The 115,343-nt window shown below is 52.9% G+C and carries 87 protein-coding genes and 1 pseudogene (2 of these 88 cut by a window edge); 31 read left to right on the forward strand and 57 right to left on the reverse strand.

Annotation, left to right across the window (positions count from 1 at the left end; translation table 11 throughout):
* On the forward strand, positions 1-485 hold the end of the coding sequence (qatC, locus tag IE117_RS23985) for a Qat anti-phage system QueC-like protein QatC (protein WP_189568235.1). The gene continues 883 nt to the left of window position 1, outside the view; 485 of the gene's 1,368 nt are visible here — the last part of the coding sequence; its start codon lies off the left edge, out of view; the stop codon is at positions 483-485.
* A 2-nt stretch (positions 486-487) separates the two neighbouring features.
* A complete protein-coding gene (gene qatD / locus IE117_RS23990) occupies positions 488-1,237 on the forward strand; it encodes a Qat anti-phage system TatD family nuclease QatD (protein WP_189568237.1) in 750 nt (249 codons plus the stop codon).
* Positions 1,238-1,735: 498 nt separating this feature from the next.
* Here qatD and IE117_RS26615 read toward each other — a convergent pair whose 3' ends face one another.
* A complete protein-coding gene (locus IE117_RS26615; RefSeq protein ID WP_374757977.1) occupies positions 1,736-2,008 on the reverse strand; it encodes a transposase in 273 nt (90 codons plus the stop codon).
* A gap of 550 nt (positions 2,009-2,558) precedes the next feature.
* Here IE117_RS26615 and IE117_RS24000 point away from each other — a divergent pair.
* From IE117_RS24000 to IE117_RS24030, 7 genes and pseudogenes are all read left to right on the forward strand, one after another.
* Positions 2,559-3,476: an alpha/beta fold hydrolase gene (locus IE117_RS24000; protein WP_189568241.1), complete on the forward strand. Its 918-nt coding sequence runs from the start codon at positions 2,559-2,561 to the stop codon at positions 3,474-3,476.
* 300 nt (positions 3,477-3,776) lie between these two features.
* Positions 3,777-4,388 (forward strand): recombinase family protein, encoded by a 612-nt coding sequence (locus IE117_RS24005; protein ID WP_189568243.1) that lies wholly within the window; start codon positions 3,777-3,779, stop codon positions 4,386-4,388.
* Between the two features lie 628 nt (positions 4,389-5,016).
* Positions 5,017-5,715 carry a helix-turn-helix transcriptional regulator gene (locus IE117_RS24010; RefSeq protein WP_189568245.1) on the forward strand — a complete coding sequence of 233 codons (699 nt, stop codon included), beginning with the start codon at positions 5,017-5,019 and terminating at the stop codon, positions 5,713-5,715.
* A gap of 88 nt (positions 5,716-5,803) precedes the next feature.
* Positions 5,804-6,682: an NmrA family NAD(P)-binding protein gene (locus tag IE117_RS24015; protein ID WP_189568247.1), complete on the forward strand. Its 879-nt coding sequence runs from the start codon at positions 5,804-5,806 to the stop codon at positions 6,680-6,682.
* Between the two features lie 102 nt (positions 6,683-6,784).
* Positions 6,785-7,057, forward strand: coding sequence for a DUF1905 domain-containing protein (locus tag IE117_RS24020; RefSeq protein ID WP_189568249.1), 273 nt, complete (start codon positions 6,785-6,787; stop codon positions 7,055-7,057).
* A gap of 33 nt (positions 7,058-7,090) precedes the next feature.
* Positions 7,091-7,498: a DUF1761 domain-containing protein gene (locus IE117_RS24025; protein WP_189568251.1), complete on the forward strand. Its 408-nt coding sequence runs from the start codon at positions 7,091-7,093 to the stop codon at positions 7,496-7,498.
* 297 nt (positions 7,499-7,795) lie between these two features.
* Positions 7,796-7,963, forward strand: a pseudogene (locus tag IE117_RS24030) (DUF4287 domain-containing protein); the annotation flags it as partial.
* 172 nt (positions 7,964-8,135) lie between these two features.
* Here the strand turns inward: IE117_RS24030 and IE117_RS24035 are convergent.
* From IE117_RS24035 to IE117_RS26620, 5 genes are all read right to left on the reverse strand, one after another.
* The gene (locus tag IE117_RS24035) at positions 8,136-9,071 is read right to left on the reverse strand and encodes an NAD-dependent epimerase/dehydratase family protein (protein WP_189568253.1); all 936 of its coding nucleotides are present in this window, start codon (positions 9,069-9,071) and stop codon (positions 8,136-8,138) included.
* Positions 9,072-9,293: 222 nt separating this feature from the next.
* Positions 9,294-10,202 carry an AraC family transcriptional regulator gene (locus IE117_RS24040; RefSeq protein ID WP_189568255.1) on the reverse strand — a complete coding sequence of 303 codons (909 nt, stop codon included), beginning with the start codon at positions 10,200-10,202 and terminating at the stop codon, positions 9,294-9,296.
* Between the two features lie 285 nt (positions 10,203-10,487).
* Positions 10,488-11,021 carry a recombinase family protein gene (locus tag IE117_RS24045; protein WP_189568256.1) on the reverse strand — a complete coding sequence of 178 codons (534 nt, stop codon included), beginning with the start codon at positions 11,019-11,021 and terminating at the stop codon, positions 10,488-10,490.
* Between the two features lie 9 nt (positions 11,022-11,030).
* Positions 11,031-11,456, reverse strand: coding sequence for a recombinase family protein (locus tag IE117_RS24050; protein ID WP_374757978.1), 426 nt, complete (start codon positions 11,454-11,456; stop codon positions 11,031-11,033).
* The gene (locus IE117_RS26620; protein WP_374757979.1) at positions 11,416-11,583 is read right to left on the reverse strand and encodes a recombinase family protein; all 168 of its coding nucleotides are present in this window, start codon (positions 11,581-11,583) and stop codon (positions 11,416-11,418) included. The genes IE117_RS24050 and IE117_RS26620 overlap by 41 nt, the downstream gene beginning before the upstream one ends.
* A gap of 1,020 nt (positions 11,584-12,603) precedes the next feature.
* Between IE117_RS26620 and IE117_RS24055 the strand changes: the two genes are divergently transcribed.
* Genes IE117_RS24055 through IE117_RS24070 form a run of 4 tightly spaced genes read left to right on the forward strand, consistent with a single transcriptional unit; the run spans position 12,604 to position 19,114 of the window.
* Positions 12,604-13,161: a sigma-70 family RNA polymerase sigma factor gene (locus IE117_RS24055; RefSeq protein ID WP_189568258.1), complete on the forward strand. Its 558-nt coding sequence runs from the start codon at positions 12,604-12,606 to the stop codon at positions 13,159-13,161.
* Positions 13,162-13,172: 11 nt separating this feature from the next.
* Positions 13,173-14,180 carry a FecR family protein gene (locus IE117_RS24060; protein WP_189568260.1) on the forward strand — a complete coding sequence of 336 codons (1,008 nt, stop codon included), beginning with the start codon at positions 13,173-13,175 and terminating at the stop codon, positions 14,178-14,180.
* Between the two features lie 59 nt (positions 14,181-14,239).
* On the forward strand, positions 14,240-17,641 hold the full coding sequence (locus IE117_RS24065; protein WP_189568262.1) for a SusC/RagA family TonB-linked outer membrane protein: 3,402 nt from the start codon (positions 14,240-14,242) through the stop codon (positions 17,639-17,641).
* A 15-nt stretch (positions 17,642-17,656) separates the two neighbouring features.
* Positions 17,657-19,114, forward strand: coding sequence for a RagB/SusD family nutrient uptake outer membrane protein (locus IE117_RS24070; protein WP_189568264.1), 1,458 nt, complete (start codon positions 17,657-17,659; stop codon positions 19,112-19,114).
* Positions 19,115-19,366: 252 nt separating this feature from the next.
* On the opposite strand, the gene IE117_RS24075 is transcribed toward IE117_RS24070, so the two are convergent.
* The 10 genes from IE117_RS24075 to IE117_RS24120 all read right to left on the reverse strand — a co-directional run bounded on the left by IE117_RS24075 (position 19,367) and on the right by IE117_RS24120 (position 33,404).
* Positions 19,367-19,642, reverse strand: coding sequence for a twin-arginine translocation signal domain-containing protein (locus IE117_RS24075; RefSeq protein WP_189568266.1), 276 nt, complete (start codon positions 19,640-19,642; stop codon positions 19,367-19,369).
* 1 nt (position 19,643) lies between these two features.
* The gene (locus IE117_RS24080) at positions 19,644-21,968 is read right to left on the reverse strand and encodes a CehA/McbA family metallohydrolase domain-containing protein (RefSeq protein ID WP_189568268.1); all 2,325 of its coding nucleotides are present in this window, start codon (positions 21,966-21,968) and stop codon (positions 19,644-19,646) included.
* A gap of 27 nt (positions 21,969-21,995) precedes the next feature.
* Positions 21,996-23,246, reverse strand: a complete 1,251-nt coding sequence (locus IE117_RS24085) for a mandelate racemase/muconate lactonizing enzyme family protein (protein WP_189568270.1) — start codon at positions 23,244-23,246, stop codon at positions 21,996-21,998.
* A gap of 5 nt (positions 23,247-23,251) precedes the next feature.
* Complete coding sequence (locus IE117_RS24090; RefSeq protein ID WP_189568272.1) at positions 23,252-24,358, reverse strand: WD40 repeat domain-containing protein; 1,107 nt, start codon at positions 24,356-24,358, stop codon at positions 23,252-23,254.
* Between the two features lie 19 nt (positions 24,359-24,377).
* Positions 24,378-25,409 (reverse strand): hypothetical protein, encoded by a 1,032-nt coding sequence (locus tag IE117_RS24095; protein ID WP_229581401.1) that lies wholly within the window; start codon positions 25,407-25,409, stop codon positions 24,378-24,380.
* 2 nt (positions 25,410-25,411) lie between these two features.
* The gene (locus IE117_RS24100; protein WP_189568273.1) at positions 25,412-26,614 is read right to left on the reverse strand and encodes a mandelate racemase/muconate lactonizing enzyme family protein; all 1,203 of its coding nucleotides are present in this window, start codon (positions 26,612-26,614) and stop codon (positions 25,412-25,414) included.
* A 182-nt stretch (positions 26,615-26,796) separates the two neighbouring features.
* Positions 26,797-28,194, reverse strand: a complete 1,398-nt coding sequence (locus IE117_RS24105; RefSeq protein ID WP_189568275.1) for a RagB/SusD family nutrient uptake outer membrane protein — start codon at positions 28,192-28,194, stop codon at positions 26,797-26,799.
* Between the two features lie 42 nt (positions 28,195-28,236).
* Positions 28,237-31,653, reverse strand: coding sequence for a SusC/RagA family TonB-linked outer membrane protein (locus IE117_RS24110; RefSeq protein WP_189568277.1), 3,417 nt, complete (start codon positions 31,651-31,653; stop codon positions 28,237-28,239).
* 21 nt (positions 31,654-31,674) lie between these two features.
* Positions 31,675-32,802, reverse strand: coding sequence for a FecR family protein (locus IE117_RS24115; protein WP_189568279.1), 1,128 nt, complete (start codon positions 32,800-32,802; stop codon positions 31,675-31,677).
* Between the two features lie 35 nt (positions 32,803-32,837).
* On the reverse strand, positions 32,838-33,404 hold the full coding sequence (locus IE117_RS24120; protein ID WP_308439300.1) for an RNA polymerase sigma factor: 567 nt from the start codon (positions 33,402-33,404) through the stop codon (positions 32,838-32,840).
* A 212-nt stretch (positions 33,405-33,616) separates the two neighbouring features.
* Between IE117_RS24120 and IE117_RS24125 the strand changes: the two genes are divergently transcribed.
* Positions 33,617-33,889 (forward strand): transposase, encoded by a 273-nt coding sequence (locus IE117_RS24125; protein WP_189568283.1) that lies wholly within the window; start codon positions 33,617-33,619, stop codon positions 33,887-33,889.
* A gap of 675 nt (positions 33,890-34,564) precedes the next feature.
* Positions 34,565-34,723 carry a hypothetical protein gene (locus IE117_RS24130; RefSeq protein ID WP_189568285.1) on the forward strand — a complete coding sequence of 53 codons (159 nt, stop codon included), beginning with the start codon at positions 34,565-34,567 and terminating at the stop codon, positions 34,721-34,723.
* Positions 34,724-34,741: 18 nt separating this feature from the next.
* Here the strand turns inward: IE117_RS24130 and IE117_RS24135 are convergent, their stop codons facing one another.
* From IE117_RS24135 to IE117_RS24165, 7 genes are all read right to left on the reverse strand, one after another.
* Complete coding sequence (locus tag IE117_RS24135; protein ID WP_189568287.1) at positions 34,742-36,376, reverse strand: arylsulfatase; 1,635 nt, start codon at positions 36,374-36,376, stop codon at positions 34,742-34,744.
* A 58-nt stretch (positions 36,377-36,434) separates the two neighbouring features.
* A complete protein-coding gene (locus IE117_RS24140) occupies positions 36,435-38,522 on the reverse strand; it encodes a glycoside hydrolase family 65 protein (RefSeq protein WP_189568289.1) in 2,088 nt (695 codons plus the stop codon).
* Positions 38,523-38,591: 69 nt separating this feature from the next.
* On the reverse strand, positions 38,592-39,827 hold the full coding sequence (locus IE117_RS24145; protein ID WP_189568291.1) for a sulfatase-like hydrolase/transferase: 1,236 nt from the start codon (positions 39,825-39,827) through the stop codon (positions 38,592-38,594).
* Between the two features lie 171 nt (positions 39,828-39,998).
* Positions 39,999-41,543, reverse strand: a complete 1,545-nt coding sequence (locus IE117_RS24150) for a RagB/SusD family nutrient uptake outer membrane protein (protein ID WP_189568293.1) — start codon at positions 41,541-41,543, stop codon at positions 39,999-40,001.
* A gap of 20 nt (positions 41,544-41,563) precedes the next feature.
* Positions 41,564-45,127, reverse strand: coding sequence for a SusC/RagA family TonB-linked outer membrane protein (locus tag IE117_RS24155; RefSeq protein ID WP_189568295.1), 3,564 nt, complete (start codon positions 45,125-45,127; stop codon positions 41,564-41,566).
* A 29-nt stretch (positions 45,128-45,156) separates the two neighbouring features.
* Complete coding sequence (locus IE117_RS24160) at positions 45,157-46,095, reverse strand: FecR family protein (RefSeq protein WP_189568297.1); 939 nt, start codon at positions 46,093-46,095, stop codon at positions 45,157-45,159.
* A gap of 237 nt (positions 46,096-46,332) precedes the next feature.
* Positions 46,333-46,956 carry an RNA polymerase sigma factor gene (locus tag IE117_RS24165; protein WP_189568299.1) on the reverse strand — a complete coding sequence of 208 codons (624 nt, stop codon included), beginning with the start codon at positions 46,954-46,956 and terminating at the stop codon, positions 46,333-46,335.
* Between the two features lie 190 nt (positions 46,957-47,146).
* Here IE117_RS24165 and IE117_RS24170 point away from each other — a divergent pair, with 190 nt between their 5' ends.
* The 3 genes from IE117_RS24170 to IE117_RS26625 all read left to right on the forward strand — a co-directional run bounded on the left by IE117_RS24170 (position 47,147) and on the right by IE117_RS26625 (position 48,211).
* Entirely contained in the window at positions 47,147-47,362 is a 216-nt protein-coding gene (locus IE117_RS24170) for a hypothetical protein (protein WP_189568301.1), read from the forward strand.
* A gap of 326 nt (positions 47,363-47,688) precedes the next feature.
* Positions 47,689-48,009: a Tn3 family transposase gene (locus IE117_RS24175; protein ID WP_189568517.1), complete on the forward strand. Its 321-nt coding sequence runs from the start codon at positions 47,689-47,691 to the stop codon at positions 48,007-48,009.
* A gap of 10 nt (positions 48,010-48,019) precedes the next feature.
* Positions 48,020-48,211, forward strand: a complete 192-nt coding sequence (locus IE117_RS26625) for a Tn3 family transposase (protein ID WP_374757980.1) — start codon at positions 48,020-48,022, stop codon at positions 48,209-48,211.
* Positions 48,212-48,564: 353 nt separating this feature from the next.
* On the opposite strand, the gene IE117_RS24185 is transcribed toward IE117_RS26625, so the two are convergent.
* The 7 genes from IE117_RS24185 to IE117_RS24215 form a co-directional block, all read right to left on the reverse strand.
* Complete coding sequence (locus IE117_RS24185) at positions 48,565-48,915, reverse strand: hypothetical protein (protein ID WP_189568303.1); 351 nt, start codon at positions 48,913-48,915, stop codon at positions 48,565-48,567.
* 129 nt (positions 48,916-49,044) lie between these two features.
* A complete protein-coding gene (locus IE117_RS24190; RefSeq protein WP_189568306.1) occupies positions 49,045-49,203 on the reverse strand; it encodes a hypothetical protein in 159 nt (52 codons plus the stop codon).
* 187 nt (positions 49,204-49,390) lie between these two features.
* Complete coding sequence (locus IE117_RS24195; protein ID WP_189568308.1) at positions 49,391-49,537, reverse strand: DNA/RNA non-specific endonuclease; 147 nt, start codon at positions 49,535-49,537, stop codon at positions 49,391-49,393.
* Positions 49,538-49,696: 159 nt separating this feature from the next.
* Entirely contained in the window at positions 49,697-49,903 is a 207-nt protein-coding gene (locus tag IE117_RS24200; RefSeq protein WP_189568310.1) for an integrase core domain-containing protein, read from the reverse strand.
* 496 nt (positions 49,904-50,399) lie between these two features.
* The gene (locus tag IE117_RS24205; protein ID WP_189568312.1) at positions 50,400-50,687 is read right to left on the reverse strand and encodes a hypothetical protein; all 288 of its coding nucleotides are present in this window, start codon (positions 50,685-50,687) and stop codon (positions 50,400-50,402) included.
* 139 nt (positions 50,688-50,826) lie between these two features.
* Entirely contained in the window at positions 50,827-51,309 is a 483-nt protein-coding gene (locus IE117_RS24210; protein WP_189568314.1) for a peroxidase family protein, read from the reverse strand.
* A gap of 283 nt (positions 51,310-51,592) precedes the next feature.
* On the reverse strand, positions 51,593-54,181 hold the full coding sequence (locus tag IE117_RS24215) for a PQQ-dependent sugar dehydrogenase (RefSeq protein WP_189568316.1): 2,589 nt from the start codon (positions 54,179-54,181) through the stop codon (positions 51,593-51,595).
* Positions 54,182-54,910: 729 nt separating this feature from the next.
* Between IE117_RS24215 and IE117_RS24220 the strand changes: the two genes are divergently transcribed.
* The 7 genes from IE117_RS24220 to IE117_RS24250 all read left to right on the forward strand — a co-directional run bounded on the left by IE117_RS24220 (position 54,911) and on the right by IE117_RS24250 (position 68,880).
* A complete protein-coding gene (locus IE117_RS24220) occupies positions 54,911-57,049 on the forward strand; it encodes a hypothetical protein (RefSeq protein WP_189568319.1) in 2,139 nt (712 codons plus the stop codon).
* Positions 57,050-57,051: 2 nt separating this feature from the next.
* The gene (locus IE117_RS24225; RefSeq protein WP_229581405.1) at positions 57,052-59,274 is read left to right on the forward strand and encodes a beta-galactosidase trimerization domain-containing protein; all 2,223 of its coding nucleotides are present in this window, start codon (positions 57,052-57,054) and stop codon (positions 59,272-59,274) included.
* 141 nt (positions 59,275-59,415) lie between these two features.
* Positions 59,416-59,976, forward strand: coding sequence for an RNA polymerase sigma-70 factor (locus tag IE117_RS24230; RefSeq protein ID WP_189568320.1), 561 nt, complete (start codon positions 59,416-59,418; stop codon positions 59,974-59,976).
* A gap of 20 nt (positions 59,977-59,996) precedes the next feature.
* Positions 59,997-60,998: a FecR family protein gene (locus IE117_RS24235; RefSeq protein WP_189568322.1), complete on the forward strand. Its 1,002-nt coding sequence runs from the start codon at positions 59,997-59,999 to the stop codon at positions 60,996-60,998.
* A gap of 159 nt (positions 60,999-61,157) precedes the next feature.
* Complete coding sequence (locus IE117_RS24240) at positions 61,158-64,652, forward strand: SusC/RagA family TonB-linked outer membrane protein (RefSeq protein ID WP_229581407.1); 3,495 nt, start codon at positions 61,158-61,160, stop codon at positions 64,650-64,652.
* A 115-nt stretch (positions 64,653-64,767) separates the two neighbouring features.
* The gene (locus tag IE117_RS24245) at positions 64,768-66,405 is read left to right on the forward strand and encodes a RagB/SusD family nutrient uptake outer membrane protein (protein ID WP_189568325.1); all 1,638 of its coding nucleotides are present in this window, start codon (positions 64,768-64,770) and stop codon (positions 66,403-66,405) included.
* Positions 66,406-66,936: 531 nt separating this feature from the next.
* Entirely contained in the window at positions 66,937-68,880 is a 1,944-nt protein-coding gene (locus IE117_RS24250) for a hypothetical protein (RefSeq protein ID WP_189568326.1), read from the forward strand.
* 185 nt (positions 68,881-69,065) lie between these two features.
* Here IE117_RS24250 and IE117_RS24255 read toward each other — a convergent pair whose 3' ends face one another.
* Entirely contained in the window at positions 69,066-70,709 is a 1,644-nt protein-coding gene (locus IE117_RS24255) for a SusC/RagA family TonB-linked outer membrane protein (protein WP_189568327.1), read from the reverse strand.
* A gap of 232 nt (positions 70,710-70,941) precedes the next feature.
* On the opposite strand from IE117_RS24255, the gene IE117_RS24260 reads away from it, so the two are divergent.
* The 3 genes from IE117_RS24260 to IE117_RS24270 are packed head-to-tail and all read left to right on the forward strand — an operon-like array spanning position 70,942 to position 71,867.
* The gene (locus IE117_RS24260; protein ID WP_189568328.1) at positions 70,942-71,232 is read left to right on the forward strand and encodes a type II toxin-antitoxin system RelE/ParE family toxin; all 291 of its coding nucleotides are present in this window, start codon (positions 70,942-70,944) and stop codon (positions 71,230-71,232) included.
* Between the two features lie 15 nt (positions 71,233-71,247).
* Positions 71,248-71,547: a HigA family addiction module antitoxin gene (locus tag IE117_RS24265; RefSeq protein WP_189568329.1), complete on the forward strand. Its 300-nt coding sequence runs from the start codon at positions 71,248-71,250 to the stop codon at positions 71,545-71,547.
* Between the two features lie 17 nt (positions 71,548-71,564).
* Positions 71,565-71,867, forward strand: a complete 303-nt coding sequence (locus IE117_RS24270; protein ID WP_189568330.1) for a hypothetical protein — start codon at positions 71,565-71,567, stop codon at positions 71,865-71,867.
* A 500-nt stretch (positions 71,868-72,367) separates the two neighbouring features.
* Here IE117_RS24270 and IE117_RS24275 read toward each other — a convergent pair whose 3' ends face one another.
* From IE117_RS24275 to IE117_RS24295, 5 genes are all read right to left on the reverse strand, one after another.
* The gene (locus IE117_RS24275; RefSeq protein ID WP_189568331.1) at positions 72,368-72,505 is read right to left on the reverse strand and encodes a LytTR family DNA-binding domain-containing protein; all 138 of its coding nucleotides are present in this window, start codon (positions 72,503-72,505) and stop codon (positions 72,368-72,370) included.
* 121 nt (positions 72,506-72,626) lie between these two features.
* Entirely contained in the window at positions 72,627-73,103 is a 477-nt protein-coding gene (locus tag IE117_RS24280; protein WP_189568332.1) for an RES family NAD+ phosphorylase, read from the reverse strand.
* The gene (locus IE117_RS24285) at positions 73,104-73,676 is read right to left on the reverse strand and encodes an antitoxin Xre-like helix-turn-helix domain-containing protein (RefSeq protein ID WP_189568334.1); all 573 of its coding nucleotides are present in this window, start codon (positions 73,674-73,676) and stop codon (positions 73,104-73,106) included.
* Between the two features lie 563 nt (positions 73,677-74,239).
* The gene (locus IE117_RS24290) at positions 74,240-75,691 is read right to left on the reverse strand and encodes a right-handed parallel beta-helix repeat-containing protein (RefSeq protein WP_229581410.1); all 1,452 of its coding nucleotides are present in this window, start codon (positions 75,689-75,691) and stop codon (positions 74,240-74,242) included.
* A gap of 81 nt (positions 75,692-75,772) precedes the next feature.
* On the reverse strand, positions 75,773-78,820 hold the full coding sequence (locus IE117_RS24295) for a discoidin domain-containing protein (RefSeq protein ID WP_189568338.1): 3,048 nt from the start codon (positions 78,818-78,820) through the stop codon (positions 75,773-75,775).
* A 193-nt stretch (positions 78,821-79,013) separates the two neighbouring features.
* On the opposite strand from IE117_RS24295, the gene IE117_RS24300 reads away from it, so the two are divergent.
* Positions 79,014-80,048: a LacI family DNA-binding transcriptional regulator gene (locus IE117_RS24300; protein ID WP_189568340.1), complete on the forward strand. Its 1,035-nt coding sequence runs from the start codon at positions 79,014-79,016 to the stop codon at positions 80,046-80,048.
* Positions 80,049-80,308: 260 nt separating this feature from the next.
* On the opposite strand, the gene IE117_RS24305 is transcribed toward IE117_RS24300, so the two are convergent.
* Together IE117_RS24305 and IE117_RS24310 are read right to left on the reverse strand one after the other, a co-directional pair.
* Positions 80,309-81,916 (reverse strand): RagB/SusD family nutrient uptake outer membrane protein, encoded by a 1,608-nt coding sequence (locus IE117_RS24305; RefSeq protein WP_189568342.1) that lies wholly within the window; start codon positions 81,914-81,916, stop codon positions 80,309-80,311.
* A 23-nt stretch (positions 81,917-81,939) separates the two neighbouring features.
* Positions 81,940-84,873, reverse strand: a complete 2,934-nt coding sequence (locus IE117_RS24310) for a SusC/RagA family TonB-linked outer membrane protein (protein WP_189568344.1) — start codon at positions 84,871-84,873, stop codon at positions 81,940-81,942.
* Between the two features lie 574 nt (positions 84,874-85,447).
* Between IE117_RS24310 and IE117_RS24315 the strand changes: the two genes are divergently transcribed.
* Positions 85,448-86,413: a site-specific integrase gene (locus tag IE117_RS24315; protein WP_189568346.1), complete on the forward strand. Its 966-nt coding sequence runs from the start codon at positions 85,448-85,450 to the stop codon at positions 86,411-86,413.
* A gap of 10 nt (positions 86,414-86,423) precedes the next feature.
* On the opposite strand, the gene IE117_RS24320 is transcribed toward IE117_RS24315, so the two are convergent.
* The 11 genes from IE117_RS24320 to IE117_RS24370 all read right to left on the reverse strand — a co-directional run bounded on the left by IE117_RS24320 (position 86,424) and on the right by IE117_RS24370 (position 101,341).
* Positions 86,424-86,804, reverse strand: coding sequence for a helix-turn-helix domain-containing protein (locus tag IE117_RS24320; RefSeq protein WP_189568348.1), 381 nt, complete (start codon positions 86,802-86,804; stop codon positions 86,424-86,426).
* A 23-nt stretch (positions 86,805-86,827) separates the two neighbouring features.
* Positions 86,828-87,121 carry a type II toxin-antitoxin system HigB family toxin gene (locus IE117_RS24325; protein WP_189568351.1) on the reverse strand — a complete coding sequence of 98 codons (294 nt, stop codon included), beginning with the start codon at positions 87,119-87,121 and terminating at the stop codon, positions 86,828-86,830.
* A gap of 417 nt (positions 87,122-87,538) precedes the next feature.
* On the reverse strand, positions 87,539-88,777 hold the full coding sequence (locus tag IE117_RS24330) for a M14-type cytosolic carboxypeptidase (RefSeq protein ID WP_189568353.1): 1,239 nt from the start codon (positions 88,775-88,777) through the stop codon (positions 87,539-87,541).
* A gap of 39 nt (positions 88,778-88,816) precedes the next feature.
* The gene (locus IE117_RS24335; RefSeq protein ID WP_189568355.1) at positions 88,817-90,178 is read right to left on the reverse strand and encodes a sulfatase-like hydrolase/transferase; all 1,362 of its coding nucleotides are present in this window, start codon (positions 90,176-90,178) and stop codon (positions 88,817-88,819) included.
* Positions 90,179-90,382: 204 nt separating this feature from the next.
* Entirely contained in the window at positions 90,383-91,225 is an 843-nt protein-coding gene (locus tag IE117_RS24340) for an amidohydrolase family protein (protein WP_189568357.1), read from the reverse strand.
* An 18-nt stretch (positions 91,226-91,243) separates the two neighbouring features.
* Positions 91,244-94,249 (reverse strand): glycoside hydrolase family 2 protein, encoded by a 3,006-nt coding sequence (locus IE117_RS24345; RefSeq protein WP_189568360.1) that lies wholly within the window; start codon positions 94,247-94,249, stop codon positions 91,244-91,246.
* A gap of 68 nt (positions 94,250-94,317) precedes the next feature.
* Positions 94,318-95,589 (reverse strand): hypothetical protein, encoded by a 1,272-nt coding sequence (locus tag IE117_RS24350; RefSeq protein ID WP_189568363.1) that lies wholly within the window; start codon positions 95,587-95,589, stop codon positions 94,318-94,320.
* Between the two features lie 111 nt (positions 95,590-95,700).
* Positions 95,701-97,125 (reverse strand): hypothetical protein, encoded by a 1,425-nt coding sequence (locus IE117_RS24355; RefSeq protein ID WP_189568365.1) that lies wholly within the window; start codon positions 97,123-97,125, stop codon positions 95,701-95,703.
* A gap of 51 nt (positions 97,126-97,176) precedes the next feature.
* Complete coding sequence (locus tag IE117_RS24360) at positions 97,177-98,658, reverse strand: hypothetical protein (RefSeq protein WP_189568368.1); 1,482 nt, start codon at positions 98,656-98,658, stop codon at positions 97,177-97,179.
* Positions 98,659-98,779: 121 nt separating this feature from the next.
* Positions 98,780-100,192 carry a sulfatase family protein gene (locus IE117_RS24365; protein ID WP_189568371.1) on the reverse strand — a complete coding sequence of 471 codons (1,413 nt, stop codon included), beginning with the start codon at positions 100,190-100,192 and terminating at the stop codon, positions 98,780-98,782.
* A 33-nt stretch (positions 100,193-100,225) separates the two neighbouring features.
* Positions 100,226-101,341 carry a hypothetical protein gene (locus IE117_RS24370; RefSeq protein WP_189568374.1) on the reverse strand — a complete coding sequence of 372 codons (1,116 nt, stop codon included), beginning with the start codon at positions 101,339-101,341 and terminating at the stop codon, positions 100,226-100,228.
* A 105-nt stretch (positions 101,342-101,446) separates the two neighbouring features.
* Here IE117_RS24370 and IE117_RS24375 point away from each other — a divergent pair, with 105 nt between their 5' ends.
* Positions 101,447-102,313 carry a sugar phosphate isomerase/epimerase family protein gene (locus IE117_RS24375; protein ID WP_189568377.1) on the forward strand — a complete coding sequence of 289 codons (867 nt, stop codon included), beginning with the start codon at positions 101,447-101,449 and terminating at the stop codon, positions 102,311-102,313.
* A gap of 18 nt (positions 102,314-102,331) precedes the next feature.
* Here IE117_RS24375 and IE117_RS24380 read toward each other — a convergent pair whose 3' ends face one another.
* The 8 genes from IE117_RS24380 to IE117_RS24415 form a co-directional block, all read right to left on the reverse strand.
* Positions 102,332-104,167, reverse strand: coding sequence for a DUF5060 domain-containing protein (locus IE117_RS24380; protein WP_189568379.1), 1,836 nt, complete (start codon positions 104,165-104,167; stop codon positions 102,332-102,334).
* A 26-nt stretch (positions 104,168-104,193) separates the two neighbouring features.
* Positions 104,194-105,603: a Gfo/Idh/MocA family protein gene (locus tag IE117_RS24385; protein ID WP_189568382.1), complete on the reverse strand. Its 1,410-nt coding sequence runs from the start codon at positions 105,601-105,603 to the stop codon at positions 104,194-104,196.
* 100 nt (positions 105,604-105,703) lie between these two features.
* Positions 105,704-107,206: a RagB/SusD family nutrient uptake outer membrane protein gene (locus IE117_RS24390; protein ID WP_189568385.1), complete on the reverse strand. Its 1,503-nt coding sequence runs from the start codon at positions 107,204-107,206 to the stop codon at positions 105,704-105,706.
* A 19-nt stretch (positions 107,207-107,225) separates the two neighbouring features.
* Positions 107,226-110,495 carry a SusC/RagA family TonB-linked outer membrane protein gene (locus IE117_RS24395; RefSeq protein WP_189568388.1) on the reverse strand — a complete coding sequence of 1,090 codons (3,270 nt, stop codon included), beginning with the start codon at positions 110,493-110,495 and terminating at the stop codon, positions 107,226-107,228.
* Between the two features lie 12 nt (positions 110,496-110,507).
* A complete protein-coding gene (locus tag IE117_RS24400) occupies positions 110,508-112,091 on the reverse strand; it encodes a sodium:solute symporter family transporter (RefSeq protein ID WP_229581412.1) in 1,584 nt (527 codons plus the stop codon).
* 30 nt (positions 112,092-112,121) lie between these two features.
* Positions 112,122-113,300, reverse strand: a complete 1,179-nt coding sequence (locus IE117_RS24405; protein ID WP_189568391.1) for a mandelate racemase/muconate lactonizing enzyme family protein — start codon at positions 113,298-113,300, stop codon at positions 112,122-112,124.
* Complete coding sequence (locus IE117_RS24410; RefSeq protein WP_189568394.1) at positions 113,297-114,214, reverse strand: aldo/keto reductase; 918 nt, start codon at positions 114,212-114,214, stop codon at positions 113,297-113,299. The genes IE117_RS24405 and IE117_RS24410 overlap by 4 nt, the downstream gene beginning before the upstream one ends.
* A 70-nt stretch (positions 114,215-114,284) precedes the next feature.
* A protein-coding gene (locus IE117_RS24415) for a right-handed parallel beta-helix repeat-containing protein (RefSeq protein ID WP_189568397.1) crosses the window boundary here: on the reverse strand, positions 114,285-115,343 show its 3' portion. It continues 786 nt past the right edge of the window; the window shows 1,059 of its 1,845 coding nt (coding positions 787-1,845); its start codon lies beyond the right edge, outside the window; its stop codon occupies positions 114,285-114,287.

A 115,343-nucleotide genomic window follows, 5' to 3' on the forward strand; every position in this document is an offset into this window, starting at 1 on the left:
TTGAAATAAATGGTCAAATTCTAAATCCGTATCAAGAATGTACAAAAGGAGAAATGGTAGCTCAGTGTAATAATATTGATTTATTGCAAGAAATATTGCCAGAATCACTTTCATGCTCTTCTCCTTCAAAAGGTAGATGGAAGGGTTTAGGTACTGAACACTGCGGCTACTGCCTCCCCTGCCTGATACGAAGAGCATCCATATCTAGTACTCCATTGATTCAAGATGCTACAACTTATACATTGGCGAACCTAACATCTCGCAGCCTAGATTCTTCTCAATCTGAAGGTCATCAAGTAAGGTCATTTCAAATTGCTATTAGAAGGATTAAAAGGAATCCTGAAAAAGCCAGACTATTTATTCATAAATCTGGACCATTATTAATGGACGAACCATTGCTTTCTAATCTAGCGAAAGTTTATCTCAGAGGAATGTTAGAGGTGGACACCTTTTTGAAAAACGTGGTGACCGAACCAAAGGATTAATTATGTACCCACCTCTTGTTGATTATCACTGCCATCTGGATTTATATCCTAATTTTGAAAGTCTTATTTCAGATTGCGAACGAAGCCGTATCCACACATTGACTGTAACAACTACTCCTAAAGCATGGCCTCGAAATATTGAGTTAACAAAAAATTTAGAGTTTGTCAGGACGGCACTTGGGATGCACCCTCAACTTATTTTACAGATCGAGAACGAGTTACCAATTTGGGAAGAGTATTTATTTCAGGCAAAATTCATTGGTGAAGTTGGTCTAGACGCTGGACCAAGATTTTACAACTCTTTTGATGTTCAGAAGAGGGTTTTTAATAATATAATCAGTCAATGTTCACGAATAGGGAATAAAATATTAACTGTTCATGCTGTCAGGACTGCTTCCAAAATATTAGAAGTATTTGAACAATATAAATTACTAGATAATAATAAAGTTGTCTTGCATTGGTTTAGTGGAAGTCCCTATGACGCAAAAAAAGCGATTGATATGGGGTGTTACTTTTCAGTTAATTTAACTATGCTATCTACTCCTAAAGGTGTGGCTTTATTAAATGACATTCCCAAGGATCGTATACTCACAGAGACTGATGGGCCATTCACGCAAAGAAATGGCATTAATCAAGAACCCAAGGACGCCTTATATTGTGTTGATAGGATAGCATCCATCTGGTCATTTACTCCGAATGAAACCAGAGATATTATCTACCAAAATTTACTTCATCTTGAGACATTCAACTGAAATATTTAGAGCAAGACGAGACTTTTTTTATACTGCTTCTTAGCGGAGACGATTTTAGTGAACATGCCTGTCAAGTAAAAAGATCATAAAACTTGACAAATATGGTTTTTCCTGTTAGCTAATCCGTGGCCTGTGGCTCACAGGCTTATTAATTTGGGTTCATAAAGCCATACCTTTCTGAACCTGAACTAAGGATGGGGTTTCCTATGGAAACTACCCAAAAAACAGGGGCCAATAAGTAGGGCCAATATAAAAGGAAAAGGTTCTTTAATGGATCTGACTTGTTGACCCTTTTCGTGCCGTATCCAAGGCCTGCCGATCAAAAAGACCTTGGGCCACGCCGACTGCAGAAGACCGCCGCGTTTTGATGGCATAGGCCGCCTGAAAAGTGGTCCCTCACCTGACGCAGGGATTTAGTCCTGTCATTTCATCAGCCTTCCCCTGCTGGACAGGTACTATTATGTGTAAGGTCATTTCAGAGTAAGTAATAAGGATAAATTAGTTTGTATAAAATGGGCTAAAACTGATCTTCAAATACTGCCCTACGTTGGCCATGCATCTGTTGACTGAATAGGCGAGCGTTTCATCGTCGGAATAGTCCTCTGGCCTGAGCCACCCGCCTTTCAGATGTCTCCACATCGTCTCGGCGATGTTCAACTGGGGTGAGTATGTGGGCAGGTAAAACAGATAAAGTCCCCTTTTCTGCCAGAGGGGGATTCTGGTTGCAACTACCAAAGCGGGCCAGATATCAAATAGCCCGCCTTGATTCAATCAAAAAGGTGAAAATCAGCATTAAAATTGCCTTTTTGAACAAAAAACCATACCTTTTCATTTGACAATAGAACAAAGCAGTAGGAACGTTTATACTTGTCTATCAATGTTTTATAATCCTATTTGATATCTGGCCCGCTTTGGTAGTTGCAACCATATCTGTCCGTTCTGGTAGTTGCAACCAATGTTCCATCAAGAGCTAAAAATTAAGATAATCAACGTGTTACGCATACCGTAAATAAAAGGGTCCTTTACTTTACTGATGGATTAACACGCTGAACACAGCTTATTTTGTTCTATTTCAAGGCAGATAACTTGGTCAAACAATTAAAGTAAGCTAAGCTGTGTCGAATATTGAGTTTTCTAACTCCCTATTTTCATATTGGCCCCGTTTTGCAGTATAGACCTACGTATAAATATGGACGAGTTGCAAAATCGTCCGCCCATCACACCTGACCCGGAATCACTTTTTAAAACAAACGCGTCCTGATCGGAGTTGAGTCAGCGGGTCTGTCACCTGACAGTATGATCTATTAAACCGAAACGACCCATGACAATGCACTACGTCCGGCGAGGCACTGGCACACCCCTACTCTTAGTTCACGGCATTGGTAGCAGCCACCGGTCGTGGGATCTGATCATCGACGGCCTGGCCACCAAACGCGACGTTATCGCGGTAGATTTACCCGGCTTCGGAGCCACACCACCCCTAACGGGCGCGACCTCCATTCGTACCCTTGCCGACGCCGTGACCGATTTTCTGGCCAATAATAATCTGACGGGCATCGACGCCGTCGGCAGTTCGATGGGCGCGCGGTTAGTGATCGAACTAGCCCGGCGGGGCGGGGTGCTGGGTGCCGTCGTGTCGCTCGACCCGGGTGGTTTCTGGCAGGGCTGGGAAATTCCCTTCTTTTACCACTCCGTGCGGTTATCAGCCCAGCTCGTCGGCACATTACAACCCGCACTGCCTTTTCTGACCGGCAACCCCGTTGGCCGGACCTTGCTGTTCGCTCAGTTTTCGGCGGCTCCCTGGAAAATCCCCGCTCCGGTAGCACTACAGGAACTGCGAACGTTTGTGCCCACGCCCGCATTCAACGAACTATTGGACAATCTGGCCCATGGCGAAAAACAGCAGGGTGCCCCGGCGGGCCTCATTCAACAGCCGTTAGTTATTGGCTGGGGACGCCGGGACCTGGTTTGTCTGCCCGGTCAGTCGAAGCTCGCACTAAGTTTGTTCCCTGATGCGCAACTACACTGGTTCGCCAACTCGGGTCACTTTCCCCAAATCGACGTTCCTGAAGAAGCAATACAACTGATTCTGGACGTGACCGACGGAACGTATCAGGCTCAACCGGAGCGGACTGAGGCCCCAGTGGAGGTGAAGCACCCAAACAACGTACTGATTGGTGTAGGTGTCGCCGTTGTGGTGGCGGGCCTGTTTCTGGCACTTCGCAGCGCCAGATGGTAATCTCGGACGACGAGAGAAAAATCCGAGGCTACAAAAAAGACTGACCCGGCCTTCTCAGGCGCAAAATCAGTCTTTTTTGTCAACTAGTCCTCGCCAGATCAACCCATTAGGGGGTTCTATGTGCAAACGGGCGGATTTATACGCTAAGCAACAAGTTATATAGGTTAAATAGTCTGATTATTGGTAATCAGTGCCTTATCAAAAAGGGTATATGAAAACCAGACCCAAAAACGCCTAATCGGTTCAATCAAGATTGGTAGTTTAACCTATCAAATAGGAACTCCTTCTTGATAATCTACTATGCCAAATAAATCACTCGACCAATCCAAACGGGTGGCCCTATACGCCAGGGTGTCCACACTCGACAAAGGGCAGGATCCCGAAACACAATTACAACCCTTGCGGGAGTATGCCAGCAGGCGTGGTTTTCAAATACAGGGTGAGTACGTAGACACCGCGTCGGGCACGACCGAAGGGCGGAGCCAGTACCGGGCCATGCTGGAACTGGCCCGGAAGCGGAAACTGGATGTGGTTCTGGTGTGGCGTTACGATCGCTTTGCCCGATCCACTCAGGCGTTGGTCAACGCTCTGAAGGAATTCCAGAGCCTGGGTGTGGACTTTATCTCCTACCAGGAGAACATCGACACGACCACCCCGACCGGTGAGCTGATCTTCCACGTGATGGCTTCATTGGCTCAATTTGAGAGTTCCCTGATTAGCCAGAGGGTCAAAGCGGGTATGGCCAGGGCCAAGGCACAGGGGAAACGGATATGCAGACCCAAGCTTAATGAAATTAAGCTGAAGCAAATTCAGGATTTGCACAAAACGGGATTATCAATGAATCAGGTTAGTAAGAGGTCTGGAGTTGCTTACGGAACAGTGTATAATTACCTGGGTAAGAGAAAGGAATAATTCCAAACCGTGCGACGGCCGCCGCTATTTTTCACCGTCCGCGTCGGATGGCCACTGCGACCGTCCGCGGCTGCGGTTCATTTGTAACCAGGACCTCATATGCGACAGTGTACAACTATGCATCAAAACTAAAAACGCAGTTCCCTAACGCCGTTTTTCGCCCATTTGTAAGAAAAACCTCATTTTGAAGCAGGACCGCTAGGGCTGAGTCAGGTCAATGGGGGCTCAGAATCTTATTTTACATTTTATAAACGCTCTCCTATAAAATGTAATTAGGTCCCCCACCACCATGCGTTAGGATTTCGGGGTGGAATTCGTATTTTCGGATGATTCTGTTCCTATGCAAACGGACGTATGCAGTTGAACAAAAGCTGATCTCTGCGACTCGTACTGATTAATTTTCTAAATATTCCCGTCAGGAATTGAAGCGTTGGATGGCTATCGAGGGTGAGTTCCGGCCATTTTATCCCACAAAATATAATTCCAATTAAAGAATACGTTTATCGTATCAAAATCTCCTTTGATGAATTGCGTATCAACGGTACTATCAATCTGTTACACCTAATGTCACTGGGGACCATTCCCAAATATCCGATAACAAGTGTGCAATCAATAATGCTTATTAGTTGTGATTGACGCTGATACCAAACGCCTGTCCCGGTTAATTGCCCTACTGGCTCTGCTTCAGACTAAACGCTTGTTCAAGGCAACCGAACTGGCAGCTCGTTTTGGGGTGAGTGTGCGAACAATATACCGGGACATAAGGTCGCTGGAGGCGGCAGGTATTCCCCTTATGACTGAGGAAGGAAAAGGCTACCGGTTATTAGACAGCTACCGCCTGCCGCCCGTCATGTTAAGCGAACAAGAAGCCAACGCAATCATTACGGCCCAACATCTCATCTCAGTAAATAAGGACAGTTCGTTTTTGGATGCCTACGGGCTGGCTGTTCAAAAAATCAAAGCCGTTTTTGGCCGCACCACCCGTGACAGGGCAAATGTGCTGGATGATCGTTTAAAGGTTTATCCTAAAGCGAAGCCAGTCACCACGAGCAACCACCTCCCTATCTTACAGCGTGCCCTGACAAACTATCAACTGATCGACAATCGCTACAGGTCGGCTCAGAACGAAGCAACTTCAAGGCAAGTGGAGCCTTTCGCACTGCTTCTGAGTACAGAAGCCGATTGGCTCCTTGTCGGTTGGTGTCGATTACGGCAAGGCTTCCGTATTTTTCGGCTTGATAGAATCTCATCCCTTCACGTGCTGAACCTTTACTTCGAGCCTCATTCCATTACGCTAAAGCAATATTTCGACACACTTGGAGAATAATTAAAAATACCCCTGACATACCTCTGTCACAAGAGCAGGCTACGTTTGGCCGTCTAAACAATCATTTATTCCACCAAACGAAAAGAGTATGCATGTCATTCTTGGAGCAACGGGCCATGTGGGCTCGGCAGTGGCCCAATCACTGCTTGATCAAAACGAATCAGTGACCGTGCTAACCCGTGATCCGAAAAAGTCGAGCGAATGGGAGCGAAAAGGGGCAACCGTAGCGGTTGTGGATGTGCGCGACGTGGAAGCGTTACGCAACGTATTTAAAAAAGGGAAGCGGTTTTTTGTACTCAATCCGCCAGCCCCCCCATCGACTGACACAGCTTTGGAGGAGCGTAAGAACGCTGCCTCCATCTTGGAGGCATTGCAGGGTTCGGGGATCGAGAAGGTAGTAGTTGAATCTACCTATGGCGCCCGGCCGGGAGATAAGATTGGCGATCTGGGAGTACTTTACGAACTAGAGATCGGTCTGGCTGAAACGGGGATTCCAACCAGCGTCATACGGGCGGCCTACTACATGAGCAATTGGGACATATCGTTGCCCACTGCCCAGCGAGATGGGGAGGTGCGTACGTTCTTTCCGCTCGATATGAAACTGCCAATGGCTTCTCCGAGTGACTTGGGGAAGATGGGAGCCAAGCTGCTCATGGAGCCTGTCGGGGAAACTGGCCTGTATTATGTGGAAGGACCCCAACGGTACTCGTCGGCGGACGTGGCTGCTGCTTTTGAATCTGCTTTGGGCAGACCGGTGAAAGCTGTGCAGACGCCTCGAGAACAATGGACGACCGCGCTGAAATCTGCCGGTTTTTCCCCGGAAGGGGCCGATTCGATGGCGGCCATGACGGAAATAACGATTGAAATGATTGAAGGAAAGTCGGAATTGCCCAGCGCACCTGAGAGAGGTGAGACTTCATTGAAGAGCTATATCGGCGCGCTAGTGGCTACGGGTAGCAAAAATTGATGTTACGGGAGTTGTCACAATCGCCCCCAAAAATGGCGCATTTACCCACCATACTTGCCACTACGGGTCGCTACCTTTGAACTTACTCTTAACTGAAGCGCGATGACTATCTTACAGCAAACATTTTCGGCACCCCTTTGTAAAAGCCCCGCTAAAAACGGCTGGATCTTCGTCCAATGGCCTGATTCGGTTAGCTTCTTCGGCACCAAAGGCCTGGTCAAGGTCAAAGGTACCATTGACGGCCGTGCGTTTCAAAGCGCCTTCATGGCCCTGGGCGACGGTACTCATAAGCTACCGGTTAAGGCAGCCTTACGCGAAGTGCTGGGTAAGGAGGTCGGCCAGCACGTTCAAGTTCAATTGACCGAGCGGCTTTAGACGAGTCGCCTTCACTAGCTTAACGGCTCACTGATGACCCTAAACAACGTTAAATGGATTAGCATCGCTGTTATCACGGCTTTTCTACTCAGCGGCCTGTGGTACGCCCTTTTGGCCCAAAGGCTCGACCAATTACACTCCGCCACGACCATCACCCCACCCGCTCGTTCACAGCTGAGCACTGTTTTCGTCGAATTGATCCGGAATGCAATACTCTGTGGCAGTCTGTTATACCTGATCCGTCGAGTGAAGCTAGCGACCTGGCAGCAGGGGATTGCTTTCGCCCTGCTGCTGTGGCTTGGCTTCCCAGTCATTCTATTGACAGGGTCCATCTTCCATGAACACGTTCCCGTTGGGGTTGCCGCGATTCATGCCGGCGACTGGCTTATCAAACTGTTGGCCCTGACCTTACTGCTTCGAGTGGGTAATAGGAGTCATTAAGGCGGTGGTTGTTCGGAGATCGTTTCAATAAGAAACGGGTTAATTTCACTTGTTCGATTCGGCACTGCTTCTTGGAGTAGTCTGTTAACACAAGTTTACCTGTAAAGTGGCTTGACTGCTTATCGTCTAAATTCGCCCATCCAGCCAGAGAACCTATGCAGGAACATACCACGCTTAACTAAGCAAGCAAATCACGTACAGATAATAGGTATATGAGTACTTTAATGGCTTTATCAACCCAAACTACTAAACTTTCAATTATGTCATTCCAAAGCTACCTAAGGACCCGCAGACTTTCGAGCACTTGCTCAGGAGAAAGGTTTTACAGAGGGCGGGCTTCTGAAAGCCGATGTCAAGGCTGGTGAAATCACGAATTGGTTAGCTGATGAGTTCTCATTAGGCCAAGGTCATGCAATGGCTGTTTACGCTCTGTTGAAGGGCGTTAAGAATGATGACAGTGCTTGAAAAGTTTGCATCTTGAAACAGTTTCATATAATCACACCTATAGAATAGAAAATATGAATGTGTTTGTCACTGGAGCCACTGGGTTTGTGGGTAAGGCTGTCGTCAATAAATTTTGCCCACAACCCAGCCTGGTTGGCGGTTTCGTGTCGGTGTCAGTCATAGGGCAGTAGGGCTATGCGGATGGAAGGGTTTTTGCTAAGTCGGTCAGCACGCCCGGCAAGCCATCCTCCATACTACTGTATCGTGGTGACCAGCCCAACACCCGCCGAGCCTTTTCGTTACTTACCCGCGAGGAACTGGTCAATGACTTGACCAGCGGAGCACCAATGAGCAAACCAATCAGCCAGGGGGGCACGCTGCCCACCGGTTTGTGATTGGCCTGGCGGGTCAGTTGCCCGACCAGCTCGCGGAGCCGGATCGGCTGGTCATCCACAATGTTGAAGTTCTCGCCCCAGTATTGGCCCTCGCTCACCAGCGCAAACGCCTGCGCCAGGTCATCCACGTGTACCGGACTCCAGTAGTTGAGCCCCGGGCCGAACACGCGGAGCTGGCCCTTTTGCAGGGTGTCGTAGAAGGAGGTCTTGAATCCCCCGCCCGCCCCGTAGACAAAACCCGCCGTTACAACGGCCACCCGCAGACCCCGCTGCCGGTGCAAGCCCAAAAGGTACTCCACCATCTGCTGGTGGCCCGCTCCCAGCGGGGACGGGCTGGTCGGAGTCGTTTCGTCAATCCAAGCGTCGCCATGGTCGCCATAACAGAAGTAGCCGCTTGTGTACACCAGTGCCTTGTCGTGCGCCAGACACTCCTCGGCTAAGGCCTTGGTCATAATCGCGTCGGCTTGGTTGATTTTTGCGATGGCCCGCTTCGTCATTCGTCCTCCCACCGTCTGTTGGGCGCAGTGAATGACTACATCCGTAGTTGCAACCTGAGAAACGAAGCTGGCCGGCTGCAGCATGTCGCCGACAATCAGCGTGGCTCCCAAAACCTGAATGGGCTGAGCCTTTGCGCTATTGCGAACCAGAGCCGTGACGCGGTGGCCGCGGGCCAGCAGCGTTCGGACGATGGCACTGCCTACGAAGCCGGTACCAGCTGTAACAAAGAAATCCATATCGGTAAATTAGTCAATGATTCAAGGGGTAAAATCCACGGCAAGAAGCCGTAATGCCGGACGATCGGTAAAACCCCGCCCTAACGAATAAGCGATATTGCAGACGGCCAGAATCGCATCCGAGCGCAGGAAAGCGTACGAAGGATACCGGGCGACTGCCGTGGTACAAAGGTAGCCCTCGCACTCCGTCCGTTCTTGCTATTTTGGCAGGGTTACGGTGAGCTACCCAACCGGCAGATACAGATGGACCGGAACCGGCCACTTGTTTTGAAAGCCAGCGGCCCCCGGATACACTTCCAGGCTGGCCGCCGGGCGCAGACTGTAGCCGCCGCAGGGAAGCCAATGCTGAAAGATGGCCCGCCAGCTTTCCCAGAGCGTATCATAGGGGCCGTCGTGCGTAAAGACCCTGAACGCACCGCCCGGCTCATACCCAACGCCGAATTCTGCCGGACAAACAATCGACCGATTGCGTGTCAGCCGGATGCAGGCCTCGTAGTGGCACTGAGAGGGCTTGGTTATGGACGTGCAGTGGGGAAACCGGGCCAGGTATTGGGTTTCTTTGTCGAGCAGCTGCTGCTGGTGGGCGTAAGCCAACAGCCTCGGCCAAAGCTGAGCGGCTACCTCGTTGTAGTGTCCGTTGGCAAAGCCCAACCCGCGCGCATATAGCACCTGACCGGGTGGGAAGCGCACCATGCGGCTGTGTTTTAACATGGCATTAAGCCGTTTGTCGAGCGGTTGGACTATCGGACCCACCCCGATCTGGTTGTCCCCCAGGGATTGGAGGTAAGCCTGGGGGCTACAGCCAAAGCGTTTGCGGAAGGCTTTTGCCAGGCTGTCGACCGATTTGTAACCCACCGCCCGGGCAATTGCCGGCAGGCCGGTCCGGGAATAGCGGAGCAAGAAGGCGGCTTTCTCCAGCCGGGTGCGAATGAGCAGCCGACCGGGCGACTCGCCCGTCAGGCGGGAGAAGACCCGGTGAAGGTGAAAGGGCGAAAGCGCGGCCAGATCAGCCAGCTCGTCGAGTGACAGCGACCGGGGCAAATCCTGCGTGATGGCATCCAGCACCTGATTCACCTTCTGTTGGTGAGCCTGTCGGGTGGATTCTTTGGAAATGGATAAACGGGTTGCCATAGAAAAGGTTAGAAGTGATGGGCTGGTCCAATATACGACAACCTCGTCAATCTGCCTTACCGACTTATCCCTCGCAGGAATTCAGCCACACCATGGTTACGCGGGAGAAAGTGAGTCGACCATGAACCCATCTGCGCCATGGTTGCAAGAGTCCCAATTAATGGACAGACCTGTCAGCAGGAAAACTGAACCGATATTTATTGGCTTAACTACTCAAAAGTACAATTTTCCCCACAGCTCTCGCAAACGGAGTTTCCGGCCTTCCGCTAAATGAGTAATCAAATCTCAGGCGGTTTCTTCTGCTTGGGAACGTATGGGCTCCACAATCTTGTAGAATGTCTTATTGGAGGGAATGCCGAAGGCCTGGCAAATCTCGCGCACGGTACGGCCCTGCAAATAGGCATCGCAGACCATCGGTTGGATTTTCTGGTATTTCTTGCTCAGACCCCTGGGGCGTCCCCCGGTCCGGCCCCGAGCTCTGGCCGCAGCCAGTCCCGCCTTGGTTCGCCGGATCAGCTTCTTGCGCTCTAGCTCGGCCAGCAGCGCAAACAGCTTGAAGATGAACTCGCCGTGTTCGGTCGTCGTGTCGATCAGCGGCTGGGAGACCGACTTGAAGCCGATGCCCCTTTCGTTCCACTCGTCGACGACCATGACCAGCTCGACCATCGTGCGGCCCAGGCGGTCGATGTCGTATACAACCACCGTGTCGCCCGGTCGCAGCTGCTCCTGCATCTTTTCGAACTCAGGGCGCTGCTTGGCCGCGCCGGAAACCTTCTCGTAGAATAGGGTTAAATTAAAAGAATGAACAAAAAGCGCCACGCTGAGACCTTACTTGCGCTTTCTCAATGGTCCTTCCACCTCAATGCCAGCGTATCTCAGGATTTTGTAGAGCGTGGGTTGGCTTTTTATCCCGAACATCTCCCTGATTTCATCCGTGCTCCGGCTGTTCTTTTCATAAATTTCTTTGACCTCAGAAGCAATTTTGCGATAGCGCTCGCTTAACCCCTGCGGCCTGCCACCCGACCTGCCCCTTGCACGAGCCGACGCCAGGCCCGCTTTTGTCCTCTCCCGGATGATGTTCCGCTCATGCTCCGCCAACACGCACATGAACTGGAAGAACAGATTGCCCGTGGCCGTGCTGGTGTCGATTGATTCAGAAAGTGACTTGAGCTTCACCCCCCTGTTTTTTAATTCCTCGATCAATTCGATGAGCTTAATCGTACTTCTGCCCAGCCGCCGGGGGGCCGGTGCCATCGAGTTTCCAGATAACCACGGTATCGCCGGGGTGGGCATAGGCCAGCAGCTTTTCGAAATTCGGCTTGCTGGATTTCACCCCCGACACCTTATCGGTAAAGACCCTCTTGCAGCCTTCCTTTCCCAACGCATCAAGCTGAAGGTCCAGATTCTGTTCTAGGCCGGTCGGCCGTTGCCGTGGAGACCCGGGCGTATCCCAGTTTGATCATTTTATGTACGAAACTTAACAAATAAGCTATTCAAAGTTTCTGAGGAATTCCAAAAAACGGCCGTAGGACGCTGAGTATTGAAAATACGACTAGCCAACCAAAACGCCTACGGCCATGTCCAAATTAACAAAAAAATCATCAACCAACACCTCGTGCCCCACCTGTCGAAGGGCAAACGCTAGCCGGAATGCAGCGTAGGCCTTTGGCGCTTCGTCCGCTCGATTGCCCACCGCGTCAAGACGGGTATCCAGTGGCACGAGTTGCCCACGCGGGGTTGATTTAACAAATACAAAATTGGCTGAAAATCAGCGTATTATTACTGCTAATCCCCGGCCACGTCTAGTAAGATTCCAAATGTATCGCTTTAAAAGGGCGATACAGATTTTAGATTATTTTAGACTGTCTCCATAGGCCCTTGCAAGTTCATATTTGCAGCGGCCTTTTTTCGGTTGTGTCTTATAGTATATGCTGAGTTGGGGAAATCCAATTTTTCGTCACACTCTTGTGCCTAAAGAAATCTTGGTTTATAGTCCTAGTTCCATGGCCGCATCATGACGTACCACCTGCTGCACGCGGGTGTAGCGGTCGATTGTCGTGCGGGTGAAGGTCTTGGTCTGCGATTCGATAGATCTGAAGGCATGAAATCCTACCGCTACATAAGATCACCCCACCAGAACCGTCTCCATCAGGAACCAATTAAATTATATCTGTTTCATGTTGCATGGCCAACTGAAAGCCTGAGCACAAGAAAACATGTATTCACATGATGATCAGTTTGTCAATTGGTTTCTATTATTGAATGATCCGACACGTACCGATGAAGCAGATCATACTAATAACCAGATAGAAATTGCATTAAATAAAAAATAATTGAAACAATATTTAGGGATATGGCCTCCGAGTGGAACCTTTAGGGGTAATAGGTAGAACCCCAATCGATGCGTGACCACAATCCGGCTGACGAAGAGTTGGTAAAGTTGCTGAAAAATGATGATGCTGTTGCTTTCGGCCTAATTTATCGCCGATACTGGCGGCAGCTCTTCACATTTGTCATGCGGCAACTCGATTCCAAGGAAGATGCGGAGGAAATCGTCCACGATCAGATGCTCAGCTTGTGGCAAAATCGTGCCAATTCCAACATACGTAACCTGAAGGTTTACCTATTTGTCGGCACCCGCAATTTGGTCAATAAATCCATTCGTGAAAGAATCAACATCCGAAAGTACCGGGAGTACCAGTTGCTTATGGGCGTGGGAGAGCATTTGGATGCTAGCGACCCTCCTGACGCAAACAAGCTGGCGGAGGCTATTGAAAATGTTCTTAAGGACATGCCGGAGAAAACCGCTCGAATTTTCAGAATGAGTAAAATGGAAGAGATTCCCGTAAAATCCATTGCCTCGAAAATGGAACTTAGCGAAAAGGCGGTAGAATATCACATCACCAAGTCCATGAAGTTGCTGCGTCATCAGCTGAAAACCTTTCACTCCGACAATTAATTGATTCCCAAATGACTGAGCAGGAATTTGACGACTTGACAGCAAAATACCAGAAAGGCGACTGCAAGCCCGAAGAAGTTCTGTTGATCGAGAACTGGGCTCGTAGGATGTATGAGCAGAGCGATGCATCGGCAATGTCAGAGAATGAAGAAGAGGTTAATTTGATCGAAACCCGAATCTGGAAGCGGCTTATGCAGGTAATTTCGCCACCCAAGCCAAGCACCAATGCATTTAAACAGCTTTTGCTTTGGCCCCTGCTTGTGGCAGCAGCCTGCCTATCGGTGGTTTGTGGCTATTTTTTAATAGACTCAGATCGTCCTACCATCCAGGCGGAGAAACCAAGTCATGGGCTGGAGACAAGAAATACAACCACGTCAACGCAGAAAATTTTCCTGGCAGACGGAAGTACGGTGTTGCTCGAGAAGGGGGCCGATATACTGATTGACGAAAACTACGGCAAAAGAAAGCGGAAGGTGTACCTCACCGGAGAGGCTTTTTTTGAAGTAAAACGCAATGAAAAAGTGCCTTTCCTGGTGTATTCCGGTGGGTTAGTAACCGAGGTTCTCGGTACTAGCTTCCACATAAAACCCGAGGGCGTTGGTAAATCTATTGAGGTTTCAGTCAAGTCCGGGAAAGTTTCTGTCTATTCCAGCCATCCCCATAAAGCCGGCAATTTCGACGGGGTCATCCTCACGCCTAACCAGAAGGTACACTTCGATCCCGAACTACAGACCATCCGCCAGGAAATTGTGGACTCTCCGCGTATTGTAACGACAGGAGCGGAATTGCCCAATTTCGATTTTCACGAGGAGTCCATCGAGACGGTAATAGGCCGGCTGAGCACCGCCTACGGAGTGGAAATTGTGCTACCCGGTTCCGGTCTGGGCCGGTGTAAATTCATTGGAAACTTGTCGGGCCTGCCGATGTATGAACAATTAAGATTTGTCTGCGAATCGGTGGGAGCAAGGTTCGAGACCCGGGGAACCACCATTTTCATTTCGGGAAACGGATGCGAATGAGAGGCAACGAAAACAAGGAGTTTTTTAAACACTATTTACTTTATCCAATCCCTACCCTTATGTCCAACTATTTACCGATGCCCTTTCTAAAACGGGGGTTATTCAGAATTTACCTGCAGCAAGCGACGCTGGTATTATTGATTTGTGGCGTTGCTGTTGCCCGCGAAAGTTCCGGGCAGGATATTCTCAATAAATACATTACTCTGGATGTGGAAAATGCGGAGCTTGGCAAGGTGTTGACACTCATCGAGAGTCAAACCGAAGTACGTTTTTTGTATAGCCCAAGCGTCGTCAAAGTTAATTTGAGGGTCAATGTAAAGGCGAACAAAAAGAAACTCGAATCAGTACTTGAGGAGTTATTCGAGCCCCTTTCCATCACCTTTACGGTTTCCGATAATCGCATTTTGTTGAAGAGTGACCGGAGGAATACTGGTTTGGCTCCGGCACAAGAAAAACTCGTACGCTCGATTGAACAAACCGTCTCCGGGAAGGTAACCAGTGAAGAGGGAGAGGGTTTACCGGGAGTGAGCGTATTGATGAAGGGCACTACGCGTGGCACAACCACCGATCAGTCGGGAAATTATCGGTTGGAAGTTGCGAACGGGCAGTCAATACTCGTATTTAGTTTCGTTGGATTTTTGTCAAAGGAGGTGCCCGTGGGCAGCCAATCCGTTATCGATGTAGTCCTGTCGGCCGACACTAAAGCCCTTAATGAAGTGGTAGTAGTCGGATACAGTTCAAAAAACCAAACTCAACTATCGAGTTCAGTATCAGTGGTCAGCGCCGAGAAACTGAAAGGCGTGACAAGCCCCAGCCTGGGTAACCTGTTGCAGGGCCGGGCATCGGGTGTCATGATTTCGGCTGCCTCGGGACAGCCTGGTGCTGACCCTGCCATTAGAATAAGGGGCACTGGCACAATTACTGCCGGAGCAGGTCCTTTGTATGTGGTGGATGGGGTTATCGGGGGGACGGCCAACCCCAGTGATATTGAATCGGTCACCATCCTGAAAGATGCCGCGGCTACCGGTCTATACGGTTCACGGGCATCCAATGGGGTAATCGTCATTACTACGAAAAGCGGTAAGGCAGGCAAAACCCGGATCAATTTTAACACCTCAGTTGGCACCAGTACAGTTTCGCGGGGAAATTTTCGGATGATGAACACCCAGGAGTACTATGACCTGACCCGCCCCATGTATGTGAATGACTATACCGGAAAAAGGGATGGTTTTGTGAAGGAACTCACCGCTACCAACCCGAATCCATCGGAAGCCCAGGTGTCCGCCTACCTGAAGTCAAAAAACTTACCAGGTACCCTGGACGAGTATCTGAGCATAAATTTTCCGGCCAGTTTGCTGAATTATGACACCGACTGGAGCGACCTGGTGTACCGAACGGGGAAGACCCAGAATTACGAACTGTCCGCTTCGGGTGGAGACGAGAAAACCAGGTTCTATGTAGGAGGAAACTACTACAATGAACAGGGTACCATCACCACTTCTGCTTATGAGCGGTACAATGTACGTATGAACATTGAGCATCAGATCAACCGGAAGTTCAGAATTAGCGGTCGCATCAATGGCCGGATGGACAACACGAATTACGACTATTCCGGTGAGCGGGGTGGTGCTTGGACCACCTACTACAACCTGCCCACCGACCGGCCTTACAACGACGACGGCAGCATTCGTATTGGGACGGAATCCGATTGGTTCGGACGTGACCGGTTCAACTTCCTGTACCCACTCCAATACAATTACAGCAAATCGAGATCCAGTAATATCCAGGCCGATTTCGTGCTGAACTACGATATCAACGACTGGCTCAGCTTTTCAACGACCAACCGGGCGGGTATTGAAAATGAGCGGGGGGAGATATACGACGATCCCCGCACCCTGACGGGTGGGATACGCAAAGGATTGCTGCGCAACAACCTTTCGTACAATCAGAACCTTTTGAATTCTAACCTGCTGAAAGCCTCGCACAATTTTGGCGATCATGGGGTCAGCGGCCTGGTGGGGGCCGAATTCCAAACCAATTACGGAGATTTTACCAACAGTAGTGGGGGAGGGGTACCTTCCGGTTTGAATGTAATGGATGTATCGGCGACACCGGTTGCCATTGGGGGGACAAAGTACCGTAGCGCCTTTAATTCCTACTTCACTCAGGCGGACTACAACTATGACAACCGGTACTTCGCAACGGCCTCCTTCCGGCGGGACGGTTCATCGAAATTTGGAGAAAATAATCAGTATGGCAATTTCTGGGCATTGGGCGGTTCGTGGATTGTGTCCAATGAGGACTTTTTTAAAAATAGTGGGTCTATCAGCCTACTCAAGTTCAGAGGGAGCTACGGCACTACGGGAAATGCCAACATCACCGACTTCATTTCCAGGGCCCTGTACAGTTACTCCACCCAGTACAATGGTTCTTCCGGCGCCATTCCTGTCCGGCTGGCCAATCCGGACCTGACCTGGGAGAAGGCATTCACTACCAACGTAGGTCTGAATATCGGCTTTTTGGGTCGTATTGACCTGTCGGTGGATGCCTACCAGCGCGATACGAAAGATCTGCTCTTCGACGTGCCGCTTTCTTCCGCGGCGGGCTTTAAGACCCAGATTCAAAACATCGGGCAGATCAGAAACAAAGGGATCGACGTGGAACTGAACACAACCAACGTTACCCGGAAGGATTTCAGCTGGAACACCAACTTCAATATCGGGTTCAACCGCAACCGGGTGGTGGCCTTGTACAAAGGACAAGACATTGACCTGGGTACCCGGCGCATCAGCGTGGGGCAGCCCCTCAATACCTGGTACATGCAGAAATGGCTGGGGGTGGATCCGGAAACCGGCAAGCCACTGTGGGAAAAACTAACTTACGACGAAACGGGGGCTGTCAGAACCCGGGAAACGACCTCCAACTACAATGAAGCCACCCGACAAATGCTGGGCAAGAGCAATCCCAATTTTACGGGCGGCTTTACCAACAACCTCTCCTATAAGGGCATCACCCTGGATATTTTCCTAATGTTCTCCCAGGGCTCACTCATCAACCACGCCCTGCTGGAGAACCTGGGCGGCGACGGGGCCTTCCCGACCACCAACAGCGTGGCTCTCCGGCCGGGAGAATCCCGCTGGGCGAAGCCGGGTGACATCGCTACTCACCCCTTACCGATCCTGGGCGGTAACCTGAATTCCAACAAGCTTTCTTCCCGCTATCTTGAGAATGGAAGCTACATCCGATTGCGGAACATCCGCCTGGGATACGCGCTATCTGCTAAACTGGTGCAGCGATTGAAGCTATCTGGTATTAACGTGTTCGTTACGGGTGATAACCTCCACACCTGGACCAAATTCTCGGGTATGGATCCCGAGGTGGCCCTGGATAATGCTTCGGCGGGACTGACCAATTATTTCGTCAGCAAGAAACTTCTCTTTGGATTGAACCTTGGACTCTAAATTCCCATCCAGACTATGAAACGCTATACAATTTTACTTTACACCCTCCTTTTCTTCTCCGCCACTTCCTGCGAATTGGCCCTGGAGCCTTACAACGGGAAAGATGCCGCTACGCTGTTCAATACCGTCGAAGGGGTGCAGGATGCCACAACGGGGAATTACAGCTTCCTCAAGACGCTTGATTACGCTACCTTCTACCATTTCCTGACCGAGTACCCCAGCGATAATGTGACCCTGAGCGGCTCGACTGGCAATAATTTCTTTTTTGCTTACAACTACCGGCATCTGGTGGATATGACGCAGACGATCCGGTTCTGGCGGCGCGCCTACGAGCTGATCTACGGAGCCAACAAGGTGATTGAAAATGTAAGGGAAGGCACCACTCCTCAGCTGGACCAATTGCTCGGGGAAAACCTTTTCCTGCGGGCCATGGCCCATTTTGACCTGGTGAACACGTTCGGCCGGCCCTACGCACAGAATCAGGGGAGCGGTCTTGGCGTCATGATCCGGAAGGATACCGATGTGAGCGCCCTGCCGCCGCGGAGCACGGTCAAAGAGGTGTACGATTTTATCATCAGTGATCTGACGAAGGCTGCCACCCTGATGACTGTCCGCAAGAACAGCAGCTATGTGTCCCGGGAGGTAGCCCAGGCGCTGCTGGCACGGGTGTACCTGTTTAAGGAGGATAACGCCAAAGCCCTGGAGTACGCTAATCTGGTTATCAATTCTGACCGCTACAAACTGGTGGATACGGAAACCTATAAGAAGTATTTCACGATCTCGAACGAAAGCAACCCGGAAACAATCTTTGCGATAAGGCATACAGCGGTGGATGACCTGGCCAAAGGATCCATTGGCTCCATGTACGACGGTACCGACGGGTTAGGTTGGGGTGAGATGTATTCATCGGAAAGCTACCGCAAATTGCTTGACAAATATCCCCAAGATGTTCGGCATGCCTTTCAGAAACCTTTTTATATCAAGAATGCGACGGGCAACGATGTCCTGGCCACCCGAAACGGGATTCCCAAATATTTTATCTATAAATATTCGGGCCAGGATGGCATCCAGACCCTCAGTTCGCCGGTCTATCTACGCCTGGCCGAAATGTACCTGATTAGAGCCGAGGCTAATACCAAACTGGGCAATACTGCGGCGGCTCTGGACGATGTGAACCTGGTCCGGAAAAGAGCAGGGCTGTCGGGAGATGCATTATACTCAACCGGTGCTTTGAAAGGACATGACTCGGTACTGAGCGTGGTTCTGGAGGAGCGTCGGATCGAGCTGGCCTTTGAAGCGCTCAGGAAGTTCGATGTGTTCCGCAACAACCTTCCCCTGGTGCGGGATTATCCCGGCTACCATTTGCTGAGTGGCCAGAATACGCAGGTTATCCAGCCTAACGATCCGCGGGTAGTGTATTTCATCCCCCAGCAGGAAATCGTCCTAAATCCGAATTTGGTTCAAAATCCCTAAATACAGGAATTTTAGACACCAAATTAGGGTGAGGTAAAGGTCTGACCCAAGCGGAGGAATTCCTCCGCTTGGGTCCTAAAGCGTGCTGGCATGTATAAGCTCTTACGGTTCATCATTTTCCTTTTCTGGGTTTGCCGAGTAGGATATACGGCCAGGCACAATTTCTGGACAGTAGACTGTATCGTTTGCGGAATGGCACCATATCCCATTGGGACGAGTTCCCGGCGACCCATGACGGTAGCCAATTGCGGATCATTTTTGAATCAGCACGCAATACCCCACGGCCCCGTCGGTCGAGCGCACCCGGCAGGTGTAATTGCCGTCGTACTCCAGCAAGTCTCGACTCTGGATGACAACCGGGTTGGCAAATAAGTCTTTTTTGAGTACCGGCTCTTTTAGCGCAGCATCCAATAGGGCGTAATCCGGTTCCTTTGGAATGCTCTGCGGGGATTGGGGGGCGAACAATGCGCCGGATCCAGCCATGGCGGCAGCACCGGATTTGAGGAAGTTCCTGCGTGAATTTGGCATGTCATTTGGTAGGTTTAGAGTTATCCGAAGATAACAGGCTGACGGGTTGGACGAGCGCGCCGCTGGTAGCTATGTCCCAGGCTGCGAAACGTACCCATTTTTTATCCGTGGCATCGAACGGCAGGATAAATTTCTTGCGGCCAAAGGGCGGCAGGTCAGTGGTCGTGATGATTTGTCGGTCGGTCTTTTCTCCATCTCCCCAGACTAATTCCACAAAATCGAGCGGAAAAGTCCACTCCACTTCGGCGGTGATGGTTCGTTTGGCACCCGTGCCCTGCACGGAGTATGATGGAATGAGGACTTCTCCGGTCGAGACGAAGTAGTCGCCCCGGCGTAGGACATTTATAATGGAGCTCATGTCGTCCACGGTGGGGACACTGTCCAGTTTGAGGTAGTTGACGGGCGATAGGCCGTAGGTATCGTCATAGGGCGGCTTGCCCCGATCGCCGTAGTCGGAACGGCCTTCCGAAATGGCCAGGGCAAATTTGGGCGGCAGGTTTCGCGCCGCCATCCAGTTGTTCACTTCATCCCAGAGGTTCAGGAAGCGGTATTCGCCTAAACGCGTCTCGGAGGCATCGATGCCCATGCCCCAGCGGTAGCCGAGGCTGAAAAAGTTTTGGTGTAAAAACTGCGGCGCGTCCCTAATGGCATCGGGATAGCCCGTCGAACCCTTCGAACCCGGGTGCGGTATGGAGATCAGGGCGTTTTCGTGCTCCGTCATCGCCATCAGGTCAGCGGGGCTTCCCAGGTTGTAAACTCTGCCGTATCTCGGATGCTGTTCCACCAGGGGTTGGCCGGGCTTGCGTTCATTTTGCCAAAAAGTGGGCCTCGATATCAGCAAATCGTGGTGTCCGCCCAGCTCGTAGGTACGACCGCTGGTGCTGTTTTCATCGTTGGGCATGACCAGAAAATCCCGGTCGGACTGTCGCCGGGCAGCGTCGTAATACTCAGCCTGCGCTTTGAGGAAAGACTCACCTACCTCCCGCCGGGCCGGGCCGCGCACCCCGTCGATCACGCCATAGATATTTACCCCGATTCCCTTCATGGTTTCCACATCGTTGAGCCGATTGTCGTGGCCGCCCAGTTCGTCGAGCCTTTCCACCAGGCCAACGTGGTAGTGCGATCCCATCACCTTATAACCGGGCAGGGGCTTGAAGAAGTCCCGATGCGTGAAGGCAAGCGCAGCTTCCAGAGCGTCCGAGCCATTGCCGGAGCTAACGTGCAGGAAGACGGGCATCCGTTGCCATGTACCGGGCCGGGCGCTGTACAACGCGAAGTTTTGGTAAAACTCGGCTTCGTCCTCTTTTTCGGCCTGCTGCATTCCGATGGAAAAGGTAGAGTCACTGTCTTTGCGATACCAACTGTATCCCAGATTCTTACCGGTTTCCCGCGCCCAATAAAAGCTGTGCGGCGGCGGGAATACGGCGATGCTCCCACCCGGCACTTCGGCGGCGATCAGGCGGTTGCTGCTCCACACGGTAGCAGGCGAGTCGCCTACCGGGCCACCCAGGCGATACTCCTGGTTATGGTTGGATAGATCACGCCACAGAAGACGAGACGCAGGACGGATGGGCAATCCCTTAATGCCCGCATCGTACTTGAATGCCGCCGAGGTTGCGGACGTTTTAGCACTAACCATTTGGCGAATCAGATTGGAACCTTTGAATATATCGTATTGCAAATACCCGGTAAAAATGCCCGCCTCGACGCCGGGAAACACAATTTCGAGCCGACCTCCGTTGGTTTTCACCGAGCATCCCGTCGCCCGAAACTGTGCCGTGGCCCGATTGATCTCCTCAGGTTTGCGCGGCATTCCGGGATGATTGGCAAAGGCTTCCCGCGCCGGGATGGAGGTTTTGTGCGAAAGGGGAGGAACGTCCGGCATAAACAAAGGCGCGTCCCAGAAGGCGTCCCACTTGATTTCGTTCAGTTTTTCGGCGGTCAGCGGCACGCCCAGGGCTTCGAGTGGCTCCGTTTGCTGTCGCGTGACGCGCCGCACCCCCGATACGATGCGGTACTCTGGAATCACGTGGGTAGCCAGCACCCGCCACTGGCCCCCCGATGGCCGCAGGGCCAGTTCGCGAATGGTAGGTACACCGCGCTCGATCACAAACCGGAGCCGTAGTTCGCTCTTTCGCTCGCCGTTCCACGTAAGGGTCAGGGTTTGGCCCGCAACCATTGCTATAAGTCCCGGCTGGGGTTTGTAGGCAGTGAGATTACAGTTGAGTGAATCGGCGCGAGCAGTCGAGACGAGGCAGAACACGGCTGCCGTCAGTAACCAATGCAGATGCCTTCTTTTAGCTTTGTCGGTATTTACAATTTGCATCAGGCTCTGTTCAAGGCATCAAAGACATTACACAATCCGTTCGGCGGATTTCCACAGGGTCTCGTCGTATCGAATCCCTAAGCCCGGCGTTTTGGGGATCTCAACTTTCCCCTGTTGCACCCGGATAGCGGGCGTGTACCAGGTGGGCTCTTGCTCGCTGGGGTTGTCAACGAATTCCTGCAAGCCGTAGAGATTGGGTGCGAGGGCGGCAAACTGCCAGAACGGGCCAATGAGCGGGTCGGCTTTGGGGGTATGGGGAGCAATGTCTTTGCCGTGCATCCGGGCGATTTCGGCCACCTGCAACGCCCGCAGAATGCCCCCGTTGTAGTATAAATCGGGTTGTAGGAGGTCATACACGCCGGTCCGGGCCAGCCGTTCGAAGCGGTACAGGCTGGTGTCCTGCTCCCCTCCGGCGAGCTTTACTTTTTTCAGGGCCTGATTGACCTGCCGGATACCCTCCTCATTCTCAAAATTGCAGGGTTCTTCAAAAATCACCACGCCGTAATCTTCCAGTAGCTTGCCCGTTGCTATGCCCTGTTCGGGCGAAAACGACCCGTTGGCATCGGCATAAATCGTGGCGGCATCGCCGAGTTTTTTGCGTACCATCGGCACAAATAGCCGAGTGCGTTTGTCGTCGTCAGCCGTGTTGACCATCCGGCCCCCAACTTTGATTTTTACGCCCGTCGCGCCCGTTGCGGCCAACTTCTGGGCCAACCGTTCCACCACCACTTCGGTGGGTTCGCCCCCGCGCCAGAAGTCGGAGATATAAACCGGATAATCACTTCTAACGGGTTTGCCAAGTAGTGTGTAGGTCGGTTTTTTAGCAAGTTGCCCCAGCAAATCCCAGGTAGCAATCTCGACCGAGCCAATACAATTCCAGAGCGGCATCCCGGCGTACTTGTAGTTGCTGTTGAGTCGGTAGGCGTTATCGACCAGAGCAGGCAAATCGCGGGCGTCTTTCCCTACAAAATGCGGCAACACCAGCCCTTTGAGCAGCGAGGTCAGGTTGGGCATCCGGTCATTGCAGACCGTGATACCCCGGGTTCCGTCCTGCGCGGTAACGACCAGAAACAGCCGATTCTGCGCTTTGAGCAACGCAACGGTTTGGATTTTTATCGGGTCGGGAAATATTTTTTTAAGATCCGGCAAGGGCCAGGTCGGTAAAGGATCATCAGCCAAACCGAAGTCTGACTTAGCTGTCGAACCATTTCCACTAATCGGGGAGAAGATCGCTGCACCGACTACCGTTTTCAGAAAATCACGCCGCTTATTGTCCATAATCGCTACTTTTTCTCCGGTTTCAAATCCCGGTTTTTCAGGTACTTCACTTCCAACTGATGGTACAGCTCCTGCCGGTGCTGCATGTTGGACTGCATCAAATAGAGAGAAAGGAGTCCGCTGTCTTCGTGGGCGGTAAGCAGCAGGCGGCCATCCGCCGAAAAGTCGAGGTACTCGGTACGCGGGCTGGGTTGTTCCAAAACCTTCACGCCGTCGCGCAGCCGGTAAAACGTCATCACGTGCTGGTGTCCGCCAGTGACCAGGAAATGGCCGTCTCCCGTAAAGGCCACGGCTTCGATTCTTTCCGGCTCCGTAAATTCGTAAATCATTTTACCCGTTTCCAGCTCGAAGACCCGCGCCGCGCTGTCGAAGCCACCCGTGGCCACCAATTTCTGGTCGTTGGAAATACGAACCGATTTCACCGAACCCTTCGGCCCCTCGTAGGTACGGATTACTTTGGGACTGGAACCGGACAAATCGACCAGCCGGGCGAAGCCGAAGTAGTCGGTTTTCTTGGTTTGCGGATTGGGGGTTTGGATATTGCCGCCCACCACGATGCGCTTGTCGTCGGCGGTAAAATCGAGCGAATTGATGGTCGAACCGACGTTGAGCGTCCCCGCAGGTTTCAGCGTATTGGCGTCAAAGAGCAAAAGGTCGCCTTCCTCCGATCCGGCGGCGATCGTTTTGCCGTCGTGCGACCAGGTGATGCCGTCCAGGCTGCTCTTCACCTCGACCTTTTTTAATCCCTGGCCCGTCTTGGTGTCCCAGATTTTGACAAAAAAATCTTCGTCGCCCGTCACGAAGCGCTTGCCGTCGGGCGAGAAAGCCGCGCATTCGATTTCGGCATTCTGGTCTTTCTCCCACAGCAGCGAGCCGTCGGCCACGCGCCACACCCGCACCGCCGGGCCAAACTTGGAGACCGACACCGCCGTCCGCCCGTCGGGCGAAATCCGGGCCGCCTCGACCGCGCGCATGGCCGGGGCAAAGTCGGCCACGCGGTGCCAGACGGTGAATAGCTCCGGGACGTCGGGATGATAAATGTCTTCCTGCGCCAGCGCGAGGGCGGGCAGGAGCAGCAGGGCGAGCAGGGGTTTTACCAGGTTTCGATTCATGCTATGTTTGATTTTTTTGTTAATTGGCTTCAACGTAAAAGGTCAAATCGCGCCAGGCACACACGTCGGGGTAGCCGTTGGTGCCGGGCGGGATAGCGATGCGCTGCCGGAAATCGGCAGGAAAGTGCGCCGACTCGTAGGCGCGGGCATTGGCCGGGTGGTCGAAGGGTTTGGTGGGATCGGCGGCTGCGGGCGGAAAAACGCCGTTGCCATCGCGCCGGATGCCGTGCCCCCCGGCGTAGTTACCGATAAAGTTGTTTGCCAACGTGAAACCGCACTCTGCTCCCCTCTTATCCAGCATAATCAGAAAAGCATATCGTTTGCCGGGCCTCAGCACGACGGGTTTATCGGCTGGCAACTCGAAGCGGAGGAGTCTGCCCTTGAGACTTGGATGACCCGGTGGCACGGGGACGGTTTCATCGACGAAGCCAAAGGAAGTTTTCCCAGGAAACACCGCACCCGAAAATACGGCCAGGGGAGTGTACGTCTCGCCGGTAAAATAATCGTCACGAAGGGGGGCAATCTCGCCCCCAGGGCGGTTGTGCGGAAAGCCGTGGAAGGCTTCGGTCGTCGGATCGGAGCCATTGTCGTTCAGAATGGGTTCGCCAGCTACTTCATATAGCTGAATTGACACAGGCTTTTGGTAGGTATTGGGCCGCACCACGTTGCTACCATAACCAGTAGACACCGTGATGGCCGTAAGGGTTTTGGGCGTTTTCCCAGAAAATAGAAAGGTCTGTCCCAGGTCACGGTCTCGCTTTATGTAGGATATCTCTTGTCCTGTTGCTGTAAAGTAGCCCCAGCTATCGGTCTCACACTCGGAACCACCCGACCATTTGTAGCTGTCATGATCATCAAAAATGATGGAAGTGTTGCCGCCCTTGTCGTAGCCCCCGTAAGCCGCTATCACATTGTGGGTTGGCGCAGCGGCAACAACAGACAGCCTTAGCCCGTCCCTGCCCTTCTGGCAGCAGCAATTACCCAGCGAAAAGCTAACTAGTAGGGCAGACCAAGCAGAGTTTATAGAAATTTTCAATACAATATCGTTCATTTTCAATACTTGAACAATGCTTTGGCGCGCTTTTCATTGATGGTCAGCCCCAGGCCATTGCCTTTAGGCAACAGCATTTCGCCGTTTTTGAACGCGATGCCTTCGTCGAAGATAGAGCAAATTGTCTGGTAGCGGTCGGCGTCGATGTACTCCACCATCGGCCCGCAGTTGGGAACCGAAGCCAGAATCTGCATCGTCGCCGCGCTGCCCTGCATGGGTTTGGTGTTGTGCGGTACTACGGGCTTGTGGTGCAAACCGGCAATGTGGCAGATTTTCAGCCCCTCCGTGATGCCGCCGGACTTGATGAAATCGGTGTTGATCATGTCGGGCTTCCCCTTTTCGATCAGGTCTTTTACCATCCAGCGGGTGTAGCACTTTTCACCCGCCAGGACCGGAATCGTCAGCGCATCGACCACCGTAGCTAAGTCGTCGAGGTTTTCGTTCGGGCAGGGGCTCTCGTAGAACTTCATGCCCATTCCTTCCAGTGTTTTGCCGATTTCGATGGCGCGGTAGCCCGTATAGCCCTCGTTGGGGTCGAGGAACAGATCGACGCTGTCGGGCAGGGCTTTTCGCATAGCGGTGTAGTATTTCAGGCAAGGGTCGTCTTTGGGGTTGATGTTGTACTCCCGAATCTGCGCCCGGATTTTCACCATCTTAAAGCCCTTTTCAGCCAATTTAACGGCCTGCTCCACAGCTTCTTTCACCGGAATGGCCCCGCCCTTGATGCCAAACCCGGCGTAAGCGGGTACGCTATCCCGAAACTTGCCGCCAATCAGTTGATAAACCGGGACGCCCAACAATTTGGCTTTCAAATCCCAAAGGGCGCAATCGACCCCAGCAATGGCGTAGGTAAGCAAGCCGCCGGAGCCGAGATCGACGTTTTTCCAAAACATCTGCTCCCAAAGCTGCTCGGTGTCGAACGGACTTTTGCCCACCACCTGCGGCACGAGCAGGTCGTTGATGAGCCGCTCCACGACGTGGATGCCGTTGGCGCTGCTCTCGCCCCAGCCCACGGTGCCGTTGGTTGCCTCAATGCGGACGTACACGCCCCGGTCGTAGCCATCCTGAAACACCAGGCCCTTGATGTCCTTGATCTTGATGTCGCGGGGGACATCCCGGCTAACGGGCTGAGGAATATCCAACCCGACCAGCGAACCAGCGGTTAGCAGTCCGGTTTTCTTGAAAAAGTCTCTACGGGTTTTCATGGATCCTATTTAGGTTAACAGTCAACGAAGGCTAAGCTCCGCCTATTTACCCTCTGCTTTTACGAATAAAAACTTTTACCCCCTTTTGAGTGTCACCGGTTCAACACCGGGCTTACCCATTGTTCGCTCCAACATTACTTTGTCGTTTTATTTACCGCACGGGCGGTCTCGTCAAAATTGAATCAGTAGCTCGGATTCTGATCCAGATTTGGGTTCAGATCCAGTTCGCGGGCGGGAATGGGCCACAGGACGCGGTCGCGGTTGGCCTCGGTCAGGTTGGGGACGGTGCCCACGGCAATGTTCCAGCGGATGAGGTCGTACCAACGGTGCGGCTCAAAGGCCAGTTCCAGAAACCGCTCATCTCGGATGGCCTGTCGAACCTGTGCCTGGGTGGTGGCGGTGGTAGGGGGCAGGCCCGCCCGCGATCGAATCTGGTTCAGGAAGGGAATAGCTTCGTCGGTTTTTCCCATTTCATTCAGGCATTCGGCCCGTAGTAAAACAATATCGGCCAGCCGAAGGTACACCAGGTTGCTCGTCTGCGATCCCCGGTTGCTCACGCCGGGAGCGGCCTGCTCATACTTACGGATGTAGGCGTTGTTGTTGAACGTACCCAGGCTGGGCGCGGCCCTTGAATCGCCCACGCTGTTTTTGAAGGCGTCGATAATTTTCTGGTGCGGGCGCAACCGAAACGACGAGCCGGCATATTGAACCGTTTCGTTGTCCATGCCGTGGCCTTCGGTGGCGGTATTGGGCCGGAACGACATTTCGAAAATGGTTTCGGAGGTGTTCTGCTTGCCCACCTGAAAAATGTCGCCGAAGGCACTTCCGGCCACTAGCTTATACTGGGCATCGGCCATGATCTCTTCACACTCAGCCAATGCCAGGGCGTAATCAGGCTTTGGCTGTTGCAAATAGGCCTTGGCCAGCCAGGCCCGCGCCGAGCCTTTGGCAGGTCGGGCGCGGTTGTTGTTGGGGTGGGTGGCAGGCAACAGCTTTTCGGCTTCGAGGAGGTCCTTGAAGATCTGTGCATAGACCTCAGGAACCTCGCTCCGCTTCAGGTTAAAATCCTGAGTGGCTGATTTGGAAGGGCTTAGCGGAAGCGGGATTTTCCCCCACAGGCGCACCAATTGAAAAAAGGCCCAACCCCGAATAAAATACGCTTCGCCCAACACCCGGTCTTTTTGTAGCGCCGGGTCGTTGATCTTGGGTACATTGACCAGTACATCGTTGGCCGATTGAATCGCCTGATACACGTCCCGCCAGTGATCCAGTACATTGCCGTGGACGGAGGTGGCCACGAACGCTTCGTGGCGGGTAAAATTCCCGCCACTGTTGGCCCGCGAATCGTCGGCCAGCACCAGCGGCACCGTAATGAAATTCTGGGTCATCGAGTTTTGCATGAAGTTGTAGGCACTCATGAGCCCTGCCTCGGCATCGCCGGCTGTTTGCCAGAAGTTTTCGGCCACAATCTGACTCGGCGGAGCCAGTTCAAGCAACTCGCCACAGGACGATACCCAGAGCATACTGCTCAGGGCCAGCCACATGGCCGTACGACGGAAAAAGTATTGTGTCACTTTCATATTTTTAGAATTCGTTTTATTGAGTAGAAAGGTGATGAAGAATTAGAAACTTACACTGAGTCCTCCTGTCATGACGCGGGCCTGGGGCTGAGTCAGGTAATCGACCCCGAGCGACGGGATGCGCCCCCCCCCGGTGTTCTGGCTCTCTGGGTCGAAGCCCTTGTAATCGGTGATCGTGATCAGGTTCTGCCCGCTCACATACAGCCGCAGGTTGTTCAGGCCAATGCGCTGAATAAATGTTTTGGGTAGATTGTAGCTGAGCGTGATGTTGCGAAACCGCAGGAACGAACCGTCTTCCAAATACCGGCTCGATACGTCGGTGGGCGATGCGCCACTCACCGACGAAGAGCCGTAGAGTGCTTTGGGAACATCGGTGATGTCGCCCGGTTTTTGCCAGCGGCGCAGCGTTTCGGTGCTTTGGTTAAGGTCTTCGATCATGCCCGTCAGCACCGCCCGGGTCATATTGTAAATTTTGTTACCATACGACCAGTTCATCACTACGCTGATTTCCAGACCTTTGTAGCTAAACGTGTTGGTGAGACCGCCAATGAACTTAGGCAGAGCGTTTCCTATGAGCACCCGGTCGTCGGCGCGGGAGATAAACCCGTCGTTGTTCACGTCCAGAAAGGCGGCTTCACCTCCGCGTACGCCCCGCTCATACAGGTCGGTTACTTTTTTCTCGGGATCGTCAATACGTGGCACATCCTCATCCGAGGCATACACGCCGAGGTAGGTGTAGCCGTAGAAATTACCCACCGACTGACCTATGCGGTAGATGCTGTATGGCCCCTCGACCCCGTAGGTGTCGGGCAGTTTGAAGATAAAGTCCGAACCCAGGCGACCGTTGTCAGGAAGCGAGGTGATCCGGTTACGGTTGAACGAGATGTTGAAATTGGTGTTCCATTTGAAAGGCCCCGCCAGGTTGACGGTGTTGATGGTGAACTCTAACCCTTTATTCTCCATTGAACCGATGTTGGCGTTTCCAATTCCTCCAAAGCCTGACGTGTAGGGCAATTGCCGCTCAAAAATAAGGTCGTTGGTTCGTTTTAGGTAGACATCGGCAGTTAGGCTCAGTCGGTTGTTCAACAGCGACATATCCAACCCGGCATTGGCGGCGGCGGTCGATTCCCAGCCGAGTTCGGGATTGGGGATATTGGCCTGTCCAATCCCGGGGTTTCCGTCGTAGTTGCGACCAGTACTGTAGAGGGCTAAAGCCGGATAGTCTCCCCCCAGACCCTCCTGGTTGCCCGTTACGCCGTAGCCCGCCCGCAGCTTGAGATCGTTGATAATTCGATTGTCTTTCAGGAACGGCTCCTCCGAAATGCGCCATCCCGCCGACAATGCCGGAAACACGCCGTAGCGTTTGTTGGCCCCGAATCGGCTGCTGCCATCGACCCTAAAACTGGCATCCACCAGATACTTGTCCTGGAAATTATAGCTGGCCCGACCAAAATACGACAACAGGGCCCACTCCGAGACGTTCTGGAATGGAATGTAAGGATCGGCGATGGCAATGGTCTTAATGATGTTGGAGCCAGCCGTTTGTCCTCCCGTTTGCAGAAAATTAGACGCCGATCGCTGGAAACCCGTACCCGCCAGCACCGACACCCGGTGACTGCCAAACCGCTGCTGGTAGGTGAGCGTGTTGTCCGTTACCCACGTAAACTGGTCGCTGCTGACGGCCTGGGCTTCGGCGCGGCCATTGCGGGCGATCACATAGCTTGGTACGTAACGCTGTTGACGGTCGGCCAGGTAGTCAATGCCAAAGGTAGTGCGGAAGGTCAGGTTTTTCAGGAAAGCATACTCGGCGTACAGATTGGAAATAACCCGTTTCTGGTTGCTTTCGGCCAAAATCTCGTTTGCCAAAAGTACGGGATTTTCGTTGTTGAGCGGATCTACGGAGTAGGTCCCGTCGGCATTCCGGACGGGCAGGTTGGGGTTTCGGGTGAGGGAGTTGGCCAAAATCGAAAAACCGCTGAAATCGTTGGCCACCCGATTTTGCAACGCATTGCTGAGCAGGGTACTGGTGCCGAACTTCAGTTGGTCAGTTGCCTGGTAATCGAGGTTTACCCGCAGATTGTAGCGTTTGTAATCCTGCCCGATGATGGTTCCTTTCTGATTGAAATACCCCAGTGAGGCAAACGTATTGACCCGCTCGTTGCCGCCCGCCACCGACAGATTGTAATTGCTGATCGGGGCAGTGCGGAAAATCTCATTCTGGTAATTTGTCGTCGTACCCGTGGGTACCACCTGACTGAACGGAAACTCCGTCAGCGGATTACGGCCCCGGTTCGTGAGCGATTCACGGAGCAATTCCACGTATTGATCGCCATTGAGCACGTCCAGTTTTTTGGTCACGCTCTGCACGCCCGTGTAGGCGTCGAAGTTGAACCGCGCCTTGCCCGACTTTCCCCGTTTGGTAGTAATGAGTACCACACCATTGCTACCCCGCGCCCCGTAAATCGCCGCGGCAGCGGCATCTTTCAGGATGTCTATGCTCTCGATGTCGTTGGGGTTGATGTCGGCCAGGGCCGACTGCCGTTGTCCGCCCGCGTCCAGCACGGTGCCGCCGAAGTTGTTGAGCGGCACGCCATCCACCACGTAGAGTGGGCGTGTTTCGCCGAGCAGTGAGGCTGTGCCCCGGATTCGGATGAAAATTTCTCCGGCGGGCGTGCCGGAGTTCTGAACCACCTGTACCCCGGCGGCCTTGCCCTGAAGCAAAGCGTCGGGACTGGTGACGGGCTGGTTTTGCAGGTCTTTGGCTTTTAGGGAAGTAATGGAGCTGGTCAGGTCGCCCTGCTGCGCGGTACCGTAGCCCACTACCACCACCTCATCCAGGGCCTTCAAATCCGGGGAGAGCGTGACATCCAGCGTGTTTTTGTTGCCTACGGCGACTTCCTGCGCCAGATAGCCCACAAACGAAAACACCAGCACTCCGCCCGCATCGGGGACGTTCAGTTCGTAGCGCCCTTCGGCGTCCGTGGTGGTACCCCGTGCGCTGCCTTTCAAGGTAATCGACACGCCGGGAAGCGGCTGCGCATTGTCGGAGGCCATCACCCGGCCCGAAACCCGCCGCTCCAAAGCAGCAGATGTCGGAGCTGCGGCGGTAGGCAGAGTGCTAAGTACATACACCGTCGGGCTGATGTGCTCATAGTGTATACCCAGCGGGGTGAGCAGGCTCGACAGGCTGGCGATCAGGTTATCGTTACCAGGCAATATAACGGTGGGCTTATTGTCAAGAAGGCGACTATCGTAGCCAAACCGAATTGAGAAGCGCTCTTCCAGGGTTTTCAGGGCCTGCCGTAGCGACACCGCCCGCTGTTTGGGAGTATCGGCATTGACTTGTTTGGCCCGCGAACTGGCCAGGACGGCCTGCGCCACGCCTGGCGAAGGTAGCCCGCTTGCGAGTAAGCCACAAGCAAGGACGAGCGGCTTGATGGATAGGTCTAGTTTTTTCATAATTATCAAGAAAAGAAGCGATTAGTGGCCCGCTGCGATGCGGATTGTTTTATCGGTTTGCGTAATGGAAAGGGAAAAAGCTTTAGATAGGGCTTTGAGCAGGATGTCCAGGTTGGCGTCGGGTAGTCGGGCCGTGAGGCGCCTATTGGGCAGCTCGGCATCGGCAAACTGCACGGAATATCCATAATTTTCCTCGATAATGCGGGCCACCTCCGAAATAGGCGTTTCGTCGAACACCAATTCATCGGAAACCCAGGCCAGGTGTTCGTCCGTTTCGGTCTGACTGGTGAACGTCAGGCTTTGGGCATCGGCAATTTCTGCCAAATCGCCAGGGAGCATATCCAGCGTCCGGATGGGCTGAGCATTTGGGTGCTTCATATCCAGTACTTTCAGTCGGATGTGGCCCTCGTTCAAAACGACCTTCACGCGCTTGTTACGGGTCGATACGTCGAACTGCGTCCCCAGTACTTCCACCGCCACATTGTTGGCCCGCACCACGAACTTGACAGGCTGCCCGGCGACGCTCTTTTTGCTAATCTGAAAAAAGGCCTCCCCCCGCAGCGATACCTCACGCCGGGTGGCAGACCATTGGACAAACTGTAAAGTCGAATTGGCGTTTAGCATCACAACCGACCCATCGGGCAGGACGAATCGCTCTCGCTGGCCAAAAGGGGTCGAATGGTCGAATACTTTGTTAACTGGAGATGAGTATTCTTGCGCTACCGATGCGATGGCAGAATCGGGCTGAGCCTTCCCATTGTACAGCCAAAGCCCAAGCATACTGAGCAGAGCTACCGAAGCCGCAGCCAGCCAGTAGGAAAATCTACCTAATAATGAATGAGAATAAAGTGGCTTTTCCAGTACCCCGACCTCGGGTAATGGCTCGTTACCCGCCAGGCGCGCTTGTACCTGCATCAATTCGGCGGTTATTTCGCTATCGGTGAGTTTGTGGCGCGGCAGGGCGTCCAACTCGTGTACCAGGCGGGTGGCTTCCCGAATGACTGGAGCCTGGTCGGGGTGCCGGGCCAGCCAGGCCGTCCATTGTTGCACCGAAGCCGGGTCTGTCCGTCGCACGTAGTGCCGGTAGGTTGGGTCATCGACCAGAATCAGCGGGTCGGTAATGCGTTCGTCCATTGGTTTTTTTACCATAGGACGGAAAGAGCAAGACTTTTTACCGGGTATTTCTAAAAAATTTCAAGAAAAAACAGGATCGACAGAAGCAACTCTGCCTGATGGGAGGGCGAACTGGCTACGGTTTGGCGGAGTTGCTGAAGTCCCTGATGGACGAGGTTGTACACCGTTCGCTCTTTGACGCCCATTGCGTCGGCAATATCGGCATAGTCCATTTCGGCGAAATAGCGCAGATAAACGGCTTCGCGCTGGCGGGGAGGGAGTTTATCGAGCAGAGCGGTAAGGCGATGCGTCTGCTCGGTATCGTCGGAAAAGGAAAGGTCTGGAATATCATAGACCGCCCCCTCGGAGTCGGTCAGGCGAATCACCCGCCCGGAACGACGCGTACGGCGCTGGGCGTCGATGACCCGGTTCCGCAGCGATACCAACAGATACGCCCGCACCGACTGGAGACTGTGCCAGTTGTCGCGACAATTCCAGAAGGTCAGGAACACCTCTTGGATGCAGTCTTTGGTAAAGTCTTCGTCGCCGCCGCTCAGTTTCATACCATAGTCATAAAGCGCATTGTAATGTGCTCGCATATAGTGAGAAAACTGCTCAGCTGGGTCAGACACGTTCACAAACGGCGGATTAAGTTATTAGTTGGTAAGGCTTGAAGCAACCAAAGGTCGAACTTGATATGGACTACTCAAAAGGTACGCTACGTAAATGTCCAACGGTCCGCAGACCTTCAGCTCAAAACCCCACCTCACAATCACCTTCCTTCTATAGTGTTCCCGCTTTTATGTACCACCCCTTAAGGTTGTCGGAATGGTTACTAACTTAGTCAACCATGAAAGCAAAAAGCCGTCGTCAATTCACATCTGAGTTCAAGGTGAAAGTAGTTTTAGAAGTTCTCCGTCAGGAGAAGACTCTTAATCAGATCGCCAGCGACTTCGACCGCTCGGATTTCCATAATTTATGCGAATCCAGGCGCATAGTTTTTCATATTTCTGCCCTCGATGAACGACTGAGCATACCCGGTGAACCACCGGGGCGCCGGAGCGGCTTTCCGTTTGTAATAGTCTTGGATTTCGCCGCCACCGGGCGCCCGGCTTTGCTCTGACCGCTGACATGGCACTAAGGTAAAAAAGCGATTTCAGACGTTTGCGTTCGTGCTGGTCTACCCTGGTCTTACCTCAAATACTGGTACCGGATCGATATCGCACGGGCGACCCCGTCGAAGGGAGCGATCCCGGCATGGCAGGCTAGTTTTTTAGGATCTGAGATGGCCTTGAACTCGTTGCGGGGCCGCTCCTCAGTAAGCCTGACGCTTAAGATTCTAAATGGCAACCGATTGGCGAAAAGGCAAGAGGAACTAATTCCGTGCGTAGTTCTGATTGATAGGCCGCTGCCACAGGGCGCCCTGCCATAGTTCACCGCTCACACCTTCGACTCTTCTGTTGTTGTGCTTTTTAAAGTTAACGTTTATCTCACAAATCTAAGGGGCCTCCCCGCGCTGGTAGGTCGATTGGTCATTCGGTTGGCTCAATTTCAGGCGCAGGTTAACGCGAGACCACGAGAAAACCATAGAATCTTCCGAACCGATGCTTAAATAGCTTATGTAAGTATTCTTTTGAATAGATTTGAAAAATAAGTTTCCAAAACAATCTCTAAGAACCTGGAACTGAATTCGACTAATTAAACCCCTTAAATTATTAGGAAATGTCAAGGAGAAAATTTTTAGTCGAAGAGAAGTTGGCTATCCTCAAGACGGTCTGTAGACAACGGGATCCCGAAGATGCCGGCAACCCTTTCTGATGTCCATGCAGCTCAAACTTTAGAAAAGGCCACCCGGCAGCAGGGCGTGGGCATGCTGCCGCACAATCTTTATCTCCCCATTTACCATCTTGCTTTTGATAAGCTACCTGGCCCCATCAATTTCAATGAAAAAAACTAAGGAAAGATTTGGGGTACATCAGAATTTGTAAGGTATAGCATCTTCTACTTTTTGCCAGGGAAGCACGTTGTTTTTTGTGGCCCACTGTTCGTATTTTTTCGTAAGTCTACCAAGCTGGTCCGGAAATTCACGGGCCAGGTTATTCGTTTCACTCCGGTCTTTTTGCAGGTTGTACAACTCCCACGGCTGATCGCGGGAGCGTACCAGTTTCCATTCGCCTTCTATCACCCCCGAGTTGCTCATATGTTCAAAGAACAAAGGCCGGTCAGGCAAACCTGCTTTTCCGGACAAGACGCCCAGCAAGCTGTTGCCCTCCAGGGGCCGGAGAGCTACATTATTGTGGTTTTCCGGATACCGGGTACCCGCCAAATCTGCGAGGGTAGGCATGATATCCACTATGTGCGCTGCATCCTCAACGATTTGGTTTTTCCTAAAACGCCCGGGATACCAGGCAATAAAAGGCGAAGCTATGCCTCCTTCGTACGTATCGGTTTTGAAGTACCTGAACGGCGTATTACTCACATTGGCCCAGCTTTTGCCATAACCGGTTAAGGATTCTGGCGTCCCCGGCAAAGCATCAGCGCTAAAACGCGGATGACCATATTTGCCGCCGGTAAGGCTGCCCGCCGTACTACCCCCATTGTCTGATAAGAAAAAGATGGCCGTGTTGTCTAGTTGCCCCTTTTTTTTGAGATGCAAGAGCAGCCTGCCAATATTCCTGTCCATGCGGTCAATCATGGCGGCATAAACAGCCATTAAATGGGCTTGTTTACGTTTTTCGTCTCCGGTGAGTCTGTTCCATACAGGCTCAGCCGGATTTCTCTCAGAAAGCCGAATGCTTTGGCCAATCAAGCCTATTTCTTTCAAACGCTTGTATCGGCTGCTCCTGATAGCTTCCCAACCTGCCAAATAGGTGTTTTCATACCTGGCTATGTCTTCTGGTAAAGCATGAAGCGGCCAGTGGGGAGCTGTGTAGGCGAGGTATAAAAAGAAAGGTTTTTGCTTATCGTGCGAGTTCAGCATGTTTATCGCCTCATTTGTGTATAAGTCAGTGGCGTAAAAAGCAGAATCCTTCAAATCCAAGGGTGTATTATTACGCACCACCGTCAACTGGTTACCGGGCGGCCACTTTTCGTTGCGGTAGGGTAAAAAATCGAAATAGCTGGCCGCTCCCTGAATCAGGGAAAAGCACCTGTCAAAACCGTGCTGCAAAGGCCAGTGCTCTTTCTCCTCCCCGACGTGCCACTTGCCCGCGAGATAGGTCGAATAGCCTTCCTGACGCAGTAAATCAGCGATGGTGATGGTATGGTTATTAAAATAGCCTTGGTACTCGGGAATGGTAACATTGATGTCAGTCATACCACCAACCCCGGCCTGTTGCGGGTACAGGCCAGTAAGCAATGCCGCCCGGGAAGGGCAGCAACGGGCATTATTATAAAAACTGCTGAGACGAACGCCCCCGGAAGCCAATCGGTCCAGATTGGGGGTTTGGATTTCAGAACCGAAACAGCCGATGTCGGAGTAGCCCATATCGTCGGCCAGAATAACAACAATGTTGGGTTCGGAAGATCTTTCTACGGGATTTGTATAACAGGAAAATAAAAAACCAAGGAGTGCAAAACCCACTAGATCTTTGAAAGAAAAGTACTTCATAGGCTTTGGGGTTATTCTCGACAAGTTTTGCTCAAAAGGAGACTCATTCATTCCGGATTTACTTACCGTCGACTTTAAAATTCTGCCCCGTGCCTATGCCCCTAAGCTGCATGGACTTCCAGCCTTCGGGCAGCAGCGGGTCCTTTTGTACCAAGCCGTTTTCGGTAAAATGCAGTCCGCCAAAACCAAGGATGACCGCCTGCAGCAGTCCGCCGGCCGAAGTGCCAAAGTAGGTAGAAAGTCGGTTTTTTCGCAGCGCCAGGATCTGAAAAGGGCCTTTCAGGTAGGGCTGTAGAGCTTTTTCAAACAAGCGGGTAGCCTGCGCACGGTCACCCGCGCGGGCAGCGGCACCGGCAAACATACAGTAGCTCATGTTCGGTCCTTCTTCGTCAATGCGGTTTTCGTAATAGGTCAGGTTTTGATGAACGGTTTTCCGGTCTGTGATCACATCCAGCGGAAAAGAAAGTAGGTTGACGTCGGCCTGCTTGATTAGTTCGCCCTCGTAGGTATCATGCTCCTGCACGGTTCCGTCCTTGAATTTTCTGATGAGCAGTTTGTCGGCTACCTCTTGCCAGGCAGGTATGGGTACCTCTCCTACCAGCCTGGCCGCGCTCAGCGCTGCCTGCAGGACCTGACGGGCCGACCCATTGGTAAATGCATCGTTGTCTACATTGATGGCATACTCATCGGAACCAACCACATTTTTTATTTCGTAGCGCCCCTCCCCATTTTTTTCCGCCCGGCTCACCCAAAAATCAGCCACTTCTTTTAAGAGTGGATATCCTCTCTCCCGAAGCCACTTTTTGTCTAGCGTTACGCAGTAATATCGCCAGAAGGCCAGGCCAACATCGCTCGTAATATGGTGCTGGAAAGGGCCGGTCAAATAAAGTAGTGACGTTTGCTCTTCGCCGCTACTGCCCGACTCCCAGGGAAACATAGCCCCCTGGTAGCCATGGGAGGCGGCATTCTGCCTGGCCATGTCCAGGCGGTCCCACCGGTACTCCAGCATAGATTTGGCGGCTTCCGGATTGATGAGCAGCAACGCCGGAAAAATCCAGAAGTCAGCATCCCAAAGGGTTTTGTAGCCCCAATAGTCGACGCCCAGACCCATGCAGGCACTACTGAACCTGGTTTGTGCGCTCACAAAGGAATTGATACTGAACATCATCTGACGGATGTTTTTGTTGACCTCCGGCGCTTCTGAAATAAGGATGTCGGTTTTTTGCCAGAATTGCTCCCAGGTAGCTTTATGCTGACTAATGACTACTTCTGGTCCTTTCAGCAAGGTGTAAATATTCAGCCGGGCCGTTTCTTTTAGCGGGTCCGTGTAGTTGAATGTAGTCCCCACCGAACCAATCAGGTAGAAAGTAATGCTTTCTCCTTTGAGCAGCTTTTTTTCAAAGCCAAGGGAGGGACGCCCTTCTCCATCATCAACGTAGGTGAGGAGTGGTTTTTCCTTGTCGTTGGCAAAGTAAAAGGAAGTGGTGGTAGCCAAGGTGTATTTTCCTCCCGGACTGGTAGCGGAGGCCGTGAACAGGGGGATCTCTCGTTCGCGCAACTGATGTAGGTACTGAGAGGATTGGAATGCGTAAGGACGAGCCATGCTCAACGTGTTTTTTAAACTAAAAAACCGGTCTTCCTGCGCAGTGATGGTCATTTTTATAATGCCCGTTTGTAGCATGTGTTTGAGGGCGTACACGGTATGCTGCACCCGCAGGCTCTCAAAGTCAAAACTTGTTTCGAACCACCCTTCCCTGAAATTGAACTCCTGTTGCCAGTTTTTCAACTGGTTCAGATTGGTTTCAGAAAAACGCTTGCCTTTGAGATAATCCGCCTGTTCGGTCTCACTATCCTTTTTATCCATCACTATCAGTTCCAGCTGACTGAAATCAATGCCCTCAACGGCGCTTTCAACGCCACTGCCCGGAAATTTGTCAAAGATGCCATTTAGCTGCACGCGGTTGCCAAGCAGGACTTTTTCCGAAAGGGTAATTCCATATACTCCATTGGCCAGGGTCACCGGGGCGTATTCCTGATAGCCAGGCCGGGCTATCCTCGTCCATTCCCCGCCGGTAGTTTGGGCGCATAGTGAAGTAGTAACTAAGAATAGAAGAAAAATGCCTGCTGTCCAATAGTGGTTTTTCATTTTGCTATATAGCTGTTTTTTCAAGGTATTTTCAACTGCTTGTCAAATAGTTACTTAGTATCTGAATCATCACCTGGGTATTGCCCCCTCCCATCCTTTTGCTTTTATACGCTTCATTTTACGTACCACTTCAGGACGGCTGCCAGCAATATTTACCAGGTTGATCGGGTCGCGGATGCGGTCAAATAACTGCACACTGTCCCCGGCGAAATCTATCAGGTTGTATTGTCTGGTTTTTACTCCCACAATATCTACCGCATAGGCGCGGTGGTTAATTACGGCCTTTTTCCAGGAGCGCCCGGGGTTTTCCAGCAAGGGGCGAAAACTCAGCCCTTCCAGTTGTTGTGATGGTGATGGAAGTCGGCACAGATCAACCAGTGTAGGATACATATCCACCAGTTCTACCAGCGCCGGGCTGCGGCGCCCGTTTTGCGGATTGCCCGGCACCCGCACCAGCATAGGTACCCTGGTTTCATTGTCATAGCAGTTGCCTTTGCCCCAGCGGTTGCGGTAGCCCAGGTTATAGCCGTGATCAAATGCGCCTACCAGAATGAGAGAATTTTCGTAAAGACCCAGCGCTTTAATTTTTTGTACTACCTCACCAATCAGGCTGTCTACCTCCGTTACTTCGCCATAATAGTTGCGTACCAGCTCCCGAATGCCCTCCGCACTGTGTACCTGGCCACTGTAAACAGAAGCTCTTCCTGCGGCAGAAAACTGGTTGGTGGTATATTTGTCTTTGGCAGACTGGGCGGGTGTCCAGGGGTCGTGAGCCTGGCTGTATCCGATGGCCAAAAAGAACGGCTGGTTCTGACGAGTCAGGTCTTCCAGGGCTTGTAGCGGCATAAGGTTGGTATTCACGCCATGCTCCTCGTACACTTTGCTATAGGCTGAGTCTGAACCGCCCGACCTTGGGTCATGGATTTTTCCGGCCAGTGCAGTGTAGTATCCATGGTTCCTGAAATGCCTCGGCAGAGAGGTAACCCCAGGCAAGATGGATTGCCAGTCATCATCAATTTTAACAATTCCGCTGCTCGAGGGGCGAATACCTGTCAAAAGGCTGGTCCTTGAAGGTGTACACAATGACACCTGGCAGTGTACATCCTCAAACAGTACCGATTCCCGGGCAAACTGGTCCAAATTGGGTGAATGCGCCAGTGTATCTCCGTAGCAGCCCAGGCTGGGCCACATATCCTCTACACTAATATAAATGATATTGTAGGGTCGGGGGGCTTCCCTTGCCTGCCAGGACACCATGCCCCATAATCCGGTGAGCAGCAGGAATTTACTAAGAAGTAGCTTCATTTGATTTTTATCAACCAATTATGCGTATCAGTATATGGTCTTTCTCAATAAGCAGCTCGGATAACCTCTCAGCCAGAGACCCAGGGAGCAAAGAATAAAAAAATAGTAGGGAAACCGCCCGTCTCCGAACGACTTCCCAGTTACCCATGTAGCACAATAGCCTGAACTATGTCAGTATCCCGGGTTCTGCCCGCTTTTTAGCATTTCAGGATTATTGTCCAGCTCACTTGTGGGGATGGGCATGAGCATATTGGTTGCGGCATTGAAGCCAAACAAATCACCTGAGTAATTGTTGGGAAAACCAAACTTGGTTTTTTCCCAGGAAGCCAGGTCAATGAATCCCGCCTTGTGCCAACGGCGAAGGTCGTTCCACCGATGTCCTTCTTCCCCGGCCAGTTCCCGGAACCTTTCATTCATAATATCCTGCATGGAAACCGCCGCGAGGTCAGCGGGTTGTGCAGCTCTGGTACCATCCGACGTTGAGGAGCGGGCCCTCTGGCGAATATCGTTCACCTGTTTCAGGGCCTGGGCCAGCTGGCCGGTCTGCAAGTAGGCCTCGGCCGCCAGTAGCTTTACGTCGGCATAGCGCAGGATGCGGGTATTATTAATGGAGTTGATGTTCGCGATACCGGCAAACTTGTTGCGCTCATCTTTTACGTACTTAAGCATCTTATACCCCCCATTGAACGTCCAGGCGGCGGCCCCGGTCTTTTCGAACGTTTCGGCAACCCTGGGATCGGCCGGGTCAAAGGCTTCGACCAGTTTTTGGGTAGGAGCTACCAGGGTGCCCTGATTGGTGAAGTCGTCCAGAAAGTGCTTGTAATAAGCGCCCATTGTTCCCACTGCATCGGTAAAGTCATTGTCCAGCCAGGGATTTTCGGCGGTTTTCAAACTAGCCTGAAATTCAAATAGCGATTCCTGATTGTTTTCAAAGCGGTAATCGAAATTCTTTCCGAAGTGATCCACCAGCTGCGTCGCAGAAGAAATTTTCTCAAAGGCAGCAATGGCTTTTTTGTGATCATCAGTATTGTTACCGGAGAAATTGGCACGGGTGACATAGCACTTAACCAACATGCCGTTCGCAGCATTTCGGGTCACTCGTCCGGCCTGGGGCGCAGGCCAGCTCTCGGGCAAAAGCGATGCGGCTTTTTCCAGATCGGCAATGGCTTGATTTAGCATTTCCATGCCTTCGGAGGGGCCTTTGTATACATTTTCCAGACCCACAATCCGGTCGGTGATGACGGGAGCTTTGCCCCACCACGACCAGAGCTTAAAAAATGCCCATGAACGCAAAAACAACATTTCGCCAGTATTGTATTTCTTCGTAGCCTCCTCGGTATAGACCTGGGGGTTTTCCTCGATTTTCTGCAGCATCGTGTTCGCCCGGCTCACCAGTTGGTAAAGGCGGCTCCACACAAAATTCACGTCGCTATCAGCTCCGGTAAGCCCTTTGAAGGTATCCATCGGGCGTGGGTTGTTGGCCCGTAGGTCGTCGCCAGGAAGCAGCCATATCTTATGCCGGGGGTTATTGGCGTTGTACCCGTACAAGTCCGTGATTTTGGCATACACAGCCGTGACGCCGGCCTGCATACGCTGCTGGTCAACAAAAAATTCGTTTTCCAACTCCTGCGTAGGCGATATGTCCAGCTTTCTGTCGCAGGCTGTGACAAGTAACACGCCTACCACCGCTAACACTTTATATAATTTGCTATTCATGGTTTCAGATTTTACAGTTATCAAAATTTCACGTTCAATCCCAGATTAAACACCCTTGGCATGGGGCTGGCGTCGTTTTCAGGGTCGAGTCCCTGCCAGTTGGTAATCACAAAGGCATTAGCCACACTGGCATACAAGCGGAGTTGTTTGATTGAATTTCCGATAGCATTCAGTGCGGACTGAGGAAAGGTAAACCCTAGTTGAACGTTGCCCAGACGGAGGTACCCGGCATTTTCAACATAGTGCGAGGAGAAGCGCAGGCTGTTGCTCGGGTCACCCACCACGGCCCGCGATATGTCCGTATCCGGGTTTTCAGGAGTCCAGGCATTCAGTACGGCGGTGCTCATGTTGGACCCGCGGCTGCTGAGGTGTTCCATGGTAGCGCGGGCATAGTTGTATTTCTGAACATCGCCTACTCCCTGGAAGAAAACGGCAAGGTCAAATCCGCGGGTATCCAATCCCAAATTGAAGCCATAAAAGTACCCAGGTATAGTCTTGCCCAGGTAAGTCCGGTCAAACTGGTCGATCCTTCCATCCGGGCCGGGGGTATAAAACCGCGTACCTTTCTCTGGGGTGGGAGCCCCGTTAATATCCTGAAAATAGCGGTCGCCGGGTTGGTAGGTTTGTGACACCGACTGGTCAGTGTTGTTCTTCAGCCATTCGTCAATTTCCTGCTGGTTCTGGAAAATGCCCCCCACCTTATACCCATAGATATAGTTGATAGGAAAGCCCGCTTCGATTCTGTTGCTTTCTCCGCCAAAAGGTATGTTTTCGTAAGTACTCAATACTTCATTCTTTACCGTAGTGAAATTACCGCCAAGGGAATAGTTGAGCTTGCCGATGGTGTTGCTGTAAGACAAAGAAAGCTCGATCCCGCTGTTTTTTACGGAGGCGATATTAGCGACGGGGTTAAGCTTGCTACCTACACTGGGCGGAATACTGGTTTCCTGCAATATTCCGTCCGTAGCTTTGGTATAATATTCAAAGGAAGCGGTCAGATGATTGAACAAACTGGCATCAAAGCCAATGTTGGTGGTAGTCGTTTTTTCCCATTGCAAGTCAGGATTGGGAAATGAAAACATAGCGGCACCAATGCCGTAATTTCCCAACCCGTTGCCCCCGGGGATCGAACCGAAGGCGTAGGTGGGACTTTTGATAACGGGGGACAGATAGGCCAGCGGCCGTACTTCCTGGTTGCCCAGCTGTCCCCAGCCCGCCCGCAGCTTCAAATCGGAAATCCAGTTGAGGGATTGCATAAAAGGCTCGGCAGAGACACGCCATGCTGCCGATGCAGAAGGGAAAGTACCCCAGCGGTTTTGTGGGGCAAAGCGATTGCTCCCGTCCCGGCGAACGGTTAGGTCCACGTAGTACCTTTGGTTGAAATTATAACTCACCCTTCCCAGCAACCCCTGCAGGGACCACCGAAACAAATCGGACTCCAGCAGCGTGTACTGATTAGTTCCGCCAAGGCGCAAAAGTGATTTGTCGCGGGTGGTGACGAAATCGGTGCTACCATTTACATACTTGGCATTGTACTGCTGGTCCATCCCGTTGAACAGCAGGTCAAATCGATGGTTGCCGAAGGTCTTGTTGTAATTGACTGTAACTTCCTTAATGATATTGGTGTTGGTGGTTGCACGTTCGGCGTACTGTCCCACCGATTGGCCTCCTGCCCATCCGTTAGGGTCAGAAGAATTAGAGTAAGAAAAGTAGTCTGCATTCCAGTCCCGAAACCGGAAGCGATCGTTCTCATAGGCATCGATGCTAAAATTACCTTTGATAGATAAACCAATCAAAGGCGTAATCTCTACGTAGGCACTACCCAGGTTACGTAGGGATTCATAATCTGTTGAATTCAGCGCCATTCTGCCCATAAGGTTGTTACGGGTACCCTCACCGTACAATTTTTGGGTGCTCCACTTTCCGTTTGCGTCATATCCTACAATTGCCGGGGCATACCCTTTCAGAAAGGGAGGTCCGGTTGGGTCATAGACAGGCTGCCAGGGTGGCGTTTGGGCCCGGTCAATGAGGTCGGATTCGTTGTTTTCTACTCCTTCCACGTACGCAAGACGATAGTTTATACCGGTTCTCAACCACTTATTGATGTTGGTATTTAGTTTGAGGTTCATGGAGTACCGCTCTAGGCTCTCCTGAATCAGTACCCCCTCGGTTTCGGCAAAGCCCGCCGACACATAATAGTCCGTTTTGTCGGTGCGGCCCGATACGCGCACCGAATAATCCTGCGTGACGGCATTTTTATTGATTATAGGCGTTTGCCAATCGTAAGTTTCCCGCGTATTGCCCAGGTAGCGGGGACTGGCAGGGTTGAACTCGGGATCCAATACCTGGTTGGGATTTGCCGCGTAAGCCTTTGCATAGTAGTCCACGAACTGTGGGGTTGTGAGCACATCCCAGGTTTTGGGTATATTTTGCAATCCGTAGCGGGCGCTTAAGTCAATGGTGGGGGTTTCCGATTTTCCTCTTTTGGTAGTAATCAGGATTACTCCATTGGCCGCCCTTACCCCGTAGATTGCGGCCGCAGAGGCATCTTTCAACACAGAAATAGATTCAATGTCGTTGGGGTCGATCATGGTCATGATATTGATAGGGCCCCGTACGTCCCGTACCCGGGCGTCTTCTCCCTCGATACCGGACCCAAGCTCGGTGATGGGTATACCATCCACTACATAAAGGGGTTGCGATACCCCCCAGGTATTTACTCCCCGAATCCGTACGGTGGGGCGGTCCATGGGGTTGCCCGTATTGCCCAAAACCTGTACTCCGCTCATTCGGCCCTGCATAGCCATTTCGGGGTTCATCGATACAGTACTTTTAGCAATGGTTTCGGAGTCTATGGTCGAAATGGAGGTAGTTACGTCTTTCTTCTCTCGCTGACCATATCCAATCACCACTACCTCTTCTAGCGCAATATCGACCTCCTCCAGCTTTACATTGATCCGGCCTGACCCGCTGAACGGCACCTCCTTGGTAGCCATACCGATGTACGAAAATACCAATACGCCGTCTGTCTGGGGCGATTGCAAAGTGAACTCTCCTGCCTTATCGGTAGCCGTACCTGTCGTTGTTCCTTTCAGCAGTACGGTTGCGCCGGGAATGGCTTCGCCGCCCTTGTCCGTTACCTTGCCACTTATCGTAACTGCAATAGCTCTGAGCTGCGCCACTACCGTGGTTGAAGTCTCCTTCCCGGTCGTTTTTGCTGGCCGGTTTGTTCCAGGTGATTCTATGCGGTAAATAACAAAGTACCTTTTATTGATGCGTCTGAAGCTCAACCTGGTTCCATCCAGCAGCACCTTTAACGTTTCTTCAACGGTCTTTTTCTGGTATTTTTCCTTTTGCAGCAAAATAGCTCTTACCTCCTCCGTAGGGTAAGAGAATTTTACGTTGTGCCTCTCTTCCAGTTTTTGTAACACGTTCTCCAGGCTAATCCCCTGGGTCGGTTCATGAAGCGCATCCGCTTTGGCGAAGGCAGTCAGGGGCTGTGCTGCCAGCACGAAAAGAGGCATTGTGCTCATGGCAAAGGCAATAATTACCCGTCCTGCAATTTTTGTAGCAAGCATATTCATATATAATAAAGGTTTAGTGATATTTATTTCTAGAAAAAGGTGATCCTATTGTCTTCCCACCGGACCTTCAGGTTGGCGGACCCGGCCACCATGGTTACCAGCAAATTCAGATTATTTGTTGGGTAAGTACCCGTCAGGCGTACCCTTCCGGATTTTTGATTGGCTAATACGACCTGTACATCGTATATCTGCTCAATTTTCAAGATAATTTCCTGCAGCGTTAAGTTTCGGACAACCATTTCGTGGAAGCGCCAAGCACCGAAATCGGCCGGATTTACACTTTCCACATTTACTTCATGGTCTTTGCTGGTCTGTTCAGCCAGTTGACCGGGCTGCATCTGTATGCTTGCTCCCGACTCGGGCGTGAGTTTTATTTTTCCGCTTTCCAGTACTACCTGCTTAAGGCTACCCCGATTCAAGACATTAAATTCCGTGCCCAGTACTTCTATATCCCAGTCGCGGCTGTGCACCACAAACTTTACATCCCCTTTGGGTACATGTTGTTTCCTCACCGTAAAAAAGGCCTCCCCTTCTAAGGTAACTTCCCTGCTGCTACCTTTCTCCCAGTTGGCGGGATAGCTCAGTTGTGAATTGGCGTTGAGCACAACAAGCGAGCTGTCGGGAAGCCACACTTTCGTTACCTTTCCATAAGGCGATACTACCTGTGTTTCAAGGTTGTATATCCTTATGTACCAAAGCAGTGCAGCAGACGCAAGGAGCAGGGCAATCGAAGCCGCTATGGATAGCCTGCTGATTACAAGGCGGTAGGCGCGGGTCTTACCTTCTCTTATCTCCTGCCAAAGGCGGGAAAATTCTTCTGTACTTTCTTCTTCCGACAATCTTGCTTCTGATGGAAGAGTTTCCCGAAAACTTATTTCTGGAAATGCTTCCCGGATGCTAAGGCCATCTAGGTCCTTAAAGAAAATTTTCCGGAAATACTTATTGGGTTCATTACGATTATTTTCCATTGGATTCAGGTGATACTTGTCACCAAGCGCGGAATTGAGCTGTCTGCCGCATTAGCGGGCGAACAAAGCCACACAGTACAATGCCTTCTTTAAGAAAGGAACCTGGTTTTGAAAATTTTACTAGTGGAGCGTTAAAAAAGAAGCAAATATTTTTCAAGATAAACCGTAATACTTTATCAATCAATTGGTTATGCAAATTGATAATTGTATTAAGGCGGAAGAGATGATTAGCATCCTCTACATAAGGACGGATGCCGCAGTAATGATGGAAAGCCAGGTAGAAACGCGCAATAGCATGGTGATGGCCTTTTCTTTACTCAAAGCCTTGTAAGCTGCCTGTAAATGGTTCGCTACTGTTTGATAGCTGATTTCCAACGCCTGCGAAATCTGTGGTAGGGATAACTGCTGGTAGTACCGCAGATAAATAATCTCCCGCTGCCGCTGCGGCAGGCGGTTGATGGCCTGAGTTAGCTGATAGGAAAGAGTGGAAGATTGTTCGGAAGCGATCAGGAGGTCTTCTGCCGAATATTCAAATCCAGCCTGAATGTTATCTGCCAATTGCTCTACAGGGGTGGAGACAAAAATACGGTTGCGCTGCTGGCTCCGGATAGCACTTCGACGCAGGGCTGTGAATAAGTAAGCTTTGGGAGACTCTACGGCAGGCAATGAGTCACGCTTCTGCCACAACTGGGCGAATAGTTCATGCATGGCTGACTTGGCTTCATCCCGGTCGCGAAGGATACGGAAGGCATAACCAAACAATTCCTGCTGGTACTTTTTATACAGCTGGGCAAAGGCCATGGTATTGCCCAGAAGAAAATTTTTCCACAGATTAGTATCACTCAGTGATTCAACATCCATTAGGCTTGTACAGACTTATTCATAAAAAAACTTATACTTAAACTAAAAATAACTATTCATAAAAGTAAGAATAAGGTTTGAATAAATCATTGTGAATACTATTTGTGTCAAACCAGCCTACCAAAGTTTTATAGTTCTCTTTCAGAGAAATCTGCTTTTGACAGAGTACCGAACCAGCTGTAGTTGGGCCATGCTTTTAAATGAAGGAGTCGCGCCTCCAAATGGCACCATCTTTGAAACCGGGCTGGTGCGGTTTATCGGCATTGTAAACCTGCTTAACCTTAGGTTCGCCGAAGCGGCAATATTCTGCATGAGCAGAAAAAACGCTGAAAGTACAACGTTTGGAATGTTTAAGAAGCTGTTTGAGTTAGTTTTGAAAAGCGGGCAGGGAGCCTATATTGGTTAATGTGACTCAAACAATACAGCTCAGACCTACCCGCCGGAAATTGGCAAGTTATCGCAGCGGCGAACCGTCAAAAAGATCATTCAAGCGCACCGCCGTAGTAAATGGAAACTCAGAGAGATTGTCAACACGGTGCTTTACGTAACGAAAAACGGATGCGCATGGCGTGACGGATTTGAATTTTGCGGTGACCTATTTACGGGGAATGGTGTTTGAACGGCGGCGGCCGACCGTCCCGCGCCAAAGACTTTCACCTGGCTACCCTGTACGGGATGCCGGGTTTGCCGATCGAGCCCCAGTAGGACTACGCCTTTAAAACCGGTGGCGTCATCAACCCCGGTCTTATCGCCGGGCAGTGGGAGACGATCCAGCGCTTTTTGGTCACCATCAAGCTAAACCACGCGCTGCCATCGACTCTGCTACGGAGGCTGACTTCTTACGCCAGCCACCATCCGCTTTACCAGGCGCTGGGTAAACTAGACCGGATCGTGCGCACCACATTCCTGCTCCAATACATGCATCAGGAAGAAATCCGTCGCCGGGTGAACCATCAGTTAACCAAAGTCGAGAATATGCACTGCTCCGGCAGCCCGGCAGTGGGCGGCCGAACTAAACCTGGGCAAAAACGGACTAATCCGGTATGCAAGTAAGGAAGACTTGTTGGTAATGGCTCGCAGCAAGCAGTTGTTGATTAATGCATTAACTTGCTGGAATATGCTGCATATTTCCCAAAGGATACAGGAATTGTCCCCTCCCGAGCGTGGCCAACTGCTAGCCAGTCTACCTGACACATCTCCAATGAGTTGGAAACACATCAATTTTCAACAGGGAGGCCTGTGCCGGAGAGTATGACTTTTCGGAGGGCACATTACGAAACTTGGTCAGCCTGGAACTGGAACAGCTCCTCAAAGGGTAATCGAAGCAGTTTTGATGGAACATTTCGTACGAATGTGGGTGGCCCCCCAAGATTATATCCGGGGCTCCGGTGCGCTGGCAAGCACGGGCGGGGGAAGGCTTCGCTGCGGCTGATTTTCAAGTAAATTGGTCAACCCAGCAGGCTACTTGCCCTCAGGGGCATTTGTCTGGATCTTGGATTGCCACTAAGGAGAAGGGCCTATACATAAAAAAAATCATAGTCAAACAATCGCACTACCATTCCTTACCCGGACGAAAAAAACCAGCACGGTAGCGCTAGCAAAGGGAGTTTACTTATTTTCGGCTGTTGAAGTGCCGCCGACCTGGCGGAGCGCCGATGCCAGCGCCGTCATCAAGGAGGACATTTCGCCCTCTGGGCCAACTTGCGAACTGAACTCCGTCAAACCGTCAGCCAGCTGGGCTAGCAGCGTCTGTACGGCAGAATCTTCGGGGTTGCCCGATAGCAGTGTTTTTAACTCCTGAAGTTGACTGGCAAAACCTTTGGTGTTTTCAGCCTCACCCAGGGGAGTGATCCACTGGTCGATTAGGGAAATACTAGCCTGCGGGGTTAGGGCGGGCGATTGACTTAACTGCTGGGTTGTTTCTTCCAGCAAAGCATTAGCATCACCAAGATTTAGCATCGGGTTAGAAAAGATTATTCTGTAGCACGTTCAACAGTAGTGTAAATGTACTAACCTTCATACTAATTCTTGTATGTGTGTAGCTTTTGCTCCCATCCGCCTCCTGGGAGAACCGGGACTTCGACAGAGTCAAAGCGGCTTGCCCACAGGGTCGAAACGCTGACCCAGTAGCCCCACATGTTCCTTTTCGGGTACATTCATGAACAACGTGACTCCCGCATCCTTTTCAATTTGCCTGTCGATTGTTACGAAGCCACCCCCATTCCTTGCTATCGAATAGGGAAACAAAGTTGGGAAGGTCCAGGGCGATTACCGGCGCGGCCCCCCTCACGTCTGCAGCATGGGCACCTTTCGGCACGGCCACGACCACCTTGAGGTTGTATCCGGAAACGGCCACCTTGCCCATGGTTCAGGTCATCGGCCCCTTTCTGCCATACCCACCGAAACCGTAGATTCCAGCCATGATGTACAATCTTTACACATTCTTAGCCAATGTCCGGCGGTAGTCCTTAAACCTGGCCCAAGGTTTCCGGTTGAGTTGCGGTGCCTGGAGCGTCATGTTGGTCATCAGAAACGTAGCGGAGTTATTCGGGGCGGTGGAGGTGTAGTCGGGGACCGCCACGCTTTTTGAACCCTTCTTCTTTTAGGAGTTCTTTTAGTAAATTGACCGGGGCCGCAGACGGTAAAGATTTACTCTAAGAGATTATGATCCTCTGGACGTTTCTTTGCAATCGGCCGTATGCAATGGGAATGAGTGTACGGTAAGGGTAGGGGAGGAGGCTCAGCGGAATATTGGACTTTTCGGCTCCGGCCGCCCGGCGTAGCGAACTTTTTTGTAGAGGTACCACTTCAAGGCCCGGATTTCACGGCCACGATGGATATTTTCGGGAGTTAGGTACCCCAGAGAAGCGTGTGGGCGCAACTCATTGTAGTCTTTAATCGGCCGCTCGACTGAGATGGCCCGGTTTTCGGCACAGTGAACTTGCATTACTCTCGGTCCGCCAATACAGCAAGACTATGTATAAACAAAAAGACGCCGCACGACGCTGCTTCAGAGGCCAAACCGGGCGCCCGGAGGCCTGCTGAGAATGGCGGACAGCGGTCAATCCGTCACCAACGCAACCGAAGCTTTGGGCATTTCCGAGGCCTTGATCTACGGCTGGAAAAGAAAAAACAAAATGGGAAAAGAAATTTTGCTTCAACAGGGCGGCCTGTCGTCTGAGAACCGGCAACTCAAAGTGCGTGCCCGCCAGCTAGAGACTGAGTGTGCGTCAAAGTTATTTTGAATTTGCCTTGATAGCTCGAATCTAGTCAGTTAGTTCCAAAGTCTAGCATTGAAAAATTTTGGTTTCTGAAAATGTTACCTGAATACTGGCAAATTGCTTGTCAATCACTTAATAAATTTAAATCACTTCATTAAGTGCGGTAGCACATACGGACGGGTTTATTTCGCCCAAAAAGCAAGGTAGCAGAATCTCGTATGCTCAATCCTCGTCCTCCCCCGAAACAGTCACAAAAGCACTGCGCCGGGGCGCAGGCACCTGGAAATTCTCCCCCTTCAAACCTTTCCAAATAATGTCTTTGAACAGGCCGTCGTCGATTTCAACCACGTCCGTGAAGTCGAGTTTTTCAGAGCGTTTGGCACTGGGTGTCAGGGCCACGTTCAGCGTTCCGAGGACTATATTGGCCGGTAGCGAAGCGTATGGGGTGGCATCCGGTTTGGCCGTGAAGCTGCGGAACATGGACGTGGCGGCGGCATCATCGTGCAGCACCTTGGCCTCTTTTGCGACGTAATATCAAAGTTGGGTTTTCTCGAGTAGAAGCCCGTCCTCAGATTCTAAACAAATTTACTGTCTGCTTACGCTGTGTCTGCTGTTGTTCCGTGGGATTGTAGCTCGGATTGCTAAGCATCTACTCCGTAATAAGTCGAGTCAACTTCATTCGTTTGGCGACATATTGAGCTGGCGGCGCACGTAGTGCCAGGCTTAGCGCTAGCTTACGATCCGACAATATGGTGAAAAGTGAGTTTGGTGGCGCACCGGGAGCGATGAGTAGTTGACCCATACTCAGCGCCACACGCGTGTCGTTTAACGCGCTTTGTTTGACCCTGGTTGGTCTTTGGAGCAAAAGAAGCTGTGGGCCAATGAGTATTCCAAGATGTGGGCACAGAGCTTTTGGTGAAACTGAGAGCGTTGAAAAATTCGTGGTTGGAAAAAATGAGTTGAATTGGTAGCGATCCCGAATCTTGCTGTGTCCAAACGGGTAAGCCGCCACGGTGATTTCAACGGACTTTACAGAGAGCATCAAAAAGTGTGACGGTACGCCGCCGCGGGTCAATTGATTTTTTTGTAAATTGAAAATGATTTGAATGCCTAGCCGGCCCCATCTTCGCATGAAAGCAAAGAATATTCTCTATCCAGATACCGTTGGTCCGAGAAGTGCTGTGGTCCTTCGCAACGTCTATCATATGAAAGTACTTATCCTCAGTATTTCGCCGATGATCTGCCGGCACTTCATCCTGGACCGGAGCACGGTTTTATACACGAAAGCCATTCAGGCGGCAATTGCCAAATGCTACAGCAAGGGTGGGGGCGAGGTGGTAGCGCAGTTGTCGATGAGGGTGTTTCGGTGCTGAACAGCGGGGAGACGGGCTTCCGGCGGGCGGGGGAAATACTGGCTACCTACTAAATTCAATCGTCCGTAAATCCAGCCTCTTCCAAATGTTGATGCCGCCCGATGTTTCTTCGAAAACCACATACAGATCATGAACGCCCGACAGCGCTTGTAGCGGTGCGGATATCACCTCAACGCCTTCGCCTTTCACAGGCACCTGCGCGATGACTAGGCCCGTCGGGCTATCGATGCGAAATTCAAGGATACCCACTAATTTGGGTGTAAAGTCGTCAGTGGTCACTTTTTTCAGACCAGTTAAATCCAGTTGGTTGAATTTAAGCCAGGCTTTGTCCTCGTTGAAGCACATTGTGAAGCCACCGCCATTATTGCTGCGCTTAGACACTCCCTTACTAAAGCTGTCGACCTCCGAAGCCGGGAACTTGGCCGGACGCAGCCGCAGCAGTTCCTGGCCCAGTAGCCCGCCGCTGTCAGTGTAGCGGGCCATCAGCACATAGTTGCCCAGCGCCTGTTCGGTCGTTACACTGCCTTGTGGCGGCATTTGCGGACTGGACTGGTCGAGCGAAAGGATATAGCGCACCATTTCGGCGGCATCTTCCTTGATAAGCTGCGGGTGGGCCGACATGGCGTGTTCCTGCGTCCAGACGCCCACCCCACCTTGGATGATTTTGTCGGCCAGCTTATCCACCGCGTCGTCGTCGTAGCGTTGGGCGATGGCCCGGTAACTTGGGCCGACTGAAGCGGCATCCAATCCGTGGCAGGCCCGGCAATCACTTTGCTCTATAAGGGTTCTGCCCTTGAAAGTCATTTCGCCCGTCGCCATCAGTCCGGCTACGTCTTCGCCTTCGGGCAGGTAATGAAACCAGGTTCTGATAAGTCCGGGCGGAATGATCTTGTCCTCTCGGTCCTGCACTTTCACCTTGTAGGCCACAGGGTTTTTCCCAAAGTAGAATGAACGATTTCCGCCCCAATCCACCGTTACGGCAGGGGGCTCGTTGCCTACGCGGATAGTCAGGGTATTTTCGGCTGATTTGCCTTCCGAGTCAATGACCCGCACACGGGCTTTGTAGTTGCCGGGTTTGGCAAAGGTAAAAATAGGAGAGACCCCTTTGGCCTGAATACCGTTGGCAGTGAACGACCACTCGTAGCGCAGCGAATCGGCTTTGTCGTAGTCGAACGACCCCTGGGCCGAAAACCTCACTTTCAGCGGCGCGGCCCCGACGGTTTTGTCCGCCGAGATTTTGGCGACGGGAGCGCGGTTGCCTTCGTTGTATTCGATGCGTACCAGTTTGGCATCGGTATTCTTTGCCCGCCAGTAGGTGCCGTATTCGAGTACGTAGAGTTCGCCTTGGCGGTCAAAAGCCATGTCCACCGGGTGGTTGAACTCCTGATCGGGCAGGAAGCGCTCCATGCTTTGGTAGTTGTGGTTTTTGTCCATCGTGACGGTGGTGACGACGCCCCGCATCCAGTCGTAGATGAAGAGTTTTTCATCGAAATATTTCGGAAACTTCCCCGGCGATGCCTGGTAGTCGTCGTAGTAATAGACCGGACCCGCCATCGCGTTGCGCCCGCCTTTGCCGAGTTCGGGGAACTCTGGCGACTCGGCGTAAGGGTACCAGATAAAGGCCTTCTGCGCAGGCGGGAGGTCTTTCAAACCCGTGTTGTTGCGCGAAAAGTTGACGGGATGCTGCGGGTCGAACAGCTCTCCCGACTTTTTGGCTTCAAAGTCGTACTTGTAATAGGGCTTGTTGTCGCCCACGAACAGCGGCCAGCCGAAGTACCCGGCTTGCCTCGCCTGGTTGATCTCATCGTGGCCACGCGGGCCGCGCGTCGGCCCGTCTTCCCCGGCGTCCGGCCCGACCTCGCCCCAGTACAGGTAGCCGTTGCGCTGATCGACCGCGATTTGGAAGGGATTGCGGTTGCCCATGACGTAGATTTCAGGCCGCGTTTTCTCCTGGCCAGGCTTAAAGAGGTTGCCTTCGGGAATCGTGTAGGAACCATCGTCCTCGGGATGGATGCGCAGGATTTTGCCGCGCAGATCGTTGGTGTTGCCTGCCGATTTGAGGGCATCGAAACGGATCCGGCCCGGTCGGTCGTCGCTGGGCGAGTAGCCATCGGACTCGAAAGGATTGGTATTATCGCCCGTGGAAAGAAACAGATTCGCCTGGGCGTCGAAGGCCAGCGAACCCGCCGAGTGGCTGACGCCCTCGTGCAGCAGCGGCACGCGCAACATATCCACACGGTTGGTCAGCCCGGTTTCCGTAAGTTCGAAGCGGCTGAGAACGTTGGTGTAGCTGTCGCCCTGCATGACCATGTCTCCATAGTAGAGGTAGAGCCAGTGGTTTTGCAGGAAATTGGGGTCGAGGGCCAGGCCCAGCAGCCCGTCTTCACCGGTGGCCCGGATGTCGAGTTTGGTGATTCGCCTTTTGATATTAGTCTTGGGATCAAAGCTGTTGATGTAGCCCACTCGTTCGATGTAATAGACCATGCCATCGTCGGCTATGGCCAGTTCCATGGGTTCGTTCAGGTCGTCGTCCAGGGTTATTTTGGTGAAGCGGCTGTCGGCGGGCTTGTCTCCGGGGCCAGCGAGCAAATGGGTGAGGAGCAGGGAGAAGGTCAGCAGCAGGTATTTCATAGGTAGGGCTGTATTCGTGCGATTAAAAGTACCACTTCGTCTTTAAGTTAACAAATGGCAATGCCTACTGGAAGAAACTGACAAAAGCAATGGAAATGTGGAAAGATCATCTCATTAGGTTTCCCTATTTTTATGTTTTAGATAGACGGGGAGCAAAAAGCTTTAAATTATTGATTTATCTCTTCTTAATCAGAAAAGAAACGGAATTGCTCGTCTCATTCTTCCATAAGAAGGAGTTGGATTTCTTTACATGTAAATTAACCCATCAACAACTCAAGTAAATGATGAAAGTTTTATTTTCCAAATGCTATTCTTGAGTGCTTAGTCTCATCATTTGCTATAACGAGTTGATCGACGCACCTTACCCCTTATACATGGCTCCACCCACTTTCATACCCTCATAACTTAGTTACACTTAAAGTTGGAGATCATATCAGTTCATTGAACCTCTGCCCCTTTGGTAAGCAAATTCTTTGGTGGCGGCGTCATATTTATTTACTTGGGATATCATTCATTCTAACACTGCTGCTGAAAGGCGGCACCGTCGTCGCAGTGTTATGCCAGGATGGAAAAATGGTACTTTCAAGTATTTAAAGCCAAACTCGCCTTCATCTGCCGCAACGTTGTCTCCACTTACAGGAAAGTCGACGGCCAGTTTGCAGTCGAGGCGGCAAGATGCATTTCGTGAGCGGTCAATATTTGTTATTTTATTAATAAATCTCTCAAAATATGAAGGTTACTACTCTACATACGCTTCTCTTCTGCATCGTCTGCCTTGGTTGCTCCGCCCAATCTATTCAGGACAGAGCCTACCCACAGGCCAGTCCCTATCCCTACGACCCCTACTTTCAGGCGCACATCGCGGGAGCCATCGACAGCATTGCCGCCGAGCCCTATGGCCAGCGGAACCGATCCGTGGATAACTGCCCCGACACACGCAGGCTGGTGTACTCCTTCGCCCTCGAAGGTGAGGCCGTCACCTCGCCCTATACAGGACGAAAATTCATCCAGGGACCGACGGGTTATTTTGGACCCAAAAGCCGCGACGTGCGGGGCCGGATCGCGACCTTCGGCGGCGATCCGCTCAAGTACGACCTCCCACCCATGACCGCCCGGCTACTGCGCCAACCCAACGACACGCTGGTGATGGTATTTTTGAGCGTTCCCGGCAACCTCGTGCAGCAGTACCACTTCGCAGCCAGCCACTGGGCGCGGTTTTACGGGCTGGTGGCCGAACGTATGAACAACACCTGGCACGTCGATTTTCGGGCCGCCGTCTCGGAATACGCCGAAAAGCGGCGCCCCTCCGATGGGACCCGCGAACATAACCCGATGGACTACGCCTACGACATGGTGGGCACGCCCGGCGGCGATGGCGTGCTGGGCGGCACCCGCTTTGCCGGGGGGACCGAAAATCACAAAATCATGTGGCGCACCACGGCTTTGCTGTATTCCCAGTGGTTTCCCGATTCGGCCCGAATTTCTAACTACACCACCGCCGAGGCCGAGCGACTGACGTTCGGCTTCTTGCAGGATTTTGTGCGGCGGCTGGGCCAAACGGGCCACGGGGAGTTCGATTCGGAAATTTACTACCCGCACTCGATTCAGGCATTCCTGAATCTATATGATTTTGCCAAAAAGCCGGAACACAAACAATTGGCTAAAACTGCTCTTGATTACTACTTCGCGACATACGCCTTAAAAACGTACCACGGCAGCATCGCCGGAGCACAAAAACGCGGTGGACTCCCCAAAGTGGAAAGCGAAATGGCGGTACTGTTGAGAGCCTTCGCCGACACCACTAACCTTAAACCGCTGCCTGTACCGCTGGCGGTTGCCACTACTACCTACCGTCCTAATCGGGTGATTTGCAATTTGTTCAATAAAAATGTTGCCCTGCCTTTCTCCGCTCAAATGAGCCGTCCTAACTACCCGATGGACAAGAAAAACGTAACACAGGAAAGCTTTTATGCCTCAAAGTCATTCGGGATGGGCAACGCGGTCCTGACGATGGTCGACAACCCCAACCAGCAGGTGGCATGGTCGCTGGTGGTGACCGATGACTCAGACAATCTGGTGTTCATGGGTCAGCAGCCGCAACGCGGGCTGAACGTCGGCCACAGTCCTTACACCCAGACTTTGCACGACCAGGGTACAATCATCGTGATGAGTGCGCCGACGCAAGCGGGGCCATCCGGCGTGCTTTCAACCGAGCAGGCGCAACGTCAGCAACACGCAGGTGCGCCATTGGCCCACTATCCTCAACCGAACTTGCGCGACCTGTCGGCCGTAGAAACCTTCATCGACTCGACCGCCAACAGCGCGGCTACTTGGCTGATGGTTCCCAAGGGCGTGAAGAAAACAGAGGAAGATGAGGACGGCGTCTTTATGGAAGCCGGTGATGCTTTTATCCACGTACAACCCTTCGGCGATAGGTTTTGGGTGGATATCCCGACAAGCGACACTGCTTTTTTTACCAAAAAAGGCACCCGCCTAACCCTGGCGAAGTACCGCATTCTGGTCTGCAACGGGCAACCGTCGGGCTACGTGCTCGAAGCGGCCGAAAAGAGTAAATACCGTGACTTGACGGATTTTAAGCAGAAAGTTAGTCAAACGGCGCAGCTGAATTTATCCAGATACAAAAAAAACGGGCTGGTGGAGTACCGATCCTTCAACAACCGTCGCCTTAAAATGAAGTACCGCCCCGACGGCCTGAGAGCTGACGGCTGGATCGACGGCGCCCCGCTGGATTACGCCTCCTGGGCCGATGGCGGAGTGTACGATAGCCGTTATCTCAAAATAAAAAATGGCCGGATGACCGTGACCGATGGCCGCGAAAGCTTTGTAATCGACCTTGACAACCCCTGATTTTGAAAAATCTCAAACAAGTACTTTTCCTGTTTCTGCTGGCGACCGTCTGCGCTATTTCGGCCCACGCCCAGCCCGACCCCTTCCTGCACAAACTTTACGATTCTTTGCACGATTCACCGATGCAGCAAAAGTTTCGCCGCCTGGCACCGATGCCCGCCGGGGTGGTCTACGTGCAGCAGCCCGACGAAGGTGAGACAGAGATACGCGAACACTTCCGCACTATGAAACGATTGGGCTTCAACGCCCTGAAGCAAATCCTGACCGTGCCACCCTGGACGGAACAGCAGGTAGGGCTGCTGGCTTTGGAAGAGGGCATCGTGCCGTGGTGGTACGGCGAGGGAGGCTACGCCGAAATCGACGACACACTGCTCGTCCGCCTGAAAATCAGCCGCTCACTGCCACTGGCCGAGGTACTGGCGCATCCGGCGATGGTCGCCCATCAGCGAGAAGTTTTGAAAAAAAGAATTGAAAAAATCCAGAATCAAAACAACGCCAGCCAACCCATTCCGATGGCCGCCACGAGCCGCGCCTTCGATCCCGAAATCGGCAAGCGTGGCGACGACCTCAACGAAAAGGGGGAGTTCCTCTTCGTGGAGTGGCTCAAAAGTCGCTACGGTACGGTCGAGAAGCTCAACTACGCCTGGAACCAGCACCACGCAGGGCTTTTTCGGCCTGACCTTGGACCGTTCAAGAATTGGGACGACGTGGCCAATAACTGGAAAGACACGCCGCGCCGCGAGTACAACCACGTCAAGGACATCTACCGCTTTAAGGTCGACCATAACTATCGCCGCATCCTCAACAGCGCGGCGCAATTCAATGCCTTCGACCCCGCCGCCCCCTACCGGGGTGGCGGCGAGCTGGCGGTTTTCCACCCCATCGCCTGGTACAACGTCGACATGGAGGGCATCGCCCGCTCGCTGACCGACTACGGTTCTTTTTATCCTTCGATGCACTTTTCGTGGCACTACAACCTGACGGAGGGCGAAGTCTGTAAATCGCTGTACATGCAGGCGTCGCTGATGAACGACTTCAATAAGGGTGGCTGGACGGGCGGCTGGGAGAGCACCGGCGGCCCCCAGCAGATGGATGGCGAGAAAGATCCCGGTCACGATAACGCCTATTACGCCGGGGAGGGCGAAATCATACAACTTTACCTCAGTCAGTTGGCGGCGGGCTTCAAGGGTTTCGGCGTATGGAGCTGGAACGCCCGTAGCGCGGGAAAAGAAGAAGGGGAATACGCCCTGCTCGACCGCAGCGGCCAGGTGACCGACCGCGCAGAGGCGCTTGGCAAGATCGGCCAAGCCATGCAGAAATACCGCATTGAACTCTGGCAGGCGCACAAGGAGCCGCTGGTGGGCGTGCTGTACGACTGGGAGAACGAGGCCACCTGGGGCGCCACCAGCACGCCTGGTGACGACGATTTCAAGCTACAGCCCGTCCGCGCCCGCATCGGCATCAGCAACGCCCTGATGGAGGCCAACGTACCCTACGAATACGTTACGCCCGACAACCTGAAAAAGGGCCTATCGGGACGCTACAAGATGCTATACCTGCCAGCGATGCTCTCGATTCGCCTGGAACTACTACCTCTTTTACATCAATACGTGGAGCAGGGCGGGCGATTGGTGATGGACCTGCCCTCGGCTCGTTTCGACGAAAACACCGCCCACTTGCCCGTGGGTAAGGGATCGGTGTTTGAACAAATCTTCGGCTGCACCCTCGATGATTTTCAGTACGCAGGCACCAACCGCCCGCAATTCATGGACGGCCGCGCACTCTACGGCTACACCATGGACGCCACGCCTACTACGGCGAAAGTTTTGGCAAAATATGATAATGGCCAGCCCGCCATCCTGGAAAATTCCTTAGGTAAAGGCCAAGCCGTGCTGCTGGGCTTGCAATCCTCGATCAACGACTTTACGCAAAATTTTACTAAAAAGGGTGAAGGCCGTCAGGCCGGTCGGGTGCCGTTTTTGCCCTACGTTTTGGGGAATTATCAATCGCCCTATGCTTGCGCCAACGCCCTGGCCTATCGCCTGGCGTCACCTGCGGCGGATCACTATTTCCTAATCAACCAGGGACCGGCCACCACCGCCTCGCTGAATACCAAATTTATGAAGTATCGCCAATTCACCGATGCGGTGACGGGGGAGGTACTGAACGCATCCAAAATTCCCGTAGACGGATTCGGCGGACGCTGGGTTCGGGCAGTGAGGTAAGCTGAAAAGTAACACTATGTGCCCCCAAGACCACCGCTGTTTATTAGCCGATCTGAAACAATTCAAATATTTTACAAAAACATTTAGGGATTTAGGAGACTTAGTCTACCATTAAGTGAACGCCAACCACAAGGCAGCGCAATGGCAGCAGTCAAAGACCTCAACGATGAACATCTGACGACTCTTCTCCGGGAAGGACGGCGGGCTGCCTTTGCCGAAATCTACCAGCGCTACTGGTGTAAGCTTTACAGCATCGCCTACTATCAAACAGGCGTCCGTGAGGAGGCCGAAGAACTGGTACAGGAAGTTTTCCTGAAACTGTGGAGCCGCCGCGCCGAGGTCGTGATCCAGCACTTGGGCCTGTACCTGACCGTCGCAATCAAGAATCAAGCCTACGACTACATCAAATCTCAGATTAGCTCCCGCAAGTACCAGGAATACCTGATTTTTCAAGAAATTCACCACCACCCCGCCACCGACGACATCGTCAACTTTACTGACCTGGCCGAGGCCGTGGAGGATGCTCTGGGCCGCTTGCCCGAGAAAAGCGCCGAAGTGTTCAAGCGCAGCCGCTTCGAGAACCAATCGGTTCGGGAAATTGCCGCCGGCCTGAATCTGAGTGAGAAAGCCGTAGAGTACCACATCACAAAGTCGCTCCGGTTTTTGAAAGAAAATCTCAAACATTACCATACAGACAACTAGGCCGCCCCTGGAACACCGCTATGACGCAGCAGAAATTCAATCAACTACTGAAACGCTACCTGGCCGGGCAGACCACCGCTGCGGAAGAGCAGTTCCTGCTGGAATGGTACGAAGATCCCGCCAACAAGGTGGAACTCAACCTGACCGGGTTTCAGAAAGAAACGATTAAAAAACGGATGTGGAACCGCATCCGCCCGCACACGAAGCCCGCCTGGACAACCCGAATCGTTCGCCTGGCCTGGACGTCGGCCATCGCGGCTTGTTTTATACTGGGCTGGATATGGGTCAATCCGCTCGACTTGCCCCTGCGGCTCGATTCGACGGTGGCCTCCATGAAAAAGGAGCGGGAAAAAATGGAAGTAAAAAACACCAACCAGTCCGAGCGGGAAGTACTCCTGCCGGACGGCAGCAAAGTGACGCTCAACCCCGGCAGCCGCCTCAGCTATGACCCATCTTTCAACCAGTCCCGACGCGAGGTCACGCTGACGGGCGAAGCTTTCTTTAAAGTAAAGCGCGACGAAACCCGGCCCTTTGTGGTGCATACGGGCGAATTGGTCACGGAAGTACTGGGAACGAGTTTTCGGATCAAACAAAATAGCCGGGGCAAGAGCGTCGAGGTGTCGGTACGGGAAGGCAAAGTATCGGTGTACGCCGAATACAAGCAGAGTGAGCGTGAGCACAACGGCGTCATTATCACCCAAAACCAACGGGTGCTGTTCGACGCCGCCACGCAGCGCATCGTACCGGGCATCGTGGAGGCACCCCTGCCGCTTAAACTACCCGCCGAGGCACCGCCCACATTGGTTTTTCAGGAAACTCCCTTTGAAAAAGTCCTGGCTGAGTTGAGCCGCCTGTACGGCATCGAATTTGTCATTTCGAACCCGGCGGTGAAGGACTGCCGCATCACCGCCGATCTGCACGATTTGTCGATGTTCACGCAATTGGATTTAGTTTGCAAATCCGTGGGGGCGACTTACGATAAGCGCGGGACGGTGGTGTTTATCAATGGCGACGGCTGTTAAAAAAAGCCGGAAATGCTGCGAACATTTCCGGCCCAATCGTGCATCCACCCACAAACGCTAATCTGTGGGAGTGTGCTGTTTTCCAATCCTTTTACCAATTAAAAAACTTTTAAAATTATGAAAAAAAACCTACCAATTCACAGAAACTTGTGGAAGGTTATGAAAATCACTTTATCACAAATGCTCTTACTCGGGCTATTCGGTAGCATCGCCCTGGCGCACGATAGCCACGCTCAGGAGGTGCTGAACCGCACCATTACGCTAAACCAAAAGAACCTTGAACTGAAAGCCGCCCTCCGCCAAATCGAGCGGGAGGCCAAAGTAAAATTTGTCTATAGCACCCGCATCCAGTCTGGTCAGCGCATCTCGCTGAACGTGACTAATCGCAAGCTCTCAGCGGTGCTGGACGAACTACTGTCGCCCGTTGGCATTGACTACGAGGTGATCGAAAACCGGATTCTGCTCACCAAGCGGCGCCCGAACCGCAGTTCGCAGGCCGCTCCTGAGTCAATCCAAAACCAAGCCGAGATCAACGCCGACCGCACCGTTAGCGGACTGGTCATCGACGAATTGGGCGTCCCCATTCCCGGCGTCAACGTGGCCGTGAAGGGTACTACGCGCGGCACCACCACCGCCGCCGACGGGCGGTACAGTCTTGTCGTTCCCGAGAACAGTACACTCATATTTAGTTTCGTGGGTTTGCAGAGCCGCGAGGTTCCGTTGAGTAATCAATCAATCATCGACGTGACGCTGCTGCCCGACCCCAACCAACTGCAAGAGGTGCAGGTGGTGGCCTACGGCGAACAGCGCAAGCGCGACGTCACAGGTTCCATCGCCTCCGTGAAAGCTGCCGAAATCAGCATGAACACTGCTGCCAGTCCCGAGGTGGCCCTGCAAGGCCGGGCGGCGGGAGTTCAGATTACGCAGGCAGGTGGATCGCCGGGCGGCGCGGTGCGTATCAACGTGCGCGGCGTGGCTTCCATCAGTTCCGACTCGCAACCGCTGATTGTGATCGACGGGCAGCCCGTCAACAGTAGTGCTTTCGGGACGGGCGGCGTGGCCATGAACCCGCTGGCGGAGATCAACCCCGAGGACATCGCTTCGATGGAGGTTTTGAAAGACGCCTCCGCCACGATTCTGTACGGTTCCCGCGCCGCCAACGGCGTGATCCTCATTACCACCAAGCGCGGCAAGGGCAAGCCCAAACTGGACCTGAGCTACCAGCAGGGTGTAAGTTCGCCCACCAACCGCGTCGATTTTGTGGACAACGGAGCCGACTACTTCAACATCCTGAAGCGGGCGGCGGCCAACAACCCGGCGGCGGGTTTGCCGCCCCAATCGACCAATCTAGTAAATCTGCTCCCGACGGGCATCCTGAAAGGTACCCTAGCTCCCGCGCTCGATAATCAACTGGTCGATTCGACGACGCTCTACAACACCAGCACCGACTGGCTCGACCAGACGCTACGCAACGGGCGCTACACCCAGGCTTCACTGTCGGTGAGTGGCGGCACCAAGAAGCTGTCCGTATTTGCCAGCGGGGCTTACCGTAACGAGGGCGGCATCGTGATCGGGCAAGATTTCCGGCGGCTCAGCGGGCGGCTCAACATCGACTATAAGCCCATAAAAATGCTGCAAATTGGGGGCAACCTCTCGCTGAACGGCCTCAATAACTCGACAGTACCACTGGGCGACACCTACCGGGCCGGCCTTACTAATGCCCTGCCGGCTTATCCGGTGCAGTTGCCCGACGGCACTTATTTCAACGGCATTAGCAACGGCACCAACAACCGGACGGCAATCGGCACCAACCCAGTGTTTTTCCGCAACAACTACTCCAACGACACCAAGACGCTTCGGGCCATCAACACCTTCCACACGCAACTGACGCCCATTGCGGGCCTGGTGCTGCGGTCGGAGTATGGCTTCGATTATCAGCAGAGCCGCAACGCTTCGGTGTTTAACCAAACTCTTTATCCGGCGGGCATCGACGGCGCCGAGCGCGACGGCAACGGCAAAGCCGAAAACCGCAACGTCATCAACCGTAATTCCAATTGGAACAACACGATTAACTACACACGCGAGCTGAGCAAAGACCATCGGATTAGTGTATTGCTGGGAAACAGCGTGCAGAGTCGAATAGGTGACAACGAAACATACATCACCGAAAACGTGCCGGACGGCGCCACGGTCGGGCTGGATACCGCGCGCACCGTGGTGTTCAACGATGAGCTTTCCTTCCGCTTCGTTTCGTTTTTCGGTCGGGTCAACTATACTTTCAAAGACCGCTACCTGATCGAGGCCAGTTTGCGGACCGATGGCTCGTCGCGCTTTGGCCCCGAAAATCGCTGGGCAACTTTCCCGGCTGCCTCGGTGGGCTGGATCGCCAGCGAAGAAGATTTCCTGAAAGGAAGTTCGTTCGTCAACTTCCTGAAACTACGCGCCAGCTACGGCCTGACGGGCAACGCCGAGATCGGCAACTTTGTCTGGCAAAAGACCTTCACCTTCGTGGGCTATAATGCCGCCATTTACGGCGGGCTTCAGGGCGGGCAGTTCACCAACCCAGGCAACAGCGGGCTAACCTGGGAATCCACCGCGCAGTTCGACATCGGGGCCGATTTCCGGCTGTTCAAAGATCGAATAAGCGGGACTTTCGATTTTTACAATAAAGTGTCGGACGGGCTGCTGCTCGACTATAACATTGGCAACTTTTACGGCACGATCAATCGGTCGATGACCATCAACCTGGGGTCGGTCAGGAACCGGGGCTTGGAGTTGAGCCTGACCAGCCGCAACATTATGCGTAACGATTTCCGCTGGACGACGGATTTCAACATCAGCGGTAACCGCAACGAGGTACTTTCCACCTACGATGCTCCTTTCCTGCGCTATCCCGCCCAGATCATCGATGGAACTAACATCGCCACGCCCGGCTACCCGCTGGGCAACTACTACATGGCGCGTTTTGCGGGCTTCGACCCCGCTACGGGCAACGAGCTTTTCTACGAGCGCGACAACGAGGTTAACAGCAACACGGGGCAGACGGTCGAGACGGGCCAAAAGCTGGACGGAACCGCCGGAAATAATGTAGGGAACGGCAACCAGTTTATTCTGGAAAACCGGACGCCCTACCCCACCATGTTCGGCGGCCTTAACAACACCTTCGACTACAAGGGCTTCGACCTGAGCATCTTGTTTTATTTCCAAACCGGCAACTGGATCTACGACCAGGCCGAGCGAGCGCAGAGCTACCCCAACGAAGGGCAGGTACTCCGCGCCAACGTGGTCGATGTGGGCAACCTGGTGGATCAGCTCGATGGATCCGACGGCCTGCGGCGGCTGCAATATCGTTCCAACGCACGCAACATCGAGTCCACCCGTTTCTTACAGAAAGGGAATTTCGTCCGGTTGAAAAACCTGCAACTGGGCTATCGCTTTCCCAGCGAGTTCACCGAAAAGCTCCGTCTGCGTCAGCTTCGCGTGTACTTAACGGGCCAAAACCTGCTGACTTTCACCAAGTTCCGGGGCTGGGATCCTGAGGTGTTCCGTAGCGGCGGGGCGGGTTCCGCTTCCAGCAACCTATCGCCCGGAATCACCAACAACGATCTGCCGCAGGTGCGCACGTTCCTCTTTGGGTTAAACGTGGGACTTTAATCGGTTAAGGGTTAAAGGTCAACGGTAAACGGTCAACGGCCTAGGTTATCGCAGAGCATCATGAGACATAAAGGTTTTGATTCTTCGACAAATGAAAATTTTAAAATATATAAAAATGAAAAAAATAGCGAGTGTTATAAGTTTACTGGTCCTGGGATGGGCTGGTGTCAGTTGCAACGACTACCTGGACGAGGTGTCTTCCAAAACCCTTATTTCAGCCTCGAACGTCAATTCGGTGGAGGAACTGGATATTCTGATGGTCGGGGCTTACTCTGGCTTTGGCCGGGAGATTGCCTTCGGGGGAAATGCCCTCGTAATGGGTGAGACTTTCGCCGATTTGGTGACGGTCAACAACGTGAACTACCGCAATAGCCCCAGCCGCTCGTCGCTGGTGTACCAGTGGCGGCAACGCGAGCAGGATTACGGCTATCAGGCGGAGTTCATGCAATGGTCTACCTTCGGTATCAACAATGCCAACAACGTCATTGAACTCCTGCGGGCCAACCAGGTCAAGACACCGAATGAAACTGACCCGCGTCGCGACATTGCGCAGCAGCGTGCCCGTCTGGAAGGCGACGCCCGCTTCGTGCGGTCGCTTTGCATTTTTGAGCAGTTGCGCATTATCGCTTACCCCTGGGGCTACACGCCCGACAATTCGCATCCGGGGCCGATTTCCAGATTCTCTTCCGTATCTGACTTTGGTGACCTAACGTACCCCCGCCTGAGCGTAAAGGCGGCTTACGACAGCATTCTGGTCGATCTGCACATGGCAGAAAAGATGCTTCCCGACCACTACGATCCGGCCATTCACCTTCCTGAGTATGAGCCTCGGGCCAACAAGTGGGCCGCCCTGGCGCTTATGGCGCGGGTATACTGGCAGCAGGACAATGTCGATAGCTGTTTGGCGGTCACCAACCGTTTGCTGGGCCCCAACGGAACCCGCTTCCCGCTCGTCCCCGGCGAGCGGATGCTGCAAGACCTCTGGCAACGCACGGGTATCATGCCGGGCGTGAACTCCGCTGCTAACCGCGACGAAATTATTTTTGAACTGGTAAACGTGGCGGGCCGCAACGCCCGCACCACCAACGGGGCACCACTACGCCGATCATATGTGTTGCAAGTGCCGTATAATGCCACCCAGCTCAAAGACGTGTACAACTTAACCTCCGGCCCCGATATCCGCCTGAGCCAGCGCTTCAAGCAGCTGGCTGACTTCAACCGCAGTAAGGACTTGCGCTACAAGACGTTAATCGATACCACGCAAGCCACCACCACTTCTACTTCCTGGGATAGTCCCAATCGGCTTTGGTTTCCGAAAAAATGGGGTTCGCAGGGGACGGCTCGCACCCCGGTTCAGGGCGTAAACAGCAATGTCGTCATCTACCGTTCGGCGGAGTTCATGCTCATACGGGCCGAAATGAACGCCCGCAAAGGCAATACCGCTGCCGCCCTCGCCGATCTGAACCGCGTCAGAACCCGCGCTGGATTGGTGGCCCTGACCTCGGCCCCGGCCGATTTGCTGGACGAAATCCAAACTGAGTTTGTCCGCGAGACTTTCGCCGAGGGGACGCGCGTCCACAACCTGAAACGCCAGAAGAAATCAGTCGATCCCGGCGACCGATCGCTGTCGCCCGAGGGCGTGGACTGCGCTATCAGTGGCTGTATGCCGCTGCCCTGGAACAGCCCCACGCTGGTGTTCCTGATTCCGCAGAACTTCCTGGACCGGAATCCGCTGGCGGTGCAGAACGAGTAGGGCTGAAAAAGGGAAATCGTTTTTGGCAAAAGCGTAGGAAATTCGTTTCCTGACCTTAACTACTCATGCTAAAGCTGCGGGGAAAATTGGTACTTTGAGTAGTTGAGGCCCCCTATGCCTATCTGTCGCTTTTTGCAAGTGGGTTCTGATCGGGTCTAAACCCACTTTGGCTCATCGGTTTGCGGCTTGGCGATGTGGCGGATTTTTGGCACTAAAGTTCATGCGGAGAATGAATGTTGAATCTTACCGAAATGTTGCTTGGGAACACATGAGCCGCGATATTGCCAAACCGCTACTATAGCCAGTGCTTCTTGTTATTGGAGCTTATTCTTGTACGCAACTACAAAGTTGCCAAAATCACCAAGCGGCTGGGGCGAACGCGGCCGGGCCGCAAGACGATCTGTCTTTTAAGGAAAATGTTGAGCATTGCTGATGATGAATGCTTACATATGGCATAAATACGCCACTTGATCCCAGCGAACACTCTGTTACACTACCGTAATATCAACCAATTTGTCTGACTATCTACTAATGAAGATATCAGTAAGCCACTCAAGCCCAATTTTATTGCTGCCAAGGATGAGTAATGCCATGAAGGCTATTTCGACGTATTGGATAGTGTGCATTCTTTTCATCGCCTCTAATGTATCCCACTCGCAAACGAGAGCACTCCATCCTCGAGGAATTATTGGTGCCACCGAACTACCGGCACTACGAGCCAAGATAAAGAAAGAACCCTTCAATACGATGTGCAGAAACCTGTTGCGGGTGGCCGAGCGGCAACAGGGGCAGCAAATTGATCGCCCTTATGATCCTTATGCCGACGGCGATCTCCTAGGAGTCCAGTCCTATCTGTACTTGCTCACCGGTGATCAAAGCTGGGCGGAAAGGGCCTGGGTATCCGCCGAGAGAGTTCTTAGTGATAGCACTTACTTCAATTCCCCTCTTTCCCGGGGCCTGACCAGAGCAAGGCTGCTACAGAAGATGGCATTGGCCTATGATTTCTGTTATTCAGCCTGGACTGAGCAACAGAGAAGCCAGGCCAACGAGCGACTCTTCGGTGTAATGTTTTCGGTCAACGCCAATATGGGACACGAGGCTAACTATGCTATCGAAAGCAACTGGATGGGGGTGCGATACGGTAGTGTTATTCTGGCTTCCTACGTGTGGGATCACGACGGGGTTTCGCCCGAACGGTCGCCAGCTCTACCTTTGCGCTGGGATGCTAATAAGCGATTACAGGACCATCTGGAAAAAGTAATCTTCGCAAATGGGTGGAACGGTGAGAGCATGTCCTACCACGTATACGGCTGGACCTTTATCGGCCCGGCCCTACTGGCTTTGAAAAAAAATATCAAAGGTTTCGATATGGCTGATTTTGTTCCCGAAACGGTAAACACTTTACAAGGATTGATGACTTCTACCGTAGCGATCGAGCATAAGGCAGGAGTGAGCGGTATCCAGGCTGACCTTTCCGATGATGACTTAATGTTCACGACAGATGGACTGTTAGGCATGGCGTTTAATCTATATCCGGCGGATCAGCAAGCGGCCCTTAAGTGGATGCATGACTACCTTCTTCAAACAAAAAATGACGCTACAAACGACGATGGTCAATTGTTTTACAGTATGCTGTATTATCCCGATACGCTTGAAAAGCAAAACCCTGCACAAATTGGATGGCTCACCTACCACGACCCAGATCAGGGCGTTGTCATTACCCGCAATCGCTTTCGGGATGAAAACGACATCGTTGTTACATACAATGCCAAGGCTACCGAGATCAAAGGACATGCTGGCGCTGACATTAACACGTTCCGTATTATCGGTATGGGTGTGCCCTGGGTTATTGGATCTGGCAGGACGGACCTCACCGCTGGACAAACCAACCTCTTCCCTAATCTGGAAGAAACTGCTGAAAAGAATAATCGTAGATTGGGAAAATTACATGACTATCAATTCTTTAAAGATGGCCAAGGTGGCTATGCGATCGGTAGCGGTAGTTGTGTGGGTACAGAGGATCATCGGCGAATACTCTATACCTCATTTGATTCCACATCTCAGGCCGAAGCGGTAATCGTTGTCGTTGACCATTCTTCTAACGGGCGGCGCTGGCGCATAAATACCCCCGAGTTTACCCAATTGGTAACAAACCCTCAAGGTTATACCCTTTTTGCTCCGAATGGCTCTAGTATGCGAGTTCAGTTTATGGGAACCTCAGGCCCCGTTCAATTAGAAAGCAGCAAACTGCCCTACGGAGGCCATACAACCAGACATAATAACGGAATATGGTACCAAGGCGAAGTTTATTCCCATAGTCGCTACATCGATTTCTATTGTCAGGGCTCTGTTACGGCAGTTATTACCCTGCAATCAGCAGGGAAGAGTCATCCTAGAGCAATTTTAGGAAAATCAGGTAGCATCATTAGCATAGCTGATTTGCAACTTACCTTACCTACACATCCAGAAGACTAGCTGATTTCTGCTGGATCGTATGCTATTGAAATAAATTGACGGATTAATGTTAGAAAAGTCGTCAGCGGCCCAATGAGAATTTGTCAATTGAAAAGCGCCACTACGCGGGAGAGCATAAAAAACCTGAGGAACTCCTTATTAAGCGGCCATTGGAATTCCTGTTGGAAAAAAAGTAGTCAAAAATGCTAACTGGAAGAAAGGAACGGATGTACTAGGACCCGTTCGGTACTCGAGCCGTTGTTTCCACTCCTTATTTCCGTTTGGGAGGAAAGGTCGAGCGACATTTTCAAACGTTTCGTGAGTTCAAAATTAAAATTAGACCGGACATTGTACCGCCGGTAGGTGGATTGGGGGGAGAAGCCATCCACCAGATCCTGGGTATCCTTGAATAGCCCTTCCTGATTAAAAAACCCCGCTGACACGAAGTACTTCACCTTGTTTTGCCCACCACTGATGTTGACGTTGTGCTGTGATTGGGTCGAGACCTTTTTGAACATCTCCGCTGCCCAATCCACGCTGGGGTAAAAAATGGGATCCGTACCGTTGCGGTACAACTCGATGTCCTCGGGCGTGTACCTAGGTACGTATACGTTCCCATTTACATAGGTGTCCGCCCGGATGGCCTCGTTAAAATTAGTGGCATAGTCGGCACTGTTCATCATTTCACGCTTATCCGTGAATGAATTGAACCCCTGGTTGAAGGTGTAGCTGATTTTTGGTGGCCCCGACTTTCCCCGCTTGGTAGTGATGATCACCACCCCGTTGGCACCCCTTATCCCATAAACAGCCGTGGAAGAGGCGTCCTTAAGGATGGTAACGGATTCGATCTCGTTAGGGTCGATGTTATTGATGTTGTCGATCTGAATTCCGTCCACCATCGTGAGCGGATCGGTATTGCCCGAGAAGGTACCCACCCCCCGGATCCTCAGTTTGGACGCATCGTTACCGGGTTCGCCCCCTCCCTGTGTGGCAAACAGGCCCGGCAGCCGGCCCACCAGCGAGTTACTGACGTTGGCCACCGGCGATTGCACCAGCTCCTTGGTACCCATGCTGGCAATCGCCCCCGTCGCGTTGATTTTTTTCTGGGTGCCAAAACCCACCACCACCACTTCTTCCAGGGACTTGGTATCGGCCTTTAACTGAATGTTCAATGAAGTAGTGTTGCCGACCGTAACCTCCTGTTTTACAAAGCCGACGTAACTAAAAACGAGGACGGCATTTTTGTCCGGTACCGAGATTGTGAACCTGCCGTTCGCATCGGTAGTCACGCCGCTTTGGGTACCCCTAAGGAGTACACTTACGCCCGGCAAGGCTTCGCTGGTGGTTTCGTCAAGCACGTGTCCCGTCACCTGTATGCTGACCAGGGTGGGTAGCAAATTGGAAAGCAGTGGCTGGCCGGGCCTGCCATCCAACAGCTCAATTGTTGTTTTCTGACCTTCCCTTATTCTGGGCTCCAATGCATCCACCGAAGCGCTTTTGGCCTTCTGTGAGGGAAGTATAGTGTAGCCTCCTCCCTTTAATTTCTTGTACCTCAAATTGAGGGGAGGCAGCAGGCGCTTCAGGATACTTTCCACCTGATCGTTTTCATTGACAGAAAAGGGCATTTGCTTCCCCTCGACCAGTTCCTTCTGGTACACAAAATTCACTTTGTGTACCAATTCCAGCCTGTGGAGGAAAAGGGCTACGCTGTTGGCATTTTCCTGGATACTGTTTTGGATTTTAGGTTTCTGCCAATTGGTGGCCATTGTCACTTGCGCCTTGACATCCCAAGCGCTAATCAAAAGGAAGAGCAGGACTAGTGGGAGAAGTAAGGGGAGAGGTCTTTTCATTGTCAAAAGGATATTTAGTAAATTATTACAATCACCCGTCAAACGGGCATTGTATGCACCTTTCCCGGTTTTTTATGATTTTTTTTTGAAAAACTTTGCTTTCACTCATCTTGGCTGGTGGGGGGGCATAGGCAGTACGGTGGCCAAGCGCTTGACTGATGAGAATTAATTCCAGATCGATTTTTATATTTTTATATACTGTATATTTGCAGTATATAAAAAAGGTCGACTGATGATTATTTCCATTCAGCACAAAGGGCTCAAACTGTTCTGGACGAAGGGCGACCGCAGCAAGCTGCCTGCCTCGATGGTACCCAAAATAGAACGGGTCTTATCCATTATCGATGAATTGGAACTGGTGCCGGACGACTTGCAGGATTTGATCTTCTTGCGCCCCCACCCGCTCAAGGGGAATTTAAAGGATTTTTGGGCCATGGGCATTTCAGGGAACTGGCGCATCATTTTCAAATTCAACAACACCGACCACACTGCCTTTGATCTGGACTTTATTGATTATCACTAACTCTTATATGCGATTATGAAAAGACACAGCAGCATCAACGTACACCCCGGCAGTATACTCAAAGAGGACATTCTGGCTCCGGCCCGCCTGAGTCTGGGCAGCGCGGCGGAAATCCTGCAGGTTTCCCGGCTAACGCTTTCGAAGATTGTCAACCAGAAGGGAGCGATCACGCCCAATATGGCAATCCGGATATCCAAGGCTTTCGGCGGAAAGGCGGACTTCTGGTTGAGGATGCAAAGAGGGTATGACCTTAGAAAGGCCGAACAGGAGTTCGAGCGGAACCGCGTGCACATCAAGAAATTTGAATTGGTTTAAGCTGACCTTGCTCGATCATGTGTAAATCGACGGAAATAGCCTTTTTCAAAAGGCACCAGGGAGGTGAGATTTTTCACTACTATAAGGTTTTTGGCGGCGATGGCAAAACCAGGGACGTTTACCAAGAGGTCATAAATTTCCTCAATGATCAGCCTATTGTATCGATTGAGCACAACCACCCCTACGATCCTGCCAACCCCTGGAAGCCTTTTAACCTGACGGGAACCTGGTGCACGTATGAGGTGGGGATTCCAATAAGTGAGCAAGAATACCAGCAAGAATATCAAAAGGCAGTCGCCAATGATTTCTTTATCGGATAATTAAAATCCACTCAGACATAGAATTACAAACAGAGCCGATTGTTTTTCAGGAAGGAGTAATGGTTCCTGTTCATTCCGCTAATGGCGGCTTTGATTTCAATCGGGAGTTGATCCCCAAGGTGAGGCTTGCGGTTGCCGCTCTGGGCCTGACATCAGTGGAAGACATAAAAGCAATTTATCAGGAGCAATTTCCTGTCATCTTTACCCCTTTGATGAACGGCTATCATCGCCTTAGCTTACTGGTATAGTTCAGTTACACTGCACTCAAAAGCTGGTTAAATTTTCCAAAAACACAAAACCGGGAAGCCCCCAGGCCCCCCGCGCTTTCAACCCGGTCACTTTCCGGACGCTCATAGTTTGGACCGGGCGCCAACCCTTATAAAGTCAATCTGGAAGTAAGGGTGGGCGTCGAAAAGACCGGGGGGCTGCCGCAACCCCGGTGCTTATAGTCAACCTCGCTGAATATATGCAACAAATTGGTCAGGAAAGGGTCCACTATTTCACCATGCCGACGCTACGATGTATTTGCCATTGTACCGGTAGGATAGGCCTTTAAGATAGCTTAGGTTGACGATGTTGTAGCGGTTGGCAAAAAAACGGTCGGGATCAAGCCGGTTCTGCAGTTCGATCAGAACCATATCCAGGCTGAGAAAAAACGGATGTCGACTATCTCCCCGCCTGCATTTGCCAGGGGTGCGTCAATGATTTTGTTCATTATTCCTTCCTGGAATGTCTCCCCAACACACGCCATCATTCATCTCATTTCTTGGAAATATTCCACAGGCGCTGATCCAGAATGAGATCCTGCTGCCCAATCACTTCGATCGTAGGATAGAGCGCGTGTCGGGGATGCAGCAAAACATTGTAGGAGATGTCGACCACGGCCGAGGGAACTCCCAGGCCCAAGTCCAGGGGCTCATGCAGCCACTCGCTGAAAATGCGCTGGGTAAGTGGCAGGGCAGTCGGCTCGGCCCACTCGTCGGGCAGCAACTCGGGATAGATCCACCGGATTTCACCCTCGGGTATTTCAAGGGTGAAAACCCGCAGACGGGGCAGCTGATCGTAGGGTACATGGGGAAAGTGAACCAGCGTTTCCAGAAGCGCCAATTCGGGTGAGCTTGCCGTGTAGAGAATACCCTGGCCCGGTGGGTTCCAGCGGCCCCCGGCAATTTCAGCCCCCACCACCGAAAGCGGGTCCTGCCAGTAAGGTTCTTTGAGAATACGGTAAAGTTTCATCTAACTGAACACACCCGCCTCCATGCGAATGAAAACATTATCGACCAGCTTGTATCCGGTGATGGTGTCCAACAGGGACAGGGGGGTGGGATAGGACGGCGGTTGGGTAGCCGCAGCCGGTCGCTGTTGCAGCCGGGTGCGACGGGCGGCAGCCGCGTTGGTTAGATCAGGCGGGGAATCCTTGGTGCCCATTTCCCGAATGGGTGGGCTACTGTACGGAGTAGAGGGAGCCGCAAAGCCCACTTCGGGCGTAGCCAACTCGGCCAGGGGCGCGCGCAGCCACTGGAAGAAAGCTTCCCGCCTGCCATCGAAAACGGCCAGCCCGTGCTGAAACAGCTTCTCCAGGAGCAGCAGTCGTTCGGAAAGGGGTACGGACAAATCACCATGGTGCTGGTTGTACAGGTTACGTTCGGTGACTCCCAGGATGCGGGCCATCTCTTTTTTGGTCAGCCCCCCCAGAATCGCGATCCGGTCGACCTGGTTGCGGGGCAGCTTACGGCGGGCCTGCAGAATAAGATCGTGGGTGGGGAATCCCCAACCCGACGCGGAGTTGATGTCAAGTGGTGAAGCCATGTTTCAAGAAGTTTTGCACGAATATACCTGAAATATTTCATATTCGTCTTTCAAAGAGTGGTTTGCCAGTCAATTCAGTTGCGCAAAACTTCACCCACCGTGATCGTTCCATGGGAAAAACGCTCCCTACGAGCGGTCAATGAGCTCCTTCTCAAAAATATCCCCATGACTACATTGTAAAAATGGGCGGCGCCTACCATGGACAACAAGGCTAGCCAGTCATTTTTTTTCGCCACATACACCTCAATAGCCAGTAAACGTCCACCAGTGTCCACAAGAAACTCTCTTTTTCGACTGCGCGAGCGTCCCCCCATACGTGGGTCAAGGCCACAGTACTCAGAAAGCACCGAAGCCAGCTTAACCTTTGTCGGTCAAGGCAGAATACCGAAGCATGAGCGCTTCGATTCCACGTTGAAGAACCTCTGGTTCCCGTCTGACTGGATTTTTGGTATGCCTCCCGAAAGGGCATACACTCGGTACATGGCTTGGGGCAAACTACTCACCGGTAAAATATAATGGGAGCAGTCCCAAACCTTTACTAAAAAACGTTGAGGTGTTCCAGTTCACTCATTCTCAAAGGCGCCGATGTCCGGTAATTTTTTATATAAGGGTTTACCGCTAAAATCTTTCCCGCCATTCCTTTGAATCCTGGTTCCGGCGTCGATGGCGGGGGATTTCCCCTGCAGCCGATAACCGTCAAATAGTTCAGGGTCACGCATATTCACGTGCGCGCCGACCTTTCCTGGATTGACAAACAAAGGGTTCGCAGTCAAACCATTGTCTCCCTTTTGGGGAAGGTTGTAAAAAAGATTGTTTTCAAATACACAGGAACTTTCTGGTTCAAAGCCCCATTCTGCCGCGTCTTCGAAGTAAAAAATATTGTTTTTAAAGGCCGTTTCGATCGGATTTCTCACTTTCCCTCCCGAGACAAATACCCGATTGCCCTTGCCTTTACCGAAATAATGGACGTTGTTATAAATTTTTACATCTTTTAGTCCTCTTTCAGCCGGAAAGCCGTACAGGTAAGCTCCCATCAATTCATTTTGGCTGATATTGTACCGGATTGTAACGTCCGAATTGATGCCGCGTCGCATTATCCCGCAAAACCAGTTATTGTCGTGGCTGTAATTATACTGAATGACTGTGCCTGTCGAATTATAGTCTGCGTCGAAGCCGCCGTGATCGATCTCATCCGCATTCCCTGTGTTGCCATAAGCTTCATTATACTGAACGATGCAACCGACGGTATTAAAATTAAAAATGCTATGTCCGGTATCAAACCGACTGCTTTCGGCGGAAATATTGTATTCGACGACCGGGTTGAGAGCATATCTTACTATTATGGAATTACGCCCGGTTCGCTCAATAAAATTACCTCTTATCACAAATTCGGTCCATGGAAAATACGTTTCGGTTGAAATGGCGCCCCAACTCGACTGATTACCGATACCAACGCCACCCACGTCCCGAACCACGTTGTTCTCAATGAGGAGTTGGTTGAATTTCGTTTTAACTTTATTTCCCAGGACATGCACGTGAATGCCACCCCGTAATTTTCCCCCAACTTTACCGTTCACATCGTGGATGTAGCAGTTTTTGATCGTCAGGTTATTCACCGTTCCCTTGCCTTCGGCAACTATGTAAATGCCTTTCAATAGCCCCTGGTCTTCATCAGAACCGTTCGTATTGGTCACTTCAAGGTTGTTAATTTCCCAGTACTGACCATTGTATAAATAGATGGGAGCCTCTGTTTTACCCAAACCATTGATGACCGGTTTGTTTTCAGTCCATTCCCTCAGAATAGTTTTGTTAGTGGGGTTGTAAGCGGCAATTAGGTTAGGGTTTTCCGCCGAACCGCTTCCCTTAACTACAAACTGTCCCTCAAATTCGGCTCCTTGGGCAAATAGAACGGTGGAGCCCGCAGAGAATTCGGTGCCGGAATATTTATCGAACTCGGTCTGGTTGCTGATGTAATAGGTCTTTGTACGTACAAGATTTTTAGCGCAGGAGGTCAAGAAAAAAAGGGTCGCAAACCAAACTATAGACAATAGGTAATTTCCATCTTTATATTCCATGAATTTGTAGGTATGTTGGTACTATTTATTGCTCCAAATTTCCAGTCTCGGGGCATCGCCAGCTTCTCTTGATTTGATAACCAGCGTCCGACCTTTGTCTTCGTCATCACCCAGTTGGCGGGTTTCCCGTACCAGAATGAAAGTGATGTCTTCCGTAGCATTCTTTTTAACGATATCGGTTACGTCCAAATGGCGCGCTTTTTCGATAGTTGAAAAAGCAAGTTCGCCCGCCACTTTCACGGCTCCTCCCACGTCTTCAATGAGGGCTTCATGCTCATCCAGATAGGGGGCGTTATTCCAGTCGATGACTTTTTTACTAATTTTCTCCGACGGAACAGCGTAAACGTGCAACCTGAACGGTTTGTCACCCTTATCGACTTTTCCCGAAACGGTCAGAAGCACTTTTTTGATTTTACTTTGATCCTGCGGGATTTTAAAGCCAACATAGCTAACCGCGTTCTGATCAGGATTAGCAGCATTCAAACTTACCCGCAAATCTTTTCCGCCGCTGTGATTTTTAGTTCTGCCGGTGCCGCCCGTAACGTACGCATCCGCGTTCGCCGAAACAAGCGTTTTAGTTAAGTTGCCCTGCGGAATGCTCAATAAAGTGACGCTTTGCGGCGGAAGGGTCAACTTGATTTTTTTATCGGCAGCGAGTTGCCTTATTGTGGAAACTTCGCCGTGGGTGTGCTCATCAACTGTTTCTCCGATTATAGGGGTGCCCGTTTCAAGATCCAACTCCGACAGATCCATATCCAAATGGTAGGCGAAACTACCGCGTTGCACCAACCACATGTAATAAGTATTGGTGTTCTTGTCCAGCGAAACGTAGGTGTCCAATCCATTATCGTCATTTGAGCGGTTAACTTCCAATAAATCCCGTTCATCCTTAAACCCTTTGGCAAAAAGCCGGACTACTTCGCCGGTGCGTTGAATGCCCGAAATATTGTAATCAGGCGACTTGTCCGGCACAGCATCCTTATCTAATAATTTGATTTCACGCACTTTCAAAGCACCTTCGTCCTCTGACGAAAACCTCACCTTTGACGTAGTGACTGGCTCTTTAAAAGGCAAATAAACCTGAGCGTACTTATTATCCTTTTGGCTGGTTCCGGGAATCTCCTGCCATTGAGATCCAGTCCAGTACTCGAGCCTAAAGTTCCTGACACGGTCAGGTGCCGTAAAAACGCCCCCTTCAGAACCCGTGTAAATTATGGCACTGCCCAATTCAGTGGGTTTTCCAAGGTCAATTTCCAACCACGTTTGCTTGTCGGTGGCATCCGAAGTCCAGGCCGATGCATCCGATTTACTCCCGTCGGTAATTCGCTTCGCTTTTGACGCACCGGAGGAACTCTTGACTTTGGCTCCCTTCGCCAAGTTTACGTGAGCATCTTCCACAAACCGTGTTCCCGGCCACGTATAGTGGTGACCGGATTTTATGCCCCGTGGATATGCATCGCTTACATTGGTAACAAACTTAAACGCCCACATTCCGTAAGCCCCGTTGTTCATATTACTGGCGTAAATACCCGCCCATTCCGTAAATAATGACGGCGAATCCATGGTTTCTTCTTTATCGATCAAATATGCGTTCATCCAACGCCCGATTTCGGTAAAAACTATAGGAATAGCCTGGTTTTCGGGGTGATTCTCTTTCAATAGCTTTCGAATATTATTCACCCGGGTGGAGTAGCCAGCAGCCGGAGAATTATATGAGTGAGTGGAGAAAATATCGATCAAATCGTGATCCACCGTCTTCCCGTGATAATCTGTCCGGATGTTCTTGGCAATGGTAGCCCACCAATCGGTGTTTTGACCAGCCGTTACCGGGCCAACGAATTTCGCCTTCAGATTCTTTCCGTAGTTGGTGTTAACATCTTCAATAGCCGAGTGAACGGCATCTGAGACAATCTGCATCCCGCCGATCCACTGATCCAATTTCATGGGGCCTGAGTGCCGGTGGTTGGGTTCGTTTTGCATGGCAAACATCGTGACGTCCGCTTTCTTCGCGGCGTGGTAAGCGAGTGAATAGAAGCGTTGCCACTGTTGCCACTTGTTGCTCCAAGTACTGTCAAAATCCCTCGAGTTTATCTGCAAGACCGGTTCGATTCCCAAACGTTTTGATTCGGTAATGGCGTAATCGAACTCCATGGTGTTATTGGAAGAAAAGTCAGGTGTTGCATAAATGGGCATTAAGCTATCCCATTTTATGTATTTACTACTTTCCGGATTTGTACGTAAATCTGCTTTCCGTTTATCAAATTCCGCAACCGTTGTAACGCCTTCATCCACCTGAACGGCACTTACCGGCGCATAGGTATTTAAATTGGGCCAAATGCGGATACTGTTCACGCCTGAATATTCCAACCAACCCGAAACGTTATAACCCGGCAGAAAATAACCCTGATTGTACCCGACGTATTTAAAAGTCTTACCAACCACCTTGTTTGTGACTTTCAGCGTAGCGTCTTGATCTCCCGCGATTTCTGCTTTCTCTTCGATGTCCGATTCTACCTTTGGAGGCAGCGGCATATCTTCCGAAACTGAGCCGATGACTTCTATTTCCATGACACTGATTTTCTCGCCATCATCCGCCACCATGCGTATTTTGTAAGTACTAATTGGATTCGTAAATTTGAAAACAACGGTAGTTTGCCGGTTTTCCAATACCACTGCCTTCGGAAAATCCGTCCAGTTGGCATCATCCCAATACTGAATTTTGAAGTTTTTGACGGAAAAAAAGCCAGTGGCCTGGTTTCGTTCCGTAACCGTTCGCTCATGGTCCGGAATACCGCTGCTAAATCGTATTTCACTTACATTGCAATATTTTTCGAAATCCAACTCTACCACATGCGGGGCTTTGTTGGTAGCACTCATCCATTTGGATTCCCGGGTGATTTTACCATCAGCGATGTTTTTCGCCGGATACCCCGGTGCTTCTGAACTAGCCAGCACTTCGGCATTCAGCGCAAGATTCACTTTCTTCTCCTGTGAATAACCGCTTGTTAATGAAGCCAGTATTAGGGCAAAGGCTACAAAGGAGCGAGCAAGGGCAAGTTTTAGTTTCATGTGGGTTTTTGGTTGAAAAAAGATGTATGTGGAAGTCCTACAATGTTTGGTGGATATGAATTATGAATAGGGATTAGTAAATGGCTATTTGATTACGTACCTATGAATTAATATAATCGAAAAATGGATTCAAACAATCGTTTGCGTTAAAATTTGCATAAAAACTGACGTTATTTGATAAATGATGGCCGATATGGAAAAGAAGAAAAATACTATTGTTGATGTGGCCCGAAAACTGAATGTGTCAACGTCAACGGTTTCACGGGCATTAAATGGCCACCACAGCATCAGTGAGAGGACAAAACTCAAAGTTAGGAAAGTCGCCGCGGAGCTGAATTATTCCCCGAACAACGTGGCGGCAAGTTTGCGAAGGGGTAAAGTGAATTCAATTGGTGTAATCCTACCCCGCATTAACAGTACGTTCATGTCAAATTGTATATTTGGCATCGAAAGCGTTACGTATCCCGCCGGGTATAATCTGATCATTTCTTGCTCGAATGAAGATTACAAAAAAGAGGTGCAAAGCATTGCCGCCTTAAAAGCGAGTCAGGTTTCGGGCATCATTTTGTCCTTATCCAACGAAACAAAAAAAACCGCTCATCTTTCTAATATTATCAGTCAGAATATACCGTTGGTCATGTTTGATCGGATTGCGGAGTTACTGAATGTTGATTCTGTGGTCAATGACGACACTAAAATAACAGTTCAGGCTATCGAACATCTGCACGCTATGGGCTTCCGAAAAATTGCGATCTTTTCCAGCCCGACGCACATTTACGTGTACAAAAACCGAATGAAAGGGTATTTGGAAGCACTGAGTTCCCTGGGACTAACCCTGAATCACAACTGGATCATTGAAAATATTCAAACGAAAGAGCAGGCGCAACACTCCGCCGAGATTCTATTCAAAGCGAAAGATAAACCGGACGCTGTTTTTTGTACCAGCGACACGATCGCACTTGGCGTGATCCAAACCCTTAAAAAGTTGGGCATCCAGATACCACAGGAAGTCGGCGTAATTGGCTACTCCAACGATACATTTTCTGAATTGATCCAACCAACGCTGACATCCATTGAACAATATCCGCAGGAAATGGGCGTAAATGCCGCTAAATTGATGCTTGACATTATCGGCGATAAAAACTGGTCCATGCAGGTTCACAAACAGATCCACATTAAGCCCCGTTTGATAATCCGGGATTCTTCTAACCGGTTGTTGACTGAATAATAATCTAAGTTGCTTAAAACCAGCCCCTGTATATCTTAATCCAGGCCCGCTAGTTCCGATGATCATTTACTTTGAGTTCCCCAAAAACACGGGATGGATAGTTGTGTAAATAGGCAATGGTACTTCTTCCCGTCGGCAGTAAACCCAGCCTATGCAGCTTAACCTGATAGAGGTTGACCAACCCACTGACTAAGAAAAGTCGGGATTCACTACAACGCATTCCAAAAAATAATACTGGGCTATGGAAAGAAAGCCCTTTCTCACCAACCCGGATTCTGCTTCGTTGGCCCCGCATTGGAATCAATAAAGTCCTGAGGCAACGGGTAAAGCTTATTTTTCTCTTCAATTTCGGAGAACTTATTGTATTTCTTAGTCCGGCTGACAAGCAAGCCAAATCGATTCAGGGTGTATCGTCGGTGCTCTTCCGAAAGTAATTCACGGGCCCGCTCATCCAGAATATAATCAACCGTTACGTCTGCAGCCGTGATTGGAGTAGCGTTTGATCTCACCCTGACGGCATTGATATGGTCTTTGGCTTCATCCAATTTATTCAGCCTGAACTCTGCTTCTGCCGCCAAAAGGTAGGTCTCAGCCAACCTCAGGTACGGCATGTTATTGTATTGTCCACTATTGTCCACTCGTTCCAGATCGGGATACGAATCCCATTTCTTTGTGGCCGGCCAGTAGGCATCGTTGACTTTCCAATTCGCAAAGGTTGGAACCTTAGTGAAGACGGTATCACCGCCTTCTGCTTTCAGGTAATATTTACTTAACGCAAATTTACTGTAGCGGTCATCTTTTTTCTCATAAAGACCTTCCACGTACAGGGTGTGCATGGTACGGCCCAGACCACGACCGCCATACACGCTGAATGCCCATCTGTCATCTTGGGTGAGGTTGTAATACCGGTTTACCCACGTTCTCCGCATGGCTATGTCTTCGGTACCGGTTACGTCGGCGGCATTCAGGAACGACCAAAGCGTTTCGGTATTTCCCTGCGTCGGGAGAGCATTCTGCTCGCCAAACTGATCCATGAATGGTACACCCGGTTGCGACGACTGTGAGCCGAACCGCTTAGTGATCAGTTTGAAATTTGGGTTATTTATGACTGCTTCGGCTTTCTGCTCAGCTTTTGCGAAATTTTCGGCACCGCCCATGGTCAGATACAATTCTGCCAGATAATGCTGGGCCACTGCTTTGCTCAAAACCGATGGGTTTCCGTAATTATCCGGCAAATTTGCTTCGGCAAACAGCCAGTCTTTTTCCATTTCCAGTTGGATAGTTGCCACCGGTGTGCGTTCCCAATACGTTCTGAAAGTGTTGCCGTCGATTTCCTCCAGACTCAACGGTACATCGCCCCAGCTTCCCGTCAGATGCCGGTAAGCCCATGCCCGTAACAGACGAGCTTGAGCCACGATCAGGTTCTTATTAGCCAGATTCTGTGCTTCACTCCCTCCCTGCCAATCAATATTAGCGGATTCTGATCTCGAAATAATGGTGTTCGACGCATTGACCACATCGTATAACCAGTTAAAAATGGAGTTCATAGTGCCGTCTGCGGGCGTGAGGTTCGCTCCGTAAATATCAAATGCTCGCAGACTTGCGTAGGTGTAGTTTCCCCACGCTACGTCGGTACCTGTTTTCCACATTACCGAAGCTTCGTGCGATGCCCCGGCCCGTTCGATACGTTCCTGTCTCGCCAATGCGTACACGGCATTTAAGCCCTGCTGCAAACCGTCCCGGTTCACAAACAACGTATTTCCAAAAAGCGAGTCCCGTGGGTTCTCGTCCAGAAAGTCATCACCACAGGAGGTCGAAAAAATGACGAGAACCAGAAATAACGCAGATTTTATAATTGAATTTTTCATAAATCTTCTAATTTTATCGATTGTCAAATACCTAATCTAATACCGCCGAGATAGGTCCTTGCGAAAGGCCGGTCAGTCTGATCACTGGCTTCCGGGTCAATACCGCTCCATTTGGTTTTTGTAAACAGATTCTGGCCGTTTACGTAAACCTCCAACCTCCGGAGTCTTAGCTTATCGACCAAATTTTGCGGAATTTTATAGGAAAGGGTCACGTTTTTCAGACGGAAAAAACTGGCATCTTCGTACCATCCTCCTGATAACGGATTCGTCGAACGATCGGCGTTTTCGGGAAAATCATTAGTAGGATTGGTAGGTGACCAGTAATTTACGTTGTAAATTTTCCTCCGCAGGTTAAAGTCATTGGTGGTTATCAACTCACTGCGCTTCGTAACGCCCTCCAGCCAGTAGAAAAACAAGTCTAACGAAAAGCCTTTGTAAGCAAAGTTATTATTGAAACCCAGCGTAAAATCAGGCTGCAGGCTCCCAATTACCACCCGATCTTTTTCGTCGATCCTTTGGTCTCCATTGACATCCCGGTATTTTACGTCCCCGGCTTGTTTTACCGCATAATCATTCAGATTCACGCCGTCCACTTCGTCAGTTTGCCAGATGCCGTCAATGACATAACCGTAGTTCACACTGATTGGATGACCAACGAACCATCTGCTACCGACGTCATCGATAAAGTTGCCATCATCATCAGTCAGACCCACGTTTACAATTTGATTCAGGTTTCTGGAAAAAGCGATCTGGCTACTCCACGTAAACTCTTTGCCAACGATGTTCCTGGTGTTTAGGGCAAGTTCGAAGCCGTTCCCTTTCGTTTCTCCGATATTCTGAATGATGGAAGTCGACCCGTTGATTCCGGGAATACTCTTGGACAGCAGCAGGTCGGTGGTTCTGGTGGAATAGATATCCAGTGAACCACTTATTCGTGAATTTAAAAGACCGAAGTCAATCCCCAGATTCAAAGAGGTAGTTGTTTCCCAACCCAATGAACCGTTTCCTAATCCGCCGGGACGATAACCGATCAGGTTGTTGCCGCTGCCATCAATGTAATCTTCTTTTGTCAAACTCGCCAGCGTGCGGTACGGACTGATGGCCTGATTGCCGTTCTGACCGTATGATAATCGTAATTTTAACTGGTTGAGAATCCGATTATTTTGCAAGAAAGCTTCGTCAGAAATATTCCAGCCTAGCGCAACGGACGGGAAAAGGCCGTATTTCGTATCTGCTCCGAAAGCAGAGTAACCGTCTCTTCTTCCTGTAATTGTCAGCAGGTATTTGCTATCGTAATTATAGTTTAAACGCAGCATTTGAGACTCGTTGCTCTGTTTGCTGTATCCTGCATTGGACACCAGCACTTCCGCATCGTTAAACTGATAAAAGCTCCTCACATCATTCGGGAAGCCATTTCCACGTATATAGACGCTTTCATCCGTTCTTTGCTGAGCACTGTAAAGGGCCGTGGCAAAAATATTGTGCTTGCCAAATGACCGGTTATAGCTCACTACGTTTTCTATCAGCCAGTCACGGGTATCCGCCACATCCTCGGTTGCAAATCCGTTCGCCTCAAAACCACGTTGCGAGTTTCGGCCACGGTAGGTTTGTTCCTTCGAATCCCGGATGGTGTAGCCCGTATTTAATCGGTAGGATAATCCTTTCAGAAAAGGAAAGTCAACCAAAAGGTAATTATTTGTAAAAAATGAGCTCGTCTTATCGCTGTTGTCGTAGAGCGTATTTTCCAGCGGGTTACCAAATCCGACATCTTCCGGCCACGGCAATTTTGTCAATGTACCGTCTTCATTGTAAGCCCTCGTCAGCGGATTCATGTAGAAAGCATCCGTGAAACTTGCCGAAATCCCACTCCTATCCGTTAAGCTGAGGGTGTTGTTTGTACCCAGCTTCAACCAGTCAGTAATGTTGATTTCAAGGTTTGCCCGAAAGCTCGCTCTCGAAAAATCATCGTTAACGGCCACACCTTTGACGTTCTGAAAATTGCCTGAAACGAAGTAATTCATCACCTCGGTGCCGCCGGCTACCGACAGGTTATGTTCCACCCGAGAGCCATTTCTAACGGCTAAGTCAACCCAATCAGCGTACTGACCACTGGCGTACACGTCTTTCTCAGTGTCCGTCAGGAAATCCGCGCCGTAACGCTCCACTTTTCTCCGGTAGAACGTTTCGGCATCCATCATATCCGGCTGGGCGTACGGAACATCAACACCGTAATAGGTACTAAAATTTAGCTGCGGTTTACCGCCTTTCGTCCCTTTCTTGGTCGTGATAAGGATGACACCGTTGGCCCCTCTGGCTCCATAAATGGCGGAAGCTGATGCATCTTTCAAGACTTCCAGGTTCTGGATATCGTTAATGTTCACATCAGAAAGACTTCCTGAATAAATTACGCCGTCCAATACAATCAATGGGTCTGAGCCGCCGGATATCGACCTTCTCCCCCGGATATTGATGCCGTTACTGGCCCCCGAGGCGGTATTCGAATTCACCGAGATGTTGACGCCGGGCATGGTACCCTGAAGTGCCTGACCGATGTTTACCTGGGGGCGCTCTTCAAGCGTTTTTGCACTAACCGAAGTCACAGCTCCGGTAATGTCCGATTTCTTCTGCGTTCCGTAACCCACCACCACCACTTCATCGAGTGCGTTGGCGTCTTCTTCCAGTTCGACGTTGATGGTAGTTTGATTCCCAACGGTAATGGTTTTCGTGGCGTAACCTACAAAACTGAATTCGAGCACATCGGTAGCACCGTTGACACTTATTTCAAAGGCACCGTCCGCATTGGCGGCCGTACCTTTGTTTGTGCCCTGCACCGAAACAGTGGCTCCGGGCAAGGGTTCGCCCGCTTGGTCTTTAATAACGCCGGATACCATTTTCTGCGCGAGTGCCGCACTTCCCGAAAAGAGGCAGAAAAGTAATAAGAAAGAAAATTTTTTCATGGTGAGATGTTTTAAACAATCGTTTGCGTAACAATTTACAACATAAATTTTAGCTTTTAAAAGAATTCATTGTAATAATGAAGGGCTGCGTAAGTATGGGTTTTGTTATCCGCGGTCATAACTATACATAAAGTTCCATCACCCGAGACACTTGCACAGGTCGAAACTGCTTGCTGCACAGGGTAAAAAACCCAAAATTATTCAGCGAAGCGGTAGCAGTCGACTTGGTTTCCCCCCCTTCTGACGCATGGAAATTGTGAGTACCATCGACATATTACCAAAAGCTTTTACCACTGACTCTTGCTTTTCATCCCAATTGCCTTTACCTCCTAAAACGCTTCGCACCAATTTTGATTTTACTCAGCTATCGCTTCACAGGATTGGCTATTTCCGGAGTTTTCTTTGATGGACTGAGATTAGCGTATTCGGGATCAAACCCTACATTTTTTTGTACAGCAAAATCTCAGCCGCAACAAACTTAGATCTATGAACAATATATATTACGTCCGATAAGCTTTACTTATCGGACGTAATTAGTTTTTCGTATTTTTGGTCATCCAAATTTTGAAAGCCCATGAATTCGAAACTGAACGTTGAATCAAAATCGGAGGAGCTCCCCGTGCTGGTCTCCCGCGAAGAGCTGGCCCAACAAACGGCGGCCTTCTTCGCCCGGGGAATCGAGGGCGCCGACAACACGCGCAAAGCCTACCAATCCGACATCGCCCAGCTCACGGTTTGGCTGCGCCACCGTGGGCTGCCCGAGTTGCCCATCGACCCGGCCACACTGGCGGCCTACATCTCCGACCTGGCCGCTACCCGCAAATGGTCGACGATCTCCCGTCGGCTGGCCGCCATCCGGCAGTGGCACCGGCTGAATGGCCACCCTAATCCCGCCAGCGACGAGGCGGTGAAGACCGTCATGGAAGGGATCAAGCGCAGTATCGGCACCGAACCCGAGCAGTCCCCGGCTTTCGACATCGAGGAGTACAAGGCGTGTCTGGCGCGAATCCCCACCACGCCCACCGGTCTGCGCGACCGCGCGCTGCTGCTGGCGGGTTTCGCGGGCGGGTTTCGGCGCTCGGAATTGGTGGCCCTCAATATTGAAAGCGTCCAATTTACCCGAGAGGGATCGATCCTTTCTTACCAGGGCAGTAAAACGAATCAGTACAAGAAGAAAGAGCAAAAAGCCCTGTTTTTCAGCCCCGACCCGGATACCTGCCCGGTGCGGGCGTTGCAGGATTATATGGAAGTGCTGGGCCGCAACGTGGGGCCGCTGTTCGTGCGCATTCGCAAGAATGAGCAAATCACCGAGGATCGGCTTTCGGACAAGCAGGTGGCGCGGACGACCAAGGCTTACCTCGGCGAGGACTATTCGGCCCACTCGCTGCGGGCCTCCTTCGTGACCATCGCCAAGCTCAACGGGGCCGATGACTCGCAGATCATGCAGCAGACCAAGCACCGCACCCGCACGATGATCGACCGCTACACCAGGGTGCAGCAGGTGGTGAAACACAATGCGGCCATGAAATTAGGCTTGTAGAAAAAAACAATCACCTCAACTCATATTCACCGATCAGCGCATCTGCCGGTATATGGAGTAACCTGCTAAACTTGCGAATCATGGTCAATGAGAGTGCTTGCTTATAGTTCAGCACTTTGCTGATAGTCCCCTTATCGCCGTATTCATTAGCGAGATCAACCGACTTATAGCCAAAATCCTCCATTCGGATTTTGATCAGTTCCACGGGATCGACCGCCGGCAGCTCACTCGTCCTTTCCTCAAAGTTAGAAATGAGGTGCGCTAGTAAGAGCTTCTCCTTGTGATCGGTCGTATTTTTCTCAGCATGCCTGACTTGCTCGTAGCGGGCCAGGGCTGTATCATAGTCCTGCTCCGTCTCGATCAGGAACCAATCAAATTTTATCTTTTTCATATCCTGTACATGGTACTTAGCGATCAAACGGTCGATGCATCGACCCGGTCGTACTCGGCGTGCGTTCCTACGAATCGTACCTCCACGATTCCGTCCTCATAGCCGATTTCCACGATCAGACGGTATTTGTTACCCACAATTTTAAATCTGGCGCGGCTTCCCGGAATGATCGAAGCGTTTGGAAAGTCTTCCAGTACATCCGCTCCTTTTTTCCAGTTGGCACTTTTGACAACTCTTTTCCAAACCGTCAGACTTTTACCGGCATCTCCGTGCTTCCTTGCAAACTGGTCCAGCTTGCGGGCGAGAACAATGATCATTTCATAAACGGTACTTTTTGGGCTCGAATCCTACATTTTCCATTTACGTCAGAAAATCATTTCTTGTCAAAGAATTAATATGCACTTTCATAAGCGCGACACAAATGTATTATAAAGTTGGCATTTTACCAACTTTATGAAGGGAAACATTTTCATTCAGGCTTGCAGCGGGTGGCCAGGCAACATTGGTCATTAGAATAAGAGTGTAGATTCTTAAATTGCAGGAATATGACTCAGGAAGAATTTGACAAGCCTGTTTACGTGTCGCATCCGCGAGAATCGGTACTCCATCGAGTACCGTACGGGTAAACTGATGATCAAAGTTCTTACCACTGCCATTCCCAGACTATCTCAAGAGGTGTCTCGCTCATATATTAGAAATGAATCCCCTGGTACCTGACCGGGGCAAAAGACTCTCTAGTCACTTGTGGCAATCTTCACAGCTTCGGCCAGTTTCGGGCCAATAGCCAGCCAGTCTTCGACCGTCCGGTGGCGATTGGGCTTCTCCACTTTCCCGACATTCATTTCAATGAGAAAGGCGGGAATTTTAAATTCAGACCATAAGCCCTGGAAGACCGTCATCCGTCCGGGCTTTCCCGCAGTGGTAGAAGCCTTCATAACACGCAGTCCCTTTTCGGACGCCATCGACAGGCTCTGCGCCATTTCCTTCCAGAGCTTGTGTCCCTCCGGCTGGTCGGGTCCCTCCACAAAATCAGCTTTTGTATTATGAAGCGTTACAAACAAGTCAATGGGATGATCCTGGGCCAGCCATTTCTTTATGGCCTGCTTCTGCGCCTTAATCTCCGGCATCTCCTTTGTAATCACGTAATCCCAGTTCCGATTGAGGTCATGTCCGAAGGCATTGAAGCGCACTCCGCCCCGCGCTACCCCGTCGGGATCGCTTATGGAAATCAGCTTGAATACCATCTGATCCAACAGAGTTCGCCCCTTGTTCGAGTCCAGCAGGTAACGGATAAGTCCCTCCATTACGTAGGAAGTACCGGCTTCCCAAGAATGCTGACGGGCCATCAGCCACACTACCTTCTTTTGACTAATCGGTATCTCAGGGTTGGTGACAGTCAGCAACAGTAACGGGCGCTCCTCGGGTGTAACCCCCATAGTGTCAAGCTCGACCTCTGACCTCGACTGGTAAGTATCCAGTAGTTGTCCCAGCGTTTGGTTCGTGTAGGGCACGAGGTGGGCCACCCACACCGTGTTGTGCTGCGGGGTAAAAGACAGCATTAGGGTGGTGTCCGCGTCGTTCCACTGCACTTCATCGTCAGTGAGGTGTCGCCAAGTGGTTTGGTCGTAGCTAATCACGGGACGGATTTCGGCTGACACGGGAATGGTTCCGTAGCGGTAATTGTACTCGCCGACTAAGTCAGTCAGTTCAATCGTCAGCGGCTGGTCTTTTGATCCGTCAACCCGGAAATAGTACCAGCTGGCCTGACGATTTCGGTTTTCGGAATCTGTTTCACCCAAAAGGGCACACTGCCAGCGGTTATTCGATACCTGAGTGACTTGACCGAGTCTTCCCCCCTCGAAATTGGCCGAAATAGACACCCCGGCGCTGCTCGATTGACCGTAGGCCGGAGCGAGCTGCGTGGCTGATAAAGTATTTAACAAGAGCATGAAAAAAAGTCGACGTCTGAGCATTTGTGATGGGTTTAAATCTATTTTTTTTGAAGTAACTACCTAGTAGTCGCGGAACGGCCCTCTAGGTTCGGCCCGCTGCATGGCTGATTGCCAGGCGGCGAACTTCTCCCGCATCTTTCGGGCCACTTCCGGCTGCTCAGCGGTGAGATCATATTGCTCGCCGATATCCTTTTCCAAATTAAATAGCCCGCTTCCCTTAGGCGAAGCGACCCATTTCCACGTCCCGACGCGAGCAGCCTGATCTTCCCGTAGTTCCCAGAACATCTCCTCCCGAACTTTTTCGGTGCCGCCCATCAACCGGGGAAGTAGGTTGAAGCCGTCGAGCGTTACATCATTAGGATGCGCAACCCCGGCGGCAGCCAGCAGCGTGGGAAACAATTCCAGCGAGGTGACAAAATCTCGGTTGACAGCGCCCGCCTCGATCTGTCCCGGCCATTTGATAATGCATGGCACCCGGATGCCGCCTTCCCAGAACTGCCCCTTCCGGCCGCGCAACGGCGAATTATCGGAACCCACCCCGCCGCCGTTGTCCGACAGGAACACCACCAGTGTGTTGTCTTCCAGGCCATGCTGGGCAACGCGCTTCAGAATATCGCCGATGCTCTCGTCCATCCGCGTCACAGCCGCCCGGTAGTCTCTCGTCTGATTCTCCTTTTTGGTCTTGCCCATCGGATAAAGGTGCCGGGTTTCCTCCGGGGCCTGCACGGTGCTGCGTATGGTCGGGTCAAGGCTCGAAGCCGAGTGCGGGGCGTTGTAAGGCAGATACAGGAAAAAGGGCTTCTCCCGGTTTTCGTCCAGGAATCTCAGCGCTTTCCTAGTAAACAGATCCGTGGAATAAGTACCCTTGTCGGCGGTAGTCGGCTCGTTATCGGAGTACATCGAGCCAATGCCGTAGCGCTGGTGCGTGAAGTAGTCGATGCCGGTGTTGACGAAACCGTAAAAGCGGTCGAAGCCCTGTTGTAGAGGCAGAAAACGGCGCAATTGCCCCAGATCCCATTTGCCAAAGATGCCGTTGGTATAGCCCGCTTTTTTCAGGATTTCCGAAATAAATACCTCGCGCAAATCCGTCCCCAGGATTCGTTCGGGCGTGGTGCTGTATTCCGCCTCATTGTACTGGTATCCTTCATCGACGCGGTCGTTGCGGAACAACTCGTACGTACCATTCCGCTGGGGGTAGCGTCCGGTGAGCAGCCCGCTGCGCGAAGGCGTGCAGATGGAACTTGTGACGTAAAAGTCGGTAAACCGCACCCCTTCGGCGGCCAGGCGATCCAGATGGGGGGTGATGATGGCTCCGTTCCCGTAGCTTCCCAGGTCATGATAACCCTGGTCGTCCGAAACGATTAGTATAATGTTAGGTGGGGCATTGTGTTTATTGCCGATCTGACCTAAAACACTGCTCATTTGAAGAAGTGATAGAGAGATTACGCCTAGTAGGAAATTTTTGATAATCATTGATTTTGCTAATTTTTAAACATGAGCCAATGGACCATCTGATATGAGGCTACTAGGTTTGTTCAGACTTTGTAGTGCTGTCGCCGCTAGGTACTATTTCCTCAATATGCCCCTTTTCCAATGAAATGACTGGCAACCCTATTTTTTAAATAATCACCCAGCTAATTGGTACACCCGTTCGGCAGTACGGTAGAAAAGGCTCTCCCTTTCTGATTCTGAGCAATGAGTCACTAATTGTTGGAGCGTGTCAAGCCAGCGGTCAAAGGTAGCCGCCACCAGCACTACTGGCCAGTCGGAGCCAAAAAGTAGTCGATCCGCGCCGAAGCGTTCAAGCGCATAGTCCACATAAGGCTGTATTTCATCTTTTGTCCAGTATTCCCAATCAGCTTCTGTAACCAGCCCAGACACCTTCGCTACCACGTTCGGGAATTGGGCCATACGACCAATATGTTTTTGGAACGCATAAAATTGACCATGCCCAATATTGGGTTTGCCAAGATGATCGAGAATAAATTGGGTTTCGGGACAGCGTTCGATCAGTGCAAAGGTTTCTTCCATCTGATAGGGTCTTATGCTGACATCCAACGTAAGGCCAAAGCGGGGCAGGAGTCGAGCAGCCTCGATAAATGGAGCAGCAGTGCACGGGTTCGTCTGGTTTTCGGTTAGCCGCCGAACTCCCCGTACGAGCGGATTGGCTTTAAGGATATTCAAATAATTTATCACTTCCTCGCCTTGTTCCAATGGGGCATAGGCCACAATTCCCGCAATTCGCCTGTCAATGGCAGCCTGTTCCATTACGAAATCAAGTTCGTCCAGCGCCTGTTCAGGTTCGCACTCGCTCTGAACAAACACTAGTTTGATTACTTCATACCCACTGGTGGCCTGATTGTAATCGTGTATCAGAAACGGCTTTTTGATATCCGGCACACTGTCGAGCCAGGGATAGTCAAGTCGGGCGGGGTTCCAAAAATGTACGTGTGAATCAATAAGGGTCATAATGATTAGTACAGCCTATCACTCGATTTGGTATAAGATTCGATAGTGGCCTTCTTTGTCCCAGGCGGGTCTGAAAGCGGGCAGCGATACCGCATTGCGGCCAGTAGCCAGCTTGATGTTGTCAAATTTTTTCTCCTCGATTGTCTTACCGATCTCATCCTGAATCGTGACGGTCAACGTTACCCTGCGACCTGGCCCGTAGTGCATGACCACCGGAGTGAGAGTGTCGTCTGGGCCGTACACTACATCGACGTTGCCGCTGCCCGCCACCGTAGGCTGAAAAACCATCTTATTGACCCAGTAGGCCAGTTTGGCGTGTCCTTCTACGTCGATGATCGGCTTCATGTAAGTACCCGAGTTTGGCCCGCCGTGCAGGGTACACCAGGAGAAGCCGTCGTAGTCGAGGGAACGCATTTTCTTCATGGCCTCCCAGGCCGAAAACGCCTGCCAGGCCTGGCTTTCGGCCCATTCGTCCAGGGTCAGCTTCCGACCGATGGTGCCTACGTCGTAGGGCCATTCGTAGGAATGCACCCGGTAGTAGGTCTTGCCGCGCAGCAGTTCCCAGTTGGGCTGGGCCATCGACTCCTCATGTTCGAAATCGAAATACGCCCGCTCGGGGCTGTTGAGCAGATCCTGGCGGTAGGCGTCGGGCCAGCGTCGCAACTCCGACCAGTCCTTGGTGTAGCCCGTCGGGGAATCCTGGTTGCCCCGCGTCACCATGGGAGCGGTGTAGGCCCACGACGCCTTGATAGGGTTGCCCTTATAGTCGATGGTGCCGACGTCGTTGCCATAGTGGAGGTGGAAAAGGTAAGAACTCAGCGAAATCAGGCGGCTCGAATCGACGGGATAAACGGTGTTGTAAATCGTTTCGGTAAAAGCGTCGGATTCCGATACCGGCTTGCCCTTGAAGCTCTGCGGGTGGTTGGAAGCCTCCCAAACCACGATACTGGGGTGGTTCATCACCTGCCGCATATAACGGGGCATTCCGGCGAAGTCGATCTGCCGCCAGTCGGTACCCGTCCTGATCCACGAAGGAGTAATCCAGACAAGCATTACGCCGAGTTGGTCGGCCAGTTCGGCAATGCGCGGGTCGTTGATGCCTTCGGAGTTCGAGTTTTCCCAGGCGTGTACGTGGATGCGCAGCAGGTTGCCGTTCATCTTTTTGACCATCAGCAGTTCCCGCGCGATCCACTCGATGGGCGGGCAGCGCTGCCACACGGCCATTTTTTCGAGCGGTCCCCGGAATCCCATGATCTGCGCGCCGTTGAGCATCGACACCTGCCCGTTGAGACGGAAGTGTCCGCCCTGCTGATCGATGGTGCGCAGCCCGGTGGCAAATGTGTGGTCGTCGATTGCTTTACCCTTGCTATCGCGCAGAGTCACTTGCACGCGGTACAGGCTGGGATTTTCGGCGGTCCAGAGCGTCGGGTTGTTCACAGCCAGCACGGACGTGAGCGTCAGGCTGTCGGTGAAGTTGACAGGTAGGCTTAGCATCGCGGCCGCCTTGTCCGACTCGATGGGGTACCAGGGGAACAGGGCGATGTCGGCCCGGCCCCGGAAAACCCCGCCGTGCCTCAGGTTGACCTGAGTTTTGAGCCGGGCCACGTCAGCTTTACCAGTCAGCGGCAAGGTGTGTGCGTAGGCCGACTCAATGTGCGCCGCCGACACCAAATCGAGCGACATCCGGCCCGCCAGCCAACCGATGCTCAGATCGAGCAGCGAGTGGGGCATCAGTTCGCCCACCGCTTCGGTGAGCATGAAGTGGTTGACCTTTATGGCGATCTGGTTGGTTTGGTTCGGCATTAGGAAAGTACCGATGTCGAGCCGATTGGGATAGCGGTTGTCGATCACCGCCACACGTTGGCCATTGACCCATACCTCCCCGCCCGGATCGAGGGTTTCAATATTCAGGAAAGCTCTGTCGAAACTACCTACTTCCACCTTTTTACGGAGGTAGAGATCTTCTTCGGCGAAGCGCTCCGAGCCGTGGCCCAGCGGTAGTTGTCCTGCCTCCCACTGACGGTCGTCGTAGGTCAAGTCTGTCCAGTGGGCGATGTCGGGTTTTTCCTGGAAAATCTCATCCAAAAACGTCTCCGGGACATAGGGGTAGTGATCCCGATCCGTCAACGCGTACCCAATGCCCAGCAGGTCGTCCAGCTCGACCACGCCCGCCGACTGTACGGCAAAGGTATTGACCTGCCCGATGGTGCTAAACCCTTTGTTATAGGCCAGTCGCTCGGTGCTGGCCCGCTCGAGCGGCACGTAGTCGGCCACCAGCCGGTCGTCCACATACAGATTGTACCGCCCCACCGTCGTTTCGCCGCCCGACAGATCGACCTCCACCCGGAAGTGATGCCAGCGGTCGGGCGCATAACTGAGCGTATCGACGCGCTGGTGGCGGGCGGTGGTGTAAAACAACCTTCCGTCGGCTCCGAAACCTACCGTCGCTGCCGGAACGCGCGTCCGGTCGGAAAGCTGGAACTGCACTTCCTGCTGCCTGGGTACCTTTGCCTGCCATGAAACGGTGAACCGCCAGGCCTGGCTGGCGAAACGCCAGGTGAGCAGTTCCGGTCGCCCGTCGAGGCGCAGGTAGCCGTCGGCCAGAGCTGCGCCCTTCGTTTGGTTCCAGCGGGCCAGTTCCTGCCGCCGCTCGTTGTGCTGTCCGGCCCGGTAGCCGAGGTACTTCCAGTCGGTGAGGGGCTGGTGCTGCCGAACCTGGGGCCGGGGCGCGGCCTTCACGCGGTTCAGGGCTTCGGTCACTTCGGCATCGGTGACTACCTGGGTGTCGAGCTGCGGGTCGTCGAACTGCTGGCGGGCCAGGTCGGCGTATTGTTTTAAGAACGCCACCCGCTGATCGGTGGAGAACACGGCGGTCTTGCCCTTGAAGTCCGTCTCACCATTAGCGGCCTTATCAGGTGAAAAATAACGCAGCTCGAACGATCGGCTGGATTGGGAAAAGGCTAAGGATGACGCCAATGAAAGAAGCAAGCAGTAACGAAAAGTGGGAAAGTGGCTAAAAACCATGAAGTTAAATTGATTGGATTTTTCAATAATTCATACAAAGGCAAGGAAAAAAATTGTGGAAATTCCTCTCACCCACGAATGACTTTTTCGATATTGACCCGATAAATCTGCCTGCCGAGCTTTTCGTGCGTGGAGTCGAAGAAAACCTCCGTTCCCTGCTGGTTGGAACGCGGGTGCAGGTCGCAGCGGTACTCGCCCTTGTACTGCGGCGGCGAGAGGAACTTGCCCAGAATCACGCGGCGTTTGGTGGGGATGTGGTAGAGGTAGAGCGTCTGCATCCGGTTGGCGTCGGGGTAGGTGTCGTTGAGTACCCACTCGTTGTTGGTGTGCGGGATGTAGGTGTTGTGGCCGTTGACGGTCATGGCTTCCGCGCCGATGTGCTTGCTGTTCTGGGTGTGGTCTTCCATGAGCCAGAAACCCCATTCCTTGCCGATGGGCTTGGTCCAGGCCAGGATGCGGTCAGGGCCGTCCCAGATTATGTGCGACGTATCGCCCGAAGGGTCGATCACGTAGCGGTCGCCGCCATCGGCGGTGTCCATCGTCACCATGCGGGTAATGAAGGGCGTGGTCGGGACGCCGTCCTGCTCCCGCACTTTTTTCCGCCAGCGGTTGAGGAACAACATGCGCTTGCTGTCGGGGCTGATAAGCAGGTGGTTGAACCAGTGCCAGTATCCATCCACCGGCTCGCCCTGGTTCGGGATGGCGGCCATCTCGGCCAGCGACAGCAGCATTTTGTGCTTGCCCGTTTTCAAATCCATGCGGTAAATCCCGATGTCCTTCGGAGCTTTTACTTTCTCGTAGGGATCAGGGATGCCCACGTAGCCGTAGCCGGGCCGCAGGTTCTGGATGCGGTTGAACTCGGTGCCGACGGCGAACTTTCCGTTGGGCGCAAGGGTGTAGATGGCTTTGGGCAGAATGCGCTCCTTGCCCGTTTTGACGTTGTGGACGCGGCTCTTGAAAGCGCCGTCGATGCGATCGTTCCAGATGACCTCTTCCTTTGAGTCCGGTAGCCATTGCAACATGCAACCCTGCTGCCAGCCCCAGGCATTGGAAGTACCCAGCTTGCGCCACTTGTTGTTGTCCTGCAAGTCGATCAGGCCGATTTCCAGCTGGTCGTCGGGACCGGGCGTGTGGCCTTCGAAGGGCGCCTGCATCCCAAGCGCGTAGCGGCCGGTGGGGTCGATCTGCAACTTGTCGTAGTAGCCGAACCAGTGCGGTTTGCTGCCATCGGTAATGCGCTCGACGGGAAAATCTGCGGTTGGAAAGAAGGCCATCGGCGGCAGTGCGGCCATTCCCAGGCCTCCCAGCAGACTGTTTTTGAGAAAATTACGACGGATCATGTGGTTTGAAATTGAATGTTTGTGTTGGTTCTGTTTTGAGAAAAGGGTGATCATTCCGCTATTTAACGAGTTCGGCCCCCTTTCATTTGACAAAGTATTTTGGAAAAGACATCACTTAATCCAGCAGCCGGACATTGTACTGGCGGGAACCAGGCTGGTATTTTGTAAATCGCTCGGGTAAAAAAGGGGCGGCAGTCTACACGAACAAGTACCTGTCCCAGGGATTGTACAGCACGGCCTCCTCCCGAGCGTCGCCCGCCACGTCGGCCGGAATGCAGTGGTACCATCCCTGCCGCAGGTCGCCCTGGGGGCGGGTAGCCTGGAGAATTTGTGGGCGATCTTTCCCTGCCCGCTCCACAATATTCCTCCGTTGTACAGATGAGCGGGTCGATTGGACCCGTTCCAGTAGATGGCGTCCATACCCGTGTTGTTGGGCGACTCATTCACTTTAAATTTGCGGATCACTTTCCCGTTCAGCCCCACCAGCAGCATATCGGTCTTATGGCCATTATAGCGGATCATCATCTGTGGTCCGGGCACGGCCCCGTCGAAATGCGCCACACGCAGTTCCTGACCGTGCGGCACGACCTGCTCGCTCAAATTCAGGACGACGTTCCCCTCTTGGTCCATGACGTGGCCGAAGCCCGAGCAGAAGGCGCGTTTCTTCTGCGGGTCGTCCCAATAGTCAATGACGACAGCATCCATGTTCTTCCCTAATTTTTTTTCCCAAAGGGGCTGGCCGTCGGCATTCGGGACGTAGTAGCCGCCGTTGATTTCATCGCGGCCATCGTTGTCCATGTCGCCGACCGTCGGGACGTAGGCCGGGCAATGGGCGTACTCGTCCCATGCCTTCTGGTAGGTCCAGTGTACGTTCAATTCGTCATCGAAGGCTATTATTTTCGTCCCCAGCTTCACGATGAAATCCCGGGGCGTGGCTTTACCCCGCAGGTTGGCGATCAGAATGCGCTGGTGAACCCAGTTGGCCCCTTGCCCCTCGCTGGCGGTCAGTTCGGGCGGACCGGCTTGCCGTTTCACGCGTCCCGTTTGTCCGTCCAAGATTTGCACAACTACGTTCGCCATGCTTTGTGGGGTCACGGCTTTGCCTTCTTCCACAAAAAAGGTGATCACCTCATTTTTTCCGTCGGCATCGATGTCGAAGATCGCCACCGGGCCGGGACGGTTAGGCTGCAAGCCCCCTTCGCCTTTTTGCCAAAGTACCTTACCCTGCTGATCGAATGTGCCGATGAAGCAGGGCTGCACCGCGCCGCCATCCACGGAATTGGCCGCGCGGTACACGAGAAAATCCGCCTGACCATCGCCCGATAAATCGCCCATACGCAGATCCCCGCCGTAGGTGAGACCATCGGTTGTAATGAGAAAAGCTGGCGGGATGGGTACTTTTCGGTGAAGAGTAGGTTGCCCTTCTTGCTTTTTTAAAATAAAATTGAAGCCGACCAAAACCGAAGCCAGGATGATTCCCGCTGCCCAGAGGCCTTTTTTTACGCGGTAAAGTGCTGAACTTGAAGAGTTTTTCATGAAAAAGGACATGATGACAGTTGGTGAAGTACGTATCCTGTCGTAAGCCAATTAGAAGCTCCAATCCACAGAAGTTGCGCGGGGCTTGCCGCTAAGCGATTCGTGCAGCCGCAGCAATCCTGAAATCAGATCCCCCGTGCCCAATTTGGCTTCGTAATAAAAATCCCCTTTCTGCCGGACGAACAGCCCCTCTTTCCACAGGCCCGCAATGGCCAGGTCGGCGTATTTCCGGGCCTGGTCGAGGTACGCTTTGTCTTTGGTCAGTTCGTACCCTTCCACATAGGCGTGGATGGCTTCCCCCAGATTCTGAGCGTTGTAGATTTCCGGCAATGGTTGTCCATTCGCGATGGTCAGGGACTTCTTTACGATGGGAATCAACTCGTCGGCCCCGCCTCGCTCTGCCATGTATGCCGCTGCCCGACTGAGCGTAAGCAGACTGGATGTGCCGTAGCCCTCTTTCCAGGGGGTTGACCACGCTGCCCCTTTTATGGGACTTCCGTCCAGGTTTACCTCGCTGAAATAGCGCTTATTCTCCTCGTTCCAGCCGAATTTGTCGTAGGCCACCAGCACTGCAATCGCCTGCTGCTTCATCTCGTCCGATCCGCACAGTTCCCCCGCCTTGAAGAGCCAGTAGGCATACAGGGCCGTATTACTCAGGCTGGCGGTTTTTCCAGCTTCGGGTTCGGTGGCGTGGTAGAGGCAACCCAACACCAGGTTGGTGCGGTGGTCGCGCAGATTCCAGTACAGGGTACCGATCTGCCAGCTTTTTTCCTTCCAGGCGGCATCGCCGGTTTTCTGATAGAGAAAAGCGTAGGAATACGCATACAGCGCGGAGTGCTTGATCCAGGGCATGATGACTTTCTGGTACGTTGCTTTGTTCCAGATGGCGTGGCGGTTGAACAGGTTCGTTTGCGGGTCGGGACCGGTGAAATGGTACCGTAACCCCTCGATGGCCCGCCGGGTGAGGGCCGGGTCGGCCTCCCACAACCGCGACCAGGGCGGCGTCCACTCGATCAGCTCGTGGGGCATCTGAAAGCCAGGCATTTGGTCGATCATCCGGCTTTCGGCCATCGACACGGTGTCGGTGAAGAAGTTGTAATACAGGTGTTCCCCCCAGCCCAGCAAGCCCGTCGCCGGGTGTTGGGCCTGCGCCAGGAATGTCTGAGAGTAGTTGTTGGCCGCCGACTGGTACTTGCTGTCGCCTGTAAGCTTCGTGAGTCGATCGAAAACGCTCAGCGTGAGCACGTCATGGTAGTAGTTGGCACCACCTACCGCCCGGTCGGAAGGCCGCACACCTTGTGTCGGCGGCACGCCCCGGATAGGCACCGTTCGGTCGCGCGCATCCATGACGCCGGCCCACATGGGCGTGACCACCGGGCCATAGGTGTCCAGTCCGGTGGCTAAGAGCGTGTCGGCAAAGGTCTGGACGTAATACAGATAATCGCGCTTGTTCTGCTGGACGGGCTGCGAAACGACAAAAAAAGGGATGAGGAGAAAAGCAAAAAGGAGGGATCGGATAAGTTGGAAACGCATAATCGTTCAGGGTCGGTTTTTATCAAGAATACATTTATTCATTCAATTTTTACTATAATCGGTTGCAGGAAGTTGGGGCAGCTTATATGGCCAATCCATCTTTTTTCCTTGCTTCATTCCACTATTTCGGTGGAATGGGCAGCGGCAGGTAATCCTGGCTGACGATCATCCATTCGTGCAGTTTCGCCTTCAGGCGGTGTTCTGTTTCGGCGTAGTCCGTTTGGCCGCTCAGGTTGTTCATTTCGTAGGGGTCTTTTTCCAGATCGTATAATACAAACATCGACCTGGGATTTGAAAACAATACCCTGCTGAATTTCTCTTCCAACTTCCCGCCCTGCTTTCTGCCTTGCAGGTCTTTCCACATGGGATGCCCTCCGAAGTCCACCGGTGAATAAGGAAGTTGCCATAGGGCGTTGTAGATCAGTTTATACTTCTTGTTGAAAACCGTTCTGCTCAGATCAAAATAGGCGGTGTTCACGGGCAGGCCGGAGGAATGGGGAACGCGGGCAGCAAAAACATACTCATGACCGTCGTACCTTTCTCCTTTGAGCGCGGGCAGAAAACTCTGCCCGGTCATTTCGGCGGGTTTGGCACCCCCGGCCAGCGCCAGGATGGTGGGGGCTATGTCGATCCCGGAAACCATCGCATCGGTAGAAATCCCTTTTTCGACACCCGGCCCGGCCACGATCAGCGGAACATGAAGTCCTACATCGTACAAAGTACCCTTGCCCCGAAGCAAAGCCGCGCCGTTGTCGCCCATAAAAATGACGATGGTGTTTTGGGCAATATTCCGATTTTCCAGTTCCCGCAGCACTTCGCCCACGTGCTTGTCCAGCCGCATGATTTCCCCGTAGTGCTGCGCGAGGTCTTTCCGCACTTCCTCGGTGTCAGGCATTCCTTTGGGTACTTCCAAGCTCTTGGGACCGGGTTCAAAGGCGTCGGCGGTAAACGGTCGGTGCGGATCGCTGAAATTCATCCACATGAAAAACGGCTTTTTGTTCGGCACCTGGTTGAGGAACTCTTTGAACTGCCCCAGCACTTTGTCATCCGGTCCCGAATTAAGATAATCGACCCGGTTGGGAAAGGTGACAAGGTTGTATTTCTCAAAGGCGGCAACCGTTTCTTCGGGCTTCTTTTCCGACCCGTCCAAGTGGTAGGGGCGGCCGCAAATGCCGCTGTAATAATTTTGGGAGGCCAGGAATTCCGGGATCGTAGGCGCCTGCCGGGGCAAAGGGGCAGAAAAGCGGCTCATGCGGATATCGACCACATTGCGGCCCGTAAGGATGGAGGCCCGGGAGGGCACGCATTGGGGAGCGGCCGTGTAGGCGCGTTGAAACAGGACGCCCCGCCGGGCCAACCCGTCCAGATGGGGCGTTTTCAGATCTTTATTGCCATAGATACCCAAAAACGGGACGCTGTGGTCGTCGGAGAGAATGAGCAGGATGTTGGGCGTGGCGCTGCGAGATGGGCCGGACGGTTGCCCCCCGACACGCGAGGTCGAAAGCAACAGGACAATAAAGATGAATTTTTTCATAGTTTTTTTTGGTAAAATCAGGGCTGGTTTCCTTCAAAGTACCTCCACCGCCCTGGTGTCGTAAAGGCGGATGTCGCTGAAAATATCCGTCCAGGCAATGTCGTCCACAAAACCATCCGGTAGTAGTTTTTGCAATAAACCGAATGTGCCGACCATCGACAAAATCCGGTGTGGGTGCTGATCGCGCCAGCCGCTTTGCGGGTCATGCCAGTAGTTCACCACCAGGTCGGCGTAGCGGTGTACGGCCTGACCGATGGCCTCCTTCCGGTAGCCGGGGACCAGCGTACCCATGTAATGCAGCGCGTAGAGAGCGTCCAGTTCCAGGTAGTGCATCACGTGCTGCCGGGTCACTTTCGGGTCGGGCCGGTCCAGCCAGCGGCCATTGGGCAGTTGAAGGGCCAGTACGCTATCGATCACCCGCTCGGGGTACGGGAACGGGCGGTCGTGGTGCTGGTACATGGGCAGAATGTGGACGCTGCCGCCCAATGGCTGATGGCGATCGGTGTAGCGCATATCTTTTCGCCACCAGCCCGTTTTCTCGTCCAGATTGTCGTTCAGCCAGGCGAAAACCGTTTCCCGCCAAGCGTCGGTACAGGCGGAACTCAGACTGTAACAGTGAATGCCGCCCCAAAACAAGTGTGAGGCCGACCATTGCTTGGCCCAGTCGATCTGCTCTAGCCAGGGTACCACTTCCCTCACCGTATCGAAGGGTTTGTACAAACGTACTGGAAAGCGCTGCCTGCCGCCCAACACGCCCAACGCGCCGATGACCATGCCATTGGCGTGAAGTCTGGAGTGTCCGAAGCGCTCGGTATAACTTCCATCTTCGGCTACCTGATAGCTGTTGATGTGGTGTATCCACTGCTGCTTTTGCAGATCGGTGAGCGTGTCGGTCAGGCTTTCGCCCATGATGTGCCGGGCGATTGCCACGTCGCAGGAAGCGTAGAGATCCGTCTCCTGCGGGGAGACAGTGCCGTACACGCCGTAAGGTCTGGCCGGGGAAAGCAGCGACGCAAAATACTCATTTATCCGCTCCCGGACATCGCGCAGGTCAATGGTAGCGGAGCGGACGGGAAATTTGGGCAGTACGGCCACGAAGGGTAGCAGACTACCCTGACCAATCCATTGTAAAGCTTTTCGTCGGTGCATGGTCACTTGTTCAGAACTTTAAGCCGGGATGACTATTTTTACTATCATTGCGTTCCTTTTCGCTTTGTATATTGTACACAAACAAACACGGTAAATCGTAAAACTATGAAAAGAAGACAATTCTTGAATAAAGGAGCCGCAGGCCTGGCCTCGGTGGGTTTGTTGGCTCATCTGCCCCAGTCGCTTTCCGCTATGGCCGGGCGCAAGGCCGTCAGGATGCCCATCGGCTTTCAGTCTTTTGTGGTTAAGAAAGAGATCGCCGAAAACCTGGAAGGTACTTTGAAACGGCTGCAGGGCTACGGCTACGAGCAAGTGGAAATGTGTTCCCCTTCGGGCTACGTCAAGTACGGCTTCGAGCCGCTGGCCAAGTACTCCGGCCAGGAGTTGAAGCGGATCATCGCCGACTCGGGACTCGATTGCGTCAGTTGTCATTTTACGATGGAGGAAATGAAAAACAACCTGGACGACCGCATCGACTTCGCCCAACAAATGGGCCTGCGGCATATGGTATTTTCGGGTGGCCTGTCCACCGATAAGGCGGACGAACTTAAATCGCGTTGCGAGACGGTGAACCAGATCGGCGAAAAAATCAAAAAAGCCGGGATGGTCACGGGCTACCATAATCACAATTCCGAGTTCGATATGAAGATCGACGGCGCGCCCGTGTATGACATGATTTTGAAAGAACTCGACCCCGATCTGGTGAAAATGCAGTTTCAGACCGCTGCCATCCGGTCGGGTTACAAAGCCGCCGACTACTTCAAGAAGTACCCCGGCCGGTTCATCTCGGCGCATTTGCAGGATTACTCCCCGCAAGACAATACCAAAGAAGTCGTGCTGGGTCAGGGAATTTCGGACTGGAGGGAGTTCTTCGCCGCGGGCAAAAAGGCCGGGCTGCAACTCGTCTTCGTCGAAATGGAATCCAACCCCGGTACCCTGAAAAACAGCGTCACCTATTTGAAGAATCTTTGACGGCATAGCCTACGAATATTAGTTTGTCACTTCGAGCAGGACCACCCAGTCCTGCTCGTTGTTTTTTCCGGGCGGCAGTCCCAAATCGACCAGGCTACCGCCCTGCACGGTCGCGACGGAACCCGACTGCAAGGCTCCACCGGACAGGGGATCGTACCAGCGGACGTTGAATTCGCCACCGCTTTCCCGCAAATCGACACGGCGGGTTTTTGCTTTGGGAAAGTACAGGGCGTAGGTTTCACCCGGCTTACGCAGACAGAAGGCTCCGTCGGCCACGGCCAGCCCGTGGTTGGGGCGCATCTCCCAGTAAGGAAGCTGGTTTCTGAAAAAGTCGAGGGCGTAGCGGGTCAGATCCCACAGGCGCTCGCGCGATCGCCAGTCTTCCAGTGTGAGGTCATTGCCCTGCGTGAAAGCCCCAAAGTACCATTCGATTCCGGAAGCGCCGGAGAGCAAAGTGCCCCACAGCACATCGCCGCGCAGCGTTTCGTGGTCCGGGTCCTCGGCGTCAGATCTGGCGCCGACGTCCCACTTACCGATTTCGTCCATTGTCACCAGCCACGGGTGGCCCGCCCGCCGGGAACGATCCTTCCAGGTCAGCACGGTCTGCACCGCTTCCGTCCGCTCGGCCACCTGCAGTGCCACACCGTCGAGATCGGCGAAACCCAGCAGCGAATCCAGAATCACTTTCCTCACAGATTCCGTCGGCAGGGTGTGCACGGTCACCGGGTGGCGGTAAGGGTCAATTTTTTTGATAAAACTGGCCATAGCCTTGCGTTGGGCGTCGTTCTGACCGACGGGCGAAAAATGAACCGGACCGTTTTCCTCGCCCAGGTTCCAGTTGAGGGCCGGGTGGTGGCCGAAGCGGGCCACCATTTCCCGGAGGTAGAGCTGCCGCATTGGTCCGAGACTCCCGCTGTCGAGCAGGGTTTCGTTCTCGGTTTCCTGCAAAACGATCTGCATGAACACCCCCCGCGACTGCATATGTTGAAAAACCACCTCCCATTGCGCCAACTTGCTGACGTCGAAACGGGTGAAATCGACGGGACTGCGGAAGGGCCAGACATCCTTGCCGTCGCCGCCAATGTTCATCGTCAGGAAGTACATGGCGTTCATACCCTTTGAGGCCAGGTAGTTTATGCCCCCGATTAGCCCCTTGCCTTTGCCACCCTTCCAGGTCGGATCACCGCTTTTCCAATCGCCCAGATGGGGGGCGTAAACGTGGATGGCCGTGGGGGCCGGAGTATCCTTTTCCTTATTGACCCCCACCATGCGGTAGGTATCGTCAAAGTCCGCATAGGCCAGCAGGTTTTCCGGGCTGTTCGCCCCGCTTTTCAGCCAGTACTTACCCGATTTACCAAACCTGAAATAGCCGTTGGAGGCGACCAGACGCCCGCGGGTCATGAAGTCGCTCCCGCTGCTGTCGGCGGCTACAACCCGGAAAGTACCCGTGGCCATCTCGATCGCCACCGCCTCTCCGGCCTCCGCCGAGTCGGCGAATGCGATGCGGTCGCCGCGTTCCATGCGGGCGGAGTACTCCCACGCCCCCTCCCGGTCGGGGGTGAAATGGACGCGCCACACGTTGCCACTGTCGGCGCTGGTGTTGGCGGCGTCGCCATCGGCGGCGTAGAAGCCCCGTACTACATAATTTGTGTCCTCGTGCTTGAAATCCACCAGAAGGCGGTAGTTCAGAAACGGGTTGTCAGCAGCGGTTTCCGAGGTTGCGGTGCCGCGAAAATCGAGGGTTACCGTTTGCCATTTCGGGTACTCGGCCGGGCGGTCTTCCTCCAAGGTTTTACAGGAAAACAGCAGAGAAAGACTCAGGGCAAAAGTGAACAGGGGAGAAGCGATTTTCATGGGATGGGGGTAGTTTCTGTCAAAAGTCAGACGATTTTCATTTTCTCAGGATCCCACCGCACGGGCTTTTCCTCGTAGTAGCTGTGGTTGGCTAGCAGGGCCGCTCCGGCCGCCCTCAGCCCAAATATCGGGTCTTCGACGATCTTCCGCTCGCCGCGAATGGCCCGAAAAAAATTGGCGGTGTGGTCGTAGTTGCCGCCGCGGTACCCGGCGGGGGCTTCCCACACGGTGTTTCCGGTCGCCAGCGTCGACGCGCGGGGATTCTCTATTTTAGCGGCGTATTCTGCCAAGATTTTCTTTTGGGTGGCTTCGGTGAAGGCACCCAGCGCGTAGGGCGTCGGCATCAGGCTCAACTTCGTACGGTTCAGGACGACGCCCGTCTGGCTCACTTCCATATCGCCCTCGGTGCCGATGAGCCGAAAACCGCCCTGGCCGCCGCTACCGGCGATGAAGTTGATGCGAAAGGCCGCGTTGAAGGCCGCGTGGGTGTCGGTTTTGGGAAAATCATAGAGCGTAATGCTGACGTCCGGGACATCCCGACCGTCCTTCCAGTAGCGCAACCCACCCGTGGCCTGGGCGCGGTTGGGACCGTGGGAGCTGAGGATGTAGTTGAGACTCGAAAAGGCGTGGACGAAAAGATCGCCCGCCACGCCCGTGCCGTAGTCGCGGTAGTTGCGCCAGCGGAAAAACCGGGTGTTGTCGTAGGGTACTTTGGGGGCGTTACCCAGGAAGGCGTCGAAGTCCACCGTCTGTGGGTTGGCGTCGGGCGGGATGGGGTACTGCCAGGCTCCCTCGGCGGTGTAGCGGTCACTGAAAAAATCGAACAGAACGATCTCGCCGATGGCCCCTTCTTCGTAGAGCTGTTTGGCCTTTTCGTTGCCCAGCGAGGAAAGGCCCTGACTGCCGATCTGGCACAACTTTCCGCTGGATTTTTGGGTGGAGATGATCGCCTGCCCTTCCTCCCACTTTTGCACCATCGGCTTTTCGCCGTACACATGCTTGCCCGCTTTCAGGGCCTCCACAAACATGGTTTTGTGCCAATGGTCGGGCGTGGCGATGAACACAGCGTCGATGTCCCGGCGGGCCAACAGTTCGCGGTAATCTTTGGTCAGGAAAAGGTCGTTGCCCCACAACTCCCTGGCGCGGTCCAGTCGGCCGTCGTAGAGGTCGCAGACCGCGACCAGCTTCACGCCCGGTACTTCCAGCGAAAATTTCATGTCCAGCACGCCCCGGATGCCGCAGCCGATCAGGCCGATGTTGATCTGGTCGTTTGCGGTGTAGGTGTAGGGGCGGTCGTCGTAGTTTTGGTTGCCGAGCAGTAGCTTTTGTTGATAAGCAGAGGCGAGTACCGCTGGGGCGGCCGTCAGCGCCGCCGAGCCCGCGGCGAGGCCTCTCAAAAAAAGCCTTCTGGTTTTATTACTTTTGAATGGTTTCATAGTTTTTGGTGATAAAATTTGCTGTCGTACCCAAATCAAAAGTTGGGGACTACCTACTTTCGGTAGTCCTCAACTCTTCTTCGGAATTAAAACACCCCGCTCAATTCAAAGCCGGATTTCGCGTCAGCTCCGCGCGCGGCAATGTGAGAACCAGCGACGGGTCGCCGTAGGGTATCGCGCTCACGCCGGCCCGGTCGCCGGGCGGGATGGGCATCTGCATGGCTTGGAGGTAGAACAAGCGACGGCCTTCGAATCCCATTTCCTTGATCCACTCAGCCGACACGTCGGCTTCGGTAGCGGTGGCCAGGGTGGGTAGTCCCGCGCGGGTGCGGGTCACGTTCAGGTCTTTGGCGGCTCCGGCGGCATCGCCGTTGCCTTGGCGGATGGCGGCCCGCATCAGGTACAGCTCGGGCGAGCGGAAGAAGACGAAGTTGGCGGTCGGGTTGGTGAACTTGCTCGACCATACGTTGTACTCGTCGGCGTCCTCGGCGCGGAAGGCGGGGTCTTTCCCGTTTTCGTAGCGGCGGTGCCAGTCAGTGTAGCGTTTGTCGAGTTTGGCTACCGCCGGGTCGTTCCAGCCGATTTGGTTCAGGACGGCCTTGCTCATGGCAAAGCCCCGGTTGCGGTTGCCGCCCGTGAAGTTGCTGAAATGCCGCTCGAAACGCGGCGCGCGCCAGCCGTTGCGAAAGTAGTAGGCCCCGTACCAAACGGTTTCCGAAGCCTTTTGCCCCAGCCCGCTCTTCAGGAAAATCTGCTTCAGATCACTGCCCTGCAATAAGGGGAAGCGGCCCGAATCGATGATGGCGTTGATCTGCTCCACGGCCCCCCCGTCGCCGCCCTGTCCGGCGGTCCAGAACTTCTTGCCCATCAGGAAATACACCTTCGCCAGCAGAAAGCGCGCGGCGTCCTGTTTGGCCCGGTCCTGGTAGTCCTCGGGATGCTTGCTCGCGTCGTACTCGGCGGGCAGCAGCTTGATAGCATTTTTGAGGTCGGAGACAATCTGGTCGTACACCTGCTGATTGGTGGCCCGGCTCTTGAAGTCCGTCGGGGCCTTCGATGGCTTGGTTTGCAGGATGATGCTCGGCGCGGTAGGGGCCGAGCTGTAAGGCGGCGCGTAGGTGGTCGCGAGCAGGTAGTGGGCAAAGGCCCGCAGGAAGTAGCTCTCGCCCTGAATGCGCGGCACCCACGATTCCAAGCCGTCCTTAGGCGGTTCGTTTTCGTCGTAGAATTCCAGCACCGTGTTGACGTTGAACAGCAGCGATTGCGCGCCCGACCAGGGCCACTCGACGATTCGAATGTCGTTGACCTCGGGCTGCCGGAGGTAGAGCGGGAGCAGGTTGTTATTGCCGCTGACCACGTTGGAGTATTCTTTCATTTCAACCAGGTCGGAGGCAATCGTCTGGTAGAGCAGCAGGTCGACCGGCCCGTATTCGCCGGGCGATTTTAGGTTGAAATATGCCCCGCGCACTAAGTCGTCCAACGTGGTATTGGCGGTAAATTCATCCTGGGCCAGACCGATCTCCGGCTTGGCACCTTCCAGGAACTTGTCGCCGTCACAGCCTGCAAGCAGGCACAGGCAGAGGATGCAAACTATATTTTTCATGATACGATATGTTTAAGGATTAGAGATTGATATTCACGCCAGCCGAGGCGGTGAATACTTGCCATAAGGGTACGCCGCCAATCACACCCTGGCCGATATTGCGTTCCGTAGGTCCCCCGTTGTTGAGTACCTCAGGATCCACTACGCTGAATTTCGAGAAGGTGGCCACATTGTTGAGGTTGACGAACACGTTGGCTCCTTTCATAAAATTCTTTTTGAAAAGACCGTTGGGGAGTGCATAAGACAGGTTGACCGTCCGCAAACGCATGAAGTCGCCCTTGTGCAGGTTCTGCGTGCTGCGATCGGAAAGGCTCTGCGCGGGCTTACTGGGATCGAGCGGCTGGTTTTCCCGATTGTTCCAGGTGAGGACGGGATACGGGGCGTCCGTGTTTTGGGGCGTCCAGGTGTTGCCCACCAGGTCTTTGCGCAGGTTGTTATTGCCATTGCCCACGCGCCGCAGCCCGATGTTGTCGTAAACGTAGTTGCCTCCTTGAAAAGTGAACAGCACATTGAGCGATAAACCTTTGTAAGAAAAGGTATTGTTGAACCCGCCGTAAAAAGTAGGCAGACCGGTTTTGCCGTACTGGATCACACTGTTGACATTCTGCGAGTTGCCGGTATTGCGCACGTCGTTTCCGGTGAAGACGTATTCTTGTTGGGCCGCCTTTTCCCGGTCGATCTCCCGCACCAGCACGTTGCCGCTGTCGTCGTAGCCGGCAAACTCAGGCAGGTAGAATAAGCCCAGCGGCTGTCCTTCCTGCACGGTGGTCAGCCCGTTGAACGAAAGCTGCAGCGGGTCGCCGTCGAAACCGGCGAACAGTTCCAGCACCTTGTTCTTGTTGGTCGTGAAGTTGAAGGCACTCGACCAGCGGAAGCTTCCGGCGGTCACGTTGACCGAGTTGATTTCCAGCTCGATGCCCTGATTCTGCATCGACCCCACGTTGTCCAGGGCGGTGGTGTTGATCGTGTTAGTGCCGTACACGCCGATGGACGGGGCCACCGGAAAGTCGAGCAGCAGGTTGGTCGTCTTGGTGTAGTAATAGCCGATTGAGCCGTTGATGCGGTCGTTGAACAGCCCGAACTGCAGGGCGGCGTCGTAGGTGTTGGAGCGCTCCCACTGGATCGTCCGCGAACCCAATCGGCCCAGGATGATGGCCCCCGAACGGTTGGGGTAGTTGGGCCAGTTGAAGTACTGGTTGAAATACAGGAAGGGGTCGATGTTGGCATTGCCCGTGATGCCCCAGCCGCCCCGCAATTTGAGGAAACTCAGGGGCGTATCTTTCCTGAAGAAGGGTTCGTCAGAAATTACCCACCCACCGGAAAGCGACGGGAACCAGCTGAAACGATCCTCGGGCGTAAACTTGGAGCTACCATCGCGGCGGATGGAACCCTGCAGCAGGTAGCGGTCGCGGAAGGAGTAGTTGACCCGGCCAAACTGTGAGAAGAACCGCACCTGTGGGTGCAGATTATGGGTGATTTCGAGAAGCTGTTCTGGATTTCTGACGAATGCGCCCACTTCACTGGGATTGCGCACCGAGGCGGCGTCCTCCCAGTCGTTCTGCCAGGTCTCGCGGTCACTGTGGATCAGCTCGATGCCCGCGAGGGCATTCAGGCGGTGGTCGGTGCCGAACTCGGTTTTGTAGGAAGCCGTACCCACGGTATTGAAAGTCCAGGAGCGGCGGTCATACCAGGTAAAGCGCGGCACGCCGTCATCATAGATATAGTCGAGCTGGAAACGGTTGTCCAGGCCGGTGTCTTCGGGCCGGAACTCCTGCGCCCGCAGACGGCCGCTGACCCAGTTTTGGTCGTTGTTGACGGTGTAGTTGACCCCGCCCTCGGCGCGCAGCACGAATCCTTTCAGCGGCGTGAGTTCGGCAAATAGACTAGCCAGTTGGTTGGATTCCGTCACGTCGCGCTTACTGTTGGTGCGGTCGGCCGAGTAGGTAATGTTATTGAGCGAGAGCGGGTCGAACGCATCACCGTTGGCCCAGCGCTCGGGTAGAATGGGCAGCGCATTGTCGTACAGATTGCCAAAGGTAGGCCACGCGCCCCAATTGATGTTTCGGTCAGTGGGGGTCACCGCAGGGCTGATCGTGGCGCGGGGCTGCTCGTCTTCGAAGCTGTAGGTGTAGCGCACGCCCAGTTTCAGGTACTTGGCCGCCTGAAAATCCAGGTTGACCCGACCCGTGTAGCGCTGGAAGCGGGTATTGATGAAGTTGCCCGTCTGGTCGCGGTACTGGCCCGAGATGAAGTAGCTGGCCTTCTCGGTGCCGTTGGAAGCAGAAAAGCCGTACTGGCTGAAATGGCCGTTCTGCTTCACCTTGTTCACCCAGTCGGTGTTGGTTTTGTCGTAGATGTTCTCACTGACAAAACGGCCCGTCTGCCGCTGGTCGAACAGATCCTGCTCCTTGCGGAAGGGATCGGTCAGGCCGCTGTTGGTGCGGGCCTGGCCCACCAGGGTGCGCCACTCGTCGGCATCGGCCAGTTCCAGTTCGTTGATCGGCGTGGTGTAGCCCACGTTGTAGCTCAGGTTGAACTGCGCCTTGCCCTGCTTGCCCGTTTTGGTGGTAATCAGTACCACCCCGTTGGCCCCCCGTGACCCGTAAATGGACGTGGCCGAAGCATCTTTCAGAACCGACACACTCTCGATATCGTTGGGGTTGAGGTAGGTCAGCGGACTGGTGCCGCCGCTGGCAACGGGGAGTCCGTCCACGATGAACAGCGGCTCGGTACCCGTCGTGATCGAGCCGACACCCCGAATCAGGATGCGGGCCGGCGCGTTGGGTTCGCCGCTGGGCGATACCATTTGCAGTCCGGGCACGGCCCCCTGCAGGGCCTGGGTAAAGCTGGCCGTGGGTACTTTTTCGATTTGCTTGGCGTCCACGGTCGAGATCGCGCTCACCAGGTCGCGCTTTTGCTGCGTGCCGTAACCGACGACGATTACTTCGGACAGTGACTTGACATCAGGGGTGATGCCGATGTCGATGACCGACCTGTTGTTAATGGCTACTTCTTCGGCCAGATAGCCGACGTAGGAAAATACCAGCGTTTCGGCGTTGGCGGGAGCGGTTACGCGGAAGGTTCCCTCCGCATCCGTGGTGGTACCGACGGTGGTACCCTTCACCAGCACGTTGACCCCCGGCAGCGGGTCGCTGTTGGACTGGTCGGTGACCCGGCCCGTAATGGTTTTGTCCGCTCCCTGCGCGTGAACCGGGGGCGCGGTGGCCCATTGCACGAGGCTCAGCAGCAAAGTCAGCCCCCATAATTGATTGAGTAATCGGTTTTTCATTGGGTAAGAGATTTAGTTAAAAATGAAATAAAGAGAAAACATAAAGACAGACAGCGCCCCCCACAGCCAAAGCACCCGCCGCGAAGGCACGTAGTTCAGGGCCGCGTAAGACTGGGTGAGCGTGGGAAAATCAGATTTTTTATCGGACGGCGTCGCCAGCGACACGACTACCATGAGTAGCATGATAAAGGCAAAAAGAAAGAAAGACACCAGCAGAAAATGGGGCCAGAAAGCCGGATCGGGCCAGTTGCGAAGCTGCATCACCCCCACGGCAAGGCTCACGACCGAACCGACGACCAGGCCGATGTTCGCCGCCGGTGTAGTCATGCGCTTCCAGGTCACGCCCAGCAAAAACACCGCCGCCATCGGCGGGGCCAGGTATCCCAGAATCGCCTGAAACAGACTGAACAGATCCATGCCTTTGATCTGATCCAACCCCAGCGCAATGAGAATCGCCCCCACCGCCCCGGCCACTACCACCGTGCGGCCAACAACCACCAGGCGCTGCGGCGGGGCGTCGGGCCGGAAGCGGCGGGCGTAAATGTCCATCGTGAATACGGTGCTCAGCGAGTTGAGGGCAGAGTCGATGGTGCTGACGAGCGCGGCTATGAGTACCGCCATGATCAGACCGACCATGCCCACGGGCAGCAGGTCGGTCACCAGGGTCATGTAGGCTTCGTTCGGGTCGGCCAGAGTGGGGTAGAGCAGGTAGGCGATCATGCCCGGCAGGATAAACAGCGGCACGTCGATAATTTTGAGCCAGCCCGTGAGGTTGGTACCCAACTGCCCCTGCTCTAGGTTTTTGGCCCCCAGCACAGACTGCACCATGCTCTGATCCGTGCACCAGAACCAGATACCCAGCACCGGGTAGCCCAAAATAATGGCGACCCAGGGATAATCGGGATTGTCGGCGGGCAGGAAAAGTCGCCCGTAGTCGGCGGGTAGTTCGGTGAGCAGTCGGTCGATACCGCCCAGTTTGTTCAGCCCCGCGATTACCAGCACGCTGGAAGCTACGATCAGCAGTATCATCTGAAAAACATTGGTAATGGCGATGGCTTCTAGCCCGCCCGCTACGGCGAAGAAGGTGGCCAACAGCATCAGCGCGCTCACCGACGCCCACAGCGGCCAGGCCATGATCTGGCTCACCAGCAGTCCCCCGGCGTAGAGCGTCAGGCCCAGCCAGGAAATCAGGATGGTCACCAGTGAGTACCAGGCCAGCATCTCGCGGGTGGTGGCGTTGAAGCGCTGGCCCATGAATTCGGGCAAGGTACTTACGCCCGTATTTTTGTAATGCGGGGCAAAAACCAGCGCCAGCAGCCCGATGAAAATGAAGGCATACCAGGAAAAATTACCCGCCACAATGCCCGTGGTGTAGCCCACGGCGCAGGAAGCGATCAGCATTGACGGCCCGACGTTGGTTCCCCACATGGTGAGGCCGATGCTGTACCAGCGCAGCGAACCGCCCGCCAGGAAGTAGTCCCGCTCGCAGCTTTTCTTCTGCCGAAAACTGATGTACGCCCCAATCCCCACCAACAGCAGCAGGTAGAGGACTACCACGCCGAAGTCGAGAGGGTGAAGATGCTGGTGAATGTTCATGTTTTTATTTTCAAAAATATTTAGGGCCAATCACTTCCAAAGGCTGCGTACATCGACGCGCTTTTCTTTTTCCAGGCGCGGCCAGTCCGCCTCGATGCCGATGCCCGGCACTTCCGGTAGGATAAAGTACCCGTCCCGCACCTCGGGCTTCACGCGAAGCAGCGAAGCAAACGCGCCAACCACCGGCTCCAGGTACTCCAGTTGGGCGTCATCACCTACGGTCGCTACTATGGCCGCATTAATGTGCGACGTGCCGCCGCCGCTGAACGTCAGCCCGTGGCGGTGGGCCAACTCGGCGATTGAAAGCCATTCGCCCAGGCTCAGGATATGGCCCGCGATGGGCTGTAAGTGCCGCGCCCCGGCTCGCACCAGCGAGGGAAATACCAGCGCCGTACGCTCGGACTCGCCGTAGGAGACGGCAACGGGCGACTTCTCACACAAGATTTCTATTTCGTGCAGCGCCGCCGAGTGAATCGGCTCTTCCAGCCAGGCAATGTTCATGTCGCCCAGTTCCCGGCTAAGCGTCTGGGCTTTGTTCAAGCTCAGCGACTGGTTGGCGTCCACGGCCAGGGCAGTTTCGGGCCGTAGGGCTTCCCGGACACCAGCGATGCGCGTCAGGTCTTCCTGCAAAGTGGTACTTAGGCCACCGAATTTCATCTTGATCGTATCGTAGCCTTGCGCTTCCCACCTTAGGCATTCGTCCAGCAGTTCGTTGCCGCTGAGGTTCATGCCGCCGCCGCTGGCGTAGGCGCGAACCCTGGCATTATCGCCTCCTAAGTACCGAAACAGGGGTACTTCACGCCGACGGGATGCCAAATCGTGAAAAATGCGGTCGAGATGCCCCAGGGCCATCGCCGCCCCGCCCCGGAACCCTTCGTTGCGGATGCTCCAGTAAAGTTGGCGGTACAGTACCTCGTAAGTCATTTCCTTGGTTTCCAGCAACAGCGGCACAAACACGGTTTTGAGCAAATCCAACGCCGACACCGGAAACTCGCACTCCCCCCAGGCCCCTTCCCGGTCGGTGAGCCGCACGAAGCAGGCCCGGTAGTGCGCGAAGGGCCCCATGGTGGCGTCGTAGAAAGGACGCTGGAACGGCACCGGCACAACGCAGCGCATCTCCACTTCCCGGATGTCGAATGACTCCCCAAAGATGGGCGTACTCAGCGGCGGCGCTTCTGCGGCGACCGTATTTTGGGCTTTCGTCGTCATTGAATCAGGTCGGTTAGTTCTTCAAATGCGCTTTCGTCCAGCCGACCCGCCCGGCAGTCGGTCAGCGTGGTTTTGAGTTGGGATAAATTCTTGGCCCCAAGTACCAGGTAGTCCACCTCCTGCATCGACAGCAGGTAGCGGTGCGCCAGCGTCGAGAGCTTCATGTCCAAGCTTTGGGCGAGTTCGTTGGCGCGCCGGGCGCGGGTCAGGCTGGCTGGCGAAATCCAGGGTGGCGCGTCCTCCCGGTACTTTTCAAAGCGATTGCCGAGCAGGCCCATGTACAGCGCGCTGCCCTGGTAGGTGGTGAGGCCGTGGGCGCGGAAAAACGGAATGTCCGATTCCAAACCGTCCAGGCAGGCGGCATTCAGATTATTATAGCTCATCACCACCTCGAAGACACCCCGCCGTATGGCCTCGTGGTAGGCCGTCGGCACCACGCCGCCCAGGCCTATCGTCGCCGCCGCGCCGCCCTGTTTGGTTTGTTGCATGAAGTCAATGACTTCCGGGACTCGCTCCTCGGGTACTTGCTCGGGTTCGTGCAAAAACAGCAGGTCTAGTTGGTGGACGCCCAGTACTTCCTGGCTTTCCGCTACGCTTCGCTGCATGGTCGCCGGGTCGTAGTCGTTGGTGCGCTGATCGGCCGTGTCGGCCCTGAGTTTGCCCACTTTGGTACTTACCAGCGGACGCGGGCCGCGCCACTGCCGCAGGGCTTCGCCCACGATGGCTTCGGCGTCGCGGTAGGCCGGGGCCGTGTCGAGCCTTTCCACGCCGTTTTCCAGGGCGTAGAGAATGGCCTCCACGGATTCTTGACGGTCGATGTCCCCCCACACGCCGCCCAGTCCGGCGGTGCCGAGTACCAGGCCGGGCGTGGTGCCGTCGTGGCGGTAAGTGGGTCTGGGTAAAGGGTTTTTCATGTTTTTTAGAGTGACAGAGCGGAAAAGCCACAAAGCGACAAAGCCACAGAGCGACAAAGTTTTATAGGTCTTATTTCAGAATGCTCTTTGGGGTTGGCGATTTATCTAATAAATCTTGATACTTCGGTTGCAATCCGGCCTGTTCGACGATCTCCTTTCCGTTGCGCTGCGAGGCCCGGTGCATGGCCCATTTGAGCGATAGGATGCCCGACTGGTGCAGCTTGAGGTCGCCCGGCACGTTTTCAATGACATTCTCTTCGATGACGAAGGGCTTTTCGGCCGAACCGCCCGTTTTCTCGTCGCAATAAATCGCGTACTTGATGCGCTGCCAGCGTTCCAACGGCGGCGACAGGTCGTGCAGGTAGTTGCGGTACAAGCGCGTACCGGGCTGGTAGGAAAGCGTGTAAAGGGCCGCGCCGTCGTTAAGGAGTTTCATTACATCGCTCACGTCGTTGTGGGCGATGTAATTATCTTCCATCGGATTGGGTCGGTCGGTCCAGCCGTAGCCCAAGCTGATGCCCGAATAGGGCAGGTCGCGGACGACGTTGTGCGTGATTTGGGCGTGCGACGGATATCCGGCCACGATGCCCACGCCGCCGAAGTAGTAGTTGGCCACTCGCTCGATCAGGTTGTTGGCGATGGTGTCGGCGTAGCAAATCTCGGTTGTGTCGGTGGGGTTGTAGGGCGTGTGGTACTCCGTCGCCGGGTCTTGCGCAAACTTGGCCAGAGCGACTCCGCTCCCCGCAATATCTCGGAACGTATTGCCCACCACGGCGCAATGACGGGTACCGTGGTGCAGGTCGATTCCGGTGGAACCCAGGTTGCTAAATTTATTGCGTTCAAACGAAACGCGCTCGGCCCGCGCCACGTACACCGCCGCCGGGGGACGGTAAACGTACTGGTCGTTGTTGGGTTCGGAACGGTGGTTGTGCTGCCCCGCCTGGGCGTTGAGGTAGCCGTGATCGCTGGCGTAGATCCAGTTGGAATACTGGAAATCCAGATTTTCGAAATGCAGGTTCATCACGGGCTGGGCGGCAGTACCCCGGACGATCAGCAGCGTGTCCAGCGTGGGGTACATCACCCCCACCCGGCTTATGTCCTGGCCCGCGGGTGGCTGGTAGTAGAGCAG

Source organism: Persicitalea jodogahamensis, from assembly GCF_014651615.1.
Classification (GTDB): Bacteria; Bacteroidota; Bacteroidia; order Cytophagales; family Spirosomataceae; genus Persicitalea; species Persicitalea jodogahamensis.

Bases quoted from the DNA above. Each gene is read 5' to 3' on its own strand.
- qatD (WP_189568237.1), top strand. From the start codon at position 488: ATGTACCCACCTCTTGTTGATTATCACTGCCATCTGGATTTATATCCT.
- IE117_RS24000 (WP_189568241.1), top strand. From the start codon at position 2,559: ATGACAATGCACTACGTCCGGCGAGGCACTGGCACACCCCTACTCTTA.
- IE117_RS24005 (WP_189568243.1), top strand. From the start codon at position 3,777: ATGCCAAATAAATCACTCGACCAATCCAAACGGGTGGCCCTATACGCC.
- IE117_RS24015 (WP_189568247.1), top strand. From the start codon at position 5,804: ATGCATGTCATTCTTGGAGCAACGGGCCATGTGGGCTCGGCAGTGGCC.
- IE117_RS24020 (WP_189568249.1), top strand. From the start codon at position 6,785: ATGACTATCTTACAGCAAACATTTTCGGCACCCCTTTGTAAAAGCCCC.
- IE117_RS24025 (WP_189568251.1), top strand. From the start codon at position 7,091: ATGACCCTAAACAACGTTAAATGGATTAGCATCGCTGTTATCACGGCT.
- IE117_RS24035 (WP_189568253.1), bottom strand. From the start codon at position 9,071: ATGGATTTCTTTGTTACAGCTGGTACCGGCTTCGTAGGCAGTGCCATC.
- IE117_RS24040 (WP_189568255.1), bottom strand. From the start codon at position 10,202: ATGGCAACCCGTTTATCCATTTCCAAAGAATCCACCCGACAGGCTCAC.
- IE117_RS24050 (WP_374757978.1), bottom strand. From the start codon at position 11,456: ATGGCACCGGCCCCCCGGCGGCTGGGCAGAAGTACGATTAAGCTCATC.
- IE117_RS24055 (WP_189568258.1), top strand. From the start codon at position 12,604: ATGCGTGACCACAATCCGGCTGACGAAGAGTTGGTAAAGTTGCTGAAA.
- IE117_RS24060 (WP_189568260.1), top strand. From the start codon at position 13,173: ATGACTGAGCAGGAATTTGACGACTTGACAGCAAAATACCAGAAAGGC.
- IE117_RS24065 (WP_189568262.1), top strand. From the start codon at position 14,240: ATGTCCAACTATTTACCGATGCCCTTTCTAAAACGGGGGTTATTCAGA.
- IE117_RS24070 (WP_189568264.1), top strand. From the start codon at position 17,657: ATGAAACGCTATACAATTTTACTTTACACCCTCCTTTTCTTCTCCGCC.
- IE117_RS24075 (WP_189568266.1), bottom strand. From the start codon at position 19,642: ATGCCAAATTCACGCAGGAACTTCCTCAAATCCGGTGCTGCCGCCATG.
- IE117_RS24080 (WP_189568268.1), bottom strand. From the start codon at position 21,968: ATGCAAATTGTAAATACCGACAAAGCTAAAAGAAGGCATCTGCATTGG.
- IE117_RS24085 (WP_189568270.1), bottom strand. From the start codon at position 23,246: ATGGACAATAAGCGGCGTGATTTTCTGAAAACGGTAGTCGGTGCAGCG.
- IE117_RS24090 (WP_189568272.1), bottom strand. From the start codon at position 24,358: ATGAATCGAAACCTGGTAAAACCCCTGCTCGCCCTGCTGCTCCTGCCC.
- IE117_RS24095 (WP_229581401.1), bottom strand. From the start codon at position 25,409: ATGAACGATATTGTATTGAAAATTTCTATAAACTCTGCTTGGTCTGCC.
- IE117_RS24100 (WP_189568273.1), bottom strand. From the start codon at position 26,614: ATGAAAACCCGTAGAGACTTTTTCAAGAAAACCGGACTGCTAACCGCT.
- IE117_RS24105 (WP_189568275.1), bottom strand. From the start codon at position 28,194: ATGAAAGTGACACAATACTTTTTCCGTCGTACGGCCATGTGGCTGGCC.
- IE117_RS24110 (WP_189568277.1), bottom strand. From the start codon at position 31,653: ATGAAAAAACTAGACCTATCCATCAAGCCGCTCGTCCTTGCTTGTGGC.
- IE117_RS24115 (WP_189568279.1), bottom strand. From the start codon at position 32,802: ATGGTAAAAAAACCAATGGACGAACGCATTACCGACCCGCTGATTCTG.
- IE117_RS24125 (WP_189568283.1), top strand. From the start codon at position 33,617: ATGAAAGCAAAAAGCCGTCGTCAATTCACATCTGAGTTCAAGGTGAAA.
- IE117_RS24130 (WP_189568285.1), top strand. From the start codon at position 34,565: ATGCCGGCAACCCTTTCTGATGTCCATGCAGCTCAAACTTTAGAAAAG.
- IE117_RS24135 (WP_189568287.1), bottom strand. From the start codon at position 36,376: ATGAAGTACTTTTCTTTCAAAGATCTAGTGGGTTTTGCACTCCTTGGT.
- IE117_RS24140 (WP_189568289.1), bottom strand. From the start codon at position 38,522: ATGAAAAACCACTATTGGACAGCAGGCATTTTTCTTCTATTCTTAGTT.
- IE117_RS24145 (WP_189568291.1), bottom strand. From the start codon at position 39,827: ATGAAGCTACTTCTTAGTAAATTCCTGCTGCTCACCGGATTATGGGGC.
- IE117_RS24150 (WP_189568293.1), bottom strand. From the start codon at position 41,543: ATGAATAGCAAATTATATAAAGTGTTAGCGGTGGTAGGCGTGTTACTT.
- IE117_RS24155 (WP_189568295.1), bottom strand. From the start codon at position 45,127: ATGAATATGCTTGCTACAAAAATTGCAGGACGGGTAATTATTGCCTTT.
- IE117_RS24160 (WP_189568297.1), bottom strand. From the start codon at position 46,095: ATGGAAAATAATCGTAATGAACCCAATAAGTATTTCCGGAAAATTTTC.
- IE117_RS24165 (WP_189568299.1), bottom strand. From the start codon at position 46,956: ATGGATGTTGAATCACTGAGTGATACTAATCTGTGGAAAAATTTTCTT.
- IE117_RS24170 (WP_189568301.1), top strand. From the start codon at position 47,147: ATGCTTTTAAATGAAGGAGTCGCGCCTCCAAATGGCACCATCTTTGAA.
- IE117_RS24185 (WP_189568303.1), bottom strand. From the start codon at position 48,915: ATGCTAAATCTTGGTGATGCTAATGCTTTGCTGGAAGAAACAACCCAG.
- IE117_RS24200 (WP_189568310.1), bottom strand. From the start codon at position 49,903: ATGCAAGTTCACTGTGCCGAAAACCGGGCCATCTCAGTCGAGCGGCCG.
- IE117_RS24210 (WP_189568314.1), bottom strand. From the start codon at position 51,309: ATGCGAAGATGGGGCCGGCTAGGCATTCAAATCATTTTCAATTTACAA.
- IE117_RS24215 (WP_189568316.1), bottom strand. From the start codon at position 54,181: ATGAAATACCTGCTGCTGACCTTCTCCCTGCTCCTCACCCATTTGCTC.
- IE117_RS24220 (WP_189568319.1), top strand. From the start codon at position 54,911: ATGAAGGTTACTACTCTACATACGCTTCTCTTCTGCATCGTCTGCCTT.
- IE117_RS24230 (WP_189568320.1), top strand. From the start codon at position 59,416: ATGGCAGCAGTCAAAGACCTCAACGATGAACATCTGACGACTCTTCTC.
- IE117_RS24235 (WP_189568322.1), top strand. From the start codon at position 59,997: ATGACGCAGCAGAAATTCAATCAACTACTGAAACGCTACCTGGCCGGG.
- IE117_RS24240 (WP_229581407.1), top strand. From the start codon at position 61,158: ATGAAAATCACTTTATCACAAATGCTCTTACTCGGGCTATTCGGTAGC.
- IE117_RS24245 (WP_189568325.1), top strand. From the start codon at position 64,768: ATGAAAAAAATAGCGAGTGTTATAAGTTTACTGGTCCTGGGATGGGCT.
- IE117_RS24250 (WP_189568326.1), top strand. From the start codon at position 66,937: ATGAAGATATCAGTAAGCCACTCAAGCCCAATTTTATTGCTGCCAAGG.
- IE117_RS24255 (WP_189568327.1), bottom strand. From the start codon at position 70,709: ATGAAAAGACCTCTCCCCTTACTTCTCCCACTAGTCCTGCTCTTCCTT.
- IE117_RS24260 (WP_189568328.1), top strand. From the start codon at position 70,942: ATGATTATTTCCATTCAGCACAAAGGGCTCAAACTGTTCTGGACGAAG.
- IE117_RS24265 (WP_189568329.1), top strand. From the start codon at position 71,248: ATGAAAAGACACAGCAGCATCAACGTACACCCCGGCAGTATACTCAAA.
- IE117_RS24270 (WP_189568330.1), top strand. From the start codon at position 71,565: ATGTGTAAATCGACGGAAATAGCCTTTTTCAAAAGGCACCAGGGAGGT.
- IE117_RS24275 (WP_189568331.1), bottom strand. From the start codon at position 72,505: ATGGTTCTGATCGAACTGCAGAACCGGCTTGATCCCGACCGTTTTTTT.
- IE117_RS24280 (WP_189568332.1), bottom strand. From the start codon at position 73,103: ATGAAACTTTACCGTATTCTCAAAGAACCTTACTGGCAGGACCCGCTT.
- IE117_RS24285 (WP_189568334.1), bottom strand. From the start codon at position 73,676: ATGGCTTCACCACTTGACATCAACTCCGCGTCGGGTTGGGGATTCCCC.
- IE117_RS24295 (WP_189568338.1), bottom strand. From the start codon at position 78,820: ATGAAACTAAAACTTGCCCTTGCTCGCTCCTTTGTAGCCTTTGCCCTA.
- IE117_RS24300 (WP_189568340.1), top strand. From the start codon at position 79,014: ATGGAAAAGAAGAAAAATACTATTGTTGATGTGGCCCGAAAACTGAAT.
- IE117_RS24305 (WP_189568342.1), bottom strand. From the start codon at position 81,916: ATGAAAAATTCAATTATAAAATCTGCGTTATTTCTGGTTCTCGTCATT.
- IE117_RS24310 (WP_189568344.1), bottom strand. From the start codon at position 84,873: ATGAAAAAATTTTCTTTCTTATTACTTTTCTGCCTCTTTTCGGGAAGT.
- IE117_RS24315 (WP_189568346.1), top strand. From the start codon at position 85,448: ATGAATTCGAAACTGAACGTTGAATCAAAATCGGAGGAGCTCCCCGTG.
- IE117_RS24320 (WP_189568348.1), bottom strand. From the start codon at position 86,804: ATGAAAAAGATAAAATTTGATTGGTTCCTGATCGAGACGGAGCAGGAC.
- IE117_RS24325 (WP_189568351.1), bottom strand. From the start codon at position 87,121: ATGATCATTGTTCTCGCCCGCAAGCTGGACCAGTTTGCAAGGAAGCAC.
- IE117_RS24330 (WP_189568353.1), bottom strand. From the start codon at position 88,777: ATGCTCAGACGTCGACTTTTTTTCATGCTCTTGTTAAATACTTTATCA.
- IE117_RS24335 (WP_189568355.1), bottom strand. From the start codon at position 90,178: ATGAGCAGTGTTTTAGGTCAGATCGGCAATAAACACAATGCCCCACCT.
- IE117_RS24340 (WP_189568357.1), bottom strand. From the start codon at position 91,225: ATGACCCTTATTGATTCACACGTACATTTTTGGAACCCCGCCCGACTT.
- IE117_RS24345 (WP_189568360.1), bottom strand. From the start codon at position 94,249: ATGGTTTTTAGCCACTTTCCCACTTTTCGTTACTGCTTGCTTCTTTCA.
- IE117_RS24350 (WP_189568363.1), bottom strand. From the start codon at position 95,589: ATGATCCGTCGTAATTTTCTCAAAAACAGTCTGCTGGGAGGCCTGGGA.
- IE117_RS24355 (WP_189568365.1), bottom strand. From the start codon at position 97,125: ATGAAAAACTCTTCAAGTTCAGCACTTTACCGCGTAAAAAAAGGCCTC.
- IE117_RS24360 (WP_189568368.1), bottom strand. From the start codon at position 98,658: ATGCGTTTCCAACTTATCCGATCCCTCCTTTTTGCTTTTCTCCTCATC.
- IE117_RS24365 (WP_189568371.1), bottom strand. From the start codon at position 100,192: ATGAAAAAATTCATCTTTATTGTCCTGTTGCTTTCGACCTCGCGTGTC.
- IE117_RS24370 (WP_189568374.1), bottom strand. From the start codon at position 101,341: ATGCACCGACGAAAAGCTTTACAATGGATTGGTCAGGGTAGTCTGCTA.
- IE117_RS24375 (WP_189568377.1), top strand. From the start codon at position 101,447: ATGAAAAGAAGACAATTCTTGAATAAAGGAGCCGCAGGCCTGGCCTCG.
- IE117_RS24380 (WP_189568379.1), bottom strand. From the start codon at position 104,167: ATGAAAATCGCTTCTCCCCTGTTCACTTTTGCCCTGAGTCTTTCTCTG.
- IE117_RS24385 (WP_189568382.1), bottom strand. From the start codon at position 105,603: ATGAAACCATTCAAAAGTAATAAAACCAGAAGGCTTTTTTTGAGAGGC.
- IE117_RS24390 (WP_189568385.1), bottom strand. From the start codon at position 107,206: ATGAAAAATATAGTTTGCATCCTCTGCCTGTGCCTGCTTGCAGGCTGT.
- IE117_RS24395 (WP_189568388.1), bottom strand. From the start codon at position 110,495: ATGAAAAACCGATTACTCAATCAATTATGGGGGCTGACTTTGCTGCTG.
- IE117_RS24400 (WP_229581412.1), bottom strand. From the start codon at position 112,091: ATGAACATTCACCAGCATCTTCACCCTCTCGACTTCGGCGTGGTAGTC.
- IE117_RS24405 (WP_189568391.1), bottom strand. From the start codon at position 113,300: ATGACGACGAAAGCCCAAAATACGGTCGCCGCAGAAGCGCCGCCGCTG.
- IE117_RS24410 (WP_189568394.1), bottom strand. From the start codon at position 114,214: ATGAAAAACCCTTTACCCAGACCCACTTACCGCCACGACGGCACCACG.